Source organism: Actinoallomurus sp. NBC_01490, from assembly GCF_036227085.1.
GTDB lineage: Bacteria > Actinomycetota > Actinomycetes > Streptosporangiales > Streptosporangiaceae > Actinoallomurus > Actinoallomurus oryzae.
On sequence record NZ_CP109433.1, the window covers coordinates 10,469,064 to 10,581,420 of the forward strand.

A 112,357-nucleotide genomic window follows, 5' to 3' on the forward strand; every position below is an offset into this window, starting at 1 on the left:
CCGCAGCGCCCACCGACCAAACCAACGATCCACGCGCTGGTGCTGCGCCTGGCGGCCGAGAATCCGACCTGGGGCTACAGACGAATCGCCGGAGAGCTGGCCAGCCTGGGCTGGAAGGTGGGTGCTGCCACGGTCTGGAGGATCTTGCACAAGGCCGGCATCGATCCCGCTCCGCGACGATCCGGACCGAGCTGGGGCGAATTCTTGCGGTGCTCAGGCGTCCGGGATTCTGGCCTGCGATTTCTTTCACGCCGACACGATCACCCTGGCCCGGCTGTATTGTTTTTCCGTCGTGGAGCACTCCAGTCGCCCTCCTCGGCGCGCAGCTGAGCCAACGCGGATTTACGACGCCAGTCCCCGCCTATTTCAATCTTTGATGAGGTTGGCCGGGCCGTGTAGCGGCCTGACCGACCGTTGTTCTTCAGACGGTCCCGGGTGAGGTCTTCGAACGCCTTTTTCCACGTCGGAGCCGACCTTCCGTGGGCCGATCGGGCGGTGATCGCGGCGCTGACGCGGTCCTCGACGCAGCCTTCCCCGCCGTCAGGCTCTGACCGCTAGGAGCCTTGGTCGGCTTCGACGGACGCGAGCAGCTTGCCGAGCAGGGACGCGAGCAGCTGTTGTTCGTCGCCGTTGAGCGCCTCGAGGATGGCCGACTCGTTCGCCATGTGCACGCGGATGAGCTTGTCGGCGAGTTGCCGGCCGGCCTTGGTCAGGGCCACGACGCGTCCACGAGCGTCTGCCGGGTCACGGGTTCGCGTCACCAGCCCCGCGGCGGCGAGCCGGTCGATCCGTTTGGTCACCCCGCCGGGCGTGACCAGCGTCGCGCGGGCGAGGTCGCCGTTCGACAGCGCGTGGGGCGGCGCGCTCCGGCGCAGTGCGGCGAGCACGTCGAAGTCACCGGGCGCCAGCCCCGCGGCGGCGAACGGCGGCCGGAGGATCGGATCGCACACCGCGGCCAGGCGCTGGATGCGTCCCAAGATCAGCAACGGCGAAGGGTCGAGGTCCGGCAGCCGCGAACGCCACGCGTCGACGATCGAGCGCACCGCGTCGCCGTTCGCGGATTGGTCCAGGGCGGTTCGTTCTTCCACCTTGACAGCATACTTTCCACGTCAACTAAAATAGTTTCCATGGAAACTACCTACGTCGCCCCCACCACCGTCACGGCCTACCTCGATCCGACCTGTCCGTTCGCGTGGATCACCAGCAGCTGGCTCGCGGAGGTCGAGACGCAGAGCGATCTGGCGGTACGCCGGGAGTTGATGAGCCTGTCCGTGGTGAACGAAGGGCGCGAGCTCGACGCGTGGTACCGGGACTACAACGAGCGGGCGTGGCGACCCGCCCGAGTCGCGGCCGCCCTGCTGGCCTCACCTCACGCGGACCTGTGGACCGACTTCTATGAGGTGTTCGGACGGCGACGCCACGTCGAAGGTCTTCGCGACGACGCGCGGAACATCGCACTGACGCTGGACGAACTCGGCGTCCCGGCCGAGTTGGCCCATGCGGCCGAGGACTCATCCTGGGATGCGGACCTGCGAAACCGCACCAAGGCGGCCACGGCACCCCTGACCGACGACGGCGGCACCCCGATTCTGCACATCGCGGACCGCGGATTCTTCGGCCCGGTGCTCACCGCCGTACCGCGCGGGGACGCCGCGGTCCGGCTGTGGCAGGCGGTGGCGACTCTCGCGACCACACCGTCGTTCAGCGAGATCAAGGGAACTCGCGATGAGCGGCTGCAGACCAGCTGACGCCGGTCGGACGCGGCTGCGCCGCCTCGGCCAGGCGCATGCTCTCGCTCAGGCCGGCGACGGCGCCTTCTACGTCACGTCAGCGGCCTATCTGGTCAGACTCGGCTGGAGCCCCGTTCGGGTCGGGATCCTGCTCGCCATCTGCTGGGGAGCCGGTGCGCTGCTCTCGCGCCGCATCGGCCGCCTCGCCGACCGTCACGGCCTCGTCGCGATCAGCGCCGCGACCCTCGGCTGCTGCATGGCCGGGCTGCTCGGCCTGGCGCTCGGCAGCGAACCGATCCTCGTCGCCGGCGCGTTGCTCGTGTACGCCGGCGGCCAGAGCGCCTGGGGTGGGCTGCGCGCCGCACTCGTCCAGGCCGCGGCGGACCCGGCGGCCGCCGTCACCGAGCGGGCCAGGCTGCAGTCCATCGGCAACGGGGCGGTGGCCGTGGGCGCGGCCGTGGGTGGTCTGGCGCTGGGCCTCGGCGAGATCTGGGCCCTGCGCGTCGTCGTGGCCGGCGACGCGCTGCTCTACCTGGTCACAAGTCTGCTCATCGCGAGAGGGATCCGGATCTCCGCGTCGGCTCCCACGGCGTCGGCCGACCGCCCCGTGCCGGGCGAGACCGGCCGTACGACGATGCCCCAGCTGGTCGCGACCATCGCCGCATCCGCGCTCTACCTGTACATGCCCATGCTGAGCGTCGCGTTGCCGCTGATGATCACCAACGCACCGGGAGTCCCGGCGTGGGCCATCTCCGCGTGCTTCCTCGCCAACACGCTGGGCGTCATGGCGATGCAGCGCCGGGCCGCCATCGGGGTCACGACCGCCGCGCGAACCCGGCACGCTCTGCTCACGGGCGCGGCCCTGCTCGCGACGTCGTCCGCCCTGCTGTGGACGACTCTGCTGGGGCACCGTCTCGCGCCCGCGCTGATCGTCCTCGGACTGGGGGCGGGCGTCGTGACCCAGGTCCTCGGCGAGGTCCGCTTCGCCGCCGGTGCGTGGGATCTCGGGTACCGGCTCGCGCCCACCAGCGGCACGGCCGCCTGGCAGGCGACCTACGGGGCGGCCATCCCGATGGCCCGGAGCGCGGGGCCGGCCCTGCTGGCCCCGCTGGCCGGCTTCGAGCTCGGCTGGATCGTCCCGGCCGGCTTGTTTCTCGCCGGTGGGATCGCGATGGCGACCGTGACCACGACACGTCCTGCTCCGAGCCCGTCCGACCCCCGGTACCGCGCCGTACTCGGCGACTGAACCAGCGCCTCAAAGGATTCTGAGTGGCCCTGGGCGGCTGCCCGGCGCGAAGCGTGGGTACGACGCCTCTGTCACGCACCGTGATCGCAGGTGACGCCGGACGCATATGTCCGGGTTCCAGGTCATCGCGATGCTCTGGCGCATCTGACGTACATCGAGGGAGAGGCCCGTATGGCGCTGACGTCCGAGCCGAGGTCGGCCGAAGACCTGCTGATGGAACTCGAGCCGGTCGTCGCGGCCGAGCTCGACCGTCACCTGTCCATGGCCAGGGAATGGTTCCCCCACCAGTACGTGCCCTGGAGCCGCGGCCGCGACTTCGACGGCCCGATGGACGGCGAGGCGTGGAGCCCGGAACACTCCACGGTGTCCCCGGCCGCGCGAGAGGCCCTGGTGGTCAACCTGCTCACCGAGGACAACCTCCCCGGCTACCACCGCGAGATCTCCACCATCTTCGGACGCGACGGCGCCTGGGGCACCTGGGTCGACCGCTGGACGGCCGAGGAGAACCGCCACGGCATCGTCATCCGCGACTACCTCACCGTCACCCGCGCCGTGGACCCCATCGCCCTCGAACGAGCGCGAATGAGCCACATGCAGGGCGGCTACCAGGCCGACCACGGCACCGAGACGCTCCACGGGCTCGCCTACGTCGCCTTCCAGGAACTGGCGACCCGCATCGCCCACCGCAACACCGGCAGCCTCTCAGGCGACCCGGTGTGCGAACGGATGCTGGCGCGGGTGGCAGCCGACGAGAACCTCCACATGCTCTTCTACCGCAACACGCTCGCGGCGGCCCTCGAACTCGCCCCGAATCAGACGATGCGCGCCATCACCGATGTCGTGACCGGCTTCCAGATGCCCGGTCACACCATCGACGGCTTCCTGCGAAAGTCCGTCGCGATCGCCGGCGCCGGCATCTACGACCTGCGTGTCCACCTCGACGACGTCCTCACCCCCATCCTGCGTCAATGGCGCATCTTCGAACTCGACGACCTGCGCGACGACGGGAACCGCGCACGCGACGAACTCGCGGAGTTCCTCCAAGGACTCGACGCGGCGGCGAACCGATTCGTCGAACGCCGCGCCCAGCGAGCCGCTCAGCGCCGCTGAAGCGATTCCGGAGACGGCTCCGCTGTGCGCGGTGCGGCGTGCAGGTGCCACAGCAGGAGTGCTGTCCGTCCGCGATAGCGACCATCGCTGGAGCGCACGTCGAAACCGAGCAGATCGGAGATCCGGTCGACGCGATAGGCCACGCTGCTGTGATGCATGTGCAGCACGGCGGCCACCTCACGCAACGAGCCCTGCCGCCCCAGTTGATCGAGAATCTTCATATCGGTACGCCCGGACCGGGATTCGGCGAGTTCGCCGACCGCGCGGACATCGGGCAGTGACATGATCGCCTGAGGATCGAGATCGGCCAGCGCGATGACGCAGCCCAGGTCCTCGGCGAGGATCCAATCGGACGGGTCGGCGCGAAGGGCCGCGAACCGGATTCCTCGCCGGGCCTGTGACCAGGACCGCCCGCATTGCTCGATCGCCACCTCGGGGCCGACACAGACCGCGATGCCCTGGGGCATCGGAGTGCGAGGGACGGTGCCCGCCGCGATGAGCACGGCGAGGTCGTTCGTCATCGGAGCCGCCACGGTGCGGCCCGTCGTCGCGCCGGCAACGGCGGCCCGGAAGGCGGGCAAGATGCGTTCGACCCTGGCCTCGGCATGTACCGCGAGGACGCGAACCGGCTGTCCCACGCGGAAGCCGAGCAGACGCGCCGCCCGGGCCGTCTCGGCCTCGCCCGCGTGACCGCTCAGCAGCGTGTGAAGGAGCTCCGGGTTGGTGAGGCCGACCTGGGTGTCGTCGCCGTAGGAGCGCGAGTACAACGCCGCCATCGTGAGCGCGAACCGCGCTGTGATCAGCTCATCCCATTCGTGACCGTCCGCCTCGTCCCGGCGTTCAAGCCAGACGCGCCCGACGGGGTCGTTGTCGACGATGACGTCGCTGATGAGGACGTTCGGCCCCGGCCCCGACGTGTCGAGTGTCCGCCCGGCCGAATCGACGACGTGGACCTCGCCGACCTCGTCGAAGATGACGCCGGCCGTCGTCTCGGACAGGACCGCCGTGGCCCGTGCGACCGCCTCCGCGTCGGCCCGATGCGAGAGCAGCTGATCGAAGAACTCGATGACCTGCAGTCCACGCTCGGCGCTGGAGTCGATGCTCGACAATCGGTTCAACAAGCCGCGCACCGCTCGAACTGTACTCGGCGTCCTCCTCGGTTACTAGCCATCTGGCGGAACGAGCCGACCGTGGCACGGCGGCCAACGGGCCGGCCGCGGTGTGCCATGATGCGACGCATGTCGACCGCACCGTCCGCTCCGGGCAGTCGAGGCGGGGCGGATTCCTCTCGGCGAGGCGGCCGGATGATGCTCGATCCCGAGCTCGCCGCGATGCAGGTCCTGATGCCCCGGATCAACATCGCCGAGGTGGCGCAGGCCCGGGCGACCGAGGCGGCGCTGGTCGCGAACATGCGCTTGTCCGATCGCCGCCACGATGTGGAGACCACTGACGCGGTCGTCCCGCGACCCGACGGTACCCACCTGGCCGTCCGCGGTTACCGTCCCAGGACGCGACGGCGTGGCCCGCTCCCCATGCTGCTGTTCATCCACGGCGGCAGCTTCGTCACCGGAGACCTGAACACCGAGGACACCCGATGCGAGATCTACGCGGCCGAAGCCGAGTGCGTCGTGTTCGCGGTGGACTACCGTCTCGCACCGGAGAACCCTTTTCCGGCGGGGCTCGATGACTGCCTCACGGCCCTGGTCCAGCTGCGCGACCGGGCGGACGAGCTCGGCGTCGACAACGGTCGCGTCGCCGTCGGCGGGCTGAGCGCCGGAGGCGCCCTGGCCAGCGGAACCGCGATCCGTTCCAGCGGAGACGGCCGCCCGGCGCTGGTGCTGCAGATGCTGCTGTTCCCGGTTCTCGACGCCGGTCTCACGACGCACACCGCGCGGCACTACTCCGACACCCCTGTTCTGACGCATAACACGCTGCGCGACATGTGGCGTCTGTACCTGGGACCGCAGTGGAGGCCGGGCCGGAAGTCCTACCCGGCCCACAGCTCGCCCGCTCACGAGCCCGACGTCTCGCTCTCACCCCCCACCTACCTGTGCACCGCCGGCCACGACCCCTTGCGAGACGAGGCCCTCGAACACGCGCAGCGGCTCATGCGCGCCGAGGTTCCCGTCGACCTGCGGCAGTACGCCCGCGGGTTTCATTCCTTCGACTCGTTTCACACGACCCGGCTGGGCCGGGCCGCGATCCGCGACCAGGTCGAGGCGCTGCGGGCCGCGTTCTCCTGACTTAGCCGATTGGCGGAAGAATCCGCGCGAACGTCAGCCACTCGTCCGTAGACATGGCGCCGGAGCGAAACCTAGCGTTTACGTCACCGTAAACGAGCGTCCGATCTCCCGGCGAGACGGGCGCCTCCGGAAGGATCCTGCGCATGCACGCCCGACGATACGTGCGTTACGCTCTCAGTGCCGCGATCATCACCACGTTTTCCGCCAGTGTCACCGCGTGTAGCAACGCCACCGGTCCTGCCGCCGCCAAATCGTCTGCGACGTCGAAGGCCAGGCCGCTCAAGTCCATGCTCTTCGTGAATCCCCTGCCTAATTACCCTGCCTGGAAGACGATCGGGCAGTGCATCAAGGCCGAGGCGGAGAAAAACGGGATCAGCTTCTCCCAGGCCGGTCCCAACGGCAACAACATGGACAGCAAGCTGATGCTCGACCGGCTTCAGCAAGGCATTTCCAGCAAGGTCGATGCGCTGGTGACCTTCCCGGCCAGCGCCGAGCAGTTCGACCCGATCTTCGCGCAGGCCCGTTCGGCCGGTGCCTATGTCGCGACCGTCGAGGGCGGTCAGACCAAGAACCAGGACATCAACGCGGGCACGTCCTTCGAGCAGTTCGGTCAGCTCGCCGCCAAGACCGTCGCGGCCAAGCCTGGGCAGCAGAACGTCGCGTTCCTCACCCAGGGCCCGACCGGGCCGGACGCGACCTTCGTCAACGCGTTCGAACAAGCCGCGAAGCAGTACGGCAACATCAAGATCGTCGACACGCGGTACGACGGCGGGGACGTCACCAAGACGACCGACCTGGCCACGGCACTGATGAACGCACACCCCGAGCTCAACCACTTCGTCACCAATGAGGGCGCCGACACCCCCGGGATCATCGCGGCCATCAAGCAGAAGGGCCGGGTAGGCAAGGTCTTTCTCACCACGAACAGCATCTACAGCGGTTCGGTGGAAGGCATGAAGGCGGGAATCGTGTACTCCCTGCTGTTGCAGAACATGTGCGCGATCGGCAAGGCGCCCGTCGATGCGCTGATCAAGCTGTCAAAGGGCGAAACGGTCCCGTCGAACATTCCGACGCCGATCGAATTCGCCACCGCGTCGACCGTCGACTCTCTCACCAAGAGCGGTGACCTACAGTAAGGAGCCTTCGGTGACCAACGACGGCACGGCGCAGGCCGACGCGCTGACGCTGACAGGCGCGAGTAAGAACTTCGGCCACGTACAGGCCTTGCACGAGGCCGACCTTCAGGTGTCCGCCGGGCGCGTGCACGGAATCGTCGGCGACAACGGAGCCGGCAAGTCGACCATGCTGAAGATCCTCTCCGGCCTGCACAAGCCGGACAGCGGTGAACTCCGGGTCGCCGGTACGCCCGTCACCTTCGACAGCCCGGCCGACGCGCGCGGTCACGGCATCGCCACCGTCTACCAGGACCTCGCGCTCGTCGAGTGCCTGGACGTGGCGACGAATCTGCACCTGGGCGACATCCCGAAGAAGAGGTTCTTCGTCGACCGCAAGCGGATGGAACGCGACGCGACGCGGGTGCTCGCGGATCTCAACGTACGGGTGGGCTCGGTTCGGACGCCCGTCGGGATGCTGTCCGGCGGGCAACGCCAGATCATCGCCATCTCGCGTGCGGTGCGCCTGGAGGAGAGCAGGATCGTGCTGCTGGACGAGCCCACCGCGGCGCTCGGGATCCAGGAGCGAGGTCACGTCGGCGACATCATCGATCGGCTGAAGGCCAAGGGAAAGGCCATCATCATCATCTGCCACGACCTGGACTTCGTCTTCAACTACTGCGACGACATCACGGTGATGCGCCTCGGCCGCACCGTCGCTCACCTCGACGCCGGGGCGACGAGCCGCGACGAAGTCATCGGATACATCACCGGTGCCCGCCAAGGGACCGCGGCATGACCGTCAGCGGCGGGGCGTCCAAGACGATGGCCCCGGGAACCACCGACACGCCGATCACCAAGCTGAGCCTCGGCCGGCGGCTGCTGGCCCGGCAGGAGCTGACCCTGATCGGCGTCCTGATCCTGGTCGGCGTGCTCGCCACGCTGCGCAACTCCTCCTTCGGCGCGTCGGACAACCTCCTCCAGGTCATCCGCGCCGCGGTCGTGACCTTCATCGTTGCGTGTCCGCTCACTCTCGTGACCATCGGCGGAGGCTTCGACTTCTCGGTGGGCTCGGTCTTCACGCTCGGCGGGGTCTCGGCGGCGTACTTCATGACCCACGGCATCATCTGGCCGCTGGCGATAGTCCTCGGCATCGCGGTCGGCGCGGTGATCGGCGGGTTGAACGCGGTCACCATCGACCGCCTCCGGGTGCCACCGATCATCACCACGCTCGGCACCTTCTACTTCATGAGCGGGGTGGTCATCCTCTTCACCCACGGCATCGACATCGCGCCGCTTCCGACGCAGTTCAACTCGCTGGGCACCGGCTCGACCCTCGGCGTACCGAACGTCATCCTCGCGGGGATCCTGGTGGGCATCGCCTATCACCTCGTCCTTGAACGCACCCGCTTCGGATACAACGTGCGGTCCCTGGGAGGCAACCGGCTGGCGGCCACCGAGAACGGCATTCCGGTCCGGCGCCTTGACGCCTGGCTCTATGTCGGAGCCGGTGCCCTCGCGGCGTTCGCGGGCATCGTCTACGCCGCTCGCACCGGCAGCGGGCAGGTCAGCGCCGGCGGAGCGTCGGTGACCCTGACGGCGATCAGTGCCGTACTCATCGGCGGCACGAGCCTGTTCGGCGGCATCGGGACGATCACCGGCACCGCTCTCGGCGCGATCCTGTTCGCCGAGATCGACAACGCACTCGCGGTGGCGGGAATCGACGCCCTCTATTCCAACATGATCATCGGCGGGATCCTGGTCTTCGCCGTTGCCGCCGACAGCGTACGACGAGGACGGATGTTCTCTCTCAAGCGCTGATTTCGCCTCGTGTCCTCCGGCCGGCGCTGATGCGCGCCGGCACGCCTGCCCGCCCGCGGTAGTGAAAGTGGTTCCTTCATGCATCAATCCCTGGACCCTGCCGTCCGTCATGTGATCTCCGAGCTGGACGCGCTCGGTGAGCCCGGCGCCGAGGGCCTCAACGACCTCACGCCGGAACAGGCCCGGTCCTGGTTCGCGGTCCTGCGCGCGATTCTCGGCGGTGATCGAACGGCCCCCGAGGTGGCGTCCGTCCGCGACGAGCAGGTGCTCGACGGTGCACGCGCCGTCCCCATCCGGATCTATGACACCGAAGAGTCGATCATGATGCCGGACCGGGTGGTGCTCTACGTGCACGGAGGAGGCTGGGTCGTCGGTGACCTGGACAGCGCGGATTTCCTGGCACGAAGCGCCGCCCGCCGGCTTCGCGCGCGGGTGGTCTCCGCCGACTACCGGCTCGCACCGGAGAACGCCTTTCCGGCCGCGTACGACGATTGCGCCGCCGTGCTCGCCGAACTGGGGAAGAAGCATCCTGATGCCCGGATCGCGGCCATCGGGGACAGCGCCGGAGCGAATCTCGTGGGAGCGCTTGCCGCCGAAAGCCGGCATCGGCGCGACATACGGGTCGACGCCCAGTTGCTCCTCTATCCGGCGTTGGACCCGTCGATGGCGAGCGATTCGATGAGCCGGATGGCGGAGGGCTACATCCTCACCAAGGCCGACATGGCCTACTACTGGTCCTGCTATCTCAGCGATCCCGAGCACGCATCCGACCCTCGGGCCACGCCGGCGGCGCTGACGGATCTCGCCGGAATGCCTCCCACCGTTCTGGTCACGGCGGGTTTCGACCCCCTTCACGACGAAGGAATGGCTTACGCGCGCCGGCTCGTCGAGGCGGACGTCGCGACGACCTATCTGTCGTTTCCGGCTCTCGTGCACGGCTTCGTCGACATGGCCGGCCGGGTCCCTGCCGCTCTCGACGCGCTCAACGACGCTCTCGCCGCACTCGATCTGCACTTCGGGACCTCGGCCCGGAAGCGGCGGCTCGGCCTGGCGCCCAGCGAGGACGCCACGGCATGACGCCGATTCCGTTGAGAGCCGGCGATGAGACGACACGGCGGCCGCCGGCCATCGTCGTGATCGGTGAGTCGGTCATGGACGTGGTCGCCGATCCGGCCGGGACGAGGTCGGTGACGCCTGGTGGATCTTCCCTCAACGTCGCCGTCGCGCTCGGACGGCTCACGGTGCCCGTCCAGTTCGTGACGGCGCTCGGGTCGGACGGCCACGGGGATCAGATCCTCGTTCACCTCCACGACGCAGGCGCGGAGGTCGTGTCGGCGGGACCGGCCGGAGCCGGCACACCCGTGGCCACCGCGAAGCTGGCGGCCGACGGCTCGGCGGCCTACGACCTGGATTTCACGTGGAACCTGCGCGCGGACGTTCCGGTCGCCGAGGCCGGCCTCCTGCACGCCGGCTCGCTGGCGCTCTTCCTGGAGCCCGGCGCCGGCCGCGTAAGGCAGATCCTGGCAGCCGCACGACCGCGCGGGGCCGTGGTGAGCATCGACCCGAACATCCGGCCCTCGCTGCTGCCGCCGCGGCCAGAGGTCCGCAGGCTCTTCGAGGACCTCTGCGCGCATGCCGACATCGTGAAGCTCAGCGATGAGGACGCGTCCTGGCTCTACCCCGGCGTCTCCCCCGGGGAACTGGTCGGGAAGCTGCTGGGACTCGGCGTGTCACTCGTCGGGCTGACCGCCGGGGCCGACGGCTCCCTGCTGGCCTCCGGCGGTCACCGGGTTCGTGTTCCCGCGGTCCCCGCGCGCGTGGTGGACACGATCGGTGCCGGTGACGCCTACATGGCCGGCCTGCTCTACAAGATCCTCGAGTTGGATCTCGCGAACACGCTGCGCGGGCCCGGCGGGCTTCCCGACGACACCTTGCGGTCCATCGGTGCGTTCGCCGCCCTGACCGCCGGGGTCACGGTGACACGGCGCGGGGCGGACCCGCCGCGTCTGTCACAGCTTCGGCCCGCAGTCCCCCACCCCGGCCGGCCGGCCTCAACGGCTCTGGAGACCAGATGAAGCTCACCCCCGCCAACCTGTCCGCCATCGCGGCGCGTGTCCCCGTGCCCGGCTACGACCGGTCGAAGCTACGCGCCGGGATCGTCCACCTCGGGGTGGGAGGATTCCACCGCGCGCACCAGGCGATGTATCTCGATGCCCTGTTCCGTGAGTCCGGCGCCGGCGGGTTCGCCATCGTCGGGGTGGGCGTTCGTCCCGAGGACGAGCCGATGCGTGACGCGCTGCGTGAACAGTCCACCCTTTACACGCTGGTGGAGAAGGAGGCGGACCGGCCTCCCCGCCCCCGGGTCATCGGGTCGATGGTCGATTACCTGTTCGCGCCGGATGACCCCGAAGCGGTGCTCACGGCCCTCACCGACCCCGCCACCCGGATCGTCTCGTTGACGATCACCGAGGGTGGCTACCACCTGAACCAGAGCACGGGCGAGTTCGAAGCCGATGCGGCCGTTCTCGCCGAAGTGCGCGACGGCGCGCGGCCGACCTCGACGTTCGGCTTCCTGACCGAGGCCCTCGCACGGCGCCGGGCCGCCGGCATCGAGCCGTTCACCGTCATGTCGTGCGACAACCTCCCCCAGAACGGCCGGGTCGCGCAGCGGACGCTCAGCGCCTTCGCCGGCCTCAAGGACGAACGTCTGGGCGAGTGGATCAACCGGGAGGTCGGCTTCCCCAGTTCGATGGTCGACCGCATCACCCCGGTCACCTCCCACCTCGACCGGCGGCGGCTTCTCGAGGAGTTCGGCGTCGAGGACTCCTGGCCCGTGGTGTGTGAGCCGTTCTGCCAGTGGGTCGTCGAAGACCGCTTCCCTTCCGGCCGGCCTGCGCTCGAGCGCGTCGGCGTTCAGTTCGTCGATGACGTCGAGCCGTACGAGCTGATGAAGCTTCGCCTCCTCAACGCCGGTCACCAGGCGCTCTGCCACCTCGGTTACCTGGCCGGGTACCGATTCGCGCACGAGGTCTGCCGCGACCCCTCGTTCGTCCGGTTCGTCCGCGCCTACATGGAGGAGGAGGCGACCCCGACGCTCGAGCCGGTGCCCGGCGTCGACCTGCCCGCGTACAAGACGCAGCTCATCGAACGCTTCTCCAACCCGGAGATCAGCGACACCCTGGCCCGGCTGTGCGCCGACGCCTCCGACCGCATCCCCAAGTTCCTCCTGCCCCTCGTCCATGCCCGCCTGGCGGCCGGCGAGGACGTCCGGCGGTCCGCCCTGGTGGTCGCGGGCTGGGCCACGTACGCGCAAGGAGTCGACGAACGGGGCGAGCGGATCGACGTGGTCGACCGGCGTCGAACCGACCTGACGAACCGCGCGGCTCGCCAACGCACCGACCCCCTGGCCTTCCTCGAGGGCGAGACCCTGTTCGGCGACCTCCGTCATCAGCCCGCCTTCGTCGAGCCTTACATCAAGGCCCTCGACAGTCTGCACAGCGTCGGCGCCCGAGCCACCGTCGAGCAGTGGGAGGGCCGCCTGTGACGCCTCAGGAGTGCCGTGCGGCGTTGGCGTAGCGCTCGGCGAGGCGCGCGAACGCGGTGGTCAGCTGCGGCGGACCGATGACCTCCATGTCGGTGTCGAAGCGGCCGATCGCGGCGGCCAGGCCGGTCCATGACCAGGAGCCGAGGGTGAGCCGGCAGTGGCCGGGGCCGAGTTCTTCGACGATCCCGTCCCGGGCGAAGGGGGCCACGGCCGTGGCGGGGAGGTTGAGGACGACTTCGCCGCGGCAGGGCCAGTCGGTGGTGGTGCCGTCGGTGCCGCGGAAGCGGCCGGTGACGAAGGCGGACACGTCGCCTCCGGGGAGCTCGCGCGGGGTGAAGCGCGGGCCGGTGGGTGTGCGGGGGCGTACGCGGTCGGCGCGGAAGGTGCGCCAGTCGTCGCGGTCGAGGTCCCAGGCGATGAGGTACCAGCGGCCCTGCCAGGTGACCAGGTGGTGGGGCTGCGTTCTGCGAGGTCGCTCGGCGGCGGGCCGGCCCTGGTCGTAGTCGAAGCGAAGCTCCACTCGGGCGTGGATGGCGTTGCTCAGCTCCATGAGCAGCCGCGTGTCGCCCGGTGAGGCGTCGTCGTTCGCCGGTGGCTGGACGGCGGTGACCCGGAGCAGGTCGATGCGGTGACGCAGACGGGGCGGCATGACCTGCCGGACGGTGGACAGGGCCCGGGTGGCGTCTTCGCCGATCGTGGTGTCGGTGGCCGCGGTCTGGAGTGCGACGGCCAGGGCGACGGCCTGGCCGTCGTCGAACAGCAGCGGGGGCAGCTGCGAGCCGGCGTCCAGCCGATAACCACCGGAGGGCCCCTTGAAAGCCGTGATCGGGTACCCGAGTTCCCGCAGGCGATCGACGTCGCGGCGGACGGTCCGCGGGGTGACGTCGAGCCGCTCGGCGAGGTCCTCACCGGACCAGTCACGCCGCGTCTGAAGCAGCGAGAGCAGCGCGAGCAGCCGCGCGGACGTTTTCTGCACGCTCACGATTCTGCGCCGGTACAGGACACGACCTGTCCGCTACTCCTGGAACGGTAACCACCAGAGCCACCGAGGGGCATCGCTCCGGCCACGGGTCGCCGCGCCCGTAGGCTCTGTCGTGGCAGCGGCACACCTTCGTCGAACACGAGAGCCAGGAGCAGAGACATGTCCGTCACCACCACCGCCCACCTGAACTTCCGGGGTGCCGCGCGTGACGCGCTGGACTTCTACCCGTCCGTCTTCGGCGGACGCGTCGTCGCTTCGGCGTGACCTGGGTCCTCGACGTCGCATGATCCACCAGGCGATGGACGAGCAGCCATGACCGTCCTCGGCGCGGACGCCCGGGGCCGCGCGACCCTCGCCCGCCAGTACCTGCCCGAGCGCGCGGACGTGCCGGTCCGCGACGCCGTGGCGCACCTGTGCGGCATGCAGGCGCAGGAACCGCAGGAACCCTTCATCGGCCTGTGGTCCAGGCTGCGCGCCTTCAAGCCCGAGGAGCTGGACGGGGCGCTGACGGACCGTACGGTCGTCCGCACGCACCTGATGCGCCGCACCGTCCACCTGGTCACCGCCGACGACGCACTGGCCTGGCGGGCCCGCCACGACGCCATGCTGCGTCAGCGGGTCACGGCCACCTACCGGCGCGAACTCGCCGGAATCGACCTGGAGGAGGTCGCCGCGGCCGGCCGGGCGGTCATGGCCGACCACCGGCCGCGCACCATGGCCGACCTCGTCCAGGCACTCGGAGACCGCTGGCCCGGGCCGCCGCGCCGCGCCCTGGGCGAGCTCCTCGTCGCGGCCCTCATCCCGATGGCCCAGCTCCCGCCGCGCGGGTTGTGGCACACGAGGGCCGGCGTACGGAATCTGCCCCTGGCCACCTGGATCGGGCGTGAGATCGCCCCGCTCTCCGCCGAGGCGGGGGATCCGGTCGGGCAGCGACTGGTACGGCGTTACCTCGCCGCCTACGGGCCCGCGGCGACCGCGGACCTCCGCGCCTGGTGCGGTCTCGCCGGCCTTCCCGCCGCCGTCACGGCCATCCGCGAGCAGCTCGTCACCTTCCGGGACGAACGCGGACGCGAACTCCTCGACCTGCCCGACGCACCGCGCCCGTCCCCGGACACGCCCGCCCCTGTCCGGTTCCTCCCAGCCTTCGACAACGCGATCCTCGGCTACCACGACCGCGGCCGCATCATCGACGACGCCCACCGCGGTCTGTCCGTCGCGGGCGAACGCGTCGTGCTCGTCGACGGCCGTGTCGCCGCCACCTGGGCCGTGCGCGACCAGCGGCTTCACGTCACGCCGCTGCGGCCCTTCACCGCCGCGGAGCGAGAAGCCGTCGGCGAAGAAGCCCACGACCTCGCCGTCTTCCTGGACGAGGGCATCGCGCACGTGGAGATCGGCCGCGGTTAGATCGAAGGGCCCGCCGTCACGGCGGCGTGCCGGAGTCGGAGGCGGCGGCGACCAGCGCGGCGTTGTAACCGGCCTGGAACCGAGTGCCGGCGTTCAGCCGCTGGTAGACGGAGGCCATGCGCCGGCGCATCGTACGGGTGCTGATGTCGAGCTGGCGCATGATCGCCTGGTCGGTCAGCCCCGCGGCGAGCATCGCGACGATGACGGAGAGGTCGTCCGCCCGGTCGCCGGGCTCGAGCCTGACGCCGTCGCCGATCGGTGTGGCGCGCTGCCACATGAGCTCGAAGAACATGATCAACGCGTCGAGCAGCGCGGAGCGGCGCACGATGACGCTCGTCTGGCTGGCGTCGGTGTCGGAGGACAGCGGGAGGATCGCGGTGTGGCGGTCGAAGATGGCCAGCTTCATCGGGAGCTCCCAAGCATCCGCGCCTCCTCGCCGAGCTCGACCAGGGCGGCGACGCGGCTGAAGCGGTCGCCGATGTCCAACGCGTGCCGGGAGTAGATGACCCGGCGCCGCACGCGGCGCTCCAGGCTGGGCTTCTCCGCCTCCACCTCCGGATAGGTGAGAAGGTCGACCACGTACGGGGGCAGGTCGAAGGCGAGCTTCTCGGTCGTCAGGTTGGACTCCAGCGCGGTGGCGCGTTCGCGTATTGCCTCCTGGCCACTGACGATCTCCACGATCGGGGTGGGTTGCGGCTGTGGGTGAGCTATGACCACGGCGGACACTGGTCCCCCGCCGCGGCCAAGGCCAGGGGGAGCTATGACCACGGCGGACACTGGTCCCCCGCCGCGGCCAAGGCCAGGGGCGACGGCGCGTTCGAGGCGTTCGTACGGCATCCGGCGACCGCGACGGGCGCCGTCTCGCTGCGCGTGCAGGCGGCCGACGCCGCCGGTGACACGGTGACCCAGACCGTGTACGACGCCTACGGCCTGAAGCACTCCGGGGGCCGGTGACCGCGGCCCGCGCGTGGGCGCGGGTGCCGCTGGTGAACACCCGCCCGAATGGCCCGAACCCGCCATTCGTTCGCACGGCAGGAACTACCATGATCCGGCTCTTATCCCAGATCCCGGCGACTTCAGTGAGGACCGAGGCGAGGTGTTCCGATGCCCACGCTCAGCACGCACCTTACGACGGCTGAACGGCGTGCCCGCCGGAGGTGTCGTCCTCGCCGCCGGTCCGGGCGAGGACGGTCTCCCCGGAGCCGAGGCCGCCTCGGCGGGCGGGCACCGCACTCCGGTGCTCGTTGCGGCGGGCGAACCGCACCAGGTGTGGGCGCAGGTCATGGGGCTCATCCGGGAGGAGCGGGAGCACGCCCCACGCGACGCCGCCGACCTCCGGGAGATGCAGCGAGCGGTGACGCGTCCGGACGGCCTCGAACGCCTCCTGCGCCGGCTGGCGCGGCGCGTGTCGGGTCGGGCGGTCCTGCTCGACCGGGCCGGCGTGCCGCGGCACGCGTTCCCCGGGCTGCCGGAGGACGTCATCGAGCAGGCCTCGGCCGACATCGAGCGCGTGGTGAACGGCGAGGCCCGCGCCGCCGCCGCGGACATCCGCACCGAGGTGGTCCACATTCAGGCGATCGGTGAGCGGACACGGGACGCGGTGCTCGTCGTCGCGCGGCCCGAGCCGTTCTCCTCGGCGACACGGGCCGTGATCGGCGACGCGTCGCGGCTGCTCGCGCTGCGCTGGCGCGCCGAGGAACTCGGCCGCCGCCGGCCCGCGCTCGACGAGGCGGAGGCGCACGCCAGAGAGGCGGTGCTCCATCTGCTCCTGGTCGGTGAGCTGCAGGCCGCCCGCCGTGTCGCCGAGACCCTGGGGCCGGGGCTCGCCGACGAGATCCGCGTCTATGTGGTGGAAGGCCCGCCGGAGTGCACCCCTCGGCGTGGTGTTCGCGTACGAGATCGCTCAGGCCTGGCGCAGCGCGGCGGCGGCCGAGCGGGCGAGGCCGGTCGTGATCGAGCAGAGGCGTGTGGTGGACGGAGCGCCCTGGACCACGAGGTAGAGCAGCTCGGCGGTCTGGTCGCCGCTCCGGTCGATGTACGTCCGGTAGACGGTCTGGGCCACGCACGTGTCGTCACCGTCGCCGCGCGGTTGGACGAAGGCGCGGTAGCCGCTGAGCCGGATCAGGCGGCCGTCGTCGGAGGTGAGGGGCTGGTTCCGGTCGAAACGCAGGTTCACCTGGATGTCCTCGCTGGTGCTGGACCACCTGCAGTCCCATCCGGCGAACCCGGCGTCGACCTCCCGCGCGTCGATCCCCGGGACGGCTTTGAGCGCGCCGGCGTCCAGCAGCGCGCAGGCGTCGTGGTGTGCCAGCGAGCCGACCGGCAGGGGCGGGGAGCGCCGTGCGAGCCGCCCCTTCCCGAGGGCCTTGGCGGCGCTGAGCGTGGCCACGTCGGCCACCTCGCACAGGGGCGCCGATCCCTTGCCGTTCCGCTTCGCGGTGACCGTGACGTTGGTGTCGCCGTCGGGCGGCGACAGCAGAAGGGTCCGGCTGCACTCGTCGCCGTCGAGCCGGTCCGCGATGACGGCGATGCCCTCGACGGTCTTCGCCCCGGTGGTCTGGTCCGGTCCGGGCTCGCTGTCGAGGTCGACCTCCACGTCCACGACGTTCTCCGCGCCCGTGTGGATGAGCACGTCGCAGCGGTTGAAGTTGCCGTAGTCGTCGTCGACCTCCGTACGGCCGTATCTCCCGAGCGGGGCCGGGTCGGTCAGGGCGCACGGGTCGGCCGTGCGTGGTTCGCCGATGACGGACCCGCCCGCGGGCGTCGCCGGCGGGCGGTTCGCGCCCACGTGGTGGTCGTGCCCCGTCATCAGCGGCGTGAGCGCGAGCCCGGCCACCAGCGCCACGGCGACCGCGACCCCGGCGATGCGCCGCGGACCGCGCTTGGCGAACGTCGTCAGCTCGCGCCAGAGCGCCGGCCCACCGCCGTACGACTCGGGCCCCGGCTCCGGCGGCCGGGTCTCCAGGCCGGTCAGCGTCGGAATCGCGTGGAGCGGGAGTTCGGGTGCCGCCGTGCCCGCGACCGCCAGCAAGGACCTGCGCGCCTCGGCGGCGTCCGGGCGATCCGCCGGAGCGGGCCGGAGCATCGCCGCCAGGACCTCGCGCACCGGCCCGGCGTCGGCCGCCGTCTCGAGGTGGCCGAGGTCCGCGGCACCGGAGACGCCGCCGCGAACGGGCTTACCGGTGATCAGCGCGGCGATCGTGACACCGAGCGAGAACACGTCCGACGCCGGCTCGGGCCGTGCTCGGATGACCTCGGGGGCGGCGTACGCGGGCGTGTGGCTGATGGCGCCGTTCGGCGTCACCGTCTTGCGGCCGTCGATCCGGTACGCGGCACCGAAGTCGGTCAGCTTCGCCGTGCCCTTCTCGGTGACGACGATGTTGCCCGGTTTCACGTCACAGTGCACGATGCCCTCGGCATGCAGCGCGACCAGCGCCTCCGCGATCTGCGCGCCGATGTGCGCCGCCGACTCCGGCGAGATCCTCGGCCACCGATCCAGGCTCCCGCCGGGGACGTACTCCAGCACGAGCCACGAGGCGAGGCGCGTTCGCGTTCTCACGCGGACGGCGTCGTACAAGGTCACCACGTGCGGATGGCTGAACCGCGCCAGCGCGCGGGCCTCGGCCCTCAGCCGGTCGAACGCGGGCGCGCTGTCATCGCCGAGCAGGGCGCGTTTGAGCACCACGGGCCGGCCCAGCTCCTCGTCGTGGGCCAGCCAGATCTCGCCCGCTCCTCCTCGGACGGGTCCCTCGGTGAGCCGGTACCGTCCCGCGACCTGCGCTCCCAAGCGCACCGTGATCCACCTCCGCGGCGACGCCCATGCTCTCCGGCCGAACCCAACCTACTGGGTGATCTCCCGGACACACAGGGCATTCGGTGATGTCCGGGACGACCCGCGTCGGTACGAGGCTGTCAGGGCAGGACGACGATGCGTCCTCGCGGCCGTTGCGGTCCCCTCGTCTCCTGGAGACGGTGGGCGTCGGCCGCCCTGGTCAGCGGAAGCGTCGTCCCGACGCGGGCGTGCAGGCGGTCCGCCGCGAGCAGGGCGTTGATCGTGGCGGCGGCGGACCGGAGATCGGCCACCGACGCCTTGCTGATGACGAAGCCGTGAACGCTCACGTCCCGGGTGTAGATCTCGCCCACGGGCAGGATCGGCCGGCTGCCGGGCCCGGACATGACGATGATCCGCGCTCCGTCGGCCAGTACGGGCAGTGCGGCCTCGATGTCGTTCCTGCCGGTGTTGTCCCAGAAGATCGCCGCCCCTTCCGGCACGGCCTCCCCGACCCGGTCCATGGCCCGCGGATCGTGGTGGTCGATCACGGTGTGCGCGCCGAGCGAGCGACACCATTCGGCGTCGCGTCCGGACGCCGTCGCGACGACCTTCGCGCCCGCGAACGACGCGAGCTGGACGAGGGCGCTGCCGACACCGCCCGCCGCTCCGGTCACGACCACCGTCTCGCCCGCGCGGAGTCGCGCCTCGCGGAACAGGCCGATGTGCGCGGTCGCGGCGGTGTGCAGCACCGCCACCGCGGCGCCGGGGTCGGCCGCGTCCGGCAACCGGTAGAGCCGCTCGACCGGGACCAGGGCGTAACGGGCGAACGACCCCTGCCGGCCGTCGTGCCCGAGGCTGTTGCACCACACGCGGTCCCCGGCGCGGAACTCCGCGACCCCGGCCCCGCGGGCGGCGACGGTGCCGACCAGGTCGCGGCCGATGACGAACGGGAACGGCGTGTGCGTGCGGTAGGAGCCCGACCGGACGAACGTGTCGACGTGGTTCACCGCCAGGGCCTCGGTGCGGACGATCACGTCCGTGGGTCCGGGCTCGGGGACCGGCAGTTCGCCGACCCGGATCGCGTCCGGGGAGCCGTGGCCGGTGATGTAGGCGGCCGTCGTGACCGTGGGAACGTCGCCCATACGCCCTCCTTGATGGCCGATATCGACCCAGGTGGCCGGATCGCCGAACCGAACATCCCCGCCGAGCGCCGCCCTGAACGCGGCGCCCGGTTCCGCCGGTGGGCGGAACCGGGCGCCCGGCGCTTCTCAGCGGGCGGGCCGGAACCGGCGGAGCCGCAGGCTGTTGCTGACGACGAACACGCTGGAGAACGCCATCGCGGCGCCGGCGAGCATGGGGTTGAGCAGGCCGGCGGCGGCCAGCGGCAGGGCGGCGACGTTGTAGGCGAAGGCCCAGAACAGGTTGCCCTTGATGGTGCCGAGCGTACGGCGCGACAGGCGGATGGCGTCGGCGGCGGCGCGCAGGTCGCCGCGTACGAGGGTCAGGTCGGCGGCCTCGATCGCCACGTCGGTGCCGGTGCCCATGGCCAGCCCCAGGTCGGCCTGGGCGAGGGCGGCGGCGTCGTTGACGCCGTCGCCGACCATCGCCACCGTCAGGCCCTCGGCCTGCAGGCGCTTGATGACGTCGACCTTGTCGGCGGGCAGGACCTCGGCGATGACCTCGTCGATGCCGGCCTCGGCCGCGATCGCCCGGGCGACCGTCTCGTTGTCGCCGGTGAGCAGCACCGGCCGTAGCCCCAGGGACCTCATCCGGGTGATCGCCTCGGCGCTGGTGTCCTTGATCGTGTCCGCCACGACCAGGATCGCGCGCGCCTCGCCGTCCCAGCCGACGGCGACGGCCGTCCGGCCGCCGGCCTCGGCGGCCTGTCTGGCGCGCTCCAGCTCGGCGGGCAGGTGCTGGGACCACTCGGCCAGCAGGCGCGTACGGCCGGCCAGGACCGCGTGCCCGTCGACGACGCCCTGGACGCCGAGCCCCTCGACGTTCGCGAAGTCCTCCACGGCCGGCAGGCCGCCGACCCGCTCGACGGCGCCCTTGGCGATGGCCTGGGCGATCGGGTGCTCGGAGGAGTCCTCCAGCGCCCCGGCGAGTCGCAGCACCTCGTCGGCGTCCTGGCCGTCGGCGGTGACGACGTCGGTCAGGGTCATCCTGCCGGTGGTGACGGTGCCGGTCTTGTCCAGCACGATCGTGTCGATCCTGCGGGTGGACTCCAGGATCTGCGGGCCCTTGATGAGGATGCCGAGCTGGGCGCCGCGGCCCGTACCGACCAGGAGGGCGGTGGGCGTGGCCAGGCCGAGGGCGCACGGGCAGGCGATGATGAGCACCGCGACGGCCGCGGTGAACGCCGCTGTGGCACTGCCTCCGGTGCCGAGCCAGAACCCGAGGGTGGCCACCGCCAGAGTGATCACGATCGGCACGAAGATCCCGGAGATCCGGTCGGCGAGGCGCTGCACCTGCGCCTTGCCGCTCTGGGCCTCCTCCACCAGCTTGGCCATCTGCGCGAGCTGGGTGTCCGCGCCGACCTTGGTCGCCTCGACGACCAGGCGGCCGCCCGCGTTGACGGTGGCGCCGACGACGGTGTCGCCGACCCCGACCTCGACGGGCACGGACTCTCCGGTGAGCATGCTCAGGTCGACCGCCGAGCCGCCCTCGACCACGACGCCGTCCGTGGCGATCTTCTCGCCGGGCCGTACGACGAAGCGGTCACCGGTCCTGAGCCGCTCGACGGGGATGCGTTCTTCGCGGCCGTCGCGCAGCACGGCGACGTCCTTGGCGCCCATCTCCAGCAGCGCCCGCAGCGCCGCCCCGGCGCGCCGCTTGGAGCGGGCCTCGAAGTAGCGGCCGGCCAGGATGAACACCGTCACCCCGGCGGCGACCTCCAGGTAGATGTTGCCCGCGCCGGAGGCGCGCTCGACGGTGAGGCTGAACGGGTGCCGCATGCCCGGCTTCCCGGCGGTGCCGAAGAACAGCGCGTACAGCGACCAGCCGAACGCCGCGACCGTGCCCAGCGACACCAGCGTGTCCATGGTCGCCGCGCCGAGCCTGAAGTTCTTGAACGCGGCGCGGTGGAACGGCCACGCGCCCCAGACCAGCACCGGCGCCGCCAGCGTCAGCGACGCCCACTGCCAGTACGTGAACTGCAGCGCCGGGACCATCGCCAGCGCGATCACGGGGACGGCCAGCACGGCGCTGACCAGGAGCCGGTCGCGCAGGGCGCGCACCGGGGCGTCCTCGGTCTCCGACGCCGTCTCCTCCTGATCCGGCTCGGCCGGGGCGGGAAGCGCGGCGGTGTATCCGGCCTTCTCCACCTGGGCGATCAGGTCCTGCGGGGAGACGCCGGGCCCGAAGTCGACGCTGGCCTTCTCGGTGGCGTAGTTGACGGTCGCGGTGACACCCTCGAGCCTGTTGAGGCGTTTCTCGACGCGGTTCGCGCACGACGCGCAGGTCATGCCCCCGATCACCAGCTCGACGCGATCGAGTGTCGTGCCCGTGGTGCTCACTGGTGCACCCTCCCTGATCTAGTGACGGGTGGCGGCGTCGGCCGTCACGGTGAACTCGGCGGTGTGGACCACGCCGTCGTGCTGAAAGTCCAGGTAGAGACGGTAGGTGCCCGCCGACGGCGCCTCGGTGTGGAAGGTGACCGTCGGCCCCGGCTTCGTCCTGCCGTCGCCCGGCTCGCCGTCCGGATGGACGTGCAGGTAGGCCAGGTCGCCCTGGCGCAGCGCCACCAGGTGCCCGTACGCGGCGAGATAGGGCTGCAGGTCGGTGACCGGCCAGCCGCCCCGCGAGACCGTGAGGTCGAGCCGACTCGCCCGGCCCGCCGTCAGCGTCCCGTTGAGGGTGACGGTGTAGCCGTCGACCGAGGCGGTCGTGGCCGGGGCGGGCAGCGGCCGGGGCGTGACCTCACCCGGCACCTCGGCGTCGATGCCGAGCGTCAGCGGGCCGGCGCCCGCGGGCTTGAAGTCGGCGAACGCCCGGTAGGTGCCCGGTCCGCCGAAGGGCGCGGCGACCCGCCAGGTGCCGTCGGCGTCCATGGTGGGGTGCACGTGCCGGAAGCCGGACAGGTCGCGGCGGACGACGATGAGATGCATCCGCTTGTCATGCTCGGTGTCGAACGCCGTAACCGCCCGCCCGTCCGGGCCGATGATCCGGAACGCGAATCCCCCGGTCGGCGCGGAGGCCGTGGTGAGGGTGTAGCCGTGGTCGGAGACGAGCAGCCCGCCGGGCATCGCCGCGTTCGCCATGTCGTGGTGCTCCATGCCGTCACTCATTCCGCTCATTCCGCTGTGAGAGGCGTTCGGCCGGTCCGCGGCTTCGACGGGGCCGGCCAGGCGGCCGGCCCCGAGCGCCGCGCCGAACACCGCCGCCAGCCCGATCGTGAAGAAGCCGAGCCTGGCCGGTGTGTTCATCGCTGCCTTCCTCTTCTGCTTCGGGCCCTGCTCCGGAACGGTCCGGAGCGGGCCGGGTCAGGAACCGGCGATCTCGTAGCCGGCCTCGTCCACCGCATCGCGTACCGCCTGCTCGTCGAGGGGGGCCGTGCTGGCGACGGTGACCATCCCGGAGGCCAGGTCGACCTTGACGTCGGTGACACCGTCGAGGGCCCCGACCTCGGCGGTGACGGCCGACACGCAGTGGCCGCACGTCATGCCCTTGACCTTGTACTGAGTGGTCGTCATCTGTTCTTCTCCTTCGGCGACGTCCGTCGTGGCCGGTCCCTCCCGGCCGATTCCTAAGGTACCCATACCGGGTATATGGATAGCAGGGAGACCCGATACGACCCGGCCGCCGCACGGCGACGGTCGCGCGCCGTACTGGGACGGAGGTCCGTCTCGGATACCCCTGGGGGGTAGGTTGCGATGACCATAACATACCCTATGGGGGTTTACTAGAGACAGCTTCATCCGAGTACGAAACGCCCGTACGGGCGGCATGCGCTCCGCCCCCGCGGCCACGGCGCGGCCGACGACCGGCCGCCGGCCGGAAACAAAAGGGTGGCCGGCCGCGCGGTGCGCGCGGCCGGCCACCCCTCGGCGACTACGAGGCGAACGCCCTGGCCACGGCCTGGAAGACGTGGGTGGGAAGGTCGGGGTCGTAGACGTTGATCTCCGGAATGAGGTTGCCGAAGCTGGATTCGGTCCGCCAGCTGCCCGGCGTCTCGAACCCGGGGTCGGTGACGTCGAGCCCGGAGGCCTGGACCGTGTCGAACGCGGTCAGCGACCGGTAGTTCGCCGCCTGGTCCTCATACAGCCGGAACGTCAGGGTCGCCTGCTTCTTGCCGCGCAGGTAGCTCGGGTCGATCTCGATCGGGCCCTCATTCTGCATCCACCGGAACTGGTGGTTGCCCCCGGACATGTCGGTCGCGAGGTCGGATGACCATACGACGTGCCCGTCGACGAGCACCTGCATGAGCCGCCCGGCCGTCGGCGTGCTGTAGAAGCGGTTGTAGCGCCAGAGCGAGATGGTGTAGCGCGGCGCGTCGGGGTCGACGCGCACTGTCTGGGACGCCGACTCGTAGGCGCCGGCCGGGGTCGAGCCGCCGTAGTTCTGGAACACCAGGCTGCCGCGCCCGTACATGGCGAGCACGTCGGAGCTCACGGCCGGGGCGCCCAGGTGCGGTGTGCCGTAGGAGGCGATGCCCTCGATGCGGCCCTGGCGGGCGTAGCCGAGCCCGACGTCGAGGGCCCGCTTCACGTAGTCGGGGGTCGGCTCGTCGAAGGTGCTGTACCGACCGGTGTAAACCATCAGCACCACCTTGGTGTGGTACTTGTCCGCGTGCGGCAGGATCGTGTCCAGCTCGGGGCCGAGCGTCGAGGTGACCTGGGTGTTGTAGTACGGGTAGTCGCGGAACGGGAAGATGATGCCGCGGATGTACGGCGCGTACTTCTCATAGAACGCGTCGCTGATCGCCGTCGGGTAGTAGGCGGTGGTGTACAGCCCGAGCTTGGGGTTGATGCCGTCGGTGATCTGCTTGATCTGCTGCATGTACTCCGGCGTGAACTTCTGCGAGTTCTGTCCGTTCGTGAAGTCGTCGATGGCCCAGCCGGTGAGGTTGGGGTAACGGGCCGAGAGCTGGGCGACGTTGCGGGCCCAGGTCAGGTAGTCCGTCTCGTACGGCTCTGAGCACCAGCTGCTGCACTCGGACGGCGGGACGAGGTACGCCCACACGTTGATGCCGGCCCGCTTCGCGGCGGCCATGAACTCGCCGCTCAGGTCCTGCCAGTCGGCCGGCGAGTGCCAGATGAGGAACAGGAACGTGTTGACGTGGAGCTTCTTCAGTTGGTTGATCGTCGCCGGGGTGTCGACGTGGTAGTAGCCGTCGGCCCGCGGCCGCTTCTCCCGGATCTCCGTGTCGATGGTGTTGCCGCCGGGGTAGCTCGCCAGGACGGTTCCCTCGGGGAGGGTGCTCGCCGCGGTCCGCCGGCCGGCGTCGGCGGCGTTCGCCCGGGGCGTCGTGCCGCCCCAGGTGAAGCCCACCAGCATCACGGCCGCGACGAACGCGGCGACGGTCGTCACCCAGAACTTTCGCGACATGCGGTTCCCTTCTCGTGCGGTGACGGGACAGGCGCGCGGGCCGTTCCCCCGACCAGCGGCTCCGCGTCGCGTACAGGGGTGCGGTCAGAGGCCGCTCGCCAGGGCGACGGCGGCCTCGGCCAGCGACTCGGCTGCGCCGGGCGCGAACGGGGCCGGCATGCCGTAGTAGCGGTGTGCGTCCTCCACCTCGTATCCGCCGTGGTCGTACTCGGTGGCGGGCGGCAGGTAGCCGGGGCAGCCGTCGCTGTAGCCGATGACGATGACGTCGCCGGGCAGCCGGCCGGCGATGTCGCGGGCGGTCACCGAGAACGGCTCGCCCGGCAGCGCCACCAGGCGCAGGCTCCCCCACCGCAGCGCGGTGACCCGGCCGGTCCAGGACGTCCGCGTCCGCGGAGCGACGTCGCGCGCCCACGCTAGCCAGGCGCGCAGCAGCTCGCGCCGGTCCGCGCCGGCCCGCGGCAGCTCCCGCTCCCACTCCGTGACCAGGGCCGCCGTCTCGGCCGGATCCGCCGTCCGCAGGGGCAGGCGGACCCGCTCCGACGCACCGCCCGTTCCGCTGCCGGCGTCACGCGTCGGTACGGCGAGTGCCGCGCCGGCGATCCGCCGGCCGATCCGCTCGGCCGCCGCGAACGTGCGCTCCGCCGAGGCGCCGGCCGACATGGACGCGTACGGGCTGTGCCCGGTGTTGAGCTCGCCGCAGCACCCGGTGAGGAACAGGCACACCGAGCCCGGCTCGGCCTCCTCCACCGCCGTGCGCACCACGCCCGGGTAGTCCGCCGTCCAGTGCCGGTTGTCCGCGCCGAGCACGACCGGATGGCAGGCGTAGCCGACGACGGACGCGGCACAGGTCCCGTCCGCCCGCCGGAACCGTACGACGCCCAGCGGCGCGTGCACCGGGCCGCCTGCGCGCCGCCGGTTGCGCGCCACCCCCGGGTCGGGCCCGGCTCCCACCTCGATCGACGCGGGTTCGCGCGCCGCGCGGGCGGCGTGCGCGGCGGCCACACAGGTCGCGTACAGCCGCGCGGCGTAGGCGGCGTCCACCGGCCCGCCGAGCCGGCCGGGCATGGTGGCCGGCCCGCCGTGCGTGTGGGTCGCCGCGACCACCACGGACGCGCAGTCGGCCAGCTCGGCGCGGACCCGGTCGCAGAAGTCCTCGTGCAGCCCGCAGGCGTCGACCGTGATCAGCACACTGTCGTCCACGGCGAGCGCGCGCACGGTGAGCGGATCGTGCACGCCGGCCGCCGGCCCGGTGCGGGCGGCGAACCCCGACATGGCCAGGCCGGGCGGCGGCGTGCAGTCGCGGACCGCGGCACCGGCCATCGCGGTCACGGGCCCTCCTTCGTCGGAGGAGAGACCATGCGGGCGTGTCTTTTGATTCGCTCGCTCCGCTCGCTCATGGGCCCTCCTTCGTCGGAGGAGAGACCATGCGCGCGTGCCTTTTGATTCGCTCGCTCATCCGGTCACCACCGGTGTCCCGGCGACCACGACCGTGCGCACGTCCAGGGTGGTGTCCCCCGGCCGCCAGGCGAACGTGATCAGGTCGGCGGGCGCTCCGGGCCGCAGCACGCCGCGCCCGCCCGCGAACCGGCCCGGGTTGGCCGTGGCCAGCCGCAGCGCGGTGGACAGGGTGAGGTCGCCCATGGAGATCGCGGTGGCCACCCCGTCCGCCAGTGACCGTGACGCGCCGGCCAGGTAGGGGGTGCCGACGTAGGACAGCCGGCCGTCCTCGGACAGCTCCACGTCGCCGCCGACCGCGGTCCGGTAGCGCCCCGCGGGCATCCCGCCGAGCGCGGTCGTGTCCGAGACGAGGTGGGAGCGCTCGATCCCCTTGGCCCGGAGCATCGCCCGGAAGGTGTCGGCCGGGAGGTGGTGGCCGTCGGCGATGAACCCGGCGTACAGCCGGTCGTCGGCGAGCTGGGTCCACAGGTGGTTCGGGTGGCGGGGAAGCACGGCGTGCGCCCCGTTGCCGAGGTGGGTCGCCAGCTCGGCCCCGGCGTCGACGGCACGGGTGATCTGGGCGGGATCGGCGTGCGTGTGCCCGATCGCGCAGCGCACCCCGAGACGGACGGCTCCGGCGATGAGGTCGATCGCCGCGTCCTCGTGCGGGGAGACCGTCAGCATCCCGACGAGGTCGCCCCAGCGGCGCACCTCGTCCAGGTCGGCGCGCCGGATGTACCGCGGGTCGTGCACGCCCCGCGGACCGTCCTCGGCCGAGATGAACGGCCCCTCCACGTGGACGTACGGGATCGCGTGGGCGACGAGCGGGTCGGCGGCGCGGGCACGCGCGACGGCGGACAGCGCGGCGCGGATGCGCTCCTCGGGGGCGGTCACGACCGTCGGCACCACGGTGGTCACTCCGGCGCGCCAGACCGCGTGCACCAGCTCCGTCACGACCGTCTCGTCCACCTCGCCGTTGACGTCGTGTCCGGCGAAGCCGTTGACCTGGAGGTCGACGAGGCCGGGCGCGAGCCAGAGCCCGGCCGGCTCGTCCATGGCGCGGACCTCGGCGATCCGCCCGTCCTCGACGGAGACGCGCAGCGTACGCCCGGTCGCCGGGTCCCGGCCGGTGAGCCGCAACGGCCGCCCGCCGCTCACAGTTTCCGCACCCGGGAGCGGAAGGCGTCGAGGAACCGCGCGTTCGCCTCGTCGCCGCCCGGCGCGTTGCCGCTGCGCCACACCGGCGGTTCCACCCCGGACTCGGCCAGGCGCTGCACGGTGCGCAGGACCAGGGCGTTGAGCGCGTACGCGTTGGCGAACGTCGACACCGCCGCGAGCGGCTCGGCCACGCCGGCCATCGTGATCACCGCGTCGCCGATCGGCACCTTCGTGTCGATCGCGATGTCCACCAGGTCGTGCAGGTTCGCCTTGGTCGGGTGGCGGGCGGGATGCCCCGGGTCGGTCCGCTCGGCGTGCTCGCGCGAGCTGACGCCGATCAGTGTCACGCCCCGCTCCTTCGCCTCCAGCGCGGCGTCGATGAGCGCGGCGTTGATGCCGTAGGCGTTGACGAGGATCAGCAGGTCGTCCGGGGTCAGCCCGGCATCGGCGATCACGACCCGTCCGTACCCCGGGGTGCGCTCGATGGCCATCGACCGCAGCGCCCCGTTGGACAGCAGCGTGCCCTCGTCCAGGATGGCCGAGACGTGCATCAGCCCGCCCGCGCGGAAGAAGACCTCCTGCGCGGCCAGGTTGGAGTGGCCGCCGGGGCCGAAGATGTGCACCAGCCGGTCGGCCCGTACCTGCTCGGCGACGCGCTCGGCGGCCCGCAGGATCGCCTCGGACTCCTCGTCGTGGATGCGTTCGAGCAGCGCGGTGACCTCGCGCAGATAGGTCAGGGTCGGGTCAGCGGACATCGGGGGCGGACTCCTCGTCGACGTAGATCGTGCAGCGGGGATGGGTGCGCAGCGCGCTCGCCGGCAGCCGGCCGTCGATCGGGCCGTGCAGGGCCCGGGTGACCGCGGGCCGCTTCGAGGCGCCCGGCACCATGCAGAACACCTGGGCGGCGGACAGCAGCGCCGGCACGGTCAGGGTGATGGCCCGCCGGGGCACCTCCTCCGGCGTCGTGAAGGCCCCGTCGTCGACCTGCTGGCGGCGGCAGACCTCGTCCAGCTCGACGACCTTCACCAGCGCGGGGTCGTGCAGGTCGGCGGGCGGGTCGTTGAACGCCAGGTGCCCGTTGACGCCGATGCCGCAGCAGACGAGATCGATCGGCGCCGCGGCCAGCAGTGCGGCGTACCGCTCCGCCGCCGCGTGCGGGTCGTCGCCCGGGTCGATCAGGTGGGCGGCTCCGATCGGCACCCGGTCCAGCAGCACGCTGCGCAGCCAGTTCCCGAAGCGCCGCGGGTCGTCGGCGGCCAGTCCCAGGTATTCATCCATGTGGAAGGCCGTGACCCGTTTCCAGTCGATGTCCGGCCGGTCGGCCAGCGCCCGCAGGGTCGCCTCCTGGCTCGGCGCCGAGGCGAAGATCATCCTGACCTCCGGCCGGTCCGCCAGGAGGCGGACGAGCGCGTCGGCGATGTCCCCCGCCGCGGCGCGGCCCAGCGCCTCGGCGTCGGGCAGGCGGCGGACGACGGGTTCATAGGTGGTGTCGGGCATCGGAATTCGTGTTCTCCCCCAGTTCGGCCAACAGCAGCAGGGCCCGCGCGATGTGGAAGGGGTCCTTCACCGGCAGGGCCACGACCTCGTCCAGCGGGGTGCCGTCGCGGGCGCGGATCTGCGTCCACTCGCGGCCGGGCCCCTCCGGGAAGGTACGGAACGTGTAGTCCCGCACGCGCTCGTGCCATTCCCCGAGCCGGTCGTCGTGGTGCCGCTCGGCGAGCAGCGCCGTGGCGTACAGCGCCTCGGCGTGCGGCCACCACAGCTTGGTGTCCCACGTCCGTACGACCAGGTCCTCGTACGGGTCGTCGAGCAGGTCGCCCCGTGGCTCGCCGCCCTCGGCGTCGACGTACCGGAGCAGGCCGCCGTCGCGCCGGTCCCAGCCGAGGTCGAGCGCTGCCAGCGCCGTACGGGCGGGCCAGCCGGGGTCCGGCACGACGTCGGCGACCCCGGGCACCTGGTCGCCGGCCCACGTGAGGAACCAGGCGAACTCCAGCAGGTGACCGGGCGTGCGGTGCCGGGCCAGCAGGGTGGACTCCAGTCCCGCACGCCGGGGCGCCAGGTCCCGTACGTCGGTGCCGTCGGCGAAGCCGCCGGTCAGAGCCGTACGCGCGGCGGTCAGCGCGATCTCGCGGCTGCGCTCCGAGCCGGTCGCGGCGTGCAACTCGGCGGCGACGTGCATCAGCATCATCGGCTCGGACAGACCGCGGAACCGCGGGTCGACCGGGTACGGCTCCGTGCGCGCGGTGCCGGCCGCGATCCGCTCGTGCGCGGACGCGACGAGCGCCTCGGCGAGCCCGCCCCACCGCTCGGCCGCCCCGTCGGCGCCCGCCAGCCCGGCGAACCCGAGCGCGGCGAACAGGTCCGCGAACACGCTGGCGTGCGGGTCGCCGTCCGGCCCGTACGGCCGGACCGTGCCGTCCCCGGCCGTCACGTACGCGGTCGTCCCGTCGCCGAGCAGGGCGTGCGCGGCGACGAACTCGCCCGTCGCGACGGCCTGGGCGAGCAGGTCGCCGGCGTCCAGCGAGATCAGCCCGCGCCGGGCGGCCCGGGACAGCCGGGCGAGCAGCCACGCCCACCGGCCCTGTGACCAGGTGTACTTGTCCGTGGAGACCAGCGTGTCGCCGGAGTTCTCGAAACAGGTGCGCACCCCGCCCCGCTCGCGGTCCGGGCCGTGCGCCAGCCACCAGGCCAGGACGTCGTTCTCCAGGTGCTCCCGGTAGAACCGGACGTCACGCATGGGCGATCGCCTGTTCGGGCGCCGGGCCCTCGTCCGAGCTCAGCGCGTCGATCAGCTCGTCGGAGGCCGGGTCCCGCCATGGGCGCACCAGGCCGGTCACGGCGAACACCACGAACGCCACGATGACCGGGCCGGCGACGGTGACCGTGGACACCCAGTTCTCGCCGAGCCGCGCCACCTGGCCGTCGAAGACGTACTTGGTCAGCGCGAACACGATGAGGCCGGCCGCCCAGGACAGGATCGCCGCCGAGGGACCGCTGCGCCGGAACCAGGGCAGCATGCCGAACAGCATGGGGATCGCGATCGGGCCGACGAGCGCGCCGAACCACAGGATGAGCAGGCCGAGCACGCCACCGAAGTGATCGGAGGTCAGCGCGACGACCAGCGACAGCGCGATGAAGGAGAAGGTCGCGATCCGGCCTGCCGCCAGTTCGGCGCGGGCGCTCAGGCTCGACCGGCCGCGCATCAGACACGGAATGATGTCCCGTACCACCACCGCGGAGATCGCGTTGGCGTCCGAGGAGGTCATCGCCATGGTGTGGGCGAACATCCCGGCCAGCACCAGGCCGATCAGCCCGCTCGGCAGCAGGTGCGTGGTGAGCAGGGCGTACGACTGCTCCGGCGTCTTCAGTCCGGGCAGCAGCAGCGGCGCGGCCCACATGGGGAAGAACAGCACGAGCGGCCAGACGAGGTAGAGGGCCCCGGAGAGCGCGGCCGCGCGACGCGCCTGCGCGGCGTCGCCGGCGGCGATGAAGCGCTGGGCGAGGTTCCACGTGCCGCCGTTGTAGGACAGCGTGTCGATCAGCAGGTAGACGAGGAAGAACACCACGGTGTAGCTGCCGGCGAACGGCTTGGCGTGCTCGGCGGGCAGCCGGTCCCAGATCGTCCAGACCGCCGAGATCCCGCCGAGCTTGGACAGGGTGACGACGAGCATCGCCAGTCCGGCCACGAGCTGGATGACGAACTGCCCGAAGTCGGTCAGCGCGTCGGCCCACAGCCCGCCGACGGTGGAGTAGATCAGCGTCACTCCGCCGGTGAGCAGCACGCCCCAGTGCAGCGGTACGCCGGCGAAGACGTTGAGCAGGACGGCGCTGGCCGTCCACTTGGCGCCGACGTCGAAGATCTTCAGTCCCGCGCCGCTCCAGGCGAGCACCTGCTGGGCGGGCAGGTTGTAGCGGGTGGTGAGGTACTCCAGCGGGGAGATGATGCCGAGCCGTTCGCGCAGCCGGGGCCATCGCGGCGCGAACAGCACGGTGCCGACCGCCATCGCGAACACGATGCCGATCGCCCACCAGACGTACAGGGCGAAGCCGGTGGTGTAGGCGATGGCCGCGTACGCCACGAAGACGGCGGCGCTGTAGCCCGACATGTGGTGGGAGATGCCGGCGAGCCACCACGGCATCCGGCCGCCGGCGGTGAAGAAGTCGCGGGCGTCGTGCACCCGGGACTTGGCCCACCAGCCGATGACGATCATCAACCCGAAGTACAGCGACAACACGATCCAGGCGACAGAACCCACGACCACCTCCCGGGGGGTAGGACACGCTGGCTGCGTAGACCTGTTGGCTGCGTAGGTTGCCATGCAACCGGTTGCACACACAAGGGCCCAGCGCGGCTTTCCGTGTTACGTCTGCGCTACCGTTTCCCCATGGCGACCCCAGACGGGACCGTTCCGACGATCAGCGTGATCGCCAAGGAGCTGGGCGTCTCCCGCTCGACGGTGTCGCGCGCCTTCACCCGGCCCGACCTGCTGAGGCCGGAGACCGTGGAGAAGGTGCTGGCGAAGGCACAGACGCTCGGCTACGTGCCGAACAAGGTCGCCCGCGCGCTCTCCACCGGCCAGAACGGCGTCATCGCGCTGATCGTGCCGGACATCGCCAACCCGTTCTTCCCGCCGCTGATCCGCGCCGCCCAGGTCGGCGCGGACCACCAGGACTTCTGCGTGCTGCTCGGCGACTCCGCGGAGAACCCGGCCCAGGAGAGCCGGCTGATCACCCGGTTCACCCCGCAGGTCGACGGTTTCGTGCTCGCCGCCTCCCGGCTGGACGACGCCGCCCTCGCCGAATACGCACGACGACGGCCGGTGGTCCTGATCAACCGGGACGTGCCACGGATGCCGCGGGTGCTGACGGACTCCCACACCGGGTTCATGCAGGCGATCGCGCATCTGGCCGAGCTCGGCCACGAGCATCTCGCCTATGTCGGCGGGCCGCCCGGGGCCTGGTCGGATCATCAACGGCGCCGCGGGATCGCCGCCGCCCGCGCCGACCACGGCATGACGCTCACCACGTTGCCGGCCGACCCCGCGACGTACGACGGCGGCAAGGCGACCGTGGAGGCCATCCTCGCCTCCGGCGCCACCGCGGTCCTGGCCTACGACGACGTCGTGGCGCACGGTGTCCTGGCCGGGCTCACCGAGCACGGCGTGCGGGTGCCGGAGGACATGAGCGTGATCGGCTGCGACGACGTCTTCGCCGCGACGACGTACCCGCCGCTCACGACCATCTCGCTGCGCTGCGCGGAGGCCGGAAAGATCGCCGTGTCGGTGCTGCTGGACCTCGTGGCCGGCCGGAGCGTCGGCGACGTCCGCCACAGCCTCGACTCACATCTGATCGTCCGGGCGACCACGGGCCCGGCGCCGCACGCCCGCCGTCAGGGACCGCCCGCGCAGGGATCTTGATACACAGGCGGGTGCGTCGATAACACCCAGGATCAGGCGTGTCAATGGATCTGCTTTCCGGTTCGATCCACAAGCCTGCGCCATCGTTTCGCGCGGGCCGGGCGAAGAGGCTTGGTGTCGATCATCAACCCCTTCGAAGGAATGCTCCGATGCGCACCGCGATCTCGATCCTGCTCTCCGCCACGGCTCTCCCGCTCGGAGCCGCCACGGCACACGCCGACCCGCCACCGCACTTCGAATACCGCGACTGCCCGCCGATCCCGTCGTGGGCCGATCCGGCCGAGTGGCGGTGCGAGGACCACATCGCCACCGGCACGCTCACCGTCGGCGGCGCCGGCCCGATCCGCGTCCGCATCATCTCGATGACGCACGCCGAAGGCCCACGGCCGGACGGCACCTCCGGCCAGGTCTTCGGCCGCCTCCAGGCCGCCGCCGAACGGGTCCCCGGCACCCGGCTGTGGCTGCGCCCGGAGTCGGCGGGCCCGTCCGACTTCCTCACCCCGGGCGGCGTGATCAACCTGCGCTTCCGCCTCACCGGCCCAGGGCTCGGCCGGCACTGCACGCTGGGCTCGGCCGGCGACCCGATCCCCATCCGGCTCACCCTCGCGCCGGGCAGCGCGATCCAGGTGTCGGCGAACCCGCCGATCCGGCGCATGCAGGGCACGGACACGACCTTCGCCGTCCCGGCCGCCACCGGTTGCGGCCCCGCCACCCGCCGGATCGACCGCCGGTTCGGCCTGCCCGCCGCCTCCGGCGCCAACCGCCTCGCGATGACGGTCACCTACTCGTACCAGACCTACGATCGACTTCCCGGCTGAGCTCGGACAGGCCGCCGCCCGCCCGGAAAAAACGGCCGTTCATCGGATCTACCCGTATGAAATGCTGCCGATCACACAACTGCGGGGAGATGAATGTGATCGAGCTGGCCGACGTGGTGAAGGATCTGCGCGAGGAGTTGTATCGGGCGATCGACGGCGGCGAGAACGAACGTCTTCAGTTCGAGGTCGGCTCGATCGAGCTGGAGCTCAGCGTGAGCGTCGAGCAGACCGACGGCGTGCACGGCAAGGTGCGTTTCTGGGTGCTGGACCTGGGCGCCGATATCAGCGACAAGAACACCTCGACGCAGAAACTCAAGCTCACTCTCACCCCGACTCTCCAGAACGGCGATGGCCGGATCACTCCACGCGTGTCCGGCCAGGCCGAAGACGGAGAGGAATGATTCCGCGGAATGGCCGGACTCGACGTCGACCGCGTCGCGCAGATCGTCACCGGTGAAAACCCGGGCCTTCGCGGGTCGGGCTACCTCGTACGCCGCCGGATGGTGCTGACGGCCGCCCATGTCGTCGCGCCCGACGCACGGGTCCGCGTCCGGTTCGTCGCCGACGACGGTACGGCCCGGATGGAGCCCGGGCAGGTGGTCTTCCACGAGGAGGCCGTCGACGTGGCGGTCATCCGCCTCGACGCGGGGCCGGAGGTGGAGCCGGTCCGCTACGGCGGGATCCCCGAACCGTCGCCGATCGAGGCCGTCGGGTTCCCGCGTTTCCGGCTCCACCGGGGCAGGAACGCCGACGGCAGGGAGGTGGTGTTCCGGGACACCCGCCACGCGCGCGGTACGGCCGCCCCCGCGTCGTGGCGGCGCGAAGGAGGGCTGGAGATCATCGTCGACCCGCCCGCCCCCGACCCGGACCGCTCGAGGTCCGCGTGGGAGGGCATGTCCGGCGCGGCGATCTGGTCGGTGGGTCACCTGGTCGGCGTGGTGAGCGAGCACCGCCTCGGCGACGCCCTGGACACCCTCACCGGCAGCCGCGTCGACCGCTGGTACACCGAGCTGGAGTACAAGCGGCTGAAGCGCCTGCACAACCTCATCGGCCTGCCGCTCGAACGCGCCTGACCACGCTCACGCCCCACGTCCTGAGCGTCAACTTGACCCGGTCCTGAAGGACCGGGTTTGGAAGTAGCTCCCGGCTGGCTGCTGGGTGGCTCCTCCGTCCAGCCACCCCTTTTATGGGGTGGCAGGGACGCGTGACTCACGCCCCGCGGTCCACGCAGCCTCGCCCTTACGGGCGATGTTGCGGGAGGCGTTCCGGTCCGCGTGGGCAACGACCCCGCAGTTCCGGCAGCAGAAAACCGATTGGCTCACCCGGTTCTTGTCATCGATGTGACCGCACTCGGCGCACTGTTGTGAGGTGTAGGCCGGATCGACGAAGACCACGGGCACACCGGCCCGCTTGGCCTTGTAGACGATGAAGTCGGCGAGCTGGGCGAAGGCCCGAGAATGCAGCGCGACCCGTTGGGGCTTGCGGAGCCGTACCCTCTGCCGGATCCCCTTCAGATCCTCCAGGGAGATCCCGGAAGAGGTGCGTTCAGCCTCGGCCACGATCGTCTTAGCGATGATGTGATTCTGGTTCGCCGCATGACGCTTCTCGCTCCGGCTGCGCTTCTTCAGCAGCCGCTTGGCGGACTTGGTCCGCTTCTTCTGGAGCTTGCGGCGCAGTTCAAGCTGCCGCCTGCGGTGCCGGTTGAGTCCCCGCCCGGCGGCCTGGTAACCGGTCGAGGTGGTCGCGATGGCGGCGATATCCAGGTCCACACCGATGAACCGCCCGGGCTCATACCGCTCGGCCTCAGGCACCTCACACGTGGCGATCAGATAGAACACCCCATCACGCCGGACCAGATCCGACTCACCCTGCCGGTGCTCCCGCAGCGTCTTGAGCGCACCCGCCGAGCAGACGAACCGAACGTTCTTCACCCGGCCCTCGACCGTCCACACCGACACGGTCCCGGCGTCGTACCGCCACGACAAACACCGATCGTCATACGGCTGCGCCGCCTCGAGACGAAACACAATCGGCTTCGCCTCGGCCTTGAGACGACGACGAGAACCCGGCCTGCCGAGATTCCCCGCAGCGATGTTCGCCTTCAACGCGGTGTAGGCGTCACGGACCTTCTTGATCACATGCTGGGCAGCTTGTGCCCCCCAGGCCCCGCGACTTCAACTCGCCATAGGTGTACTTACGCAGCTCATACAGGTGCGGCACACCACGGTCGAACGCCACGGCCGATACCCAGTTCGCCGCCTTGTTCACCGCGTGCAGGGTCCGCTCAAGCGCCAGCGCCTGCCCGGCATCCGGCATGAGGTTTACCTGCACCACGTCTTCACAACCCGTAACCGTAACGTTCTTCTGCGTCACACAGGAGGGGAATCTCCCGATAACTCCAGGGGTAACCAGGCGTCCCGCAGCCTGCGCAGGCTGATCCGCCGCAAGCGGGCCTATTCGCTCGTCCATCGGGCACGCGCCGCGGCCGCCCTCGCCGAGCTGGACGGCGGGACGTCCGACGCCCTGGCCGACCTGTCCACGGAGCCGGACGCCCTCGGGCTGCCTGCTTCCGTTCACGAGGGTCCACAGCGCGGGCGCCCTCGCCGATCTCGGCCACCCCGGCGCCGCAGAGATGCTTCACGGCATGGCCACCGACCGGACGATCGACAACACCCACCGTGCGCTGGCGGCGAGGCTGCTGGGGCTGAAGCTGGGCGACCGCCGCGCGGTGAGCCTCCTGCTCGCCATGGCCCGCGACGAGGAGAGCAGGCCGTACGTGCGGATGCGGGCGGCGTTCGGCCTCGCCCGCCTCGACGACGATCGCGGCGTGTCGATCCTGATGGCGGCCACGCGCCGTAAGACCTCCCCGGAGGTGCCGCTCGCGGGCTACAGCAGGCTCCAGGCCGCCCGGTACCTGGCGCGCCTGGGCGATCGGCGGGCTCTCGCCATCCTGGGCGCCCTGTCGCGCGACGACACGATCGCGCCCGTGCTGCGCCGGAGGGCAGGCGCCGCCCGCAAACGCGCCGCGACCAGGAACTACTTCGACCTGCCGGTCGAGCAACGGATGCTGGATGAGTTCACCGGCGGGCGGGTCCGCCGCCGGCTGATGCCGCTCCTGGCCCGCCCGGCCGGGCTGTTCCTCCCCGTCATCGTCCGGCGCTACGGCCGCGACATCGACGCGATGTTCGGCGACGCGAGCCCCGCCGACGCCCCGGAGGACGCCGGCGGGGCCGCTGACCCGCGTTCTCAGTAGGTGAACCGCTCCAGGCCGGTTCCCCAGGCGTTGACGACCCAGCCGGTCCGGGACGCGGGGTCGAGGTACAGACCCTGCCGGGACGTGAACTCGAAGTTGGACCCGGCGACGGTCGAGTAGACCAGGTTCGCGACCGGGTGCCGGGCGAGGACCTTCCCGGTGTCCGGATCCAGGACGGTGATCTCGCTCATGGCGTTGTTGTCCGCCTCCGCGCCGCTCTCATAGAGGCCGGCCTCCACGGCGACGTGGTGCACGGAGTCGTACACGGGCCACACCGGACCGTGGGTGTCGATGGTCGCGGTGGCCCCCGCCGTGAGCGTCTTCTGGTCCAGGCCGAACCAGCTGCTGGCCGGGAAGGTGTTCCGGAAGCCCTGGGCGGCGCCGACCGACACCCACACCTTGCCGCCGTCGCCGTCCGGCAGCAGCCCGGCGGTGCAGATCGGCAGGGTGGTCACCGGTGTCACGTCGCCCGTGTCGAAGTCGGCTCGCACCACCCCGTACGGCGCGTGTCCCTGGAGGCAGGGCCCCATGGTGCCGGTGGTCGCCACGAACGCCTGCCCGGTGGCGCCGTCGATGACGACGTCACGGAACGAGCGTCCGGGGTTCTTCGCGTTGATCACCAACGGGGTGCCGACCGTGCCGGTCGCCATGTCGACGGGCCACAGGCGGGTCAGCCCGGAGCTCGGGTCGTACGTGGTGACCGCTCCCCGGTGACGTACGGTGTCGACGGTGCCGCCCTCGATGTAGCCGTTACCGCCGGACAGCGACTCGGTCTCGGTCACCTTGACCGTCGCTCCGCTGCCGGCGTTCCACACGTCGATCTGCGGGCTGGACGAGCCGGAGTAGGACGGGTGCACGATCAGTGCGGTCCCGGTCTTCGGGTCCGAGCCGATCACCAGCTGCTCCAGGTCGCCCCCGGTGTTCTGCGTGATCGGCGAACCCAGGGCGCCGTCCTTCAGCGCGTACGGCGTCGTCGCGGAGCGGTCCAGCCGGTACGACTGCCCGTCGGGGGAGCTGAACTCGTCGGTGCTGATGAGCGCCCGGCCGCCGGACACGGTGAAGCCCTCGACGGTGCCGGACATCTCGTCACCGTCGCGGTACTGCAGGAAGGACGTCGGCGACGCCTGGCCGACCGGCCGGCCGTGACGGGTCGCGATCACGCGCACCGGATACTGCAGCCCGGTGGGCACGTTCAGCGCCGCCAGATCGAGCGTGGTCCGGCCCTTGGCCGAGGGCAGCGCCCGCAGCAGCGTCGAGGCGTGGTCCACGCCGTTGTCGTCCCGGCCGCTGCCGTTCTGGTTGGTGACGGTGTTGAGGGTTCCGTAGAGGGTGGGGGCCGGCGCCATCAGCTCGATCTGCGCGCCGTCGGCGCCCGGAACCGAGGTGACGTCCCAGGAGACGGCCGGCCTGCCGTTCGCCCGGGTGAGGTCGACGGCGTGGACCGACGCCCTGCGACCGGTGCCCAGGAGCGGGGCGGCGGGCCGTTCGGCGGCGCCGGCTCCGACGCGGATGGCCCGGAAGGCGCCGTAGACCGGATAGACGCCGCCCGACTGCTCGACGCCCACACCGTAGATCCCGGCTCCCCCGGCGGCGAAGGCCGAGGCGGGGATGGTCACGGTTCCCTTCGGCTCCGTCAGCGGGGTGCTCCACTGCGCGCGGAAGAGGTCCACGCCCGCGTTCGGCGTGTAGTGCCCCACGGAGGACAGGATGAGGCGCGGAGAACTCAGCCCACGGACACCGGTGAGGTCGTAGTGCACGGTGACCGGCCGGCCCAGCGCAACGGCGCCGGGCAGGTCCGGCGCCTGCGCCTGCTCGTAGGTCCCGTCGGTCGCGGTGAAGGTGAGCTTGCGGGAGACCGAGGCGAGCACCCGGCCGGCCCGCAGGGCCTGGAAGGTCACGTTCACGCTCCGGGAGTCCTCGGAGGTCGCCGGCAGGCCGGCCGCGGAGAGCAGCTCGCCCGGCAGCACCCGCAGGCTCGGCCCGGAGGCCGGGATGACGCCCTTGTCCCCGACCTGGAGACGGTAGGTGACGCCCGTACGGTCGCCGGTCATGTCCAGGCCGAAGGTGATCGGTGACACGGCGTTCTGGCCGGACGGCTCACCCGCGGCGTCCGCCGGGCCGGCCAGGTCGATGGCGGCCGGATCGGTGCTCTCCACGAAGTACGTCGCCTGGGCGCTCGGCAGGAGCTGCCGCTGGGCCACCGACATCCGCACCGCGGAGGGAGTGATGCGGACGGCGCGGGACAGCACCTTCTCCACGGCCGCGGTGACGTCGAGCTGCGTGCCCATGTGCAGCGTCTGGTCGGCCTGCGGGGTCTGCGCGATCGGACGGCCCGTGGCGACCAGGAGGTCACGCACCTGGCGGGGCGTCAGACTCTGGTGGGTGGCCTTGGCCGCCTGCAGAACGTCCGCCACGGCGGCGGCGATCATCGGTGCGGACGCGGACGTACCACCGTTGAGGACCACGCTCACGTCCTGCGCGTCGCAGTTCTGCGAGCACACGTGCTCCAGCGCGGGCAGGTTGTCGCCCGGCGTCGCGAGGTCGACGCGGGAGCCGAAGCCCGACGAGTAGGCCGTCGACCCGTTGTAGCGGGTGGTCGGGTACACGCCGTTCCGGATGTCGGAGGAGCTCAGGGTGTCGTCCAGGGTGGTGGCACCGGCGGAGATCACGCCGGTGTCCTTGACCACGGACGGCGTCGTGGTCGGCGTGACGTCCTCGATGTCGGTCTGCGCCGCCGCGCTGTTCGTCCGGTTCGTCGGGGTGCTGCCGCCGTCGGGACCGACCGAGACGGGCAGGGCCAGCCGCGTGCCGTCGTTGGAGGAGACGACCACCGCGATGCCGGACTTGACGATGTCCGCGAGGGTCGCGCGGATCGTCGGGTCGTCCTCCAGCCACCGGGAGGGGAACCCGAGGCTGCCGTCGGTGCCGAAGCCGAGGCTGGCGGTGATGACGTCGGGGCGCGGTGTCTGGGCGGCCGCGGCGCGCAGGGCCGCGCTGATGCCCGCGCTGGAGGGCTCCTTGGGGACGACGAGACGGTAGTCGGCGCCCGGGGCGATGCCGAGCAGGTCGGTCACGCCCTGGCCGGTCGCCTCCGGCCGCTGCCGGTCGTGCGGCAGCGGAGCCATCATCGAGAAGTCCAGGAGCACCTCGCCCAGGGCCGGGTCCTGGCCCTCGGTGGAGCCGGTGGCGTCCAGGTGGGCGTTGTCGTCCGCGACGTAGGTGGGGATCAGCGGCATGGACGGGATGTCCAGGTACCGCTGCCCGTTCTTGACGACGGTCGTCGGGCCGTAGTGCGCGACGTAGGCGTCGCCGGCGTCGGCCATCGACTGGTCGGTCAGGTCCCCGATGGAGACGTTGGTGATGGTCTGGCCGGCGCCCGGGAGCGCGTGCAGGTACGTCGCGGCGTCGTGGAAGGCGCCGACGGCGTTGACCCCCTGGGCGTTCAGGTAGGACTGCAACGACGACGTCAGACCCTCGTTCGTCGGCACGCCGGATCCCGCGCCGGTGTCCGGCGCCGTCGTGGCCTTCGGCGCGCGCGCGGACCGCTTGACGTCGGCGCCGACCGAGGCGGGCAGCTTCACCGGGCCGGTGTTCATCGGCTGGATCCGGGTGGTGGCCTGTTTCGCGGCGGAGCCCGAGCCGAGCGTGTACGCGGGCCTCTGGGCGGCACCGGCACGGGCCCGGATGGCGGTGTCGGGAGCCGTCAGCGTCGCCTTCAAGCCGCTGCGCCCGGCGGAGCGCGGAACGGGGAAGGCCCTCGTCCTGCCCTGCTTGTCGGTCAGCGTGCCGGTGCCGTCGTCGGACCATTGGACCTTCGAGCCGTCGGCGAGCTTCAGGGAGTGGGTGGCCGGCTGGGGCTTCTTCGCCGTCGCGGCTTGGGCGGCGATGGGAGCGGAGGTGAGCGGGATCGTCAGGACCACCGCGATCGCGGCGCGTCTGAGACGTCTGTGCATCAGGCCTTCTTTGCGGGGGGGAGGGGCGGGCGGCGTTCAGCGGGGGGAGAAACGCAAGATCACCTTCAGCCCCGCCCGGCCCGTCGACAAGGCTCTTTCCACTGCGACTCTGCGCAGCTTCACAAACGTGCAGTGAGGGAACATTTCGCCCAGTGAGCGCGATCCTGGCAGGTTGCCGGCCACCGGATAAGATCGACACGCATGCCCGTCCTCCCGGGAAGGGAGCCGCCGATGGCCGAGTCGCCCGATCCCTGGGACGGCACCGGCCTGGCCCCTCTCGCCGGGCAGATCCTCGAATACCTCGTCGAGCATCCGGAGTCGAGCACGACGGAGATCGCCTCGGCACTGGGAACGTCCTCCGCCGCGGCGAGCCGTGCGCTGCGGACCCTCGAGACCGAGCTGCTCGCCGTCCGGGTGAGCCGGCGGCCGCCGCGCTGGAGCGCCACCCCGCCCCGGCCCGCCCTCGCGTCCCTGCTCGCCCGCCGCCGCGAGGAGCTGGCGCGGGTGGAGATGCTCGCGGAGCGGCTGCACGACGCGTACAGCTCAACGTCGCATCAGCGGTTCGCCTCGGACCAGTTCGAGATCCTCGACACCAAGAGGCGGGTCACGGCGCGCTACACCCACCTGCTGCAGACGAGCCGTCACGAGGTCCTGCACCTGGTGATGCCCCCGTACGTGACGGTGCTGGAGGCCACGCCGCACCGGCTCAACATCCAGGCGGCGGCGATCCGCCGCGGGGTGCGGTTCCGATCCATCTACGACAGCGACACGTTCACCGACGACATGTCGCTGTACACCGCACAGCAGGGCGTCGCCATCGGCGGCGAGATACGCCTGAGCGGCGGCCTGCCGATGAAGCTGGTCCTGTTCGACGGCACCAGCGCGATCATGCCGCTGCGCGAGGACGACCCGGCCCAGGGATCGCTGCTCGTGCACTCTCCCACGCTGCTGTACGTCCTGACCGCGCTCTTCGAGAGCCTGTGGGAGCACGGCGTCCCGTGGCGCAACGGTTCCGCCCGCCCGCCCTCCGCGCCTCCCGGACGCGACCGCCCCGACGAGCGGACGCGGGAGATCCTGCGGCTGATGTCCCTGGGGATGAAGGACGAGGCGATCGCCCGGGTCATGGGGCTGAGCCGGCGGACGATCCAGAAGCACATCACCGACATCGGCGCCGCGCTGGGAGCCAGAACGCGCTTCCAGATCGCGCTGTCGGCGCAGGAACGCGGATGGCTGCCGCCGGCCGCGGAATCCTCGTCCCTGCCGAGCCCCCCGGTGCCGCCCGCCGTCCCCGGTCACGGACGGTCCGCGCGCTGCTCGGGGCCACCCGCCCAGCACGCCGACGCCGGATAGCGGCCTCCGAATGGCCGTTACCGGCCGTTCCGCTCTCCCATGCGCCTTCGACCACTCCGACCTGCGGTGACGCCGCCGTACGACGCTTGTGGCGGCTGTCAAAAGGGTCTTTGAAAAGACTCTTTTGCAGGCTACCGTCCCCGTATGGACGGATCCGAGAGGAAGCTTCGCGAAGCGCCCGAACTGCGGGCGCTCGCCCACCCCGTACGCATGCGGCTGTGCCAGGCCCTGTACGACCGGGGTACCGCGACCGCCACCGAACTCGCCGAGATGATCGGGGAGAGCCAGGCGAACTGCTCCTGGCACCTGCGCCAGCTCGCCAAGTACGGATTCGTCGAGGAGGCGGGCGGCGGCAAGGGCCGGAATCGTCCATGGCGACCCGTAGCGCGTCCCCTGTCGTGGGGCGACAGCGACGAGTCCGGCGAGGTGGCCGCCGCCAGCGACGCGCTCAGCACACAGTTCGTCGAGCAGGAGTTCGCCGGGCTACGCGACTGGCAGGCGTGGCGCCGCACCGACCCGCCCGAATGGCAGGACGCCGCGAACTGGGTGCAGAACATCGACTGGCTCACCCTCGACGAACTGAAGGAACTCAACAAGGCCCTCGCCGCGATCGTCGGCCGCCACAAGGACCGCCGGGACCCGGCGAACCGTCCCCCGGGGGCCCGCCGGATCCGGATCTTCGCCTGGGCGGTGCCGGCGGCGCCGTACACCGAAGACTGATGCGCGCCGTTCTCCGGCTGCCGGCGTTCCGGCTGCTGTTCGCCGGCCTGGTCGCGAGCATGGCCGGCGACGCCCTGTTACTGCTGGTGTTCGCCATCTGGGTCAAGAGCCTCACCGGCTCGAACGGCGAGGCGGGACTGGTCACCCTCTTCATGGCGGTGCCGTACCTCGTGGCGCCGCTCGGCGGCCGGCTGGTCGACGGGTTCCGGCACCGCCCCTTCCTCGTGGTCGCCAACCTCGCCTCGGCGGTGATGCTGCTCCCGCTGTTCGCCGTACGTGACGCCGCCGATGTGTGGATCGTCTACTCGGTCGCCGCCCTCTACGGCATCTCGTCGGTGACGATCGCCGCCGCGCTCGGCGGCCTGCTGAAGGAACTGCTCACCGACGACCTGCTGGCCGGCGCCAACGGCGTCCTGCAGACGGTCAGGGAGGGGCTCCGGCTGGGCGGCCCGCTCGCGGGCGCGGCGCTGTTCGCGGCGTTGGGCGGCGCGGCCGTCGCCGCGATCGACGCGGTCACGTTCCTGGTCGCGGCGGCCGCCATCGCCCGCATTCGCCTCCACGAGCCGGCGCCGGCGCGATCGGGCCCGCACTGGCTGAGCGAGCTGACCGCGGGCCTCACCCACATCAGGGCCGAAGCGGCGCTGCGTCGCATGACGATCGCCACGGCCGTCGGCTTCCTCGTCATCGGCATCAACGAGTCGACGCTGTTCGCCGTCGTCGGCGAGGGGCTGCACCGGCCGCCCGCGTTCGTCGGCGTGCTCGCGTCGGCCCAGGGCGTCGGCGCCATCGGCGGAGGGCTGCTGGCCGCCCGGCTCATCGGGAGCGTCGGTGAGCTCGCGGCGATCGCGATCGGCATGGCGGCGCTCGGCGTCGGCAACGGCCTGCTCGTGTCGTCGTGGCCGCCCTTCGTCTTCGCGGGTATGGTCGTCGGCGGCCTCGGCCTGGCCACGATGGTCGTCGGATCCACCACCGTCGTACAGCGGCGGACGCCCGGCCCGCTGTTCGGCCGGGTCTCCACCACGGCCGAAACCCTGACCGGCGGACCGCAGGCGCTCTCCATCGCGGCCGGCGCCGCCCTGGTGTCCGTCGTGGACTACCACCTGTTGCTGACGGTCGTCACCGTGGGGATGCTCACCGCCGCCGCCTCCCTGTGGCCCGCGCGCCGGCTGACCGCGGTGGATCGCCCGAGCGCGTCTCCGAAGGTCACCGAAAGCCACTGACGGCACCGGCGATCAGCCGCGCCGGAGCAGCCGCCGCATGAGCTTCGCCGCCGTCGATCGACCGTTTCCGGCGAGTTCGTCGAGCGTGAGGGCCGTGACGTCGGCGTCGAGGCCCTTCCAGTTATCGGTGAACTGCCAGATGTCCGGCTTTCTCCATCCGGTCGTGTTCGTTTTCGGTAGCCACGGTGTGACGGCCGACGGCCACCGCGTCGTCAGGGCGGCGATCGGCGCCCGTTCCGGCGATGACGACGACCGGTTCGCCGTCCGTGCCGTCCGCGCGTCCGTTCCGGCACGGAGCTGGTACGCGCCCGGGTACTGCGGATACCACCAGCGGCCGAAGTGCTCGCTCAGGCCGCGGCCGGTGCCGTTGCCGGCGTAAGCGCTGCCGAGGTAGACGCCGGAGGTCACCTTCGGCGCGTGTTCGCGTACGTAGTCGCCCCACGCCCGCGCCCAGGCGTTCGTCTTCGCCTGGCCCAGGCGGCTGGTCTCGAGGTCGAGCCAGACGCTCTCGCCGGGCACGGGCCGTACGACGTCGAGGAACCGCGAGGCCTGCGACGCGGCGGAGGAGGCCTCCGGCCGCGCGAAGTGGTAGGCGCCGCGGTGCTCGGCCCGCGACTTCGCCGACCTCCACTGCGCGGCGAACCGCGAGGAGGTGTACGCCGAGCCCTCGGTGGCCTTGACGATGACGAAGTCGGCGGCCGGAGCGGTGTCGGAGTCGTAGGCGGAGATGTCGAAGCCGTGGAGCATCACGCCACCGCCCTCATCTGCCGACGCGACATGTCCTCAGCCCGCCCGGAGTTCGTCGGCCGCGATGTGGTCCCACCACTCGCCGTAGCCCATGATCTGGCGGTCGCGCGAACGCTTGACGAGCCGCACCTCGTCGTCGTGGTTCCCCTCCCACGCCCAGATCGCCGAGGCCTTGAAGTGGTCGACCATGCCGATGTGGTTCGCGCCCTTCGGCGTGCCGGCCCAGTCGTACCAGACCAGCCGCCTCGCCTTCGGCTGCGAGGAGATCCGGTCATGGGTCCTCATCCAGTCGAACCACACCTGGACCTCGGCGAAGTGCTTGTTCAGGCCGCCGGCCGCGGCCGTCCACAGCGCGCCACCCTGGGCGATGACCCAGAGCTGGAACGCTCCACACCAGTCCGCCTCGGCGTAGACGCTGGTCTTCGGCGGCTGGTCGTCGAGCCAGGCACCGTACTTGCTGGAGCCGTCGGCGCGCTCACCGATACCTTTCTGGGACCTGGCGATTTCCAGGACATTCAACACACTTCCCCCTTTCCGGGTAGCCGTTCAATTCGACCCAACACAAAAGTCAATCTTGACTTTCGGCAATCGTCCCTTTACTCAGCGTCGCAGACGACGACAGCTTCGGACCGATCGCAGTCACTGCCGCACCGGTCTGGTTGTGGTAGCCATATGGGCAGGTCACGGATAATTTCCGGGTTCAGGAAGGCGCGCCGGATGGCACGGGCGGTCCACCATTGATGGCATACGGGACCGGTCCCGGAACCATTGCGGTTAAATGTCCGGGTGTGACACAGGGCAACGAGGGGCTCATCGCCGGCAAGTACCGGCTGATGGACAAGCTCGGCGAAGGCGCCATCGGGGTCGTCTGGCGAGCTCATGACACTTCACTCGACCGGCACGTCGCCATCAAGGAGATCCGGCTTCCGGCCGGGCTCGACGGTGCGCACGTCGGCTCGCTCAAGGCACGCACCCTGCGCGAGGCGCGCGCCGCGGCGCGCCTCAGTCACCCGGGGATCGTCACCGTCCACGAGGTGGTCAACCAGTGTGACCGGCCCTGGGTCGTCATGGAGCTGGTCCACGGTCACACGCTCGAACACATTCTCAAGAAGGACGGGCCGCGGTCGCCCCGGGACGTGGCGGAGATCGGCGCCAGGATCCTGTCCGCGCTGCGCGCCGCCCACCGCGCCGGTGTCGTGCACCGTGACGTCAAGCCGAGCAACGTGATGCTCGACGGCGAGCGCACCGTGCTCACCGACTTCGGCATCGCCGCCCTCGACGGCGGCACCGTTCTCACCCAGACCGGGGCGGTGCTCGGCACTCCCTGCTTCATGGCCCCCGAACAGGCGCGCGGCCGGTACGCGACGCCCGCCTCCGACCTGTGGTCGCTCGGCGCGACGCTGTACGCGGCCGTCGAAGGCCGGCTCCCGTTCGGCGGAGAGTCCCTCGCGGCCGTCCTCGCGGCCGTCCTCACCGAGGACCCGCCACCGCCCCGTCGCGCCGGCCCACTGACCCCCGCGCTCTCCGGCCTGCTGGTCAAGGACCCCGCCCGGCGGATGACCGCGGACGCCCTCGCCGCCGAGCTCGCCCGGGTCAGGGACGGCCACGACGTCGCGGCGGCCGTGACCCTGCCCCCCGTCGCCGGACCGCCCGCTCCCCGGCCCGCCGTACGCCACGATCAGAGCACGCCGCCGTACACCGCGGAGACGACCGACGTACGGCGCCGCCGACGGCGGTGGCCCGCCCTCACTGCGGTCGCCGCCGCCCTCGCGACCGCGCTGACCTGCGCGATCATCTTCTGGCCGTCCGGGAGGACGCAGCCTCAGCCGCACGCCAAGGCGAGTCCGGTCCCCTCCGTCTCCCCGTCCGTACGCCTCGGCGGGAAATTCCCCTCCCAAGCGCTCAAGCCCGGCACCAACGTCTTCAGCATGGCCTTCAGCCCCGACGGCAAGACGTTCGCCTGCGGCGGCTCGGACAGCACGATCCAGCTCTGGGACACCCGCCGCCGTATCCAGCTGGCACAGATCCCCGGCCATGACTCGATCGAAGACATCACCTTCAGCTCGAACGGGAAGATGCTCGCGACGGCCGGGGACGACAAGACGGCGCGACTGTGGGATCTCACCTCGAACACACAGATCGCCAAGTTCACGGGCGCGAAGTCCGATATGTGGAGCATTGCTCTCAGCCCCGACGGCAGAACCCTCGCCGGCGGCTCCAAGGACCACGACATCCGGATCTGGGACGTCGGATCCCGTCAGCTCGTCCACGTCCTGCGTGGGCACACCGACGGAGTCACCACAGTGAAGTTCAGCCCCGACGGCAAGACCCTCGCCAGCGGATCGTGGGACGAGACGGTCCGGCTCTGGGATACCGCTTCCTGGACGCAGAGGACGGTCCTTCGCGGGCACACCGACTCTCTGCACAGCGTCGCGTTCAGCCCGGACGGCAAGACGCTCGCCAGCGCCGCCGGCGACGACAAAATCCTGCTGTGGGATCTGCGGACCCACCTCGGGGTCGGCGTCTTCACCGGTCATAAGGGCGGGATCCTGTCGGTCACCTTCAGCCCGGACGGACGCTATCTCGCGAGCGGCGGAAACAAGGATCACAAGATCCTGTTGTACGACGTCGCCGCGCACACCACGCTCGCCGATCTCAAGGGACACAAAGGTTCGGTGGACTCCGTCGTGTGGAGCCCCGATGGGAAGACTCTCGCGAGCGGCGCCGAGGACAAGAGCATCCGGTTGTGGGACCTCGACCGGTAGCCCTCATTCCGCAGGACCGATGGACGACATGTCGACGACCAGGTCCGTCCTCCCCCGCCCGGCGGCGATCAGCCGGGCGTTGGCGTCGTCGACCGTGGCCACCCACCGGCGCGCCTCGGACTCGCTCTTGCCGAACAGCACATGGCGCGCGATCAGCCGCTCCCGGCGCACCGTCTCGTCCAGCTCGCAGTACCAGACCTCGGCCAGCTCGGCGCGTACGCACGGCCACGGCTCCGCGTCCGCGAGCAGGTAGTTGCCCTCGGTGACGACCAGCCGGACGTCCGGATCGACGGCGATGGTGCCGGCGATCGGCTGATCGAGGTCGCGCTCGAACCCGGGCGCGTAGACGGTACGGCGCAGGTCGGTGCGCGCCCGGCGGAGCAGGGCCAGGTAGCCGTCACCGTCGAAGGTGTCGATGGCGCCCTTGCGCCCACGCCGCCCCAGGCGTTCCAGGGCCACGTCGGCCAGGTGGAACCCGTCCATCGGGACGAGGGCGACCGCCTCGCCATCCTCCGCGAGCCGGCGGACCAGGAGTTCGGCGAGCGTCGACTTGCCCGCTCCCGGACAGCCGGCGATGCCGAGGATCGTGCGTTCGCCGGTGCTCCGGAGCCCACGGGCCCGGGCGACCAGTTCCTCAAGCACTCAGCACCACGCCCGCCGGCGCCAGGTGGGTGGCCGGAAACCGCCGGGCGTGCGCGGCCGGCGCCTCGCCATCGGTTCACAGGTCACGTGACGATCAGATCCCGTGGTCGTCGTTGGGGTCCGAGACCAGACGCCGGGCCAGGCGGTTGAGTTTGACGTTCTGGTTCTGTGAGGCGCGGACCAACAGGTCGAACGCCTTGTCGGCGGTCACCCCGCGCTGCGCCATCAGTATCCCCGTCGCCTGGCCGATCACCGAGCGGGTCTCCAGAGCCTTACGGAGCTCGCCGATGTCGGCGTCGGCGCGCGTGAGTGCCTGGCTCATCCGCGCGACGTTCTCGACCGTGGCGCGGGCCACGGAGCCGCACGCGTTCAGCATGAGGGCCATGCCGGATGCCGCGGTCGGGGCCGGCCGCGTCGAACGGGCGATCCCGCAGGCGCGATCGGGTGCCTCCTGGACGACCGCGATGACCGCCCGCTGGGTCTCGTCCCGCAACGTGATCCGTCTCAGCACGAGAACCACGTCGCGGTCGCCACGATGAGCCGCCAGGTGGACGGGCACGCTCTCCGTACCGCCCTCGCGGACGATCCTGGAGAGCGCGCTTCGGTAGGCGGAGCGCCCGGCGAGGTCGATCAGTCCGGCGAGCGGACGGCGCACGAGGTACTTCTGCGGCGCTGCCAGGAGGTCCGCGCTCGCCGCGTTGCAGCGGCGGATGGAACCGCCCGTGTCGAGGAGCAGCACCGGAACGGGCATCTCGGCGAACATCTTCGTCAGCAGACGCCACTCGTCGTCGCCGGCCCGCTCGGTCTTGTTGCTGTTGATCTCCTCTATGCAGACCTGCAGTTCTTCTTCGGCCAGCTCCAACTCGGCGAGCGTCGTCTCCAGCACTTGTTCCGCGGCCTGCGAACGGTCGGGCGTCGTTCCTTTGAGGAGGTCGACACGTCTGCGGAACGCGCTGAACTGTTGGTCGATCGTCTTGATGTCGATCTGGACCACCTCCGGTCGGGACCACCCGGCGTAAGCGCGATCCCCTGCAGTCTATGGCCGGTCGCTTCCAGGCGGTTCACGACGATTGGGCGGCTTCGTGCTCCTTACCCCGGAGCGGAAATGTCACCCGCCCGGGTTGCCGGTGAGCGTGGTGACGAGGATCACCCCGCTGACCTGACCGCCGTCGTCGTGCAGTACGGAGAGTTCGACCTCGAGACGGACGGGCCTGCCCCGCCGGTTGACGGCGTCGAGCTCGACGGCCGAGCGAGCGCTCGCCGAGTCGCGCAGCAGCCCGCGGATCATCGGCGCGATCCGCGAAACCGGCAGGCCGATGTCGAGGTCCTCCAGACTGTGTCCCTGGGCCTCGTCCTGGCGCACGCCCCACAGGTCCTGGGCCCCGGGGCTCCAGATCGTCACCCGCAGGTCCCGGTCGACGACGATGACGGCGTTCCCGAGACTCTGCAGGACCGACGCGAGGAAGGCGTTGGTCTGATCAAGCTCTTCGGTGCGCACCCGCAGCGCGTCGTTGATCTCCTGCAGTTCGTCGTTGGTGGACTGGAGCTCCTCATTCATGGTCTCCAGTTCCTCGTTGGTGGACTGCAGTTCCTCGTTGGTCGTCTCGAGTTCCTCATTGGTGGACTGCAGTTCCTCATTCGTCGTCTCCAGCTCCTCGTTGAGGGACTGGAGTTCCTGGTACGCGCGTTCGAGCTTCTCGTTCGCGTGTTCCAGTTCCTCGCGGAGGCGGCTGTAGCGGGTGACGTCCGTGAAACTGATGCCGATGCCGATCTGGGCGTTGTCGTTGCCGAACAACGGGATGATCGAAATGTCGAAGAGGCTCGTCTCGGCGCCGGACGCACGCTGCCAGCCGACGCCCTCCAGCTCGACGGGCCGCAGGTCCGTCTTCACCTGCTCGATCACTGATCGCAGCTCGACCGGCCGGTAGGAGACCTCCAGATCCTGGAACGGCCGGCCGATGTCCATCGGATGCAGGTTGAACAGCGCCTCCGCGCGGGAGTTGGCGACGACGAGCTGGTCCTCGGTGTTCAGGGCGAGCTGGGCCACCGGACCGGCCGCGAGCGTGGCCGCCCGCAGCCGGCTCGACAGCACGCCGTGGTCGTCGGCGAACTGTCCGATGACGGTGCGCCGGACGGCGCCCGGCCGCAGGCTGCGCGGGATCTTCCGGAACAGTCGTTTGCGCAGGTCGATCGGGTCGAACAACTCTCCGTGGTTGAGGAGCATCTCGGCCTTGCCGAGGAAGATGTATCCCGGGTCGGCCAGGGCGAAGTGCAGCCGCCGCAGGATCGCCGCCTGCGTCTCCGCGTTGAAGTACATCAGGGTGTTGCGGATGACCAGCAGGTCCACCCGCGAGATCGGTGCGTCACAGGTGAGGTCGTTGCGGCCGAAGATGACCTGCCGGCGCAGGTCACGGCGGAACGTCCGGACGCCCTCTCCCGGCTCGAAGTACTTGTCCAGCAGGTCGGGGGGCAGGTCGGCCAGCCGGCGTTCCTCGTACGTGCCGGTGCGTGCGACCTGCAGGGCGCTCTCGTCCAGGTCGGTGGCGTAGATCTTCACCCGGTCGCGGAACGCCTCCACCCCCAGCTCCTCGGCGAGCACCATCGCCAGCGTGAAGGCCTCCTCGCCGGTGGCGCAGCCGGCGCTCCACACCCGGATCGGCACGGTCGGCGGCTTGCTCCCCAGCAGTTTCGGGAGCACCTCGCTCCGCAGGGCGTCCCAGGCGGGCTGGTCGCGGAAGAAGGCCGTGACGTTGATCAGCAGGCTGTCGAAGAGCAGGCCGTACTCCTCCGGCTGCACCTCGAGATAGTCGCGGTACTCGGCAAGGGTCTCCCGGCCGGTCGCGGACATGCGCCGGCCGATGCGCCGCCCCAGCGTGGAGCGCTTGTAACCGGTGAAGTCGATGCCGCGAGTCTGCTTGAGCATCTCCAGCAACTCTTCGAGGTCCGGCTGGTCGGCTTGCGACCCCGTCGGTTCCGCCACCTAACGAGCTTAGAACTTCTGGTCAGGGCACTTCGTCGCCGGGGATGTCGGCGCTGACGTCCTGCGGGGTGTTCTGCAGAGGAGAGATCTCCGCGAGCAGCCCCCGGATGGTCTCCAGCGCGTTACGCGTGTCCTCGCTGACCCGGCGGAACTGGGCCGCCGACACCTTGTGCCCCCGGTCGGCGGCTCCCTCGCTGAGCCGGGCGGTCAGCAGCATGCGCTCCTCGAGTTGCCGCGCGGCCATGTTGAGCGCGCGTTCGACGGCCGTGGCCTGGTTCTCCAGCAGACTGCGCGGTGACCAGGCGTGACCGATGAGGCACTCGTAGCGGTTGAGGTGCGACCCCCCGGTCGCCGCGGCGGTGTAGATCGGACCGCCACAGTCCGGACAGGACAGACCGGCGAAGGACCCGGGCGGCCGTTCCTCCGGAGCCGACGCTGGAGACAACAGGTCGGCGACCCGTCGCTCGAGCTCCCGGTCGCGCCGGAGCGGCACCGGGCCCACGGGCGTCCGCGCCTCGCGCACGACCATCTCGGCGATCTTCTCCAGCGACCCGCAGAAGGCGTTCTCCGTCGCGTCCAGGGCGGCATTGGGCATGCCGTCGTAGCTCGCCTCCGCCGGATCCTGCACGGCGACGAGGCCGCCGTGACGCTCGATGGCGGCGGCACCGACGGCACCGTCGTCCAGGGTTCCGCTGAGCACGATTCCCAGCGCCCGGGGCCCCGCTGCCAGCGCGGCGCTGCAGAAGAGCGGATCGGCCGACGGCCGGACGCCGTTCTGCCGTGGCCCCTGGGAGAGCTGCACACCGCCGTCCGTAACGATCATGTGATGATTGGCCGGCGCGACGAGCACGTGTCCCAGTTCCAGCAGGTCGCCGGGCCGGGCGAACGCGACCCGCAGGGACGTGGACCGCTGCAGCACGCCGGCCAGCGTGCTGTTGCCGGAGGCCGGCAGGTGAGTCGCGATCAACACGGTGGCCGGGAGGTCGGCGGGCAGGGATGAGAGGAACTTCTGGAGCGCCGTGACGCCGCCGGCCGATGCCGCCACGGTGACGACGTCCCGCGTCGCTTCATGGACGGTCATACCGCATCCCCTGCCCCGGCGATACCGGGCTAGTCGGCCTCCCGGACATTTCTTCTTCGGCGCTTCGGCGCTCGCCGGCGGCCATGCGCCGATGGTGTGCCGCACGCCGGTGATGCCAGTCGCTCTCGCCGATCCCCGCCTGGACCATCCGTTCGTGCAGCCGTGCGGCCTCCTCGTGGATTCTGGCGGCCTCCGCGTGTGCCTTCATGCTGCGGGTGCGGGCGAGACGGGCGAAGTGGAGCGCCCTGCCGGCGCGTTCTCGGGCGTCGTCCATGTCACCGTCGCCCGCGTCGAGCGCCTCGAACCGGGAGTTCAGTTCGTCGCGGCGCGCCTCGAGCTCGGCAATGCGCTCACGCACCCAGTGCCGGATGTCGTCCGAGTTCGCCACGACGGCCGCCTTCTCAGGGGCCGGCGGTGCCGGCCGGTTGCCATCGCCGCCTCAAGCCCACCTCACTCAATGTACGCCTGACCTCAGCCGACGTCGGCCTCCAGGCGGTGGCGCTGCGGCACGACGGTGTACTTCGGGTCCTCGGCCGACCGCATCCCGGCGTCGAAGACGCCGAACCGGGTGCAGGCGGACGCGGTCAGGAGGGCCGCTCCGCCGAGCACCGCCGCCGTACGGCTGCGGCCGCCCAGCAGTGCCGCGCCGGCGGCGCCGGCGGCCGAGAGTGCCGTCGCCGCGCGCATCAGCCGCCCCGCCCGGCCCTTGCGGTAGGTCTCGCCGATCACGCCGAGCCGGTGTTCCATCAGCTTGGCGGCGGCGACCTCCAGCGCGGCGCCGAAGACCGCCGCGCCGCGGGCGGGGGCGTTCTCCCGCGCCGGGGCGGCGACCAGGGCCATGCCCGAGGCCGCGGCCGCCGCCGAGCCGACGAACACGAAGGGCAGCTCCCGGTACGCCTCGTGCCACGCGGGCACGGCGGTGTCGGCGGCCAGCACCGCGGTGTAGGCCGCGACCGCCGGGCCCAGCGTCGCGGCCCCCGCGGTCGCGACGCGCCCGAGGCGCGGGAAGAGCCCGGTGAGGTCCAGGGCCGCGGCGGCACCCGCGGCCGGCCCGTAGGCCGTCAGCAGCCATGAGCCGAGGCTCATCGGCGAGGTCGGTTTGATCACCCGGAGCATGTTGAGGAACCGGGCGGGACGGCCCAGGTCGTGGACCAGCGCGGCCAGCGAACCCGAGATCGCCACCGCCGAGGAGATCTTCAGGGCCCGTGCGGTGCGCGGACGGCCGGTGAGCTGGGCGCCCGCGGCCAGCACCGAACCGGCACCGGCCAGGCCGCCGAGGAAGAAGTAGCCGGCGATGTCCAGCGGCCTCCACACCGGCGCGTTGATGATCGGCTTGCCGTAGTAGGAGGTGAACGTCGCGTCCGGCACCATCGCCCGCTCACCACGTCCCCGGCGGCGGCGCTTGCGGCGGCCCGGTCCCTTGCCGACCAGCGCCTCGCGCCCCGGGCGTTGGTCACCGGCCGAGCCGCTCATCGTTTCCCTCCGGTCAGTCCGTGGGCGGCGAACACGGCGGCCAGCCCGCCCAGCAGGGTCAGTGCGGCGGCTCCGGCGTGGCGCCACATGGACGGCAGGTCGCGGGTCGTGACCACGGGATCCGGCGGCAGCCCGTACACCTCGGGCTCGTCGAGCAGCAGGAAGAACGCGCCGTCGCCCCCGACGCCGTCGTGCGGGTCGTGACCGTAGAGGCGTGCGTCCGCGACGCCGGTGTCGTGCAACCACGTGAGGCGCTCGCCCGCCCGGGCCCGCAGTTCGTCCAGCGGTCCGTACTGGATGGACTCGGTGGGGCAGGCCTTGGCGCAGGCGGGGGTCAGCCCCTCGCCGATGCGGTCGTAGCACAGCGTGCACTTCCAGGCGCGGCCGTCGTCCTTGCGCTGGTCGATGACGCCGTACGGGCAGGCGGGGATGCAGTAGCCGCAGCCGTTGCAGACGTCCTCCTGAACGACGACCGTGCCGTACTCGGTGCGGAACAGGGCGCCGGTGGGGCAGACGTCGAGGCAGCCGGCCCGGGTGCAGTGCTTGCACACGTCACTGGCCATGAGCCAGCGCAGCTCACCGCCCGATCCGGGCGTCGTGGGCGTCATGGGCGCCTCGGCGGGCGGTGTCCCGGAGTCCGGCACCGGTCCGGCATGATCGACGCCCGGTTCGGCGAGCCCGACGGGTTTGCGCTGTTCGATGAAGGCGACGTGCCGCCACGTGTCGGCGCCCAGGCCCTCGGTGTTGTCGTAGGACATCCCGGTGAGTTTCAGGCCATCCTCGGGGATGGCGTTCCACTCCTTACAGGCCACCTCGCAGGCCTTGCAGCCGATGCACACCGAGGTGTCGGTGAAGAAGCCCATCCGCGCCGGGGACATCGTCACATCTCCATTCCGGTCTCGTCGGTGATGCCGGCGCGCCGCCGGTAGTCGCGGACGAACTCCAGGAGCGCGGGGCCGCGCGGTCTCCGGCCCGGCCGGATGTCGCAGGCCATCGCCTTGACCTCCTGAATGTGGGTGTTCGGATCGAGGACGACGGGCGCCAGTTCGTTCGCCGCGTCGCCGGTGGACAGGCCGTTCGGCCCCCAGTGGTAGGGCAGGCCGACCTGGTGCAGCGTGCGGCCGGCCACCCGCAGCGGGGTCAGGCGCTCGGTGACGAGCACCCGTGCCTCGACGGCGGTCCGCGCGGTCACGACGGTCGCCCAGCCCAGGTGCTCCAGCCCGCGCTCGGCCGCCAGCTCCGGCGACACCTCGCAGAAGAACTCCGGTTGCAGCTCCGACAGGTACGGCAGCCACCGCGACATGCCGCCCGCCGTGTGATGCTCGGTGAGCCGGTACGTCGTCGTCACGTACGGGAACACCTCCGATCCCGGCGGCTGGTACCGGTTCTCCGGGTGCTTGATGACCTGGCGCACCGGGTTGCTCTGCTGGGAGTACAGCGGGTTGGTGAACGGCGACTCGTGCGGCTCGTAGTGAACGGGCAGCGGCCCGTCGACGATCCCCGCCGGGGCGTACAGCCACGCCTTGCCGTCCGCCTGCATGATGAACGCGTCGGTGCCGCCCAGCGCGTCCGGCCCCTTCGCGCCCTCTTCCGGGCGGTGGTCCGGGGCCTTGTCCGGCTCGAAGTCCGGGACGTCGTGGCCGGTCCACTTCTGCCCGTCCCACCAGACATAGGCCTTGCGTTCGCTCCACGGGCGGCCGTCGGGGTCGGCGGAGGCCCGGTTGTACAGGATGCGGCGGTTGGCGGGCCAGGCCCAGGCCCACTCCTTGGCCACCCAGTCCTGCTCGGTGTGCGGCTTGCGCCGGTCGGCCTGGTTGACGCCGTCGGCGTACACCCCGCAGTAGATCCAGCATCCGCAGCTCGTCGAGCCGTCGTCCTTCAGTTCGGTGTACGCGCTCAACGGCTCGCCGGCGGGCCCGGAGCCGTTGATCTCGGCCAGCACCGCCTCCGCATCCGGCTCGGCGGTCGGGCCCTGGACGGGATAGTCCCAGGTGAGGTCCAGAAGGGGACGGTTCATCTCGTCCGTGGAGCCGGCCAGCTTCTCGCGGATCCGGCGCCCGAGGTGGTAGGCGAACCACAGGTCGCTGCGGGCGTCGCCCTGGGGCTCGACCGCCTGCCGGTGCCACTGGAGCAGCCGCTGGGTGTTGGTGAAGCTGCCCGACTTCTCGGTGTGCGCGGCGGCGGGCAGGAAGAACACCTCCGTGCCGATCTCCTCGGTCCGCAGCTCCCCGGTCTCGATCTCCGGGCCGTCCTTCCACCAGGTCGCGCTCTCGATCAGGGAGAAGTCGCGCACCACCAGCCAGTCCAGCGCCGCCATGCCCAGGCGCTGCATCTTCGCGTTCGCCGAGCCCACCGCCGGGTTCTCGCCCATGAGGAAATAGCCGCGGCAGGTGCCCTCCAGCTGCGCCATGACCGTCTCGTACGTGCTGTGGCTACCGGTCAGGCGGGGCAGGTAGCCGAACGCGTAGTCGTTGTCCTCGGTCGCCGCCGGGCCCCACCAGGCCTTCAGCAGGCTGACCAGGTAGGACCGCATGTTCCCCCAGTAGCCCTTCTCCGCGCCCTCGGCCTCCACGAACTTCTCCAGCGTCTGGTTCTGGTGCGCGTGCGGCATCGGGATGTAGCCGGGCAGCAGGTTGAACAGCGTCGGGATGTCGGTGGAGCCCTGGATGCTCGCGTGCCCGCGCAGCGCGAGGATGCCGCCGCCCGGCCGGCCGATGTTGCCGAGCAACGCCTGCAGGATCGAGGCGGTCCGGATGTACTGCACCCCGACCGTGTGCTGCGTCCAGCCGACCGCGTACGCGAACGCCGTCGTACGCTCCCGGCCCGAGTTCTCGGTGACCAGCTCACACACGCGCCGGAACGTCTCCTGCGGCACACCGCACACCTGCTCGACCATCTCCGGCGTGTAGCGGGCGTAGTGCCGCTTGAGGATCTGGAAGACGCACCGCGGATGGGTCAGCGTCTCATCGGTGTGGATCTCCCCGGGCACGGCGGCCCCACCGGACCCGTGCGCCTCACCCCGGGCGGCCTCCCGGATCGTGGACTCCGCCCCGATGCGCTCCTCGTACTCCTCGTCCCGCTCGCCGGAGGCGGCCTGCACCACGGCGCCCTCGTACTGCCAGGTCATCGGGTCGTAGCTGCGGTTGTCCGTATCCAGGCCGGAGAAGACACCGTCGAGGTCCTCGGTGTCGCGGAACTCCTCACCCACGATGGTCGCGGCGTTGGTGTAGGCCAGCACGTACTCCCGGAAGTCCTTGTCGTTCGTCAGCACGTGGTTGACGAGCCCGCCGAGGAACGCGATGTCCGACCCCGCCCGCAGCGGCACGTGCAGGTCCGCCAGCGCGCTCGTCCGGGTGAACCGCGGATCGACGTGCACCACCGTCGCGCCACGCGCCTTGGCCTCCATCACCCACTGGAAGCCCACCGGGTGGCACTCGGCCATGTTCGAACCCTGGATGACGATGCAGTCGGCGTTCGCCAGGTCCTGCTGGAACGTCGTGGCGCCGCCACGCCCGAAACTGGCCCCCAGACCGGGGACGGTGGCGGAGTGTCAAATACGGGCCTGGTTCTCGATCTGGATCGCGCCCAGCGCCGTGAAGAGCTTCTTGAGGAGGTAGTTCTCCTCGTTGTCGAGCGTCGCACCGCCGAGGCTCGCGAACCCCATGGTCCGCCGTACCCGGGCCCCGTCCTGCTCCCACTGCCAGCCCCGCTCGCGCGCCTCGATCACCCGGTCGGCGATCATGTCCATCGCCTCGTCGAGCCCCAGGCGTTCCCACTCCGTGCCGTACGGCCTGCGATACAGCACCTCGTACCGGCGCCCCGGGCCGGTGGTCAGCTGGAGGCTCGCCGAGCCCTTGGGGCACAGGCGGCCACGGGAGACCGGCGAGTCGGGGTCCCCCTCGATCTGGACGACCTTCTCGTCCTTGACGAAGACGTCCTGCCCGCAGCCGACGGCACAGTACGGACAGATCGACTTGACCACCCGATCGGCCGTGCCGACCCGGGGCCTGAGCTCGGCCGTGCGGCGGCTCATCGCGGCCTCACCCCGGCCGGACCGGTCCTCCCCGCGGACCTGGCGGTACACCGGCCAGGACTCCAGCCATCTGCGGACCACGGATCCCCCTTCGGACTCTGGGTCGGTCATCTCGTAGGACCGGCGCTGCCCTCGAAAAACGCGATCAAACACCGGACTCCGCGGGACCCCGGTCCAGTCCTACCCCGCCACCCGCGCCGTGACCCGGTGCCCGCGCCGGCGAGGGCGGTCAGGCGGTCTCGGACTCGGCCTGCATGCGGATCGGTTCGGACCGGCTGAGCCGGATGCTCCCGATGAAGATCAAGGCGAACCCCGCGAATTCGGCGATCACCCACGGCCCCGACCGGACGTCCTCACCGAACATCGTGGTGCCGTAGAGCACCGCCGACACCGGGTCGGAGATCGTCAAAGCCGGCTGCGCGGCGACCAGGGTGCCGCTCTGCAGGGCGTTCTGCAGCAGGTAGACGCTCGCGAAGCCGGCCACGACCATCGCGTACGGCTCCCACGAGGTCAGCAGTGTGACCATGCCCTTGTCCATCAGATTCGTGGCCGCCTTCATGAACGTGGCGGTGAAGGCGAATCCGATGCCGGCGGTCACTCCGAGCACGGCCGCCCGGAGCGCGCCGTTCAGCCACCGGGCCAGGAAGACCAGCCCGAGAATCACCAGCACGGTGATCAGCGCCGCCACGATCCAGTGCAGCGCGTCCGGTGTGTGGCGGCCCGCCGTGGGCGACGCCGCGCCGAGGAACAGGGCCAGACCGGCCGTCATCGCCCCGACGTCCACCCAGGTGCCCCGGTCGAGTTGGATCCGCGACATCCGGGCGAGAAGGATCATGGTGAAGGGCAGCTCCGCGATCAGAAGCGGCTGGACCAGGGCCAGCCCGCCGTTGGACAGCGCCAACGCCTGGAGAAGGAAGCCGGCGATGAGCGCGCCGATCCCGCCGAGCCACACCGGGCGGCGGATCAGGCTCCACAGCAGGGCCGGGCGGAAGGCGAACTCCTTCGGGGCCGAACGCGCGGCGCGGCGCTGCAGCACCGACGCCAGAGCGTTGCTCGCCGCGGCGAGCAACGCGAACAGGACCGCGATCACCCTCAGTCACTACCCGCCCTCACGCCGGGGATCGCGGACGGCCGCCTTGTCGAGTCTTTGCCGGCGCGTGGCCGCACGCGCTCGGCGTTCCGGGTAGCCCGAGCGGTACGTGCCTCGCCCACGAACGGTGCCGATCACGGGCGAAGTAACGAACGATGACGCCGGCTCGCCCCGGGTAGTGCACGAGGCGACGTGCTGGACCCGCCCGCCCTGTGGCACCGGATGTTCGCCGCGATCCGCAACGCGGGGCGCCCGGATGCGATGGCGGTCTCGGCGGTGCGGCGTGGTGATCCCCAGGACGCAAGGCAGTCGGTCAGTCTGGGCGTTTGTGGCTTTTGGGAACATACAGGAGTTGGTTGATGCTGTGTCCCGGCATATTTTCGATGTTCGGGACGTGTCATGGCGGAGCCGGCCATACGATGCGGATCGTGAAGCTGGCGGTGCAGGTAAAGCTGCTTCCCGATGAGGCGACCGAAACGGCCTTGCGGGAGACGTTGCGTTTGTGCAACGTCGCCGCGAATCACGCCTCTCGTCGTGCTTTCGACACCGGCGTCACGGGGAAGACGTCTTTGCAGCGTCTGGTTTATGGCGAGTTGAAGCAGCTGGGATTGTCGGCTCAGCCGGCGATCCACGCGGCTCGCAAAGCCGCAGGAGCTTATGCGGCACTGAGGGCGAATCTTCAGGCGGGGAACTACGGGCCCGAAGGGTCCAAACGGCGCGTCAAAGTGGAGAGCATGCCGATCCGGTTCCGTAAGGACGCCGCCCAGCCGTTCGACGATCGTTGCTTGTCCTGGCAGTTCGATGCTCGCACGGTGTCGATCTGGACCGTCCAGGGCCGCTCGGGCCGTATCGGGTTCCAGTGCTCTCCAGAGCAGATGAAACTGTTGGGTGAGTATCGGCGTGGTGAGTCAGATCTGGTGTTCCGAGGCGGGCACTGGTACCTGTATGCGACCTGCGAGGTACCCGAGGCCGACTTACGCGAACCCGAGAAAGGTTTCCTCGGCATCGACCTCGGTATCACGAACATCGCCGTCACCTCCGAGGGCACCGTCCACGCCGGAAAGCATGTGAACCAGGTCCGGCACCGCAATCGCCGCCTTCGCCAACGTTTGCAGAAAAAAGGCACCAAGTCCGCTAAACGATTGTTGCAGAAGTTGTCGGGTCGGGAGGCGCATTTCGCGGCGGACGTCAACCACTGCATCTCCAAGAAACTGGTGACCGAGGCTCAACGCACCTGTCGCGGCATCGCCCTGGAAGACCTGGGCGGTATCCGCGACAGGGTACGGCTCCGCAAGCCCCAGCGGGTCACCCTGCACTCTTGGAGCTTCGCCCAACTCGGCGCCTACATCGCCTATAAGGCGGCCCTTGCCGGGGTGCCGGTGGTGTTCGTGGACCCCCGTTACACCTCCCAGGGATGCAGCGCGTGTGGCCACATCAGTAAGAAGAACCGGCCTGATCAGGCCACCTTCCTATGCATGTCGTGCGGCTTCGCTGAGCACGCCGACATCAACGCAGCCCGCAACATCGCCGCACGCGGTGTGGCGGGCTGGGCAGTGAGTCACGCTGCCGACGACGCGGCCTGACCCGTACCCGCCAGGCACGGGGACGGAGCTGCAAGCTCGGCCCTTCAGGGAACCTCTAGAGCCGAGAAGTTGACCAACCACTTCCACACCGACGTCGGCGTCGCGTGCGTGGAGGCGATCGAGGCCGCCTGCTGTGGGGGCACTGTCACCACAAGGCCACCGGAGGGCTGGAGCCCGAGCACGACCTGCTCACCCGGATGGGCGTCGACGTACAGGAGGTGAAGGGTGGCTGCTGCGGGCTCGCGGGCTCGTGGGGTTTCGAAGAGGGCAAGTACGACATCTCTCTCGCCTGCGGAGAACAGGCCCTGCTGCCCGCCGTACGCGACGCCGACCCCGGGACGCTGATCGTCGCGAACGGTTTCTCCTGCCGGAGCCAGATCGCCGACGCCGGCACCGGCCGCCGCGCACCGCACCTCGCCGAGGTCCTCTCCCTCGCCCGGCAGGAGGCGCCGGCGGGTCCCCGTCCCGAACACGACGCGAAGAGCGCCCGGCCCGCTCCCCCGCTCCGCCGCCGTGCCGCCCGCGTCGCCGCGGTCGTCGCCGTGACGCTGGCCGCGGGCGGTCTGCTCGCGCTCCGGAAGACCGGCGACCGTTGACGGCGGGCTCCCGAGCGGCGCCTCAGCTCTCGCCGTCCGGCGCGTCGACCGCCTCCCGCAACCCCGCCCGAACCAGCTCGGGCAGCTCGGGCGGCTCGGTGGCCGAGCGAGCCCCGCAGAGCACCGTCAGGCCACCCTTCGCCTCATAGAGAACGAATCGCACGTCGGAGAGGTCGAACACGCCCCGCTGTCGAAGCTGGGCGAGCAGGTCGCTCTCGGTCAGCCCGCAGATCATCAGCTGATGGCGGCGCACCTGGCCATGGGCGACGAGGACGCGGATCCGGTGGTCGGTGAGGCGGCGGAACAGCGGCTGCGACCGCAGCCCGCTGACCACGCGGTGCATCACGACGAGGGTGACCAGCGCCACGGCTCCGGTGGCGAACGACTGGTTCGACGCGATCGCCGTGCGCCCCACGATCGCCCCCACCGCCACCGCGGCCACGGAGTCGACGATCGTCCACTGGGCCAACGTGCGTCTCTCTCCGGCGCGTAGGGCGCCCATCGCCGTCACGTACATCAGCGCGGCCTTGCCCGCGACCTCGCCCAGGTGCGTCCAGTCCCCTGCCAGCCACGACATGCCCGCTCCCCCAAGCGCCGATCGGGGCGGTCCCGCTCATCGCCCCTCGGGGCATACGTTCCCCGCGGGGGCCGCTCAACGATCCGGCGGAGCGCTCTTGTCGACTTCGGTACGTCCGTCGGGGCTCGGGACCTCGGCCTGGTACTTGGTGTAGGTGCGGTTGATGCGGGACCGCACCTGGGCGGTGATGCGGCGCGGGGTCGGCAGCGGGATGATGTGCCGCGGCAGCCCTCGCACCAGCTCGGCCGGGTGTTCGGCGTCCCGGACCAGCGCCTGCTCCGGGTCCGGACGGTCGTGCGTCTCGACGAACTCACCGCTGGGCAGGCGCTTGATGATGCCGCTCTCGATGCCCTCCTCGGCCTCGGACGCGTCGCGCCGCTGGGCGGACAGGCACAGCCGCCGGGTGACGACGAATCCGATGATCGGGGCGGCGAAGAAACCGACGCGGAAGATCCAGGTGGTGGCCTCCAGCGGGATGCCGAACGTGGCGGACAGGACGTCGTTGCCGCCGGCCGCCCACAGGTTCCCGTACCAGGCGATGGCGGCGACGCCGAGGGCCGTACGCGTGGGGGCGTTGCGGGGGCGGTCGCACACGTGGTGCGGCCGGGAGTCGCCGATGACCCATCGTTCGAAGAAGGGGTACAGGGCGATCAGGGTCAGGAACACCACCGGCAGCACGACGGCCGGCAGGAAGACGTTCCAGCTGATCGTGTGGCCGGCGACGTCGGTGCTCAGCGGCGGCATGATCCGCAATGCGCCTTCGAGGAAGCCGACGTACCAGTCCGGCTGGGAGCCGGTCGACACGGCGGCGGGCTGGTACGGCCCGTACAGCCAGATCGGGTTGATCTGCGCGAACGTGGCGAGCGCCGTCAGCACGGCGATGGCGAACATCAGGAACGCCGTCGTCTGCAGCGCGAACTTGGGGTAGGTGGGGTTGCCGCCGACGTTCGTCTCGGTCTTCTCCGTGCTCGGCCAGTGCGTGTGCTTCTGATGCCAGACGATCATCAGGTGCGCGCCGATGAGCGCGAGCAGGAGTCCCGGGATCAGCAGGATGTGGAGGGTGAACAGGCGGGGGATGAAGTCCTCACCGGGAAAGACGCCGCCGAAGACGAAGAAGCTGACGTAGGTGCCGATGATGGGGATCGACAGCATGATCCCCTGGGCGATGCGCAGGCCGGTGCCCGACAGCAGGTCGTCGGGCAGGGAGTAGCCGGCGAACCCCTCGGCGAGCGCCAGGGCGAACAGCGTGGTGCCGATCAGCCAGTTGACCTCCCGCGGTTTGCGGAAGGCGCCGGTGAAGAAGATCCGCATCAGGTGCACGCAGATGGCGGCGATGAACAGGATCGCGGCCCAGTGGTGGATCTGACGGACCAGCAGGCCGCCGCGGACGTCGAAGGAGATCCGCAGCGTGGAGGCGTACGCCTGGCTCACGTGCACCCCGCGCAGCGGCGCGTATGAACCGTCGTAGACGGTGTCCGACTCGCCCGGCTTGAAGAACAGGGTGAGGAAGGTTCCGGTCAGAAGCAGGACGATGAAGCAGTACAGGGCGATCTCGCCCAGCAGGAACGACCAGTGGTCGGGGAACGCCTTGCGGATGTTGCGCCGCAGGAACCCGGCCGTGCCGAAGCGCTCGTCCACGGCGCGGGCGGAGTCGCCGACCAGGGACCGGTTCTTCTTCGCCGCCATCGCCCCTACTTCCTCGCGCCCTCCGCGATCGCCCGGGCATCGGCCTTCACGCGTTCGGCGGCGTCCTTCGGCATCAGCGGGAACGCCAGCCGCAGCTTCCGCCGGCCGATTAGGGCCAGCACACCGCTGCCGGTCAGCAGCCCACCGCCGATGATGAGGGCCGCCGCCCAGGCCGGCAGCTCGGTCGCCAGCGCGGCGATCAGCCCGGCGACGACGGCGCCCGTGCCGTACACCGCGAGCGCGCCGGAACCGCCCAGCAGCGTGCCGCCCATACCGGCCCGGCTCGCCTTGGTCATCAGCTCGTCCCGTACGAGCTCGACCTCCTGGCGCACGAGCCGGGACGTCTGCTCGGTGAGCTGCTCGAGCAGCTCCGCGATCGTCATGTCGGCCGGTCGGCCGGACCCGGACCGCTCGATCCGCTCACTCCGTTCGCTCATGGCGGTCTCCTCTCGTGCCATGGGGCGCAGCGCTACCCGGCGACGGACCGGTTAATCGCCGCTTCGGGGGTAGGGCACCGCCTCGTCAGTGGCCTGTGGCGAGGAGGGCATCGATGGCGACGGTGGGTGAGGGCGTCCGTCCGGGCAACCGTGAGGCGCTGGAGCGTCATTCGCTGGGCCGCAGGATCGGCGACGTGCTCGCCACCACCGACCACAAGGTCGTGGGTTACCTGTATCTCGGCACGTCCTTCACGTTCTTCCTGGTGGGCGGGGCGATGGCGATGCTGATGCGGGCCGAGCTGGCCCGCCCGGGGCAGCAGGTCGTCGACGCGAGCATGTACAACCAGCTCGTCACCATCCACGGCACCGTCATGCTGCTGCTGTTCGCCACGCCGCTGTTCGCCGGCTTCGCGAACGTGCTCGTGCCCCTGCAGATCGGGGCGCCCGACGTGGCGTTTCCCCGCCTCAACACCATGAGCTACTACCTGTTCGCGTTCGGCGGGCTGATGGTGCTGTCCGGCTTCGCCACACCGGGTGGGGCGGCGGCCTTCGGCTGGTTCGCCTACACCCCGCTCTCCGGCGCGGTCCGCTCCCCGGAGATGGGCGGTGACCTGTGGGCGATGGGCCTGATCCTCTCCGGCCTGGGCACCGTGCTGACCAGCGTCAACCTCATCACCACCATCATCTGCATGCGCTCGCCGGGCATGACGATGTTCCGGATGCCGATCTTCACGTGGAACGCGCTGTTCACCGCGCTGCTGGCGCTCATGGCCTTCCCGGTGCTGACGGCCGCGCTGTTCGCCCTGGAGGCCGACCGCAGGCTCGGCGCGCACGTGTACGACCCGGCGAACGGCGGGCCGATCCTGTGGCAGCACCTGTTCTGGTTCTTCGGCCACCCGGAGGTCTACATCGTCGCGCTGCCGTTCTTCGGCATCGTCACCGAGATCATTCCGGTGTTCTCCCGCAAGCCGGTGTTCGGCTACCTGGGAATGGTGGGGGCGACGATCGCCATCGCGGGGCTGTCGATGACGGTCTGGGCGCACCACATGTTCGCCACCGGCCAGGTGCTGCTGCCGTTCTTCTCCTTCATGTCCTTCCTCATCGCCATTCCGACGGGCATCAAGTTCTTCAACTGGGTCGGCACCATGTGGCGTGGCCAGATCGTCGTCGAGACGCCGATGCTGTTCTCCATCGGGTTCCTGGTGACCTTCCTGTTCGGCGGCCTGACCGGCGTGATCCTGGCCTCACCCGCGCTCGACTTTCACGTCACCGACTCCTATTTCGTCGTCGCCCACATGCACTACGTGCTGTTCGGCACCGTGGTCTTCGCGATGTTCGGCGGCTTCTACTTCTGGTGGCCGAAGATGACCGGGAAGAGGCTCAGCGAACGCTGGGGAAAGGTCCACTTCTGGACGCTGTCCGTGGGCTTCCACGCCACGTTCCTCGTGCAGCACTGGCTCGGCGCGCAGGGAATGCAGCGGCGGATCTCCGACTACCCCTCCCGGTTCGGCACGCTGAACCTCATCTCCTCGGCCGGCGCGTTCCTGCTGGGCGCCTCGACGCTCGCCTTCCTGTGGAACGTCTGGCAGACCCACCGCCGGCCCGCCCCGGGCCTCCCGGACGACGCCTGGGGCTACGGCGGCTCACTCGAATGGGCCACGTCCTGCCCGCCACCGCGCCACAACTTCCGCGCCGTCCCCCGCATCCGCTCCGAACGCCCCGCCTTCGACCTGAACCATCCGGATCCGCCTAGGCCCTGACGCCGTAGGCGCCCAGGGACGGCTCGAGCAGGTCGAACGCGCGGCCGGCGGCCGCCGCGAGCGCCCGCCGGATCTCGTCGGGCGGGCGGCCGGCCGCGCTGCGGCCGAGGCCTTCCCACCACAGCACCCGGTCGACCGACGCGAGCTGGGCCGCCACGATCCGCTGTTGCACGTCGTCCGCCCCGGTCTCGGCGGCGATGGCATCGCCGAGCGCCCGCTCGCGCAGTTCGGCGATTTCCAGGGCCCGGCCGGTGAGGGCGTGGCTGTTCTGGACCAGCCGGGCGAACGTCGCGGTGGGCACGCCGAGGAGATCGTCGCCCTCGATCCGCTCGGCGTGGTGGCGGCGCACGGCCGCGAGCAGGCTCTCTCCGGAAGCTCGCGCGGCGACGGCATCGGCCAGACCGCGGACGATCACCTCGGCCCGGTCGAAGACCAGGTCCTCCTTGCGCGGGAAGTAGTTCGTCACGGTCATCTTCGACACTCCGGCCGCCTCGGCGACCTGGGCGATCGTCACCTCGTCGAAGCCGTTGGCCGCGAACATCTCCGTCGCGATGCCGGAGATGGCCTGCCGGGTCTCCTGCTTCCGGCGCTCCCTCAGCCCTGGTGCCATGGTGTCATCCTAGCATTTCTTAGGTTTGACATAAATTTATGTCGGACCTACGTTTCTACGAAAGCCCGACACGACACCCGGAGGCATCCCATGTTCGACGAGTCCGCCGAACGTCAGGCGATCCTCGATCTCGGCCGAGCCCTGGAAGACGCCTGGAACCGCGGCGACGTGGCAGGCTTCGCGTCGCTGTTCACCGACGATGCCGACTTCATCGCCTGGAACGGCCAGTACGGCCAGGGCCGGCAGGCCATCGAGGACGGCCATCGACCGCTCTTCGACGGCCCCCTGGCCGGCTCCCGCATAGCGCTCGTCGGCGGCGACTCGGAACCCGCGCACTTCGAGTCGCTGCGGTTCATCCGCCCGGATGTGGCGATCATGGTCACCTCCGGCGCGGTGACGCTCGCCGAACAGAAGGCGACGGACCCAGACCACGAATCCATACAGACCTTCGTGCTGATCAAAGACGGCGACCGCTGGCGGGCCACGGGCTTTCACAACACCCGCCGACAGCTGCAATCGTGACTAACCCGACACGCATCGAGTTCTGTACCTACTAGTATGTACACTCCCCGTATGCGTACAGAGACCGCTGGGGTCGGAGGGCGGCCTGAGCCGGCGCCGCCGCTCAGCCGTGAGATCGTCATGGACCAGAGGCTGCCGGAGCCGCTGGTCACCCGCCGCGTCGAGATTCGGCGGATCACCATCGCACCCGGGTACGCCGCGGGACTGCACGTCCACAACGGTCCGGTCTTCGGCAGTGTGGAGGCGGGCTCGGCGGTGTACCAGATCGAGGGTGAGGCCGAGACCGTGCTCGGGCCCGGCGACGTGTTCTACGAGCCCGAGGGCGTGCGCATCGCACGCTTCGACGCGCAGGAGGACGGCGTGACCTTCCTGGGGTACTTCCTGCTCGCCGACGGCATGGACGCCGAACTCGTCTTCCCCGAAGTCTGAACAGCGAGGTCGCGGCCTCTGGACCGGCTCAGCAGCGGTGAGCGGCCCACAGGTCCGGCCACAGGGTGGACTCGTTGGTTCCGGCGGGGTCCGCGGGGGTGCGCGGCCGCTTCGAGACACTCTCCGGGCGTTCGCGCGGAGCCGCCGGGTTCTGCGTCGGCGGGTTCTGCGCGTCGTTCCCGCTCGGCGCGGAAGACGCGGGCTCGGCCTCGGCCCGGGTTCGGCGGCCGTGGACCCGGCGAGCCAATGCGAGGAGGTTCTTCTCAGGCATGCACGCGCCCTTCTGGATCTGTCCGAGGGGCCGCGCTGTTGGACCCGGCATACGCCGGAGCCCGGCGGATGCTGCTCACCTTCGACTACCCCGAACCACCGGCCTCACACATCCGGTGCTCACGGCTCGCGGTAGACCCGTACGCTCTCCAGCTTCGGGTCGGCGGCGTCGGGGATCACCATGCCCGCCTTCACACCGCTGCGAAGGTAGTCGAGGACGGCGGTGTTGAGGCGCTCGCCGGGGAGCGCGGCCGGGATTCCCGGCGGGTACGGCGTGAGCATCTCGGCCACCACCCGGCCGGCCGCCCGGTCGACCGGCACCTGCTCGGTGCGGCCGAAGAAGGCGTCGCGGGGCAGGTGCACGAGTTCCATCCGCAGTTCCTCCGGCGTGGCCACGCGGATCTCGCCCGCGCGGTCCAGGGCCTCGTTTCCCCGGGCGGCCTCCCGGCTCAGCCGCCGCAACGCGTCGAGGAGCGGCCGGGTGGTCTCCTCGTCATCGGCGTACGTGAGCTGCGCGCTGATCCGCCGGTGGTCGGAGACGTGCAGGTTGATCCCTTCGTGCTCGCGCAGCCAGTCGGCCGCGCTGTAGCCGGTCACGCCCAGCGCTTCGATGTCGATGATGATCTGGAGCGGGTCCATCTCGGCGGCGCGGCCCGGGCCGAGGAAGTCGGCCTCCCCGTACACGTGCATCCCCTCGATGCCGGCGATCTCCGCGCGTACGGACCGGGCCAGATCCAGGACGGCCTGCAGCAGGTCCCGGCCCTGTTCGACCATCTGGCGCCGCCAGCCGTCCAGCGCCGCGTACACGAGCACCGACGAACTGGTCGTCCCCAGCAGGTCCTCCCGCGCGCTCAGCACCTCCGGCGCCACCCGGTCGCCCTGGAGGTGGAAGACCGAGCTCTGCTCCAGACCGCTGCCCATCTTGTGCACGCTCGTCACGCACACATCGGCCCCGGCGTCCATCGCCCAGGCCGGGAGTTCCGGGTGGAACGGCAGGTGAGCGCCCCAGGCCTCGTCCACGATCAGCGGCACGTCGCGGTCGTGGCAGACCCGGGTGATCGCGGCCAGGTCACCGCTGGCTCCGTACGGAGTCGGGCTGGTCACCAGCGCGCCCCGGGCGTCGGGATGCTCGGCGAGACACCGCTCGTACGCCTCCGCGCTCGGCGGATGCGCCAGCCGCAGCTCCGCATCCCACTGCGGCTCCACCCAGATCGGGCGGATGCCGGCCAAGATCAGTCCGGCCACCACCGACTTGTGCGCGTCCCGGCCCACCAGCAGCTTCTCGTGCGGGCCGGCGACCGACAGCATCGCGCTCTTGACCGACAGCGAGCTGCCGCAGGTCGAGAAGAACGCCTGCTCCGCCCCGACGGCGTCCGCCATCAGCTCCTGTGCCCGCTCCAGCACTCCGCCCGAGGACATCCGGTCGTCCAGCCCGGCGGTCGCCAGGACGTCGGACCGGAAGACGTCGTCGCCGACCACCGCCCGTACCCGCGGGTCGGTCCCGCGTCCCTGCTTGTGCCCGGGCGGGGTGAACGGCAGATAGCCGCGCCGGTGGTAGGCGGCCAGCGCGTCGAGTACGGGTGCCTGCGAGTGGTCCATAGGCCAGCCGCTTCCCGGCCACCGAACGGAGAAACCTCCGCTGACCTCCTGAGCCACCGCTCAAGACCGGTTGAAACATGTTCGACCCCGAGCCGCCACAGGCCGCACAACGTCGGTTAGCCTCAAAACAGACGGTATTCGGGAAAAATTGAACGCTCACCGATCGCGCTGGGCATGGTGGGCGTGAACGCAAGCGTCGCGGACGAGTCCGCGCAGGTAGAACGATCGCCGTCGTCCGTACGACGCCACTCCACGTCCGCCGGCCGGTGCCCGCTGATCAGACTGTCGACGCCGAGAGCCGATCACTCATCGTCATCGCCGTGATCAAGCGGTGTGCCGTATCCGCCCAACGGCCATCGGTGATGACGCGAAGCGCGGCCGTCGCCGCGCGAGGAGACGAGAGGTGATCCCATGAGCGCTCCCACGAGTGAGCGAACGGATCAGAAGACGACCACACCGGGCGCGGTGAAGACCCGTAAGGGCGGAGAGCTGGTCAGCGACCACGGCCGTACGGCCATCGCGGACACGGTCGTCGCCAAGATCGCCGGCATGGCGGCCTCGGAGGTGCAGGGCGTGTACGCGATGGGCGCGGGCGTGGCCCGCGCGTTCGGCGCGGTCCGCGAGCGTGTCGGCCGTCCGAACGTCGCCCAGGGGGTGGCGGTCGAGGTCGGCGAGCGCGAGGCGGCCGTCGACGTGGACGTCATCGTCGAGTACGGCGTGTCCATTCCCGACCTGGGCGACGGCATCCGCCGCAACGTCATCGGCGCCGTGGAGAAGATGTGCGGCCTGGACGTCACCGAGGTGAACATCAACGTCGGCGACGTCCACCTGCCGGAAGAGGAGAGCAGCGAAGAACCGGCCGAGCCGCGGGTGCGATGAACCTGTTCCCGGCGGGCCGCCTGGCCGAGCGCATCGCCACCGCGGTGGCGGACCGCCCCTCGGTGTCCCGCCTCGCCGCCGGACCGGTCGCCACCTACCTGCCCGGCCGCACCGTGCGGGGCGTGGCCGTGCGCGAGGACCGGGTGCGGATCGCGGTGGTGGCCGTCTACGGGCCGCCGATCGCCGAGGTCGTCGAGCAGGTACGGACCGCGGCCCGGGAGATCGTGCCGGACCTGCCGATCGACGTGACGATCGAGGACATCGAGGTACCCGGCGCGGCGGTGGGGCCATGAGGGAGGGCTCGTGAACGACCGTGGAGCGTTCGCGGCGTGGGTGCGAGCCCACCATCCCGACGTGGGTGGTGACCCGGCCGAGTTCGCCGCCGGCCTGACGCGCTGGCGCGCGGCGGCCGGCGCCCCCGCCGTGGTGGCGCCGGTGTGCGTGTTCCGTTCACGGCACGGGCTGTGGCGCGTCGCGCGCTGGCTGCGCCGGCGGCGCCGGGGCCCACGGGTGTTGTGAGGAGAAGGAGTGAGTGACATGAGTGAGATGCGATGGTGGCCGGCCGTGGGCCTGGGCTTCGGGACCGCGCTCGGGTTCGCCGGCGCCTTCGGCGGTTTCCCCGCCTTCATCATCGTGCTGGTGCTCGGGGTCGTGGGGTTCCTGGTCGGCCGGGTGCTGATCGGCGAACTCGACCTCACCGAGATCCTGGGCGGCAGGAGGCGATCGTGAGCGCCGAGCTCGAGTCCCGGGCCGGGGAGGTGGTCGCGCCGGAGCACCGGGGCCGTACGGAGATCGCCGACCGGGTTCTGGCGAAGATCGCCGCTCGTGCGCTGAGCGAGGTCGAGGACGCGGGCGGCGCGGCCCGGCGCGTGCTGGGTGTACGGCTGGGCCGCGACTCCATGGAGAGCACGCCCTGGGTGACGGCGAAGGTCGACGGCGGCCTGGCCACGCTGCGGATGCGGATCTCGGTCGCCTACCCGGCGCCCGTCCGGGAGGTGACGCGTCACCTGCGGGAGCTGGTGCGGACGCGCGTCGGTGAGCTGACCGGCCTGGACGTACGCGAGGTCGACATCGACGTGTCCCGGCTCCCGGCCACCGGGAGGCGAGTGCGATGACCGGGATGGACGCCGCCCGCACCGGTGAGTTCCGCCCGCCGTCCCGCCGGGCCGTGCGCCGCGCCGTGCGCCGGTCGTTCGGCCGCCGGCGCGTGCTCCCCTCGGTGATAACCTCCGCGCTGCTGGCCGCCGCCGCGATCATTCTGACGATCGAGGTGATCGGTGCGCTCGTCGGCCGCCCGCCGGGCGTACTGCCCGTCGTGGACCTGGCCCGGCTCGGCCGGAACCTGCGCTGGGACGACGTGCTCGTCCTCGCCATCGCGAGCGTTCTCGCCGCGCTCGGCCTGTGGTTGCTCCTCCTCGCGCTGCGGCCCGGCCGCCTCCGGGCGGTCCCGCTGCGCTCGCAGGACCCGAACGTGGTGCTCGGCATCGCCCGGCCGGACCTGCGCAGATACGTCGCGCGGGCCGCCCAGAACGTGGACGGCGTCGACCGCGCACGGGTCAAGGTACGGCGGCACCGCGTCCGCGTCCGCGCCGTCAGCCCGCTCCACGACGTCGCCGGGATCACCGGCCAGGTGCGTGTCGCCGTCGCCGAGCGCCTCGACGAGCTGGAGCCGCTGCACCGGCCGCACCTGCGCGTGACCGTACGGCATCGGGAGGAGTGACCTCGTGACTCCTCCGCTCCCTGATGGGAGCGGCTTCTCGCTAAGCCGCTTGCGCAGCGTCGCGAAGGGCAAGCCCTGCCCTCAAGATGTTGATCGCCGCGTTGACGTCGGCGTGCGCGGTGTGCCCGCACGCCGTACACCGGAACACGGCCTGGGCGGTGCGGTTGTCCTTCGCGCAGTGCCCGCATTCGGCGCACGTGCGGGAGGTGTTGGCAGGGTTCACCGCGATCAGCTCTCGACCGGCGCTTTCAGCCTTGTGCGACAAGATCGTCAGGAACACCCCCCAACCCGCATCCAAGATCGAACGGTTCAGCCCGGATTTGGCGGCAGCGCCGTTGGGCAGGTGGCCGCCGTCGCCGTCCGGTTCGGGTACTGCCCGTTTGGTCATGTTGGTGACCTTGAGCGCTTCATGCACGATCACGTCGTGGTCGCGGACCAGCCTCAGCGCGGCCTTGTGCGCACCGTCGAGGCGTTGCCGCCGCACCTTCGCGTGCAAGGCGGCGACACGGGCGACGGCCTTACGCCGCCGCCTACTGCCCCGTTTCTTGCGGGCGAGGTCACGCTGTGCCGCCGCGAGACGGCCGGCGGTCACGGCGAGGTGACGCGGGTTGGCCAGATGTTCGCCATCACTGGTCGTCACCAGCGACGCGACCCCCAGGTCGATCCCGGCGACCGCGCCCGTCACCGGCAATGTCTCGGCGGGCACATCGTCACACGACAGCACGACGAACCAGCGGGCGCCTTCCCGCTTCACGCTGATCGTCTTGACCGTGCCCAGCACACGCCGATGCCGATGGACCCGCACATGCCCGACGCCCTGCAACCGCACATACGTCGCGGTCCGGTGGTGGGGCTGGGAGTCCCACCGGCACCCGTCGCCGTCCTTAGGCCATTCGACCGTGTCGAACCAACCCCGCCCCTTGAAACGCGGAAACCCTGGCGTACGGCCCGCCTTGACACGGTCGAAGAACCCGCGGAACGCCTTGTCCAGCCTGCGGAGCGTGGCCTGCTGGGAAGAGAACGACCACCGAACCTGACCATCAAGGTCATCGGCGCGGATGTGCTTCAACTCCGCCGACTGATCGCCATACCGCACCGTCACCCCGGCTCTGCGGTAGGCCGTACGACGGTGTTCCAAAGCGGCGTTGTACAACTCCCGGTGGTCCTCCAGACACTGCCTGAGCGCAGCGGCCTGCTTGCCGGTGGGGCGCAGCAGGAACTTGAACGACCTACGCACACCCACCCCTCACATTCAGTAACGAGGACACTACGGTATCGGCTGGCACCGACAAAACCCGGAAGGAAATCTGTGATGAACGGATCTGACAGGTCAGGCCACACTCGGGCCTTGGCGGCCCGCCCGCTACCGATTCCCCCGGCGCCTCAAGGCGACGGTCCCCTCGGGAGACTCTGATGCGAACCACGCGCGCGAACCGCTTCGGCCTGGCCATCACCGGACTGATCCTCTTCCTCGGGGGCCTCACGGCGGCCGTCCGCGGCGCCGCCTTCGTGCCGCACCATCTGGGGGCGGCCCACGTGCCGGTCATCGGCCGCTTCGTGCGCGCCTTCGCCGACGCTCACCTGTGGTTCTGGATCGCGCTGGCGGCTTTCGCCGTCTCGATCGCCGTGCTGGCGCTGAGCTGGCTCGGCGCGCAGGCCCGCAGGCCGACCCTGCGGACCATCCGGGTGGAGCCGGACACGCGGCACGGCGCCACCACCCTGTCCGCTCACGCGGTCACCGACGCGCTGGAGGAGGACCTGAACGCGGATCCGTACGTGCGGCGTGCCACCGCCGGCCTGACCGGCAGCCGGGCCCGCCCGCACCTGCTCCTCGGCGTGACCGTCGACCCCGACGCCGACCCGGTCGCCGCCCGGTCGAGCATCCACGAGGCCGTCGCACGGGCCCGGCGCGCACTGGGAAACGACGACCAGCCGGCCACCGTCCGCATCCGCGTCAGCCGTTGACCGGCGAGAATAGGACGCTTTTTTCCGGGCACACAGCGGTGCATGACGCTCCCGAGTACAGCAACCTCGTACTGGATCGAATCGAGTGCCGACACCTCCTACCCGTCGCCGGCCGAGGACATCGAGACCGACGTCGCGGTGGTCGGGGGCGGCATCGCCGGGATCTGCACCGCCTTCGAACTCACGCGCGCGGGCCGCTCGGTGCGGGTGTTCGAGGCCGGCCGGATCGCCGCGGCGGTCACCGGCCACACCACCGGACGGCTGTCGGCCGCCCATCCGTGGATCTACCGGCCGCTCCGTGAGCGGCTCGGCGCGGAGGCCGCGCGCCGGTACGCGCGGTCGCAGCAGGAGGCCGTCGACCACGTCGAGGCCACCGCGTCCGAGCTGGGCATCGACTGTGAGATCGAGCGGCGCCCCTCCTACGTCTTCACCTGGGAGGAGGACGAGGCCGACGCGCTGCGGGCGGAGACCGACGCCGTGAAGGACGCCGGCCTGGACGCCTCGTTCGTCACCGAGACGGACCTGCCGTTCGCGGTGGCCGGCGCGCTGCGGGTGGAGGAGCAGATCCAGTTCCATCCCCGCCGCTACCTGGTCGGCCTGGCCGAAGCCATCACCGCGAACGGCGGACGCATCCACGAGAACACCCGCGTCACCGACATCGAGGAGGGCGAGCCCTGCGTGCTGCGCACCGAGCACGGCGCCGTCGTACGGGCGAACGAGGTGGTGGTGGCCACGCTGGCGCCGGTGTTCGAGCAGCTTCGGCTGTCGACCCGGCTCAGCGCCATACGCGAGTTGGTGGTGGCCGCGCCGATCCCCGCCGACCGGGACCCGGGCGGGATGTACATCACGCGGGAGCTCAGCACCCGCTCCGTCCGCACCGCCCCGCTGCCGGACGGACGACGGCTGCTGCTCATCACCGGCGAGGGGTTCGCGCCCGGCGCCGGCCACGTCGCCGAACGCTACGAGCGGCTCATCGACTGGGCGGGAAGACACTTCGGCGCCAGCGACATCACCCACCGCTGGTCCGCCCAGGACACCGAGACCACCGACACGCTCCCCTGGATCGGCCGCGCCCCGGGAACCGACCACGTCTTCGTCGCGACCGGCTACGCACGCTCGGGCATGAGCCACGGCGTGATGACCGGGCGGCTGCTCGCCGACCTGCTGACCGGGCGCACACCCCTGTGGGCCGACCTGTACGACCCGAGCCGCGTCCACCCCGCGCACGAGGCGTCCAAGACGGCCAAGAACGTCGCCGGCATCGCCGGCCACTACGTGGGCGACCGGGCCGCCGGCTGGACCGGCTCGATCGAGGACGTGCCCAAGGGCGGGGGCCGGGTCCTGACCGTCGGCGGACGGCCCTGCGCGGTCCACCGGGACGAGCACGGGAACCTGACCGCCGTCTCGGCCACCTGTCCGCACCGCGGCTGCGTCGTCGCGTTCAACGAGACCGAACGCACGTGGGAATGCCCCTGCCACGGCTCCCGCTTCGCCGCCGACGGCTCACTGCTGAACGGCCCCGCCAACCAGCCCCTGGCCCCCGTCACCGACCTCCCCGACTGATCCACCAGGCGACAGCCACGACGGACAGGCCGATGGGCAGCATGGCGACGATCAGGGCGAGGCGCCGGCCGCGTGGCGGTGGGTGATGACCCACACTCCCGGCAGGTCCAGGGCCGGGGCGGCGAGGAACAGATAGACCGTACGGCCGGGGTCGCTCAGCCGGTGCCGCTCCCCCAGGACCGGCAGCCAGAAGCCGATCGCTGCGAGGAGGAGGTTCGCCGCCCCGTGGTGGATCTGCCGGATCAGCAGACCGCCGCGGACGACGAAGCTGATGTTCACGGTCGAGGCGTACGCCTCGCTCATCCGGACGCGCGGAGCAGCGGCACGGAGCCGCGGAAGGCCCGAACGGCGGTCGAGTCATGCGCCTGAAGTGCCGGTCAGGATCAGTATCGCGAAGCTGTACAGGGCGATCTCACCCAGCTGGAACGACCAGTGCTCGGGAAACGCCTTCCTCACCTCGTCGCGCAGGAGCCCGGCCAGGCTGAGACGGTCGTCGAGCTTCTTGGCGACCGCTCCTCCCCGTGAGCCCCCGCCCGTGGGGTCTGCGCCCATGTCCCTGGTCCGCCGTCCCCGGTCACGTTCTCGGGCCGGACGCGGCCGGTGCCGATGAGTCGGCGACAAGAGCGTGGCGGCCCAGGTAGTAGTCAAGGAGGCGACGGGTCTCGGCGAGGGAGTCGGCCCAGCGACGGAGCCGGGCGTCCCCCGTCGCGGTGAGGTAGTACATGCGCCGCTTCGGCCCCGTCTCCGAGGTCTCCCACTCCGAACGGACCATGCCCTGTTCTTCGAGGGACCGGAGCTTGCGGTAGAGGTTGCCCGAGTCGCCGTCCGCGATCCCGAACGCCTTCAGCCGTTCGAGCAGCTCGTATCCGTGCGCGGGCCGCTCCCGCAGGAGCAGCAGCACGCAGCCCTGCAGGAAGTTGCGGGGCTCGGCGCCCGCCCGCACGCCGAAGGCGTCGGCGAGCCCGCCAACGCCCGCGGTCGTGGTGTCCGCCGGCCGCTCGGGCGCGACCATCACGGCCGCACCTCCGGCGCCGGCGCGAGCCGTCCGGCGACCACAGTGCCGTACATCATGTGGTCGATGGCGAGCATGGCGCGGTGGGCCGGGCGCCTCTGCTCCCGGTACTGCACGCCGAGGAGCGGGCCGATCCCGAGCTCGAAGCCCAGCCACACGACCAGGCCGTACACGGGGCCGACGTACGGGTTCGCCCGCAACCGGCACGGCAGCAGACCGAACGCCGCTCCGCCGGCCGCGCCGTAGGCCCAGTGCGCCAGCTCGATGATCGCCGACCGGTGCTCGGTGGCGAGCCGCTTGACCTTCTTCGGGGCGTGCCGCTCGATGATGACCTCGGGCGGGCTCTTCTCCAGCAGGCCGATGTTGGCGGTGAAGTCCCGCAGGCCGGACATGGCCATGGCGGCGATGAGCCCGCGCACGCCGGCACGGACGGTCGATGCTGCGTCTGGCACGGCCCACCTCCGCCATCGAGTCCTCGTACGGGAAGCGACACAGTTCCTGACTCATACCCGGGCCGATCGCCGTCGCACCCGCCGCCACCTGCGAAGACTCACCGCTAGGTGCGTCGCGCACCTAGCCGTACGTCACTTACGGCGCGCCGCCGCGGCTTGCTAGACCGGAGTAGCCGAGACGCGGTCATGGGGAGGACGGGGACGATGGAGGCGAATCCGGTCGACGCCGCCGTCTTCGACCGCGCCCTCGCGGTGGCCGACGCCGTCCTGTACGAGGGCTACCTGCTGTACCCGTACCGGCATTCGTCGGCCAAGAACCGGTTCCGCTGGCAGTTCGGCGTGCTCACCCCGCGGGCGTGGGCGGAGGCGCGGGACACGGCGGACGCCGGGGTCGCGGGCTCGGCCGAGGGCTGGTGGCAGCGCACCGAGTGCCTGCTGGAACCCGGTCCGGGCGAGGCCGTGGTGCGCTGCCGTCTCCGCTTCCTGCAACTGGTCGGCCGGTCGATCGAGGAGCGCCTGCCGGACGGCGGCCACCGCCCCACCGGCGAACTGGTCACCGGCTCCGGACTCGCGGTGGGCTTCGACGCGGCGCTGCCGCGCGACTTCGACCTGTGCGTCCGCCTCGCCGACGTCCTGGACCACGAACAGAGAGTCGACCTGCACGCCCCCGGCGGTAAGGACGTCGAGACCCTCGGCGACGACGAAGGCCGCCCGGTGGGCCGTGCGCTGTCGCGCCGGTGGCCCGTACGGGCGTCGCTGATCGTCTCGGCGACCCGGTGTTCGACGCCCGCTCCGCTGTTCCGGCTGTGCGTACGCGTCGAGAACACCGATGACACGACGCCTCCGGACGCGCCGCGCGAGGAGGCCCTGCGCCGCTCGCTGATCGCGACGCACTCACTGCTCGCGGCCGGGGAATCGTCGTTCGTCTCGCTGCTCGAACCACCCGGCTGGGCGGAGGCCGAGGCGCGCGCCTGCGCGAACGTCCACACGTTTCCCGTGCTGGCGGGCGAACCCGGCACGCGCGACCTCCTGCTGTCCTCGCCGATCCTGCTGTACGACCACCCGCGGATCGCGCCGGAGAGCCCGGGCGACCTGCACGACGCCGCCGAGATCGACGAGATCCTCTCGCTGCGCACGCTGACACTGACCGACGAGGAGAAGCGGGAGGCGCGCGCCACCGACCCGCGAGGCGCGGCGATCGTCGACCGCGTCGACACGATGCCGCCGGAGATCTTCTCCCGCCTGCACGGGGCCATCCGCTCGCTCGGCCCGGCATCCCCGAACGAGGAGTCCCGATGAAAACGATGATGGACGCGATCGAACTGCTCGAACACGACCACCGGATCGTCGAACAGCTCTTCCGCGACTACCGGTCCGCGGCATCGGACGAGCAGCGGCGCGGGGTCGTGGAGATCCTGATCCGGGAGTTGTCCAAGCACGCCGCGCTGGAGGAGCTGACCGTCTACCCGCTCGTCCGGCGGCTGCTGCCGGAGATGGCGGACGAGGTCGACGACCACCTGGACGAGCACATGGAGGTCAAGAACCTTCTCGCCGCCCTGGACCGGCTGTCCGCCGGAGACGACCGCGAAAGCGAGCTCGTCGCCCGGCTGCGGCGCGAGGTCGAGCACCACGTGCACGACGAGGAGACCAAGCTCCTGCCGGCCCTGCGCGACGCCGCCGACCAGGCGGAACTCGACGCACTCGGCCGGCGGCTGCGGCAGGCCAAGTCCGCGGCGCCCACGCGCCCGCACCCCGGCGCCCCCAACCGGCCGCCCGCGCTCGCCCTGGCGGCGCCGATCGCCGCGTTCTACGACCGCATCCGTGACCGGCTGGGAGGGAGACCGCGAACATGAGCATCGACGCCGGAACCGAGGACGTCGCCCGCGAGCCGACGAGCCGCCCGGAGGGAGAGGGCTTCGAGCACATCGACATCCTGTGGATCTCCGAGGGGATGAGCTGCGACGGCGACAGCGTCGCGATGACCGCCGCCTCGCAACCGCCGATCGAAGATGTCGTCCTCGGCCTCATCCCCGGTCTTCCCGAGGTCAGCCTGCACAATAAGGTGCTGTCGCCCACCCAGGGCGGTGAGTCGTTCCTCGCGCCCTTCCGCGCCGCGGCCGCGGGGGAGCTCGCGCCCTTCATCCTCGTCATCGAAGGGTCGATCCCCAACCAGAACATCATCTCCGGGGGCGGCTACTGGACCTCCTTCGGCAACGACCCGGACACCGGCGAACCGCTGACGCTCAACTGGTGGATCGACCACCTGGCGCCCAAGGCCTGGGCGGTGGTCGCCGCGGGCACCTGCGCGACGTACGGCGGCATCCACGCGATGGCCGGCAACCCGACCGGATGCATGGGGCTCGCCGACTACCTCGGCTGGGACTTCAAGTCCACCGGCGGGCTCCCGATCGTCAACGTGCCCGGATGCCCGATCCAGCCCGACAACTTCATGGAGACCCTCACCTGGGTCCTCCAGCACGCCGCCGGTGACGCGCCCCCGCCTCCGCTGGATCAGATGCTCCGCCCGCAGTGGCTGTTCGGCAAGACCGTGCACGAGGGCTGTGACCGGGCCGGCTACTACGAGCAGGCCGACTTCGCCCACGACTACAACTCGCCCAAGTGCCAGGTGAAGGTCGGGTGCTGGGGACCGGTGGTCAACTGCGACGTGCCCAAACGCGGCTGGATGGGCGGGATCGGCGGCTGCCCCAACGTGGGCGGCATCTGCATCGGCTGCACGATGCCCGGCTTCCCGGACAAGTTCATGCCGTTCATGGACGAGCCGCCGGGAGGGTCGCTGTCCTCCATGATCGCCAAGCCGTACGGCGCGCTCATCCGCCGGATGCGCGGCCTCACCAACCACGCCCTGAACACCGAGCCCAAGTGGCATCACAACGAACCCGAGCTGACCAGTGGTTATGACCCGCGCTGGCGTCCGTGACGGACCGGCCGGACAACGAGGAGGGCTTTCGAGATGGCCATGACCGAACGGTCGCGATCCGGTGCGGACGGCGAGCAACTGGTCGAGATGACCTGGGACCCGATCACCCGCATCATCGGCAACCTGGGCATCTACACGAAGATCGACTTCAGCAACCGGCGCGTCGCCCAGTGTCATGCCACATCGTCGCTGTTCCGCGGCTACTCGGTGTTCATGAAGGGGAAGGACCCGCGCGACGCCGGCTTCATCACCAGCCGGATCTGCGGCATCTGCGGCGACAACCACACGACCTGCTCGGTCTACGCGCAGAACATGGCGTACGGCATCAAGACCCCGCCGCTCGGGGAGCACATCCTCAACCTGGGCGAGGCGGCGGAGTACATGTTCGACCACACGCTGTTCCAGGACAACCTCGTCTTCATCGACTTCTGCGAGGCGATGGTCAAGAAGACCAACCCGAGCGTGCTCAAGCGTGCGAGGCAGACGGAGGCGCCCCACGCCGAGATCCACGGCTATCGCACCATCGCCGACATCATGGAGGCCTACAACCCGTACGAAGGCGCGGTGTACAAGCAGGCGTTGCAGGTCAGCCGGACGACCCGTGAGATGTTCTGCAAGATGGAGGGCCGGCACGTCCACCCCTCGACCGTCTATCCCGGCGGAGTCGGGACCATGCCGGAGCCGACCACGTTCACCGACTACCTGACCCGGCTGGTGTCGATCCTCGACTTCGTCAAACAGGCCGTCGCGATGAACGACGACGTCTTCGACTTCTTCTACGAGGCGCTGCCGGGCTATGAGGAGGTCGGGCGCCGCCGCGTGCTGCTCGGCTGCTGGGGCGCCTGGCAGAACCCCGACGTCGTCGACTACCGGTACGAGAACATGACCGACTGGGGACGGGCGATGCACGTGACGCCCGGAGTCGTCGTGGACGGCAAGCTGGTCACCACCGACCTCGTCGACATCAACCTCGGCATCCGCATCCTGCTCGGCAGCTCCTACTACGAGGACTGGGTGAACGAGGAGCCGTTCGTCACCCACGACCCGCTGGGGAACCCGGTCGACATCCGCCATCCCTGGAACCAGACGACGATCCCGCTGCCGCAGAAGCGCGACTTCGACGACAAGTACAGCTGGGTCATGAGCCCGCGCTGGCTGGACCGGCGCAGCGGCGAACTCCTCGCGCTCGACACCGGCGGCGGCCCGTTCGCGCGCCTGTACGTGACCGCCCTGGCCGGGCTGGTGGACACGCCGTACGTGAAGGCGACCGGCTCCAGCGTCCGCATCACCCTGCCCAAGAGCGAGAAGCTGCCCGAGACGACCCTGGAGTGGAGGATCCCGCAGTGGTCCAACGCCATCGAGCGGGACCGGGCGCGCGCCTACTTCATCGCCTATTCGGCGGCCATGTCGCTGTACTTCCTGGAGCGGGCCATGGGGCTCGTACGGGCCGGCGACACCAAGGTGTTCCAGGACTTCACGGTGCCGGACGAGGGCATCGGCTGCGGGTTCCACGAGGCCGTACGCGGTGTGCTGTCCCACCATCTCGTCATCAAGGACAAGAAGATCGCGAACTACCACCCGTACCCGCCGACCCCGTGGAACGCCAGCCCCCGCGACGTCAACGGCGTGCCCGGCCCGTACGAGGACGCCGTACAGGACATGCCGATCTTCGAGGAGAACGGGCCGGAGGACTTCGTCGGCGTCGACATCATGCGCGCGGTGCGCAGCTTCGACCCCTGCCTGCCGTGCGGCGTGCACATGTACCTCGGCGGCGGCAACGTCCTGAAGAAGCTGCACTCGCCGACCTTCGGGGCGGCGCATGGCTGACCGCCCGATCCGCGGCCTGCCGGACAAGGACGTCGAAGATCTCCTCCGCCGGCTCGAAACGCTGCTCGACCGGCTGGAGCGGGCCACCGGACCGGTCGCCGAACTCGCCGCGCAGGCGATGGAGGGCCTGGCCCTGATGTACGGCACCGCCCTCGCACGCGTCGTCGCGCGGGCCGCCGACGACGCGCCCGATCTGGTCCCGTCGCTGGTGGACGACGAGCTCCTGCACCACCTGCTGGCCCTGCACGGCCTCCATCCGCAGTCGGCGCGCGAGCGCGTGCTGCGCGCCCTCGAGGAGATCGGGCCGCGACTGCGCTCCCACGGCGGCGACGTCGAGCTGATCGAAGTGAAGGACGAGGTCGCCCGGGTGCGGTGGTCCGCCGCCGGCTGCGGCTCCACGTCCGCGGCGATCGGGCAGATGATCGAGGACGCCGTCCTCGGCGCGGCGCCCGAGTTGCGCGTCGAGACCGTGAACGCGTCCGGGAGCCGGAGGCCTCCCACGCTCATCCCGGTGGAGTCGCTGCTGCGCGGACCGACGTCGCGCGTCAACGGTGATCCGGGATGATCGCGGGCGCGCTGCCTCGGCTGATCCGCCGCACCGCCGCCGACCGGTCCCGCCGGCGGCCGTGCGACCTCTGCGGCACCCCGCTGGCCGAGGACCACCGGCACCTGCTCGACGTACGCGACCGGCGGCCACTGTGCGCCTGTTACGCCTGTTCGGTGCTGTTCCAGCGGGAGGAGGCCGGCGAGGGCCACTACCGGCTCGTGCCCGATCGCCGGGTCCCGGTCAGCGGGCTGCCACCGGCATGCCTGGGCGTACCGGTCGGCCTGGCGTTCTTCGTCCGGCACGCGGACGGTCAGGTGGTCGCCCACTACCCGAGCCCGGCGGGGGCGACCCGGTGGACCATCGAGCCACGGGCCTGGGAGTCGGCCGTCCGGCTCTGTCCCGCTCTGGCGGACCTGCGCACCGAGGTGGAGGCGCTTCTCGTCAACACCGCACGCGGGCGCTCCGAGGCATGGCTGGTCCCCATCGAGGACTGTTACCGGGTGATCGCGGTCGTCCGTCGCCACTGGACGGGGATGTTCGGTGGTGACCGGGTATGGCCTGAGATCGAGCGGTTCTTCGATGACCTGAGGAGGTGCCATGGGACAGATACGAACGGGTAAACCGCACACCAGGCCCGACGCCCCGGCCCACGTGACGGGCACGCGCGAGGGCAACGCGAAACGCTCCAACAGCCGGCAGGTCGGCCACCACGACGACGGCACCGCCGACGCGCGCCGTTCCACGGGCATCAGGCCCAGAATGCACAACGCGATTCTCAAGATCATGCCCAACCTGCCGCCGGGCTGACACGACTCTTCGGGAGCGTCCATGGTCAAGAAACTGCTGATCGGAGCCGCCGTCGCCGGCGTCATCGGCATGGCGATCCGCGAATTCCCCGCGCTCAGGCGCGAAATAAAGATCTGGCGAATGTGATCCTCGCGGCACCCGCCGACCCGAGGCCCGGGGCCCGGGCTTGGGGCCCGGAGGAGGCAACCCCTCCGGGCCACCCGCGGGGAGGACGGCGCCCTTCGTCTTCCGCTCAGGTCCGCTTGAGGGTGACGTCCACCGGGGGGACGGTGTACGGGGTGTCGGTGACGAACGCCAGCCGGGCCGCGTACGTGCCGCGCGTGGAGGTCGCCGCGGTGTCGAAGCTCACCCGCACCGTCACCGATCGGCCCGGCGGGACCGCGACCTCGGTGCGGTCGGTGGCCAGCCAGCCGACGTCGGCACCGGCCACGCAGCCGCCCTGGCCCGGGAGCCGCTCGGCGTACGGCGCGGCGAGGAAGTCGCCGATCGAGCCCCCGACCCGGAAGAGTCCGCAGGCGGCTCCGCCGCGGAACATGGCGTACTTCGCGTTGGGCAGGGCGGACCAGGCCCCGGTCGCCGGGTCGAACTCGACCCCCTGGTTGGTGATGGCGTTGCGGACGATGCCGCCGACCATCTGGAGCTTGCCGTCGGCCCCGGCATAGGAGGCTCCCCAGGCGGCGTACGGCATGTCCGCGATCGGCGTCCACGCGTCCGACCCGGCGACGTACCGGTAGGCCGTCGAGACCGGATTCTCGTGCCACTGGTCCACCGGCACCAGCCCGCCGGCGCAGATCAGCCCGTCGCCGGAGCCGGCGCAGCCGGCCATCACCACGTGCTCGGGGTAGTCGGCGACCCGGGTCCAGGCGTCGTCTCCGGGGTCGTAGCGGTACGTCGGCGCCGGCTCGTCGCAGGCGTCCGACCGGCAGCCCGACACGACGTAGAACCGGTTCCCCACGGCGGCGCCGGTAGCCGCCGTGCTCGGCGTGGGCAGGTCGGCAACGCGCGACCAGCGGTTCGCCGCGGGGTCGTAGGCGAAGGTCGTGGAGGTGAGGTTTCCCGCCGGGTCCCAGCCGCCGGCGACGTACAGCCTGCCGCCGACGAAGCCGCCCACCGCGTTCTCGCGCGGCGCGGGCAGGTCGGCGATCCGGTGCCAGGACCCGGCCGCCGGGTCGTAGGCGTAGCTCTCGGCGGTGACGGCGGCGTCGGTCACCCCGGCGACCGAGTAGACGATTCCGTCGCTTTCCGCCACGACGTTGTCCATCACCGGAGTCGGATACTCGGGCAGGTCCGACCACGCGGGGTCCACCGAGGCATCACGCGGGGGCGGCGCCGGCTGAGCCGGGCGGCCGTGGCCGGCGAAGGACGACGCGGAGGCGTCGACGGACACCCGCCGCGGCGGCGCGCCCGGCGACGTCGTCCGGCGGTGGCCGCCGGCGGGCGTGAACCCGCGGTCCTGCTCGACGATTCCGACCGTGGCGGTCCGCGTGCCCCGGTTGGTGAGCGTGAGGACGCGCGACCCGGCGCCGTTCCCGCCCGCCGTGACCGCCAGGCCGCCGGGGTTCGCGGTCACCCGGCCGGCCCGCAGCCGCCAGTCCACGCGGGCGACCCGGTGCGCGGCGACGTCGACCGACGCCGTGGCGGACGCGTAGTGCCGCCCGGACGAGGTCAGCCGCACCCGGCCGGTTCCGGCGCTGAACAACCAGTAGAACCCGTCGCCGAGCGCGGCGTCCTCGGGGGTCGCGTGACTGACGGACGGCGCCCCACCCTCCGCCGCGACCTCGGCCCCGGTCAGCGGGCCGCCGGTGTTGTCGTCGCCGACGACGCCCGCCACCAGGCCGCCGCCGGTCGGCGCGCACGACCGGGTCCCGACGTAGGCGTTGTCGAGCTCCCAGAAGTTGACGTTGCCACCGCTGAAGCGGAACCTGACGCGCACGTCCGCGTGGCCGGCCGCCTGGGGAATCGGCACGTCGACGTGACCGTGGACGGCCGTATCCGGCGCGTGCCAGACGTTCCGCCAGGTCGACCCGCCGTCGAGGCTGAGGTCGACGTCGCCTTCCTGCTCGCCGAACCCGTAGTCGTAGTAGTAGGTGTCGAAGCCGATGGTGGGCGCCGCCTGCGCGGACAGGTCGAGGGCGGGGGTGGTCAGGCTGGTGTCGGTGGACGACGCGGGGTGGTACCAGTTGTCGACGATCGCGAACCCCCCGCCGCCGCCGGTCATGTTGCCCCTAGCGCCGGGATCGTCGAAGACCCACGTCTTGCCGGCGCCGGCGTCGTCGGTCACCTTCCAGCCGTCCCGGGCCTCCGACCAGCCCTCGAAGCCGGTTCCGGCCCCGTCGTAGGCGTACGCGTAGCCGGCCGCCGTACAGGACACGGCATCGACGGCGAGCGTCACGTCGTGGTGGAGCGGCGCGGCGCCCGGGGCGACCGCGACCGTGGTGGTGCGCTCGGCGTACCCGGGCATGTCGGCCGGCTCGGTGCGCAGGGTGCTGGTCGTGCCCACGGGCAGCTCGACCGCGTATCGGCCGGTGAACGGGTCGGTGTGGACGGCGCCGTATGGGTAGCCGTCGATGGTGATCTTCGCGTAGACGGGCCACCCCTGGCCCGAGCCGTCGGTCACCGTGCCGGTGACGGTCCGGGTGGGCAGGATCGGCAGCGAGAAGCCGCGGGAGGCGGATCCGCCGGCCGTGACGGCGACGTGCTCCGCAGTCGCCCCGCGGTAGCCGAACTTCGACGCGACGACGGTGTAGGTGCCCGCGGCGAGCGCCACCTGGTAGCGGCCCTTGTCGTCGGTGACGGCGCGAGAGGTGTAGCCGGTTGTGTCGGTGAACGTGAGGGCGGCACCGGCCAGCGGCTTGTGCGGGCCGGTGACGGTGCCGGCGAGGTGGCCGTACGCACCGAGGGTCAGGGCGGAGACATCTTTGGGGGTCCCGACGCCGGTCGGGCCGTCCCAGCCGGGCCCGGCTGTGCAGCGGACGTCGCCGCAGCCGCCCTGGGCCCCCTCAGTCACGTCGTTGAGCGAGACGCCGTGCCGGTAGAGGTAGGTGACCGGGTAGCTGCCGGGCACCGGGGTGCCGGCGAGCGCGTACATCGCCGCGACCAGCGGCGAGGCCAGCGACGTTCCGCCCCATTGCGCCCAGCCGTCCTGGCCGAGGGTGTTGTAGACGGCCAGGCCGGTCTCGGAGTCGGCGTCGGCCGCGACGTCGGCGGTCGCGCGGCCGTCCGGGCAGCCGGTCTCGACGCCTCGCTGGTAGTCGGGTCGCGGCTCGTAGCGCGAGCAGCCGCTGCCGCCGTCGGCCCAGGCGGATTCGTGCCAGCCGCGCGGCGAGGAGGCGTCGCGGGTGAGCGTCGTGCCGCCGACCGCGACCACGTTCGGGTAGGTCGCCGGGTAGCTCTGCACGTTGCCGTTGTCGCCCGTCGACACGGTGACGGCGATGCCGGGGTGGTCGTAGTAGTGGTCGTAGCGCGACTCGAACGGAATCTCGCCGTCGACGCCGTACGAGTTCGAGATCGCCACGGCGCCCAGGCTCGCGGCCGTGTCCACCGCCTGGCCGAGGTTCGGCGAGGCGTTGTCATCGGCCTGGACGAGGAGGATGTGGCACTTCGGGCACGCGGACGAGACGGCGTCGAGGTCCAGCGCCGTCTCGATCGACCAGCCCTCGTCCTGCCGCGGGTAGTCCGTGCCGCCGCGCTGGTCGACCTTGGTGAAGCAGCCGTTCGACGTCGTACAGGGCGGCAGGCCGTAGTGGGCGCGGAAGACGGCGAGATCCGACTCGGCGTTGTCGTACCCGAAGGCGTCGACGATCGCGACGGTGCGGCCCGCGCCGCCGTCGGGAAGGGCGTACGCGCTCCGGATGTCGGCCGGGCCGAGCGACGTCGGCAGCGGCTCGTCCTCCTGCTCGGCGAGCGCCCCGCTCTCGCGGGCGTGGCCGACCGCGTGGCAGCGGGCCAGCGGCGTCGTCCCGTCGTCGGCGGTGGCACCGGTGTTGCAGCCCGCCGGCACCGCGTGGCTCCCGTACGGCGTTCCGGAGCCGGTCGCCGAGGTCGCAGAGCCGGCCGACGCCGTCGAGGTGGTCGTGGTCACGACCACGAATGCCGTCCCGACCGCGAGCGCGATCGCCACGATCGCGCGTACGGCCCGCCACCGCCGGTGTGTGCTCATCCAGAGTCTCCCGCCCCACTTACCCTGCATGTCCGGTATCCGACAAATTCGGCGGATTGCAGAATCGTGCCAGACTCATGCATTGCGAACAATCGATGTAGACGTACGGGTTTCTGCCATCTGTCCGATTCTCGACGAGAGGCAGCTATGTGGGACGCAGTGGGCATCTCCGGCAACGACGGCGCGGTGTACGAGGCGCTGGTGCGCCGCGGTCAGGCGGAAGCGGGTGACATCGCCGGCGACCTCGCCCTGCCGCGGGGCCAGGTCGCCCGCGTCCTCCGGCGGATCGCCGAGCGCGGGCTGGTCACCCGGCTGCCCGGCCGGCCCGTGCGGTACACCGCCGTCGCCCCCGATCTCGCCGCCGGCTCGCTCATCGCCGAGCGCGAGCGCGACCTGGTCCGGCTGCGCGCGCACGCTCAGCGGCTCACCGCCGAGCACGCCCACCGCCGCGACGCCGGGCGCTGCGACCCGGCCGACCTGGTGGAGATCATCGACGGCGGCGTCAACGTACAGAACGCCTTCGTCCGGCTGCAGCGCGCGGCCCGCAAGCAGATCCGCACGTTCGACCGACCGCCATACCTGGAGAATCCCGTGACGGGCAACCCGGAGCAGTACCACCATGCCAGCCAGCGCGGGCTCGCCTATCGGGTCCTCTACCACCAGTCGGCGCTGGAGATCCCGGGGCGCATGGACGACGTCTGGCGACGCATCCAGCACGGCGAGCGGGCCCGCGTCTCCAGCCACGTGCCGATGAAGATGGTGCTCTGCGACAACCAGCGGGCGCTGCTTCCGGTCACCAGCGGAGGAAACGCCGCCGAGGCGGCCTACCTCGTGCATCCGTCATCGATGCTCGACGCCTTCAGCGAACTCTTCGAGGCACTCTGGGAGCGCGCCGTCCCGATCAACCGGGTCGGCGCCGGCGACGATGAGAAACCTCCAGTCGACCCCGAACTACTCGGCCTGCTCGCCAGCGGCGCCACCGACGAGACCATCGCCCGCGTGCTCGGCTGGAGCGTCCGCACCGTCCACCGCCACGTGCACCGGATGATGACCCACGTCGGCGCCGAGACCCGCTTCCAGGCCGGCATGGAGGCCGTCCGCCGCGGCTGGGCCTAGTGCCGTATCAGTCAACGTTTGCCTCGTTGGGGAGGGGGTTGGCTGATCCTCGCTGGGGCGAGCGACTCCCCACTTCTGGTGGGGCGGGCCACGGCCGGCCATGGGACCCCATATGCGGTGCCGTGATGGGGGGACCGTCTGGGGTCACGCCGGGACGGTCCGGCACCGGGTAGGTGCCGTCCGGCTCGACGGTGCGTGATCACCACCGGAAACATGTTGGTGGTGATGGTGCCGCCCGGTCCATGCCGGGCGATGTTGGCGCCGCCGACCAGGTCGCGGTGCCCGTTGAACCCGCAACGGATGCAGGTGAAGTTCCGGCTTTTGGGTTTGGGAACCCGCTGGTGGCAGGCTGGGCAGGTCGAGGAGGTGCCCCGCTCATCTACCAGCATCAGGCCGATTCCGGCTTGTTCGGCCTTGTCGGTCAGGCATCGGATCAGGTGCCCGATCCGCCAGGCCTGGACTCGTTGGTTGTGCCGCCGTCCCGCTTTGAGGGTCAGGACGCCACGTGGGTCTCCGACCACGAGTGTGCCGATCCGGCGTGCGACGGCCCAGTCGACGACGGTTTTGGCGGCCTCGTGCTGGGCTTGACGAACCCGCCGCCGGTGACGCGCTTCGGCCTTCCGCTGCCGAGCCCGGTACTTCCGCCACCGTCGCGACCCGGCCTGGCCTGGTTTCGGTGCCTTCCGTGCCATCGCGCGCCGCCGGTGTTTGGTGTCACGCAGGTGCAGGTGGGTTTCGGCGCGGATCGCCCGCCCCGACACCACCAGCCCCTCCCCATCCGGGCCCGCCACCGCGAACGGGTGGATCACTCCCGGGTCGACTCCCGCCACGCGGTGTGGGTCCGGTTCCTGGCCCGGCGGATAGGCGGTGATGAGGACTTCGGCGGTGACATCGACGAACAACCGGCCGGCCTCAGTCACCAACGTCACCGACCGCACCTGCCCCGCCTCGTAGGGGACCGGCCGGTCCAACCGCACCCACAACGGCGCACTCCCACGACCGACCGGAAGCCGTAACCGCTGGCCGTCGAGGGTGAATGTGCCGTGGTAGTAACGCACCGGCATCAACCGGCGTTTACGCCGCGGGTACCGCGCCGCCGTCTCGCCGTTTTTGCGGCGTTTGGCGGTGGCGAACCAGGCGTCGCTGTAGCGCCGCAGCACCGACCGCGCCCCGACCGAGTCCAACTCCCCGAACGTGCCCGGACCCGCCGCCGACAACTCCCGGCACAACGCCTGATAACCCACAATCGCCGACAGCCCACGTTGCCGCCGCCACCGGTTCATGTCCAGCACACACGCCCACACATCCCCTGCCGAGACCAGCAACGCGAAACACCGGCGCCACTGCCCGGCCGAGACCCGCAGACCGACGCGGGCGGTCCGCATGACCACCCGCCCACCTTCATCACGTCGAGGCACCAGGCGATTACAACAGGTGCCTACGACAAAACCCGGCCTCCCAGCCAGCCCACCGCACAGACTCAAGACGCACCTGCCGACTCGCGCACCGACAGGGCAAACGTTGCCTGCTACGGCACTAGCCTAAGACGTGATTCGAAGTGAGTTGAGCAGCGGTGTCCGAGTGCCTGTTCGTGGTCGAGCCGGTGCTCATGTCGCTACGGCGCTGAGGGTTCCTGCCACGGAGCGGCGGGCTGCGAGGCGCGGGGGCAAGGCGGTGAGTGCCGCTGTCACGCGATTCTCAGAATCATGCCCAACCTGCCGCACGGAGCCATGGCGGTGACCGTGCCGGCGGGGCCGGTGTAACGCCTGATCGGGGCGGAGCCGAACCCCTTCGGCCTCGCCGCGTCCGGGTGCTCGGTCACGTACGCGACCTGCGACGTCAGCCGGCCGGGCGGGTCGCGAAGGCGGCGCGGTCGGGGGCGGGCAGCCACTGGTGCCGCGGGTCCAGCGGCCGGTACTCGGCCGCGACGTGGCGGGCGAGCAGGCTCAGGGCCGGGTGCTGGTTGTGGCGGTGGTGGAGCAGCCAGAACGGGTAGACGGGCACGGGGTCGACGACGGGCAGCCGTACGGCGTCCGGATGCCAGGGAACCCGCGTCCTCTCGCCGATGAAGCTCGCCCCCCGGCCGGAGACGACCTGCGCCACGAAGTACTCCCAGCCGAAGTCCGGTCCGGAGGTGTCCATCCGGATGTCGAACTCGGCGCCGAGAAGGTCGTAGTACTCGGCCCACTCGCTCCCGGCGACGTTGCCGGGCATCCACACGGTGGAGCCGGACAGCCGCGCCATCTCCACCCGCGTCCGGTCCGCGAGCGGGTGGTCGCGGCCGACCAGGAGATGCAGGGGTTCCAGGTACGCCGGCATGCACACGATCTCCTCCGGCAGCTCGGCGACCCGGCAGTAGGCCGCGTCCACGGATCCGTGGACAAGTGCGCTGCGGGCGGACCTGAGCCCGTTCGAGGTGACGATCTCGATGTCCACGTCCTCGACCGTCTCGTGGAACGCCTGGATCAGGTCGATGGACGCCAGCCGGGTGTCCAGCACGTCGACCCGGAGCGCCCGGCGGTGACGGCCGTGCAGCATCTCCAGCGCCTGGTCGGCGATGTTGATGAGGGAACGCGCGTGCGGGAGGAACGCGGTGCCGGTCTCGGTGAGCTGCGCCCCCGTACGCGAGCGTGCGAACAGCCGGACGCCGAGGTCGGACTCGAGCTTCGCGACGCGCTTGGAGATGGCCTGCTGGCTGATCCCCAGCCGGGCCGCGGCCTCGCTGAAATACCGGTCCTCGGCGACGGTGACGAAGGCGCGGACCGCGGCCAGATCCAGGTCCACGCCGCCTCGTTCAACAACCGGTGGTTGTGAAGAATCGGCGTGTCGATTGTTGGACAACTGCGCCAGCCCTCGGGTCGAATGCTCGGGTTCGCGAGTGAGCCTACAACCGAAGGGCGTGGTCGCCGATGCGGTCCTTCGTGCACCTCCACGTGCACACCGAGTACAGCATGCTCGACGGCGCCGCCAAGGTCGGCCTGCTGATGGACGAGGTGGCCCGGCAGGGAATGCCGGCGGTGGCGATGAGCGACCACGGCAACGTGCACGGCGCGTACGAGTTCCACCGGACGGCGGCCAAGGTGGGGATCAAGCCGATCATCGGCATCGAGAGCTACGTCGCGCCGGCCTCCCGGTACCACCGCGAGGCGGTGTACTACAGCGACGACCTCGCACTGCGCCGGTCCAACGACGAGACCGGGGCGGGCGGTGACGTCTCCGGGCGCGGCCTGTACACGCACATGACGATGTGGGCGCAGGACGCCGAGGGCCTGCGGAACCTGTTCCGGCTCCAGTCGCGCGCCTGGCTCGAAGGCCACGTGCAGAAGTACCCGCGGATGGACGACGAGCTGCTCGCCGAGCACGGCCGGGGCATCATCGCCACGACCGGCTGCCCCTCCGGCGCGGTGCAGACCCGGCTCCGGCTCGGCCAGTACGACGAGGCCGTCGCGACCGCCGCCACGTACCGGGACATCTTCGGCAAGGAGAACTACTTCCTGGAGCTGATGGACCACGGGCTCGCCATCGAGCGCCGGATCCGCGACGACCTGCTGCGGCTCGCGCGAGAACTGGACCTGCCGCCCCTGGCCACCAACGACTCCCACTACGTGACCGAGGACCAGGCCGAGGCGCACGACGCGCTCCTGTGCATCGGCACCGGCAAGCGCCTCGCCGACCAGAACCGGTTCCGCTTCTCCGGGAGCGGCTACTTCATCAAGACCGCCGAGGAGATGCGGGCGCTCTGGGACGCGGAGGTCCCCGGCGCGTGCGACAACACGCTCCTCATCGCCGAGCGCGTCGGCGACTACGGCGAGGTGTTCGCCCACCGGGACCTGATGCCGAAGTTCCCGGTCCCCGAGGGCGAGACCGAGTCGTCGTGGCTGCGGAAGGAGACCCTGGCGGGGGCGCGGCGCCGTTACGAGGGCGAGCCGCCGCGCGAGACCCTGGAGCGCATCGACTACGAGCTGTCCGTGATCGACGACATGGGCTTCCCCGGCTACTTCCTCGTCGTCGCCGACATCTGCCGGTACGCCCGCGCGAACGGCATCGGTCTGGGCCCGGGCCGCGGGTCCGCGACCGGGTCGATGGTCGCCTACTGCACGGGCATCACCGAGCTCGACCCGATCGAGCACAAGCTGATCTTCGAACGCTTCCTCAACCCCGAGCGCGTCACGATGCCCGACGTCGACCTGGACTTCGACGACCGCCGCCGCGACGAGATGATCGACTACGTCACCGCCAAGTACGGCGACGACCGGGTGTGCCAGATCGTCACCTTCGGCACGATCAAGGCGAAGGCCGCCGTGAAGGACGCCTGCCGCGTGCTGGGCTACCCGTACGCGCTCGGCGACCGGATCACCAAGGCGTTCCCGGCCGCGGTCGGCGGCAAGGAGATCCCGCTGTCCGCCATCCAGGACGAGGCTCATCCCCGCCACGGCGAGGCCGCCGAGCTGCGGAAGATGTACGAGGAGGAGCCCGACGTCAAACGCGTCGTCGACACCGCCATGGGGGTCGAGGGCCTGACCCGCGGCACCGGCATCCACGCGGCGGGCGTGATCCTGTCGTCCGCGCCGCTGGTCGACGTGCTGCCGCTGGTGAAGCCGAAGCAGGACGGTCCGGTCATCACCGGGTTCCCGTTCACGCAGGCCGAGGAGATGGGCCTGCTCAAGATGGACTTCCTGGGCCTGCGGAACCTCACCGTCATCGGCGACGCGATCGCGAACGTCAAGGCGAACAAGGGCATCGACATCGACATCCGCGAGGTGCCGCTCGACGACCCGACGACCTACGAACTGCTGGCGCGCGGCGACACGCTCGGGGTGTTCCAGCTCGACAGCGGCGGGATGCGGGTGCTGCTGCGGCTGATGCGGCCGACGGTGTTCACCGACATCGCCGCGGTCAACGCCCTGTACCGGCCGGGGCCGATGGAGATGAACGCCCACACCAACTACGCGCTCCGCAAGACCGGGAAGCAGAAGGTCGAGCCGATCCACCCGGAGCTGGAGGAGGTGCTCGAACCGATCCTGGGCGACACCTACCACCTGGTGGTCTTCCAGGAGCAGGTCATGGCGATCGCCCAGCGGCTCGCCGGGTACTCCCTCGGCGGCGCCGACATGCTGCGCCGCGCGATGGGCAAGAAGAAAAAAGAGGTGCTGGACGCCGAGTGGGGCAGGTTCTCCGCCGGCATGAGGGAGCGCGGCTTCTCCGACGAGGCGATCAAGGCCGTCTGGGACGTGCTCGTGCCGTTCTCCGGGTACGGCTTCAACAAGTCCCACACCGCCGGGTACGGCGTCGTTTCCTACTGGACGGCCTACCTCAAGGCGAACCACCCCGCCGAGTACCTCGCCGCGCTGCTCACCTCGGTCGGCGACGACAAGGACAAGATGGCCGTCTACCTGTCGGACTGCCGCCGCCTCGGCATCAAGGTGCTGCCGCCGGACGTCAACGAGAGCGAGCTGAACTTCGCCGCCGTGGGGAAGGACATCCGCTTCGGCCTCGGTGCCGTCCGTAACGTCGGCGCGGGCGTCGTCGAGGCGATCGTGCGCGCCCGCCGCGCGAAGGGCGGCTACACCTCCTTCGACGACTTCCTGGCCAAGGTCCCGCCGGCCGTGTGCAACAAGCGTGTGATCGAGTCGCTGGCCAAGGCCGGCGCGTTCGACGGCCTCGGCCACCGGCGCAAGGCCCTCGTCATGGTGCACGAGCAGGCCATCGACGCGATCATCGACGTCAAGCGGAACGAGGCGAGCGGCCAGGACTCCCTCTTCGGTGCGTTCGACGAGACCGGTGACGACTCCGCCGCCGTGTTCTCGGTCGCGGTCCCGGACGCGGAATGGGACAAGAGCACTCTGCTGGCCTTCGAGCGGGAGATGCTCGGCCTGTACGTCTCGTCCCACCCTCTCGACGGCGCCGAGCGCGTTCTGGCGGCCCACCGCGACACCACGATCGCCGAGCTCCTGGCCGCCGGCCGTACGGACGGCCACGTACGGGTGGCCGGGATCATCTCGGGCCTGCAGCGCAAGGTCACCAAGCAGGGCAGTGCGTGGGCGATCGTCACGCTCGAGGACCACGACGCCGCGGTGGAGTGCCTGATCTTCCCCAAGACCCACGCCCTGTACGGCGAGGCGCTGGCCGAGGACCGCGTGGTCTCCGTACGGGGCCGGATCAACGTGCGCGACGAGACGGTGAGCGTCTACGGGGAGGAGATCTCCGTCCTGGACGTCTCCGCGGCCGGCACCGAGCCGCCGGTGGTCATCTCGGTCGAAGAGGCCCGGCTGAACGCGCGGCTCGTCGAGGAGTTCCGGCGCATTCTCGCCACCCATCCGGGCCGGGCGCCGGTCCACATGCGCGTACACCGGCACGGCGCGAAGAGCGTGCTGGTGGACCTGCCGTTCCAGATCATCCCGGAACCGGCGTTCTACGGCGACGTCAAGGCGCTGCTCGGCGCGGACGCGATCGGCGGGTCATGATCGGCGTCTGCCCGCGCTGTCGCGTCGGCGAAGTCCTCGCGATCCTGCGTCTCCCCCACACCTGGACGAACGCGTCCGGAGGCCGGGTCCGCGGTGTCAGCGAGGTCCTTCTGTGCGCCCGCTGCGACGCGGACGATCCCGTCACCCGGCACTTCCCCGCCCACGGGCCCGTACGGCCGCAGGACGCCGACCGGCTCGCACGCGACCTGCTCCGCCGGCTCGCCCGGGCACGCCCGCCGAAACCGGACGAGGACGCGCTGAAGGCCGAGACCGAGGCCTGGTACCGCGGCGACCTGTGACCTCACGCCTCCGGCGCGTCCTCGCACAGCGCCAGCTGGTCGTACACGACCAGGGCGATGCGCGTGGGGTCGTCCGGCGGGTGAACCCGCAACGTGTGATGGGGGTTCGGCTCGTCGTCGACGATGACGACCGTTTCGATCCCGGTGGGCAGGTCGGCGGGCCAGTCGACCTCATCGGTGGGCTCCGTGACGAGGACCCGGGCGAGCCTCCCCCGCAGTCCCGTCTGGCCGTGGCGCAACGGCGTGCGGCGTCCTCGCTCGTCTGCCATTCCCGAATCTTACGGGCAGCATTGGAGAGTGCTACTATCCAATATTGGATAGTAGCACTCACCAACACGAGGAGAGCGTCGTGCCGACACTTCGCTGGGCGGTCCCGGACCCGCCCCCGCCGGACACGCAGGTGTACGTCATGGCCTCGCGGTTCGAGATCCGTTCCCGCGGGGACGTCCTGCGGTTCTTCCTGAAGTCGCTGTCCGCCTGGCGCCAGGTGCGGTCGGCGCCGGGGGCGCTGGGCGCGTCTCTCATCGCCCAGCCGTCGAAGCGCACGTTCTACACCCTGTCCTGGTGGGTGAACCGCGACGCGCTCTACTCCTACGCGCGCACGGAACCGCACCGCGGCATCATGACCGCGCTGCGCTCCACCATGCGAAGCTCGGCCTTCACCTTCTGGGAGGCGCCGGCGGACCGGCTGCCGATCCCCTGGGAGGAGGCCCACCGCCACCTCGCCGACCAGGCGCGGGCCGGCGCCCGCGCCGAACGGACGTGAGCACCGCGCGTTCCGGCCGTACGGAACGCGCGTCCCGGGCGCGGACCATGACGGAGACGTTCGGGCCGCGCCGGGTGGTCCGTCCCTCCCCCTGACAGGAGCCACACGGATGACGCAGGTGTCCCGGACCGCACCGGTTCTCCTCGTCCCCCTCCTCTGCCTCACCGCCTGCGCGGGGGCCGGGCCGACCGGCCGTCCGCCGGCGCCGGCCCGGCCGGCGAACGGAGCCGCCGCGAGCCGCACGATCTGCCTGAGCCTCACGGCCCGGGCGGGCAGGCTGACCGGCACGTTCACCGGCGCGGCCAAGCCCACCACCGAAATGAGCGTCGACGACCGGTCGGGCGGCCAGGTGTCGAAGAACCTGGACGGCGGGACCGTCACGGTCCCGCTCACGTCCGCGGACTACAACGCGACGTTCCAGGTCAGGACGGACGGGCAGATCGCGGGTGACATCAGTTTGACACTGGGCGAGGAGGACCGCGCCGTACGGATCTGCGCCTACGGCGACGGGACGAACGTCACGTCGGAAAGCGGGAGTGCCGTGTTCGGCGGGGTGGCCCAGCCCGTACTCCTGGGCGTCAGCAGCCAGTATCCCACCCAGGTCCCGCTGGACGGGTCCGGGAACGCCCGGCTGGCGTTCCCCGCTCAGAGGCCGGCGGTCGAGGGCGACGCCGCCCAGCTGATGGTCCGCGCGGACGGCGGGGACGCCGTCGCCGCGAATATCTATTTCGACGCCTTCGCGACCGGGGCGTGAGGTGGCGGCACCCGGATCTCCGCACCGGTCGCGGCCCGGACGGCGGCGGGCGTGATGCCGGGGGCGCACTCGACGAGTGTGGGCCCGCCGGGAGTCACGTCGATGACGCCGAGGTCGGTGATGATCCGGTCGACGCAGGCCGCGCCGGTGAGCGGGAGCGTGCAGGTCTCCACGATCTTGGGCGCGCCCGACCGGGCGCGGTGTTCCATCACGACGATGACCCGCCGGGCGCCGTGCACCAGGTCCATGGCGCCGCCCATGCCCTTGACCATCGCGCCGGGGATCATCCAGTTGGCCAGGTCGCCGCGGGCCGACACCTGCATGCCGCCGAGGACGGCCACGTCGATGTGGCCGCCGCGGATCATCCCGAAGGACAGCGCCGAGTCGAAGAACGACGCGCCCGGCACGACCGTGACCGTCTCCTTGCCCGCGTTGATCAGGTCCGGGTCGACCTCGTCCTCGGCCGGGTACGGCCCGAGGCCGAGCAGGCCGTTCTCCGACTGGAGCGTCACCCGGACGCCGGGCGGGAGGTGGTTCGGCACCCGGGTGGGCAGGCCGATGCCGAGGTTGACGTAGTCGCCGTCACGCAGTTCGGCGGCGGCGCGCGCGGCCATCTGGTCCCTGGTCCACCCGGTCATCGGCGCACCGTCCGCTTCTCGATTCGCTTGTCGGCCGCCTGGGCCGGGGACAGCTCGACGACACGGTCGACGAAGACGCCGGGCAGGTGCACGTCGGCCGGGTCGAGGGCGTCCACGAGGTGTTCGGCCTCGACGACGGTGACCCGCCCCGCCATCGCGCACAGCGGGTTGAAGTTGCGCGCCGTCGCGGCGAACCTCAGGTTGCCGTGCCGGTCGGCGACCGCGGCGTGCACCAGCGCGTAGTCGCAGGTGATCGCCTCTTCCAGGACGTAACGCCGGCCGTCGAAGACGCGCGTCTCCTTGGCGGGCGAGGCCACCTGGACGTCGCCCGCCGCGTCGTACCGCCAGGGCAGCCCGCCGTCGGCGACCTGCGTGCCGACGCCCGCCGGGGTGTAGAAGGCCGGGATGCCGGTGCCGCCGGCGCGCAGCCGTTCGGCGAGCGTGCCCTGCGGGGTCAGTTCGAGTTCGATCTCGCCGCCGAGGTACTGCCGCTCGAACTCCTTGTTCTCCCCCACGTACGAGCTGATCGCGCGGGAGATCCGGCCGGCGGCGAGCAGCAGCCCGAGGCCGGCGCCGTCCACGCCGCAGTTGTTGGACACCACGGACAGGCCGCTCGCCCCCTGCGCCAGCAGCGCCTCCAAGAGCACGCCGGGAACACCGCACAGGCCGAAGCCACCGACGGCGAGTGAGGCGCCGTCGGCGATGTCCGCGACGCTCTCCTCGGCCGAGCAGACGGTCACGGCGCTCACGCCATCGCCTCCTTCGCCCACGCGACGGCCTCGTCCCAGCCGCCGCGCTCGGCCAATCGGCGGCGGCCGAGGCCCAGCAGGCGCGGAGCGTCGACGGTGAGCACGGCCTCCAGCCGCTCGGCGCGGCCGAACAGCGCCAGCGCGCGGTTCCCGTTCTGCGCCGTCCACACGGTGGAGTCCGGCGCGGCGTGCCCGCAGAACTGGACCTTGTGCTCGAACAGGTCGGACCAGAAGTAGGGCGGGGTGGCCCAGCCCCGGCTGTCGCCGGTCGCGATGGCCCGGGCGACCAGGGCCGCCTGGTCGCGCGCGCTGGTCCACTGCTCGACGCGCTGGTGCCGGCCGGTCAGTTCGTTGCGCCAGCGGGCGACGTCGCCGACCGCCCAGACGCCGGGCACGGACGTACGGCCGTGGGCGTCGCAGACCACTCCGTCGCTCACCTCGACGCCGCTGCCGGAGAGCCAGCCGGTGTTCGGCACCGCTCCGGCGCCGACGACCACGAGGTCCGCCGGGACCACCGAGCCGTCCTCCAGCCGGACCCCCTCCGGGCACGTCTCGGCCACGGCCGCGCCGAACCGCAGGTCGGCGCCCCGCGCCAGGTGAGGCCGGACGCACAGCGCGCCGGCCCGCGGGCCGAGCACGCGCGTCAGCGGGCCCGGTTCGCGCTCCAGCACGGTGACGTTCCAGCCGCGGTCGACCGCCGCGGCGGCCACCTCCAGCCCGATGAAGCCGGCGCCGAGCACCACCAGCCTGCCGGGGTCGGCCAGCGCCGTCCGGAGCCGGCGGGCGTCGTCGTGGTCGCGCAGGTGGTGGACGCGGGGACCGTCGATGCCCGGCAGGCGCCGGGCCCGCGCCCCGGTGGCGATCACCAGGTGGTCCGCGGTGGCGAGGTCGTCCTCGTCGAGCACCACGCCGTGCGGGCCGGTGACGAGGCCGGTGGCGCGGCGGCCCAGAGACAGCTCCACGCCGGCCTCGTCGTACCACGATCGCGGGCGCAGCGGCGGTGGCTCGTCGGGCGCGTCCGCCCGGAGCAGCGCCTTGGACAGCGGCGGCCGGTCGTAGGGCAGCCGGTTCTCGGCGCCGAACAGCCGGATCGGGCCGGAGTAGCCGTGCTCGCGCAGGCTCTCGGCCACGCTCACCCCGGCCACCGAGGCGCCCACGATGATCACGCCCGGCACGGATCAGTCCTCCACGCTGATCGCGGCGACCGGGCAGGAACGCGCCGCCTCGCGGATCTCGCCGGGGTCGCCCTCCGTACGGAGGAGCACGGCCTTGCCGGTGACGTCGTCGATGTCGAAGGCGTCCGGTGCCGCGGCGACGCAGTTGGCGTAGCCCTGGCAGCGTGCCGGATCCATGGTGATCTTCATTGTCATGCCTTTCATGCCAGGTCCAGGGCGATGTACTTCTCCTCCAGGAACTCCCGGATGCCCTCGGCGGCGCCCTCGCGTCCCAGGCCGCTCTGCTTGGCTCCCCCGAACGGCGCGGCCGGATCGGAGGCCACGCCGCGGTTGAGCGCGACCATGCCCGACTCCAGGCGTTCGGCCACGGCGATGCCCCGCGCGAGGTCCCCGGTGTAGACGTAGGAGATGAGCCCGAGCTCGGTGTCGTTGGCCCACGCGACGGGATCGTCCTGCGGGCCGAAGGCGATGACGGGAGCGACCGGGCCGAAGATCTCCGACGCCGCGACGTCGTCGCCGTGCCGTACGCCCGACAGCACGGTGGCGGGGTAGAAGGCGCCGGGCCCGGGCGGGACGGTGCCGCCGACGCTTACCGTGGCGCCCTGCTCCACGGCGCGGGCGACCCGCGCGGCGACCTTGTCGCGTTCGGCGACCGACACCAGGGAGCCGAGCGTGTTGCCCGGGTCGGTGCCGGGCCCGAGCGTGAGGGCGTCCATGGCGGCGGCGAACGCGCTCACGAACTCCTCGTGCACCGCCTCGGCGACGTAGAACCGGTTGGCGGCGGTGCAGGCGGCGCCTCCGTTGCGCATCTTGGCGACCATCGCGCCCGCGACCGCGGCCTCGACGTCGGCGTCCTCGAAGACGATGAACGGCGCGTTGCCGCCGAGCTCCATCGAGCAGCTCAGCACCTGGTCCGCCGCCTCGCGCAGGAGCACCCGGCCGACCTCGGTGGAGCCGGTGAAGGAGAGCTTGCGCACCGCCGGGTGGCGCAGCATGGCCCGTACGGCGGCGGCGGGCGGGTCCGGCACCACGACGTTCACGACGCCGGGCGGGACTCCCGCGCGTTCGAGCAGGTCGGCGAGGTAGAGCGCGGTGAGGGGCGTCTCGGCGGCCGGTTTGAGCACGACCGTGCACCCCGCGGCGAGGGCCGGGCCGATCTTGCGGGTGGCCATCGCGGCCGGGAAGTTCCACGGGGTGATCAGCACGCTCACGCCCATGGCCTGGTGCGTGACCAGGATGCGCTTGTCGCCGTTCGGCGCGGTGCGGAAGTCGCCGCCGACGCGTACGGCCTCCTCGGAGAACCAGCGGAAGAACTCGGCCGCGTAGTCCGCCTCGGACAGCGCGTCCGCCCACACCTTGCCGTTCTCGCGGACGATCAGTTCGGCGATCTGGTCGCGTTCGCGGACCATCAGCTCGAACGCGCCGCGCAGCACCTCGGCGCGGGCCCGGGGCGGTGTGGCGCGCCAGCCCGGCAGCGCCCCGGCGGCGGCCTCGACCGCCTCGAGGCAGTCGTCGGCGGTGGCGGAGGCGATCTCCGCGATGGCCTCGCCGGTCGCGGGATCGTCCACCCGGACGGTGGACCCGTCGCCCGACGGGCGCCAGCGTCCGCCGATGTAGGAGCCGGTGAACAGCTTCACGCTCAGTCCCTCTGTTGTAGTCGTGTCGTGGCTGGTCAGAAGGGCGGTGGCGTCCACAGACCGGGGTCCGGTCGGCCGACGAACGGCTCGGGACGGCGCACGCAGGCGGTGCCCCACTGGTCGGACTCCTCCGGGACGCGCTTCCAGACCCGGGGCACCCACGCCTCGAAGTCGGTGATCCGCTGCAGCGCGGTGGTGTACTCGGCGACGAAGCCGCTCTCATCGCAGAAGTAGGCGAAGGTGTTGTCGCCGGGCCCGTGCCGCCCGGGGCCCCAGACCAGGTCGCCGCCGGCGCGCATCATCGACCCGGTCGCGCGCAGGTACTCGTCCAGGCCGCGGGTCTCGTACGCGACGTGGTTGAGCGAGACGTGCGGACCGTAGGCGAACGCGAGGCAGTGGTGGAAGTCCGTCGCGCTCTTGAGGAAGACCATGACGTCCTCCAGGTAGTCCGTGACGGCGAACCCGAGCGTGTCGGCGTACCAGCGGGTGATCGCGGACAGATCGGGGCTGTTGAGCACGACGTGCGACAGGCCGGTGGGCACGTGCTCGCGCTCGGCCACCTCGCGGGCCGTGCGCTCGGCGACCCCGGCCGCGATCTCCAGCGTGCGCCCGTCGGGGTCGTGGAACCGCAGGCCGTAGCCGCCTCCCGCCGTGCCGAGGAGCGCGGGGCCCGAGACGATCGGGACGCCCCGGGCGATCAGGCGCTCGGCGTACCAGTCCACGTCGCGGGCGGCCGGCACGGCGAACGAGACGACGTCGACGCGGTCGTCGTCCGCCTTGCGCAGGCGAAGGGCGTACGGGTCGGTCGAGCCGGGCGCCGCGAGGTAGGAGACCCCGCTCTCGGCGTCCTCCTGCACCAGGCCCCACAGGTCTTGGTAGAAACCGGTCTGCCGGTCGAAGGCCCGCACGCCCAGCCCGACGTAACGGATGTGGGTGATCCTGCATTCGCTCATGTCTCTCCTCCGTTCGGGACATAGCCGAGGTCGTGGGCGTAGACGTCGGTGCGCCGGTCGCGTACCGGGCTGCCGACCGCGCGGTCGCGCGCCCGGGCCGGCTCCTCCAGGTCGATCGCGGCGAGGGCCAGGCCGTCGCCCTCGGCGTCCAGCGGGCCGGCCACCGCGAGCCCGTACGGGTCCGCGACGAGCGAGCGGCCGAGGAACGTGTGCGGTGCCTGCTCCCCCCACTGGTCGGCGCACACCACGGCGACCTGGTTGAGGTTGGCCTGGACGAGGACGCCGTCCACCTGCGACACCCGGGCGCCGTGGCGTGCGTGGTCGAAGCCGCGGACCCACGCGGTCGGGACGGCCACCACCTCGGCGCCGCGCACGGCGAGGATCCGCATCGCCTCGGGGAACCGCAGGTCGTAGCAGATCAGGACGCCCACCCGCAGCCCGTCCACGGCGAACACCGGAAGGCCGCGGTCGCCGGGGGCGAACACGTCGCGCTCGGCCCCGAAGAGGTGCAGCTTGCGGTAGACGCCCGCGAACGCTCCGGACCGGTCGATCACGGCGGCGGAGTTGAAGAGCCGATCGCCGTCGCGTTCGGCGAACCCGGCGACGACGGTCACGCCGTGCCGGGCGGCCTCGGCCGACCAGGCCCGCAGGCAGGCCCCCGGCGCCGCGGTGCTCTCCGCCAGATCCGCCAGCGCCGTGCGGTCGAGCACGTATCCGGTGCTCAGCAGCTCGGGCAGGACCACGAGCCCGGCCCCCGCACGGGCCGCGGAGGCGATGGCCGCGGCCCCGGCCGCCGCGTTGGCGGCCGGGTCGAGCGGGGCGGCGGCGAGCTGGACGCCCGCCGCCCCCAGCGTGGTCACGACTTCGGGCAGGGCAGCTCCCGGCCGGCCACGGCGTCGACCACCTCGTTCTTGCCGAGGTCGGTGAAGGCCATGATCCGGCAGGGGCAGCCCTCGCCGCCCTCGATCTTCCACGGGAACGCGCCGATGACCACCCGCTGGTCCAGGACGGCGTCCAGGTCGCCGCCGACGTTCTCGGCGTGGATGCACCCGCCGGGGAACGCCAGGTAGTGCATGGGGAACAGGTCCTCCTTGACCTGCCGGCCCGACAGGTGGTGGACGTACTCGTACTCGCCGAAGTACTCCAGCGCCGACATCCCGACGTGCTCCTCGAACCGCTTGGTCAGGTCCGGGCGCATGTGGCGGATCGTGGTGTTGATCGGGTGGTCGCCGGAGCCGGCGTCAATGCCCCACCAGCGGATCTCCATGTCGAGCATCCACTTGGCCAGCTCGACGCCGCCGCCCGGGTGCATGCCGAAGTAGCGCACCAGGTCCTGCTTGGGCCCGCCCGTGTAGTACTGGTGGAAGCCGGTGTGGATGATGATGATGTCGCCCTTTTTCACCTCGACCTTCGAGGTGATGTGCTCGGGCTTGATCACGTCCCAGTCGCCGACCTGGTCGGAGACGTCCACGACGACACCCTCGTGGAGCAGCTTGTCGAGGGGCAGCGAGGCCATGTCGGCGCCGCCGTCGGCGGCGTGCATCGGCCCGTCCAGGTGCGTCCCGGTGTGCAGCGAGGTCTCGATGCGCTGGGAGACGATGCGGTTCGTCTGCAGGGTCTGGGTGTAGTAGATCTTGCAGCCGGGGTAGCCGACCCAGCCGGGCGTGTGGATGCCCCACGGGTGGGTCAGGTCGACGACGTTCATCGAAATATCTCCTTGGGTGCTTCAGCGCATGACGCGCAGGCTCGCGACGGACGGGATCTCCCGTCCGCTCCGCCGCTCACGCGCCGCGTGGACGAGGTGCAGCGCCAGGACGAGGTCCTGCTCGACGCTGCCGATGGACTTGAAGAGGGACATGCCGGGGTCACCGGGCGACGCGTCCAGGTACGCCCCGAGCAGGACCGCGCCGGCCGGGTCCCAGCCGAGCTCCTTGGCCTCGACGCAGTCGCCGGACTCGTGGGCGGCGTCCGGGGTGTCGATGACGACCTCGCCCGCGGCGAGGAAGACCTCGCCCTTCGCCTCGCGGTGGACCGGCATCGTGGAGCCGATGAGCCCGAGCCACCCGACGCCACCGACCTGCTCGGCGGTGAGGAACGGCGTGTGGTGCGAGCTGGTGGCGACGTAGACCGCGTCGTGGTCGCGGGTGGCCTCCGGCGAGGTGCCGACGGCGGTGGCGTCCAGGCCGAGCTCGGCGCGGGCACGCTCGGCGAACCGGCGTCGGTTCGCCTCGGTCGGGCTGAACACGTCCACCGACGCGACGTTCAGCGCGCCGGCGAGCGCGCGCAGCCCCTCCCACGCCTCCTCCCCCGAGCCGACCACGCCCAGCCGTACGGGCCGGTCGCCGAGGCGGTGCCGGGCGGCGACCGCGGCGGTGGAGGACGTACGGAGCGAGGTGATGCGGCGTCCGTCGACGATGGCGATGGGCTCGCCGGTGGACTCGCGGAACAGGTGCACGTGGTACCGCACGTGGTCGCCGACCCGGTGGAACTGCTTGTAGCCGATGACGTCCAGCGAGGAGACGACGCCGACGAGGATGCGCGTCCACGCCTTCGGGCCGTTCACCTGCACCCGCCCGGTGACGACGGCGCCGGCGCGTGCGGCCTCCTCCGCGGCGCGCAGGCCCAGCTCCACCGACGCCAGCGCGTCCACGTCGCCGCCGTCCAGCAGCAGGACGGTCTCGGTCGCGGCGCTCACCGGGGGTTCCGTCCGGCGTAGAACAGCTCGTCGTCGTCGGCGGTGACCGGCAGCCCGGCGGCGACCGCGGCCGAACGCAGCGTGGCCATCTGCGCCGCGCTGACCCTCATGTGCGGCTGCCGGATCGGGCCGCCGTTGTAGCCCATCAGCCAGCCCTGGTACTTCCAGTGCATGCGCGGCACCAGGCCGCTGCCCGCCACCAGCGGCGTGCAGACGGCGGCGTTGGCCTTGCGGACCGGGTGCAGCCGCCAGTACAGCTCCATGCCCTCGTCCCAGGTGGCCTTGTCGGACAGCAGGCGCAGCATCCGCGGCACGGCCGGGCCCATGCACTCGTAGTTCGAGGTGCCCATGAACCGCATGCCGTAGTTCGCGATCCAGGCCGGCGCGTTGAACTCCAGCGGGTCGGTGACCACCACCCGGTCGCGCAGCGCCTCGAAGACCGCGGCGATGCCGCCGACGCCGGGGCCGCCCACCTCGTTCTTGATCGCGACGACGCCGGGGATCTCCTCCACCATGCGGGTCAGCAGCGAGAGCGGGAACCCGGCGGCGTGCAGCCGCCCGAAGTTCCACTGGTCCATCGCGAAGATGATCACGCCGAGGTCGGAGGCGTCCGCGACGGCCTTGGTGAAGTGGAAGACATCGTCGACCGACGGCGGGTTGAAGTACAGCGGGTAGGACGGCATCACCAGGTCCACGCCCGCGGTCGCCGCGTGCTCGACGGACGCGAGCGTGTCGGCGAGCGTCGGCTGCGACGCCTGGAGGATCGTGACGAGATCGTCGCCGGCCTCGTCCGCGACGATCTCCACGAACCGGCGCATCTCCTCCTGCGTGGTGCCGGACTCCGACACCAGCAGGACGGCGGACATGCCGTGTTCCTTCTCGATCCGCACGTCGTGCCGGATCGCCTCCTCGTTCAGGCCGGCGAGGTCGGCGGTGAACGTGGGCTGGACGCAGCCCGCGCACCCGGTGAGCGAGTCGAGCGCCCACTCGCGCGCCTCGCCCGGCGCGTACCTGGCCATCACTTGCTCTCCTTCTCTCCGGGTACTTCGGGGCCGAGCGGGGTCTCCAGGCCCTGCCCGACCGTCAGCGGATCGGACCAGGTCAGAGCCTCCAGGGCGAGCGCGTCGAGGCGGATGACGTACGCCTCGTTGCCCAGCGACCGGATCTCCAGCCGCTCGCCGTTGCGCGTCGCCACCTTCCGTACGGCGACGGCCGCGAACTCGTTCGCGACGATCAGGCCGTTCTCGTCGCTCACAGCAGGACCCTCGGCTGGGGGAAATCGATCACGGTCTGGTCGAGAACGGCGTGGCGGCGGGCCAGCAGGAGCCCCGCCGGGGTGCGCCGGAGCGTGTCGAACCGCTCGGCCGTGACGTACCGGGGCTGGTCGGACTGCCGGCGGCCCATGAGCAGGACGTTGGAGCGCACCAGCAACTCGTCCGGGTCACCGCTCTCGCGCGCCCGTACGTTGGTGACGAAGTGCCGGAACTGCGGCGGCGGGTTCTCGCCCCAGGCGAACTCGTGCATGTCCGCCTCCAGCCGCCGGAACCACAGGTGCCGGATCGACTCCTTGGACTCGTCCAGCAGCAGCGCCTCGGGGTCGTGGTGCGGGGCGAACGGGCTGTCCGGCGTGACGGGTACGGGCACCGTGTAGACGAAGTCGTCGGTGACGACGTCGAGCCACTCGGCGTACCGCCGGTCGTCGATCAGCTCGGCCTCCAGGGCGAGGAACAGCGCGGCCTCGGCCTGGACCTCAGGCGACGCAAGCGTTGTCTCGGTCATGCCATGAGCTCCTGCCAGCGGCCGTGGAAGGCGCGGATGGTCTTCTCGGTGCGGTCGCCGTCGGCGACGTCGCCCGGCCAGCCCGCCTCCTGCGGCGTCGGCGGGTGGTGCCGGCCACCGTCCAGCACGATCGGCAGGTCCGCGGCCACGTCGCCGGCGGCGGCCTCGGTGATGCCCACGAAGTTCTCGGTGTCGTCCACCTCGAACATCCCGGCCGGTCCGTTGGTGCGCAGGTACGCCAGGCGTGACAGGCGCAGCCACCCGGCGTCGGCGTGCCGCGGCTGGAGCAGGAACCACAGCTGCTCGGTCATCGCCGGGCCGAGCGGGTACCGCAGCGTGACGCGGATGTAGCGGGCGTGGTCGCCCTGCTTGTCGACGTTGGTCTTGAAGTTCTCCAGGAACGACATGTTGGGAAAGATCGATCCGTGCCCGACCGACAGGCACGACTGCGCCTCGCGCTGCGGCTCGGACAGGTTGCGGTCGAACTCGTCCCACATCTCGCGCGGGTAGCCGAAGTAGGCGGGCGCGTCGACGGTGAGCGGCATCCGCTGGATCCGCATGGTGTGCCCGTTCCCGCAGTGGACGGTCCGCCCGGTGAAGCGCGGCCCGGCCACGGCCGCCATCCGCGCGAGGTCGTCCTGTGACGCGAACAGCCCGAGCTCGACCGCGCTCTGGTGGGTGACGAACGTGTGGTAGCCGTCGCCCGACAGGTTCTCCCCCTCGGGCTTCCAGTTGGCCCGCACCATCGTGCGTACGGGCGGGCCCACCACCTCCAGGCCCTGGTCGAACTTGCCGAAGACCGTGTGCAGGTACCAGCGCATGGGGCCGAGGTAGTCCTCCAGCGCCGGCGCGTCCGGGTCCCACGTGGCGAACACCAGGCCGTACACGGAGTCCACGCGCGCGGCCTGGAAGAGGCCGAGTTCGTTCTTGTCGATCCCGCCCTTCCCGTACACGTCGCGCTGGAAGGTGACCCCTCGCAGCTCGCCCGTGTTGGCGTACGTCCAGCCGTGGTAACTGCACCGGAAGTGCGACGTGTTGCCGCGGTCCGCCCGGCAGAGCGGCACACCGCGGTGCCGGCACGTGTTGAGCAGGACGCGCACCTGTCCGGTCTCGTCCCGCGTCACGATGACCGAGTCACGACCGATCCGGCGGGTCACGTAGTCGCCGGGCTCGGGGATCTCGCTGTCGTGCGCCACGAACTGCCAGCACGTCCTGAAGATCCGTGCCAGCTCCCGCTTGTGCACGTCCCCGTCGGCCCAGACGCGCCGCGGCACCGTGACGTCCCTGTCGACATCGGCCACCGGTTCACCTCCCTCGTCGAAGTGGCTGGTTGAGAGTATTTGTCTTCTGTAATACAAAAGTCAAGTGACCGGCACTGGTTCTGTATGACAGAGATTCACGGAGGAGCCGATGACCCACGGACGCGTCCCCTGGTACGACCCGGCGGCACTGGACCCCGAGCGCCGCGCCGTCCACGACGAGATCGCGGGCGGCCCACGGGCGGCGGGCCCGCAGGCGTTCCGCCTGACCGATGCGCGCGGGCGCCTGGAGGGGCCGTTCAACGCGATGCTGACCGCGCCGGGCGTCGGCGGACCGCTCCAGCGCCTCGGCTCGGCGATCCGGTACGCCACGGACCTGCCGGCGCGCTGGCGCGAGATCGCGATCCTGGAGGTCGCGGTCGTGCGGCGCAGCGACTTCGAGTGGTACGCCCACGAGCGCGTCGGCCGCGCCGCCGGGCTGACCGATGAGGAGCTGGCCGCGCTGAGGTCCGGCGGGGAGGCCCCGAGCCTGTCATCCGCCGAACGGACGGTCCGGTGCGTCTGCCGTGCGCTGCTGAGCCTGCGCGACCTGGACGACGAGCTGTACGAGCGGGCGACCGCCGACCTGGGACTGGAGCGGCTCTATGAGTTGCTCGTCCTGGTGGGCTACTACGACCTGCTGGCGTTGTCACTGCGCACGTTCCGTACGCCCCTGCCCGCCGGGGAGCCGCCGATCTTCGCATGAGCGTGCCGTCCGGTGCGGACACCGAACGGCACGCTTGCTCGAAAGGAACTCAGACTCAGGAGGGGCGCTGTCCCGGCCTGGCGACGACGCCCACCGCGGTCCGTAGCCGCTCGGTCTGCAACGTCCCCTTCTTCACGACGGTCTTCGGCTCGCCTTCCGACTCGAGTGTCTGGTCCCTGATCGTGATCACCCGGTCCCCCAGGAAGGCGTAGGTCTTCGGGTCGAGAAGCACTTCCTTGTGATCCACGCCGATCTCCAGTCCGACAGCGATCGCCGGCCGCCCGGCCGCGTCGACCCTGCCCTTGATCAACGTCACGTGCGGGATCTTCTTGATCGCCTGGAAGATCGCCGCTTCTTCTCGGGGAGGCTGGACGGTCTGCGCCAAGATCTCGACCAGAGTGTCGTACGCCATCTCATAGCCGCCTGTGCGCCCGCCGACCTTCCGCAGCAGCGCGTCGGGGTCGGTGGGCAGGGGAGCATAGGAGAACGGGCGCTGCGGCTTCGTGGCCGCGGGTCCGACAGACAGCCTGCCGTTCGTGATGCCGGCGCTCTGTTCGCCGTCGGCCCGCCACCAGGTCTCCTCGACCCTGGTCCTGTACGGGCCGCCGGTGACCACTCCGCCCGGGCCCGTACCTGTGGTGTGCGACATCTTCGTGTAGATCCACTGATGGCTTCGCAGCGGCGTGAAGTGCCGGTGCTCGGCGGCCGCGGAGGCCCGGTCCAGGACGTTCGCCGCCAGAGCGACCGACCCGACCTGACCACCCGGGGGTGACGAGTGAGAATCCCGGCTCCCACCGGAGGTCTGCACGACGACCACGCCGGCCGCCACGACCGTTGCCAGTGCCCCAGCGGCGATAAGTGCGCCCGCCCGGGGCAGTCGGAATCGGCGGCGTGGCCGCACCGGCTCCGGGGGACGTCCCGCGGCCCTGGTCATCAGAGCCGCCCGAGCCTGCATCCGCGCGGTGGGCGACGGCGTCTTGGGCTCGCCCCAAGCCTCGCGCAGGGTGTCCAGGTCATCCATCATGCGTCCTCTCCGATGGTCGTGGGGTCGATGCCGCCCAGCGCGGCGCGTATCTTCCTGCGGGCCCGGTGCAGCCGCGATCGGGCCGTGCCGGAAGGGATGTCCAGAGCCCGCCCGGCCTCCTCCCCGGTCATCCCGGCCCAGGCGACGAGCAGCAGCACGTCCCGGTCACCCTGAGGAATCGCGGCCAGCGCCCTCGCGAGCCGCCCTCGGCTGGACTGGGCGTCGACGCGCCCCAGAGCCTGGTCCGCGGGCCCGTCGACGGTGCCGGGCGGACCGACCCGGGTCAGGGCCCGGTAGTGGCGGGTCTCGGCTCGGTGGTGACGGGAGATGAGGTTGGAGGCGATCCCGTACAGCCACGGCCTGGCGATCGAATGCGCCGCGTCATAGCGGTCTCTCCGGTCGAAGGCGATCAGGAAGGTCTCCGCCGCCACGTCGTCGGCCAGACTCGGCCCGAGCCGTCGCTCGACGTACCCGTACACCTCCGCGTAGTAACGATCGAAGATTTCGGCGAACCGCTCCGGTTCCCGCCCCGAAAGCCGAATGATCTCGGCATCGGTCGTTCCGGCCGTCGCATCGCCGCGTTCCCCTGTAACCTCCGCCGTTCCTGGCTCCGGTCGTCTCATGGGGTCCTTCCTCGGGTGGGTGGTCACTCTCCCTTCGCCAATACGGTGAGAAGTGTTCGCGGACGCCATCGTGGCGGAAACCGGTGAGAGGCTCGGCGCGTGGATGTACTCGACCTCTTGGCGGAGTTCGGCTCGACCGGCCGGGTCGGATCGCTTCACCTCGGCGCCGGCCTGCGAGAGCCGGTCGCGGTCTACGGGATGCCGTGGGACATCGGGCGGATCGACAAGCGGCACAGGTGGCCGCACCTGTACTCCTACGGCGATGTGGAGTTCGTGGTGTGCCGCTGTCGCATCGTCGCGTCCATCACGGTGCCGACCTGGCGCGGCACCGTGGAACTGCCCAGGTCGAGGATGGCCACGAGAGCCGTGACGCTGCCCGCGAAGGTGACCTACGGCCAGGTGACCGACGCTCTGACAGCCGCACGCTGCCCGTGGGAACCGCTCCCGGGGATACCGGGCCAGCGTGGCCTGCGCACCCGGCCTGGGCGCGAGCGCATCGACTTCACCTTCACGACCGACGCGGGCCCGGAGCCGCTTCTCCACGGTGCCGGAACCTGGTACCACTCCCACGAATGCATCTCGGCGGCCACAGCCGCGGACCGGTTCTCCGAGGATTTCCCCGACGAACGGCACGTCTGAGGGGCCTCCGAGTAGAGTCGCGTCGTGCCTGAGCTGGAGCGGCTGCGCGCCGACCATGCCCCGGCGGTCCTGGCCTTCGAGCTGGCGAACCGCGCCTACTTCGCCGCCTCGATCTCCGACCGCGGCGATGAGTTCTTCGACCGGTTCACCGACCGGTACGACGCCTTGCTGGCCGAGCAGGAGGCCGGCGTCGGCGCCTTCCATGTGCTCGTCGACGAGGACGGCTCGGTCCTGGGCCGGTTCAACCTGATCTTCGCGGACGACGGCACTGCCGAACTCGGCTACCGCGTCGCGCGGCACGTCACCGGCCGCGGCGTGGCGACCGCGACCGTACGGGAACTGTGCCGACTGGCAGCGGCGCGGTACGGCCTGCACACACTGAGGGCGGCCACCTCCCACGGCAATGTCGCGTCTCAGAAGGTGCTGGCCAAGGCCGGGTTCGTCCCCATCGGCCCGGCCGATCCGGCGGACATCGGCGGTAAGCCAGGCACCTGGTACCAGCGCGACCTGGCACTCCAGTAGCCGGGCCCACCCTGGCTACAGTGACTGGATGCGTGAAACGCCGGAAGAACTCAACGAGCTTCAGGTCCTGCTCGACGCCTCCCTGTCCCGGTCCACCGCCCACCTCCGCTCGATCATCAACGCCGAACGCACCCTGACCGCGGAGCAGCTCACGCAGGTCCTCACCGGCATGTGCACTCTCGCCCTGTCCACCGTGACGGCGAAGGGCGAGCCGCGGATCAGCGGCGCGGACGGGCATTTCCTGCACGGCAAGTGGCACTTCGGCACGGCGCGCGGCGCCGCCAAGGCCCGCCACCTCGCGACCCGCCCCGCGGCCAGCGTCGCCCACATGCGCGGCGAGGACCTGGGCGTGTTCACGCACGGCAACGTGGAGATCCTCAACCCCGAGGACGCCGAGCCGGCCGCGGACTGGCCGGACCTGCTCGCGTACTTCAAGGACTTCTACGGCGACGACGCCTTCGACTGGGACGACGACGTGGTCTTCTACCGGCTGCACCCGCACTGGATGACCGTCTTCGCCCCTGACCTCGCGAAGCTCACCGGCGAGAGCGTGTGACACGGCTGATCGATTGGCACCGCGTACGGATCGAGCTGGAGCCGTGTTTCACCTCGATGAAAAGCGCTGGCGCTCTTCGTCACAGGCCGATCAGGGCGGTGTGCATGTGGTCGTCCAGCTCGGCGACGAATGGCTCACCGTGCCATGGTCGCAGCGCGAGCCGCGCCGTCCGAAGCCGCTGGGCGGGCACCCGGCCGCGCGTCGCCGCTGTCAGCGTCACGCACTCGTGAAGATCCGTCGCCGCCGTCGCCGGCCCGCCTGGTTCCCCGGTGTGCAAAAGCGCCAGCGCCCGATCTGTTAACACGATCGCCCGCTGCACCGACTCACGCGGCCGGGTCAGCTCCGCCGCAGCCGCCGACAACTGCCGTTCCGCCTC

At 71.1% G+C, this 112,357-nt stretch carries 114 protein-coding genes (2 of these 114 only partly in view); 51 read left to right on the forward strand and 63 right to left on the reverse strand.

Annotation, left to right across the window (positions count from 1 at the left end; translation table 11 throughout):
- Positions 1-330, forward strand: the 3' portion of a protein-coding gene (locus OG417_RS54705) for an IS3 family transposase (protein WP_442875624.1). The gene continues 36 nt to the left of window position 1, outside the view; 330 of the gene's 366 nt are visible here — the last part of the coding sequence; its start codon lies beyond the left edge, outside the window; its stop codon occupies positions 328-330.
- A 224-nt stretch (positions 331-554) separates the two neighbouring features.
- Here OG417_RS54705 and OG417_RS48170 read toward each other — a convergent pair whose 3' ends face one another.
- A complete protein-coding gene (locus OG417_RS48170) occupies positions 555-1,088 on the reverse strand; it encodes a MarR family winged helix-turn-helix transcriptional regulator (RefSeq protein ID WP_329244646.1) in 534 nt (177 codons plus the stop codon).
- Positions 1,089-1,127: 39 nt separating this feature from the next.
- Between OG417_RS48170 and OG417_RS48175 the strand changes: the two genes are divergently transcribed.
- The 3 genes from OG417_RS48175 to OG417_RS48185 all read left to right on the forward strand — a co-directional run bounded on the left by OG417_RS48175 (position 1,128) and on the right by OG417_RS48185 (position 4,086).
- Positions 1,128-1,748 (forward strand): mycothiol-dependent nitroreductase Rv2466c family protein, encoded by a 621-nt coding sequence (locus OG417_RS48175; RefSeq protein ID WP_329244649.1) that lies wholly within the window; start codon positions 1,128-1,130, stop codon positions 1,746-1,748.
- Complete coding sequence (locus OG417_RS48180; RefSeq protein WP_329244652.1) at positions 1,726-2,976, forward strand: hypothetical protein; 1,251 nt, start codon at positions 1,726-1,728, stop codon at positions 2,974-2,976. The genes OG417_RS48175 and OG417_RS48180 overlap by 23 nt, the downstream gene beginning before the upstream one ends.
- Positions 2,977-3,147: 171 nt before the next feature.
- Complete coding sequence (locus OG417_RS48185; protein WP_329244654.1) at positions 3,148-4,086, forward strand: acyl-ACP desaturase; 939 nt, start codon at positions 3,148-3,150, stop codon at positions 4,084-4,086.
- Here OG417_RS48185 and OG417_RS48190 read toward each other — a convergent pair.
- Entirely contained in the window at positions 4,074-5,216 is a 1,143-nt protein-coding gene (locus OG417_RS48190) for a PucR family transcriptional regulator (protein WP_329244657.1), read from the reverse strand. The two genes, OG417_RS48185 and OG417_RS48190, sit on opposite strands and share 13 nt — an antisense overlap.
- A 174-nt stretch (positions 5,217-5,390) precedes the next feature.
- Here OG417_RS48190 and OG417_RS48195 point away from each other — a divergent pair, with 174 nt between their 5' ends.
- The 7 genes from OG417_RS48195 to OG417_RS48225 all read left to right on the forward strand — a co-directional run bounded on the left by OG417_RS48195 (position 5,391) and on the right by OG417_RS48225 (position 12,806).
- The gene (locus OG417_RS48195) at positions 5,391-6,329 is read left to right on the forward strand and encodes an alpha/beta hydrolase (RefSeq protein ID WP_329244661.1); all 939 of its coding nucleotides are present in this window, start codon (positions 5,391-5,393) and stop codon (positions 6,327-6,329) included.
- A 143-nt stretch (positions 6,330-6,472) separates the two neighbouring features.
- Positions 6,473-7,465, forward strand: coding sequence for a sugar ABC transporter substrate-binding protein (locus OG417_RS48200; RefSeq protein ID WP_329244664.1), 993 nt, complete (start codon positions 6,473-6,475; stop codon positions 7,463-7,465).
- 10 nt (positions 7,466-7,475) lie between these two features.
- Entirely contained in the window at positions 7,476-8,240 is a 765-nt protein-coding gene (locus OG417_RS48205; RefSeq protein WP_329244667.1) for an ATP-binding cassette domain-containing protein, read from the forward strand.
- On the forward strand, positions 8,237-9,262 hold the full coding sequence (locus OG417_RS48210; protein ID WP_329244670.1) for an ABC transporter permease: 1,026 nt from the start codon (positions 8,237-8,239) through the stop codon (positions 9,260-9,262). The genes OG417_RS48205 and OG417_RS48210 overlap by 4 nt, the downstream gene beginning before the upstream one ends.
- A gap of 78 nt (positions 9,263-9,340) precedes the next feature.
- On the forward strand, positions 9,341-10,339 hold the full coding sequence (locus tag OG417_RS48215; protein ID WP_329244673.1) for an alpha/beta hydrolase: 999 nt from the start codon (positions 9,341-9,343) through the stop codon (positions 10,337-10,339).
- Positions 10,336-11,337: a carbohydrate kinase family protein gene (locus OG417_RS48220; protein ID WP_329244676.1), complete on the forward strand. Its 1,002-nt coding sequence runs from the start codon at positions 10,336-10,338 to the stop codon at positions 11,335-11,337. The genes OG417_RS48215 and OG417_RS48220 overlap by 4 nt, the downstream gene beginning before the upstream one ends.
- A complete protein-coding gene (locus OG417_RS48225; protein ID WP_329244679.1) occupies positions 11,334-12,806 on the forward strand; it encodes a mannitol dehydrogenase family protein in 1,473 nt (490 codons plus the stop codon). Before OG417_RS48220 ends, OG417_RS48225 begins: the two co-directional genes overlap by 4 nt.
- Before the next feature lie 4 nt (positions 12,807-12,810).
- Here OG417_RS48225 and OG417_RS48230 read toward each other — a convergent pair whose 3' ends face one another.
- The gene (locus OG417_RS48230) at positions 12,811-13,782 is read right to left on the reverse strand and encodes a helix-turn-helix transcriptional regulator (RefSeq protein ID WP_329244682.1); all 972 of its coding nucleotides are present in this window, start codon (positions 13,780-13,782) and stop codon (positions 12,811-12,813) included.
- A 318-nt stretch (positions 13,783-14,100) separates the two neighbouring features.
- Between OG417_RS48230 and OG417_RS48240 the strand changes: the two genes are divergently transcribed.
- Positions 14,101-15,192 (forward strand): winged helix DNA-binding domain-containing protein, encoded by a 1,092-nt coding sequence (locus OG417_RS48240; RefSeq protein ID WP_329244685.1) that lies wholly within the window; start codon positions 14,101-14,103, stop codon positions 15,190-15,192.
- A 16-nt stretch (positions 15,193-15,208) separates the two neighbouring features.
- On the opposite strand, the gene OG417_RS48245 is transcribed toward OG417_RS48240, so the two are convergent.
- Together OG417_RS48245 and OG417_RS48250 are read right to left on the reverse strand one after the other, a co-directional pair.
- Complete coding sequence (locus tag OG417_RS48245) at positions 15,209-15,598, reverse strand: LuxR C-terminal-related transcriptional regulator (protein ID WP_329244687.1); 390 nt, start codon at positions 15,596-15,598, stop codon at positions 15,209-15,211.
- The gene (locus OG417_RS48250; RefSeq protein WP_329244690.1) at positions 15,595-15,870 is read right to left on the reverse strand and encodes a hypothetical protein; all 276 of its coding nucleotides are present in this window, start codon (positions 15,868-15,870) and stop codon (positions 15,595-15,597) included. The genes OG417_RS48245 and OG417_RS48250 overlap by 4 nt, the downstream gene beginning before the upstream one ends.
- A gap of 24 nt (positions 15,871-15,894) precedes the next feature.
- Here OG417_RS48250 and OG417_RS48255 point away from each other — a divergent pair, with 24 nt between their 5' ends.
- Positions 15,895-16,146 (forward strand): hypothetical protein, encoded by a 252-nt coding sequence (locus OG417_RS48255; protein WP_329244692.1) that lies wholly within the window; start codon positions 15,895-15,897, stop codon positions 16,144-16,146.
- A 172-nt stretch (positions 16,147-16,318) separates the two neighbouring features.
- Here the strand turns inward: OG417_RS48255 and OG417_RS48260 are convergent, their stop codons facing one another.
- The 13 genes from OG417_RS48260 to OG417_RS48320 form a co-directional block, all read right to left on the reverse strand.
- A complete protein-coding gene (locus OG417_RS48260) occupies positions 16,319-16,954 on the reverse strand; it encodes a hypothetical protein (protein ID WP_329244695.1) in 636 nt (211 codons plus the stop codon).
- A 141-nt stretch (positions 16,955-17,095) separates the two neighbouring features.
- Positions 17,096-18,985, reverse strand: coding sequence for a serine/threonine-protein kinase (locus tag OG417_RS48265; RefSeq protein ID WP_329244697.1), 1,890 nt, complete (start codon positions 18,983-18,985; stop codon positions 17,096-17,098).
- Between the two features lie 119 nt (positions 18,986-19,104).
- A complete protein-coding gene (locus OG417_RS48270) occupies positions 19,105-20,106 on the reverse strand; it encodes an NADPH:quinone reductase (RefSeq protein WP_329244699.1) in 1,002 nt (333 codons plus the stop codon).
- Between the two features lie 126 nt (positions 20,107-20,232).
- A complete protein-coding gene (locus OG417_RS48275) occupies positions 20,233-22,431 on the reverse strand; it encodes a heavy metal translocating P-type ATPase (protein ID WP_329263060.1) in 2,199 nt (732 codons plus the stop codon).
- A 69-nt stretch (positions 22,432-22,500) separates the two neighbouring features.
- The gene (locus OG417_RS48280; RefSeq protein ID WP_329244701.1) at positions 22,501-23,391 is read right to left on the reverse strand and encodes a hypothetical protein; all 891 of its coding nucleotides are present in this window, start codon (positions 23,389-23,391) and stop codon (positions 22,501-22,503) included.
- Positions 23,392-23,448: 57 nt separating this feature from the next.
- On the reverse strand, positions 23,449-23,658 hold the full coding sequence (locus OG417_RS48285; RefSeq protein ID WP_329244704.1) for a heavy-metal-associated domain-containing protein: 210 nt from the start codon (positions 23,656-23,658) through the stop codon (positions 23,449-23,451).
- Positions 23,659-24,016: 358 nt separating this feature from the next.
- Positions 24,017-25,513, reverse strand: a complete 1,497-nt coding sequence (locus OG417_RS48290; protein ID WP_329244706.1) for a hypothetical protein — start codon at positions 25,511-25,513, stop codon at positions 24,017-24,019.
- 84 nt (positions 25,514-25,597) lie between these two features.
- On the reverse strand, positions 25,598-26,842 hold the full coding sequence (locus OG417_RS48295; protein WP_329244708.1) for a hypothetical protein: 1,245 nt from the start codon (positions 26,840-26,842) through the stop codon (positions 25,598-25,600).
- A gap of 123 nt (positions 26,843-26,965) precedes the next feature.
- On the reverse strand, positions 26,966-28,108 hold the full coding sequence (locus OG417_RS48300; protein WP_329244712.1) for an N-acetylglucosamine-6-phosphate deacetylase: 1,143 nt from the start codon (positions 28,106-28,108) through the stop codon (positions 26,966-26,968).
- On the reverse strand, positions 28,105-28,863 hold the full coding sequence (locus tag OG417_RS48305) for an SIS domain-containing protein (protein ID WP_329244715.1): 759 nt from the start codon (positions 28,861-28,863) through the stop codon (positions 28,105-28,107). The genes OG417_RS48300 and OG417_RS48305 overlap by 4 nt, the downstream gene beginning before the upstream one ends.
- Entirely contained in the window at positions 28,853-29,605 is a 753-nt protein-coding gene (locus OG417_RS48310) for a glucosamine-6-phosphate deaminase (RefSeq protein WP_329244718.1), read from the reverse strand. The genes OG417_RS48305 and OG417_RS48310 overlap by 11 nt, the downstream gene beginning before the upstream one ends.
- Complete coding sequence (locus OG417_RS48315; protein WP_329244721.1) at positions 29,586-30,845, reverse strand: AGE family epimerase/isomerase; 1,260 nt, start codon at positions 30,843-30,845, stop codon at positions 29,586-29,588. The genes OG417_RS48310 and OG417_RS48315 overlap by 20 nt, the downstream gene beginning before the upstream one ends.
- On the reverse strand, positions 30,838-32,364 hold the full coding sequence (locus OG417_RS48320; protein WP_329244724.1) for a sodium:solute symporter family protein: 1,527 nt from the start codon (positions 32,362-32,364) through the stop codon (positions 30,838-30,840). Before OG417_RS48320 ends, OG417_RS48315 begins: the two co-directional genes overlap by 8 nt.
- A gap of 129 nt (positions 32,365-32,493) precedes the next feature.
- On the opposite strand from OG417_RS48320, the gene OG417_RS48325 reads away from it, so the two are divergent.
- The 4 genes from OG417_RS48325 (at position 32,494) to OG417_RS48340 (ending at position 35,416) form a co-directional block, all read left to right on the forward strand.
- Positions 32,494-33,525, forward strand: a complete 1,032-nt coding sequence (locus OG417_RS48325) for a LacI family DNA-binding transcriptional regulator (protein ID WP_329244727.1) — start codon at positions 32,494-32,496, stop codon at positions 33,523-33,525.
- A 149-nt stretch (positions 33,526-33,674) separates the two neighbouring features.
- The gene (locus OG417_RS48330) at positions 33,675-34,343 is read left to right on the forward strand and encodes a hypothetical protein (RefSeq protein WP_329244730.1); all 669 of its coding nucleotides are present in this window, start codon (positions 33,675-33,677) and stop codon (positions 34,341-34,343) included.
- A gap of 95 nt (positions 34,344-34,438) precedes the next feature.
- A complete protein-coding gene (locus tag OG417_RS48335; protein WP_329244733.1) occupies positions 34,439-34,744 on the forward strand; it encodes a trypco2 family protein in 306 nt (101 codons plus the stop codon).
- Positions 34,745-34,753: 9 nt separating this feature from the next.
- Positions 34,754-35,416 (forward strand): S1 family peptidase, encoded by a 663-nt coding sequence (locus tag OG417_RS48340; RefSeq protein ID WP_329244736.1) that lies wholly within the window; start codon positions 34,754-34,756, stop codon positions 35,414-35,416.
- A 111-nt stretch (positions 35,417-35,527) separates the two neighbouring features.
- On the opposite strand, the gene OG417_RS48345 is transcribed toward OG417_RS48340, so the two are convergent.
- Both OG417_RS48345 and OG417_RS48350 read right to left on the reverse strand, forming a co-directional pair.
- The gene (locus tag OG417_RS48345) at positions 35,528-36,481 is read right to left on the reverse strand and encodes an RNA-guided endonuclease InsQ/TnpB family protein (protein WP_329244739.1); all 954 of its coding nucleotides are present in this window, start codon (positions 36,479-36,481) and stop codon (positions 35,528-35,530) included.
- A complete protein-coding gene (locus OG417_RS48350; protein ID WP_329244742.1) occupies positions 36,462-36,716 on the reverse strand; it encodes a hypothetical protein in 255 nt (84 codons plus the stop codon). Before OG417_RS48350 ends, OG417_RS48345 begins: the two co-directional genes overlap by 20 nt.
- 271 nt (positions 36,717-36,987) lie before the next feature.
- Between OG417_RS48350 and OG417_RS48355 the strand changes: the two genes are divergently transcribed.
- Entirely contained in the window at positions 36,988-37,596 is a 609-nt protein-coding gene (locus OG417_RS48355; RefSeq protein ID WP_329244745.1) for a HEAT repeat domain-containing protein, read from the forward strand.
- On the opposite strand, the gene OG417_RS48360 is transcribed toward OG417_RS48355, so the two are convergent.
- The gene (locus OG417_RS48360; RefSeq protein WP_329244748.1) at positions 37,590-41,549 is read right to left on the reverse strand and encodes a S8 family serine peptidase; all 3,960 of its coding nucleotides are present in this window, start codon (positions 41,547-41,549) and stop codon (positions 37,590-37,592) included. The two genes, OG417_RS48355 and OG417_RS48360, sit on opposite strands and share 7 nt — an antisense overlap.
- Before the next feature lie 231 nt (positions 41,550-41,780).
- Between OG417_RS48360 and OG417_RS48365 the strand changes: the two genes are divergently transcribed.
- From OG417_RS48365 to OG417_RS48375, 3 genes are all read left to right on the forward strand, one after another.
- Positions 41,781-42,899: a helix-turn-helix transcriptional regulator gene (locus tag OG417_RS48365; RefSeq protein ID WP_329244751.1), complete on the forward strand. Its 1,119-nt coding sequence runs from the start codon at positions 41,781-41,783 to the stop codon at positions 42,897-42,899.
- A gap of 144 nt (positions 42,900-43,043) precedes the next feature.
- On the forward strand, positions 43,044-43,619 hold the full coding sequence (locus tag OG417_RS48370) for a winged helix-turn-helix domain-containing protein (protein WP_329244754.1): 576 nt from the start codon (positions 43,044-43,046) through the stop codon (positions 43,617-43,619).
- Entirely contained in the window at positions 43,619-44,839 is a 1,221-nt protein-coding gene (locus tag OG417_RS48375; RefSeq protein WP_329244756.1) for an MFS transporter, read from the forward strand. Before OG417_RS48370 ends, OG417_RS48375 begins: the two co-directional genes overlap by 1 nt.
- A 12-nt stretch (positions 44,840-44,851) precedes the next feature.
- Here OG417_RS48375 and OG417_RS48380 read toward each other — a convergent pair whose 3' ends face one another.
- On the reverse strand, positions 44,852-45,586 hold the full coding sequence (locus OG417_RS48380) for a GH25 family lysozyme (RefSeq protein ID WP_329244759.1): 735 nt from the start codon (positions 45,584-45,586) through the stop codon (positions 44,852-44,854).
- 36 nt (positions 45,587-45,622) lie between these two features.
- Complete coding sequence (locus OG417_RS48385) at positions 45,623-46,105, reverse strand: hypothetical protein (RefSeq protein ID WP_329244762.1); 483 nt, start codon at positions 46,103-46,105, stop codon at positions 45,623-45,625.
- 269 nt (positions 46,106-46,374) lie between these two features.
- Here OG417_RS48385 and OG417_RS48390 point away from each other — a divergent pair, with 269 nt between their 5' ends.
- Positions 46,375-48,351, forward strand: a complete 1,977-nt coding sequence (locus tag OG417_RS48390) for a WD40 repeat domain-containing serine/threonine protein kinase (protein ID WP_329244765.1) — start codon at positions 46,375-46,377, stop codon at positions 48,349-48,351.
- A gap of 3 nt (positions 48,352-48,354) precedes the next feature.
- Here the strand turns inward: OG417_RS48390 and OG417_RS48395 are convergent, their stop codons facing one another.
- The 9 genes from OG417_RS48395 to OG417_RS48435 all read right to left on the reverse strand — a co-directional run bounded on the left by OG417_RS48395 (position 48,355) and on the right by OG417_RS48435 (position 59,650).
- On the reverse strand, positions 48,355-48,993 hold the full coding sequence (locus OG417_RS48395; protein WP_329244768.1) for a nucleoside/nucleotide kinase family protein: 639 nt from the start codon (positions 48,991-48,993) through the stop codon (positions 48,355-48,357).
- A gap of 94 nt (positions 48,994-49,087) precedes the next feature.
- Positions 49,088-49,987, reverse strand: coding sequence for an ANTAR domain-containing protein (locus tag OG417_RS48400; RefSeq protein ID WP_329244770.1), 900 nt, complete (start codon positions 49,985-49,987; stop codon positions 49,088-49,090).
- 114 nt (positions 49,988-50,101) lie between these two features.
- Complete coding sequence (locus tag OG417_RS48405; protein ID WP_329244773.1) at positions 50,102-51,973, reverse strand: CheR family methyltransferase; 1,872 nt, start codon at positions 51,971-51,973, stop codon at positions 50,102-50,104.
- A gap of 22 nt (positions 51,974-51,995) precedes the next feature.
- Positions 51,996-53,054, reverse strand: coding sequence for a chemotaxis protein CheB (locus OG417_RS48410; RefSeq protein ID WP_329244777.1), 1,059 nt, complete (start codon positions 53,052-53,054; stop codon positions 51,996-51,998).
- Positions 53,041-53,442 (reverse strand): hypothetical protein, encoded by a 402-nt coding sequence (locus OG417_RS48415; RefSeq protein WP_329244780.1) that lies wholly within the window; start codon positions 53,440-53,442, stop codon positions 53,041-53,043. Before OG417_RS48415 ends, OG417_RS48410 begins: the two co-directional genes overlap by 14 nt.
- Before the next feature lie 83 nt (positions 53,443-53,525).
- Complete coding sequence (gene nrfD, locus OG417_RS48420; protein WP_329244783.1) at positions 53,526-54,527, reverse strand: NrfD/PsrC family molybdoenzyme membrane anchor subunit; 1,002 nt, start codon at positions 54,525-54,527, stop codon at positions 53,526-53,528.
- Positions 54,524-55,405 (reverse strand): 4Fe-4S dicluster domain-containing protein, encoded by an 882-nt coding sequence (locus OG417_RS48425; RefSeq protein WP_329244785.1) that lies wholly within the window; start codon positions 55,403-55,405, stop codon positions 54,524-54,526. Before OG417_RS48425 ends, nrfD begins: the two co-directional genes overlap by 4 nt.
- 2 nt (positions 55,406-55,407) lie before the next feature.
- A complete protein-coding gene (fdh, locus tag OG417_RS48430) occupies positions 55,408-58,671 on the reverse strand; it encodes a formate dehydrogenase (protein ID WP_329244788.1) in 3,264 nt (1,087 codons plus the stop codon).
- A 118-nt stretch (positions 58,672-58,789) separates the two neighbouring features.
- Complete coding sequence (locus OG417_RS48435) at positions 58,790-59,650, reverse strand: DMT family transporter (protein WP_329244791.1); 861 nt, start codon at positions 59,648-59,650, stop codon at positions 58,790-58,792.
- A gap of 428 nt (positions 59,651-60,078) precedes the next feature.
- Between OG417_RS48435 and OG417_RS48440 the strand changes: the two genes are divergently transcribed.
- On the forward strand, positions 60,079-61,233 hold the full coding sequence (locus OG417_RS48440; RefSeq protein ID WP_442875625.1) for an RNA-guided endonuclease InsQ/TnpB family protein: 1,155 nt from the start codon (positions 60,079-60,081) through the stop codon (positions 61,231-61,233).
- Between the two features lie 104 nt (positions 61,234-61,337).
- Positions 61,338-61,829 (forward strand): hypothetical protein, encoded by a 492-nt coding sequence (locus OG417_RS48445; RefSeq protein ID WP_329244796.1) that lies wholly within the window; start codon positions 61,338-61,340, stop codon positions 61,827-61,829.
- A 22-nt stretch (positions 61,830-61,851) separates the two neighbouring features.
- Here the strand turns inward: OG417_RS48445 and OG417_RS48450 are convergent, their stop codons facing one another.
- From OG417_RS48450 to OG417_RS48460, 3 genes are all read right to left on the reverse strand, one after another.
- On the reverse strand, positions 61,852-62,406 hold the full coding sequence (locus OG417_RS48450) for a DUF421 domain-containing protein (RefSeq protein ID WP_329244799.1): 555 nt from the start codon (positions 62,404-62,406) through the stop codon (positions 61,852-61,854).
- A 75-nt stretch (positions 62,407-62,481) separates the two neighbouring features.
- Positions 62,482-64,092 (reverse strand): cytochrome bc1 complex cytochrome b subunit, encoded by a 1,611-nt coding sequence (gene qcrB / locus OG417_RS48455; RefSeq protein WP_329244802.1) that lies wholly within the window; start codon positions 64,090-64,092, stop codon positions 62,482-62,484.
- A 5-nt stretch (positions 64,093-64,097) separates the two neighbouring features.
- Positions 64,098-64,529: a phage holin family protein gene (locus OG417_RS48460; protein ID WP_329244805.1), complete on the reverse strand. Its 432-nt coding sequence runs from the start codon at positions 64,527-64,529 to the stop codon at positions 64,098-64,100.
- 113 nt (positions 64,530-64,642) lie between these two features.
- On the opposite strand from OG417_RS48460, the gene ctaD reads away from it, so the two are divergent.
- A complete protein-coding gene (gene ctaD / locus OG417_RS48465) occupies positions 64,643-66,289 on the forward strand; it encodes an aa3-type cytochrome oxidase subunit I (protein WP_329244808.1) in 1,647 nt (548 codons plus the stop codon).
- On the opposite strand, the gene OG417_RS48470 is transcribed toward ctaD, so the two are convergent.
- A complete protein-coding gene (locus OG417_RS48470; RefSeq protein WP_329244811.1) occupies positions 66,279-66,899 on the reverse strand; it encodes a TetR/AcrR family transcriptional regulator in 621 nt (206 codons plus the stop codon). The genes ctaD and OG417_RS48470 overlap by 11 nt on opposite strands.
- Before the next feature lie 90 nt (positions 66,900-66,989).
- Between OG417_RS48470 and OG417_RS48475 the strand changes: the two genes are divergently transcribed.
- Positions 66,990-67,421 carry an SgcJ/EcaC family oxidoreductase gene (locus OG417_RS48475; protein WP_329244814.1) on the forward strand — a complete coding sequence of 144 codons (432 nt, stop codon included), beginning with the start codon at positions 66,990-66,992 and terminating at the stop codon, positions 67,419-67,421.
- Between the two features lie 51 nt (positions 67,422-67,472).
- Entirely contained in the window at positions 67,473-67,850 is a 378-nt protein-coding gene (locus OG417_RS48480) for a cupin domain-containing protein (RefSeq protein WP_329244817.1), read from the forward strand.
- A gap of 28 nt (positions 67,851-67,878) precedes the next feature.
- On the opposite strand, the gene OG417_RS48485 is transcribed toward OG417_RS48480, so the two are convergent.
- Positions 67,879-68,121 carry a hypothetical protein gene (locus OG417_RS48485; protein WP_329244820.1) on the reverse strand — a complete coding sequence of 81 codons (243 nt, stop codon included), beginning with the start codon at positions 68,119-68,121 and terminating at the stop codon, positions 67,879-67,881.
- 119 nt (positions 68,122-68,240) lie between these two features.
- Positions 68,241-69,719, reverse strand: a complete 1,479-nt coding sequence (locus OG417_RS48490; protein WP_329244823.1) for an aminotransferase class I/II-fold pyridoxal phosphate-dependent enzyme — start codon at positions 69,717-69,719, stop codon at positions 68,241-68,243.
- Positions 69,720-70,130: 411 nt separating this feature from the next.
- On the opposite strand from OG417_RS48490, the gene OG417_RS48495 reads away from it, so the two are divergent.
- Genes OG417_RS48495 through OG417_RS48520 form a run of 6 tightly spaced genes read left to right on the forward strand, consistent with a single transcriptional unit; the run spans position 70,131 to position 72,318 of the window.
- Positions 70,131-70,598 (forward strand): Asp23/Gls24 family envelope stress response protein, encoded by a 468-nt coding sequence (locus OG417_RS48495; protein ID WP_329244826.1) that lies wholly within the window; start codon positions 70,131-70,133, stop codon positions 70,596-70,598.
- The gene (locus OG417_RS48500) at positions 70,595-70,891 is read left to right on the forward strand and encodes a hypothetical protein (RefSeq protein ID WP_329244829.1); all 297 of its coding nucleotides are present in this window, start codon (positions 70,595-70,597) and stop codon (positions 70,889-70,891) included. Before OG417_RS48495 ends, OG417_RS48500 begins: the two co-directional genes overlap by 4 nt.
- 10 nt (positions 70,892-70,901) lie before the next feature.
- Complete coding sequence (locus OG417_RS48505) at positions 70,902-71,117, forward strand: hypothetical protein (protein ID WP_329244832.1); 216 nt, start codon at positions 70,902-70,904, stop codon at positions 71,115-71,117.
- Between the two features lie 18 nt (positions 71,118-71,135).
- Positions 71,136-71,327: a hypothetical protein gene (locus OG417_RS48510; RefSeq protein WP_329244835.1), complete on the forward strand. Its 192-nt coding sequence runs from the start codon at positions 71,136-71,138 to the stop codon at positions 71,325-71,327.
- Positions 71,324-71,713, forward strand: coding sequence for an Asp23/Gls24 family envelope stress response protein (locus tag OG417_RS48515; RefSeq protein WP_329244837.1), 390 nt, complete (start codon positions 71,324-71,326; stop codon positions 71,711-71,713). Before OG417_RS48510 ends, OG417_RS48515 begins: the two co-directional genes overlap by 4 nt.
- Positions 71,710-72,318 (forward strand): DUF6286 domain-containing protein, encoded by a 609-nt coding sequence (locus OG417_RS48520; protein ID WP_329244839.1) that lies wholly within the window; start codon positions 71,710-71,712, stop codon positions 72,316-72,318. The genes OG417_RS48515 and OG417_RS48520 overlap by 4 nt, the downstream gene beginning before the upstream one ends.
- Positions 72,319-72,358: 40 nt before the next feature.
- On the opposite strand, the gene OG417_RS48525 is transcribed toward OG417_RS48520, so the two are convergent.
- Entirely contained in the window at positions 72,359-73,561 is a 1,203-nt protein-coding gene (locus OG417_RS48525; RefSeq protein WP_329244842.1) for an RNA-guided endonuclease InsQ/TnpB family protein, read from the reverse strand.
- A 170-nt stretch (positions 73,562-73,731) separates the two neighbouring features.
- On the opposite strand from OG417_RS48525, the gene OG417_RS48530 reads away from it, so the two are divergent.
- Together OG417_RS48530 and OG417_RS48535 are read left to right on the forward strand one after the other, a co-directional pair.
- Positions 73,732-74,283 carry an alkaline shock response membrane anchor protein AmaP gene (locus OG417_RS48530; protein ID WP_329244844.1) on the forward strand — a complete coding sequence of 184 codons (552 nt, stop codon included), beginning with the start codon at positions 73,732-73,734 and terminating at the stop codon, positions 74,281-74,283.
- Positions 74,284-74,325: 42 nt separating this feature from the next.
- Positions 74,326-75,846 (forward strand): FAD-dependent oxidoreductase, encoded by a 1,521-nt coding sequence (locus OG417_RS48535; protein WP_329244847.1) that lies wholly within the window; start codon positions 74,326-74,328, stop codon positions 75,844-75,846.
- A 51-nt stretch (positions 75,847-75,897) separates the two neighbouring features.
- Here OG417_RS48535 and OG417_RS48540 read toward each other — a convergent pair whose 3' ends face one another.
- The 4 genes from OG417_RS48540 to OG417_RS48555 are packed head-to-tail and all read right to left on the reverse strand — an operon-like array spanning position 75,898 to position 77,310.
- Positions 75,898-76,149 (reverse strand): hypothetical protein, encoded by a 252-nt coding sequence (locus OG417_RS48540; protein ID WP_329244850.1) that lies wholly within the window; start codon positions 76,147-76,149, stop codon positions 75,898-75,900.
- Between the two features lie 54 nt (positions 76,150-76,203).
- A complete protein-coding gene (locus tag OG417_RS48545) occupies positions 76,204-76,398 on the reverse strand; it encodes a hypothetical protein (protein WP_329244852.1) in 195 nt (64 codons plus the stop codon).
- A gap of 22 nt (positions 76,399-76,420) precedes the next feature.
- On the reverse strand, positions 76,421-76,858 hold the full coding sequence (locus OG417_RS48550) for a helix-turn-helix transcriptional regulator (protein ID WP_329263063.1): 438 nt from the start codon (positions 76,856-76,858) through the stop codon (positions 76,421-76,423).
- Entirely contained in the window at positions 76,858-77,310 is a 453-nt protein-coding gene (locus tag OG417_RS48555) for a hypothetical protein (RefSeq protein ID WP_329244855.1), read from the reverse strand. Before OG417_RS48555 ends, OG417_RS48550 begins: the two co-directional genes overlap by 1 nt.
- Positions 77,311-77,514: 204 nt before the next feature.
- Here OG417_RS48555 and OG417_RS48560 point away from each other — a divergent pair, with 204 nt between their 5' ends.
- Genes OG417_RS48560 through OG417_RS48590 form a run of 7 tightly spaced genes read left to right on the forward strand, consistent with a single transcriptional unit; the run spans position 77,515 to position 83,429 of the window.
- The gene (locus tag OG417_RS48560; RefSeq protein ID WP_329244857.1) at positions 77,515-78,609 is read left to right on the forward strand and encodes a hypothetical protein; all 1,095 of its coding nucleotides are present in this window, start codon (positions 77,515-77,517) and stop codon (positions 78,607-78,609) included.
- Positions 78,606-79,163, forward strand: coding sequence for a hemerythrin domain-containing protein (locus tag OG417_RS48565; protein WP_329244860.1), 558 nt, complete (start codon positions 78,606-78,608; stop codon positions 79,161-79,163). Before OG417_RS48560 ends, OG417_RS48565 begins: the two co-directional genes overlap by 4 nt.
- On the forward strand, positions 79,160-80,248 hold the full coding sequence (locus OG417_RS48570) for a hydrogenase expression protein HypE (RefSeq protein WP_329244864.1): 1,089 nt from the start codon (positions 79,160-79,162) through the stop codon (positions 80,246-80,248). Before OG417_RS48565 ends, OG417_RS48570 begins: the two co-directional genes overlap by 4 nt.
- A gap of 33 nt (positions 80,249-80,281) precedes the next feature.
- Entirely contained in the window at positions 80,282-82,075 is a 1,794-nt protein-coding gene (locus OG417_RS48575) for a nickel-dependent hydrogenase large subunit (protein ID WP_329244867.1), read from the forward strand.
- Positions 82,068-82,640: a NifU family protein gene (locus OG417_RS48580; RefSeq protein ID WP_329244870.1), complete on the forward strand. Its 573-nt coding sequence runs from the start codon at positions 82,068-82,070 to the stop codon at positions 82,638-82,640. Before OG417_RS48575 ends, OG417_RS48580 begins: the two co-directional genes overlap by 8 nt.
- Entirely contained in the window at positions 82,637-83,242 is a 606-nt protein-coding gene (locus OG417_RS48585) for a DUF5947 family protein (protein ID WP_329244873.1), read from the forward strand. The genes OG417_RS48580 and OG417_RS48585 overlap by 4 nt, the downstream gene beginning before the upstream one ends.
- Positions 83,220-83,429 carry a hypothetical protein gene (locus OG417_RS48590; RefSeq protein ID WP_329244876.1) on the forward strand — a complete coding sequence of 70 codons (210 nt, stop codon included), beginning with the start codon at positions 83,220-83,222 and terminating at the stop codon, positions 83,427-83,429. Before OG417_RS48585 ends, OG417_RS48590 begins: the two co-directional genes overlap by 23 nt.
- Positions 83,430-83,661: 232 nt before the next feature.
- Here the strand turns inward: OG417_RS48590 and OG417_RS48595 are convergent, their stop codons facing one another.
- Complete coding sequence (locus OG417_RS48595; protein WP_329244880.1) at positions 83,662-87,588, reverse strand: carboxypeptidase regulatory-like domain-containing protein; 3,927 nt, start codon at positions 87,586-87,588, stop codon at positions 83,662-83,664.
- 147 nt (positions 87,589-87,735) lie between these two features.
- Between OG417_RS48595 and OG417_RS48600 the strand changes: the two genes are divergently transcribed.
- Positions 87,736-88,704 (forward strand): helix-turn-helix domain-containing protein, encoded by a 969-nt coding sequence (locus tag OG417_RS48600; RefSeq protein ID WP_329244882.1) that lies wholly within the window; start codon positions 87,736-87,738, stop codon positions 88,702-88,704.
- 11 nt (positions 88,705-88,715) lie between these two features.
- Here the strand turns inward: OG417_RS48600 and OG417_RS48605 are convergent, their stop codons facing one another.
- Both OG417_RS48605 and OG417_RS48610 read right to left on the reverse strand, forming a co-directional pair.
- Positions 88,716-90,089 (reverse strand): RNA-guided endonuclease InsQ/TnpB family protein, encoded by a 1,374-nt coding sequence (locus OG417_RS48605; protein WP_329263066.1) that lies wholly within the window; start codon positions 90,087-90,089, stop codon positions 88,716-88,718.
- Between the two features lie 454 nt (positions 90,090-90,543).
- Positions 90,544-91,488 carry a LysR family transcriptional regulator gene (locus OG417_RS48610; RefSeq protein ID WP_329244884.1) on the reverse strand — a complete coding sequence of 315 codons (945 nt, stop codon included), beginning with the start codon at positions 91,486-91,488 and terminating at the stop codon, positions 90,544-90,546.
- Positions 91,489-91,613: 125 nt separating this feature from the next.
- Here OG417_RS48610 and dnaE point away from each other — a divergent pair, with 125 nt between their 5' ends.
- A complete protein-coding gene (gene dnaE / locus OG417_RS48615; protein WP_329244887.1) occupies positions 91,614-95,168 on the forward strand; it encodes a DNA polymerase III subunit alpha in 3,555 nt (1,184 codons plus the stop codon).
- Positions 95,165-95,467 carry a DUF6300 family protein gene (locus tag OG417_RS48620; RefSeq protein ID WP_329244891.1) on the forward strand — a complete coding sequence of 101 codons (303 nt, stop codon included), beginning with the start codon at positions 95,165-95,167 and terminating at the stop codon, positions 95,465-95,467. The genes dnaE and OG417_RS48620 overlap by 4 nt, the downstream gene beginning before the upstream one ends.
- A gap of 2 nt (positions 95,468-95,469) precedes the next feature.
- Here OG417_RS48620 and OG417_RS48625 read toward each other — a convergent pair whose 3' ends face one another.
- Positions 95,470-95,736: a DUF7161 family protein gene (locus tag OG417_RS48625; RefSeq protein WP_329244894.1), complete on the reverse strand. Its 267-nt coding sequence runs from the start codon at positions 95,734-95,736 to the stop codon at positions 95,470-95,472.
- 80 nt (positions 95,737-95,816) lie between these two features.
- Here OG417_RS48625 and OG417_RS48630 point away from each other — a divergent pair, with 80 nt between their 5' ends.
- Both OG417_RS48630 and OG417_RS48635 read left to right on the forward strand, forming a co-directional pair.
- The gene (locus OG417_RS48630) at positions 95,817-96,233 is read left to right on the forward strand and encodes a hypothetical protein (protein WP_329244895.1); all 417 of its coding nucleotides are present in this window, start codon (positions 95,817-95,819) and stop codon (positions 96,231-96,233) included.
- Positions 96,234-96,342: 109 nt separating this feature from the next.
- Positions 96,343-96,987, forward strand: coding sequence for a hypothetical protein (locus OG417_RS48635; protein WP_329244897.1), 645 nt, complete (start codon positions 96,343-96,345; stop codon positions 96,985-96,987).
- Here the strand turns inward: OG417_RS48635 and OG417_RS48640 are convergent.
- Genes OG417_RS48640 through OG417_RS48700 form a run of 13 tightly spaced genes read right to left on the reverse strand, consistent with a single transcriptional unit; the run spans position 96,957 to position 107,914 of the window.
- Positions 96,957-97,625 (reverse strand): CoA transferase subunit B, encoded by a 669-nt coding sequence (locus OG417_RS48640; RefSeq protein WP_329244900.1) that lies wholly within the window; start codon positions 97,623-97,625, stop codon positions 96,957-96,959. The two genes, OG417_RS48635 and OG417_RS48640, sit on opposite strands and share 31 nt — an antisense overlap.
- Positions 97,622-98,374, reverse strand: coding sequence for a CoA transferase subunit A (locus tag OG417_RS48645; protein ID WP_329244902.1), 753 nt, complete (start codon positions 98,372-98,374; stop codon positions 97,622-97,624). Before OG417_RS48645 ends, OG417_RS48640 begins: the two co-directional genes overlap by 4 nt.
- Positions 98,371-99,549 (reverse strand): NAD(P)/FAD-dependent oxidoreductase, encoded by a 1,179-nt coding sequence (locus tag OG417_RS48650; protein ID WP_329244904.1) that lies wholly within the window; start codon positions 99,547-99,549, stop codon positions 98,371-98,373. Before OG417_RS48650 ends, OG417_RS48645 begins: the two co-directional genes overlap by 4 nt.
- Positions 99,550-99,552: 3 nt before the next feature.
- Positions 99,553-99,744 (reverse strand): ferredoxin, encoded by a 192-nt coding sequence (locus tag OG417_RS48655; RefSeq protein WP_329244907.1) that lies wholly within the window; start codon positions 99,742-99,744, stop codon positions 99,553-99,555.
- Positions 99,745-99,749: 5 nt separating this feature from the next.
- Positions 99,750-101,186: an NAD-dependent succinate-semialdehyde dehydrogenase gene (locus OG417_RS48660; RefSeq protein WP_329244911.1), complete on the reverse strand. Its 1,437-nt coding sequence runs from the start codon at positions 101,184-101,186 to the stop codon at positions 99,750-99,752.
- 35 nt (positions 101,187-101,221) lie between these two features.
- Complete coding sequence (locus OG417_RS48665; RefSeq protein WP_329244914.1) at positions 101,222-102,139, reverse strand: VOC family protein; 918 nt, start codon at positions 102,137-102,139, stop codon at positions 101,222-101,224.
- The gene (locus OG417_RS48670) at positions 102,136-102,999 is read right to left on the reverse strand and encodes a nitrilase-related carbon-nitrogen hydrolase (protein ID WP_329244917.1); all 864 of its coding nucleotides are present in this window, start codon (positions 102,997-102,999) and stop codon (positions 102,136-102,138) included. Before OG417_RS48670 ends, OG417_RS48665 begins: the two co-directional genes overlap by 4 nt.
- Entirely contained in the window at positions 102,996-103,844 is an 849-nt protein-coding gene (locus OG417_RS48675) for a cyclase family protein (RefSeq protein WP_329244920.1), read from the reverse strand. Before OG417_RS48675 ends, OG417_RS48670 begins: the two co-directional genes overlap by 4 nt.
- Positions 103,845-103,865: 21 nt before the next feature.
- Complete coding sequence (locus OG417_RS48680; RefSeq protein WP_329244923.1) at positions 103,866-104,834, reverse strand: hypothetical protein; 969 nt, start codon at positions 104,832-104,834, stop codon at positions 103,866-103,868.
- A complete protein-coding gene (locus OG417_RS48685; RefSeq protein ID WP_329244926.1) occupies positions 104,831-105,853 on the reverse strand; it encodes a dihydrodipicolinate synthase family protein in 1,023 nt (340 codons plus the stop codon). The genes OG417_RS48680 and OG417_RS48685 overlap by 4 nt, the downstream gene beginning before the upstream one ends.
- Positions 105,853-106,089, reverse strand: coding sequence for a hypothetical protein (locus OG417_RS48690; protein ID WP_329244928.1), 237 nt, complete (start codon positions 106,087-106,089; stop codon positions 105,853-105,855). Before OG417_RS48690 ends, OG417_RS48685 begins: the two co-directional genes overlap by 1 nt.
- Positions 106,086-106,613, reverse strand: a complete 528-nt coding sequence (locus OG417_RS48695) for an aromatic-ring-hydroxylating dioxygenase subunit beta (protein WP_329244931.1) — start codon at positions 106,611-106,613, stop codon at positions 106,086-106,088. The genes OG417_RS48690 and OG417_RS48695 overlap by 4 nt, the downstream gene beginning before the upstream one ends.
- Positions 106,610-107,914 carry an aromatic ring-hydroxylating oxygenase subunit alpha gene (locus OG417_RS48700; RefSeq protein WP_329244934.1) on the reverse strand — a complete coding sequence of 435 codons (1,305 nt, stop codon included), beginning with the start codon at positions 107,912-107,914 and terminating at the stop codon, positions 106,610-106,612. The genes OG417_RS48695 and OG417_RS48700 overlap by 4 nt, the downstream gene beginning before the upstream one ends.
- A 109-nt stretch (positions 107,915-108,023) precedes the next feature.
- Between OG417_RS48700 and OG417_RS48705 the strand changes: the two genes are divergently transcribed.
- Entirely contained in the window at positions 108,024-108,617 is a 594-nt protein-coding gene (locus OG417_RS48705) for a carboxymuconolactone decarboxylase family protein (RefSeq protein WP_329244936.1), read from the forward strand.
- A 55-nt stretch (positions 108,618-108,672) separates the two neighbouring features.
- On the opposite strand, the gene OG417_RS48710 is transcribed toward OG417_RS48705, so the two are convergent.
- Both OG417_RS48710 and OG417_RS48715 read right to left on the reverse strand, forming a co-directional pair.
- Positions 108,673-109,638, reverse strand: coding sequence for a CU044_5270 family protein (locus OG417_RS48710; protein ID WP_329244939.1), 966 nt, complete (start codon positions 109,636-109,638; stop codon positions 108,673-108,675).
- Positions 109,638-110,264, reverse strand: a complete 627-nt coding sequence (locus OG417_RS48715; protein ID WP_329244942.1) for an RNA polymerase sigma factor — start codon at positions 110,262-110,264, stop codon at positions 109,638-109,640. Before OG417_RS48715 ends, OG417_RS48710 begins: the two co-directional genes overlap by 1 nt.
- A gap of 99 nt (positions 110,265-110,363) precedes the next feature.
- Here OG417_RS48715 and OG417_RS48720 point away from each other — a divergent pair, with 99 nt between their 5' ends.
- From OG417_RS48720 to OG417_RS48730, 3 genes are read left to right on the forward strand one after another with little or no spacing between them, the layout of a single operon-like run.
- Positions 110,364-110,903: a hypothetical protein gene (locus tag OG417_RS48720; protein WP_329244945.1), complete on the forward strand. Its 540-nt coding sequence runs from the start codon at positions 110,364-110,366 to the stop codon at positions 110,901-110,903.
- Positions 110,904-110,927: 24 nt separating this feature from the next.
- Positions 110,928-111,425: a GNAT family N-acetyltransferase gene (locus OG417_RS48725; RefSeq protein WP_329244948.1), complete on the forward strand. Its 498-nt coding sequence runs from the start codon at positions 110,928-110,930 to the stop codon at positions 111,423-111,425.
- Positions 111,426-111,453: 28 nt separating this feature from the next.
- Entirely contained in the window at positions 111,454-111,981 is a 528-nt protein-coding gene (locus OG417_RS48730; protein ID WP_329244951.1) for a pyridoxamine 5'-phosphate oxidase family protein, read from the forward strand.
- A 79-nt stretch (positions 111,982-112,060) separates the two neighbouring features.
- On the opposite strand, the gene OG417_RS48735 is transcribed toward OG417_RS48730, so the two are convergent.
- A protein-coding gene (locus OG417_RS48735) for a hypothetical protein (protein WP_329244953.1) crosses the window boundary here: on the reverse strand, positions 112,061-112,357 show its 3' portion. Its footprint extends 297 nt past the window's final position; 297 of the gene's 594 nt are visible here — the last part of the coding sequence; the start codon falls outside the window, past its right edge — the gene reads right to left on this strand; it ends in the stop codon at positions 112,061-112,063.

Coding starts and splice junctions, on each gene's coding strand:
- OG417_RS48175 (WP_329244649.1), top strand. CDS start 1,128: ATGGAAACTACCTACGTCGCCCCCACCACCGTCACGGCCTACCTCGAT.
- OG417_RS48180 (WP_329244652.1), top strand. CDS start 1,726: ATGAGCGGCTGCAGACCAGCTGACGCCGGTCGGACGCGGCTGCGCCGC.
- OG417_RS48185 (WP_329244654.1), top strand. CDS start 3,148: ATGGCGCTGACGTCCGAGCCGAGGTCGGCCGAAGACCTGCTGATGGAA.
- OG417_RS48195 (WP_329244661.1), top strand. CDS start 5,391: ATGATGCTCGATCCCGAGCTCGCCGCGATGCAGGTCCTGATGCCCCGG.
- OG417_RS48200 (WP_329244664.1), top strand. CDS start 6,473: ATGCACGCCCGACGATACGTGCGTTACGCTCTCAGTGCCGCGATCATC.
- OG417_RS48210 (WP_329244670.1), top strand. CDS start 8,237: ATGACCGTCAGCGGCGGGGCGTCCAAGACGATGGCCCCGGGAACCACC.
- OG417_RS48215 (WP_329244673.1), top strand. CDS start 9,341: ATGCATCAATCCCTGGACCCTGCCGTCCGTCATGTGATCTCCGAGCTG.
- OG417_RS48220 (WP_329244676.1), top strand. CDS start 10,336: ATGACGCCGATTCCGTTGAGAGCCGGCGATGAGACGACACGGCGGCCG.
- OG417_RS48225 (WP_329244679.1), top strand. CDS start 11,334: ATGAAGCTCACCCCCGCCAACCTGTCCGCCATCGCGGCGCGTGTCCCC.
- OG417_RS48240 (WP_329244685.1), top strand. CDS start 14,101: ATGACCGTCCTCGGCGCGGACGCCCGGGGCCGCGCGACCCTCGCCCGC.
- OG417_RS48245 (WP_329244687.1), bottom strand. CDS start 15,598: ATGAAGCTGGCCATCTTCGACCGCCACACCGCGATCCTCCCGCTGTCC.
- OG417_RS48260 (WP_329244695.1), bottom strand. CDS start 16,954: ATGGAGCACCGCCTCTCTGGCGTGCGCCTCCGCCTCGTCGAGCGCGGG.
- OG417_RS48270 (WP_329244699.1), bottom strand. CDS start 20,106: ATGGGCGACGTTCCCACGGTCACGACGGCCGCCTACATCACCGGCCAC.
- OG417_RS48275 (WP_329263060.1), bottom strand. CDS start 22,431: ATGACCTGCGCGTCGTGCGCGAACCGCGTCGAGAAACGCCTCAACAGG.
- OG417_RS48280 (WP_329244701.1), bottom strand. CDS start 23,391: ATGAACACACCGGCCAGGCTCGGCTTCTTCACGATCGGGCTGGCGGCG.
- OG417_RS48285 (WP_329244704.1), bottom strand. CDS start 23,658: ATGACGACCACTCAGTACAAGGTCAAGGGCATGACGTGCGGCCACTGC.
- OG417_RS48290 (WP_329244706.1), bottom strand. CDS start 25,513: ATGTCGCGAAAGTTCTGGGTGACGACCGTCGCCGCGTTCGTCGCGGCC.
- OG417_RS48305 (WP_329244715.1), bottom strand. CDS start 28,863: ATGTCCGCTGACCCGACCCTGACCTATCTGCGCGAGGTCACCGCGCTG.
- OG417_RS48310 (WP_329244718.1), bottom strand. CDS start 29,605: ATGCCCGACACCACCTATGAACCCGTCGTCCGCCGCCTGCCCGACGCC.
- OG417_RS48315 (WP_329244721.1), bottom strand. CDS start 30,845: ATGCGTGACGTCCGGTTCTACCGGGAGCACCTGGAGAACGACGTCCTG.
- OG417_RS48325 (WP_329244727.1), top strand. CDS start 32,494: ATGGCGACCCCAGACGGGACCGTTCCGACGATCAGCGTGATCGCCAAG.
- OG417_RS48330 (WP_329244730.1), top strand. CDS start 33,675: ATGCGCACCGCGATCTCGATCCTGCTCTCCGCCACGGCTCTCCCGCTC.
- OG417_RS48340 (WP_329244736.1), top strand. CDS start 34,754: ATGGCCGGACTCGACGTCGACCGCGTCGCGCAGATCGTCACCGGTGAA.
- OG417_RS48355 (WP_329244745.1), top strand. CDS start 36,988: ATGGCCACCGACCGGACGATCGACAACACCCACCGTGCGCTGGCGGCG.
- OG417_RS48360 (WP_329244748.1), bottom strand. CDS start 41,549: ATGCACAGACGTCTCAGACGCGCCGCGATCGCGGTGGTCCTGACGATC.
- OG417_RS48365 (WP_329244751.1), top strand. CDS start 41,781: ATGGCCGAGTCGCCCGATCCCTGGGACGGCACCGGCCTGGCCCCTCTC.
- OG417_RS48370 (WP_329244754.1), top strand. CDS start 43,044: ATGGACGGATCCGAGAGGAAGCTTCGCGAAGCGCCCGAACTGCGGGCG.
- OG417_RS48375 (WP_329244756.1), top strand. CDS start 43,619: ATGCGCGCCGTTCTCCGGCTGCCGGCGTTCCGGCTGCTGTTCGCCGGC.
- OG417_RS48380 (WP_329244759.1), bottom strand. CDS start 45,586: ATGCTCCACGGCTTCGACATCTCCGCCTACGACTCCGACACCGCTCCG.
- OG417_RS48410 (WP_329244777.1), bottom strand. CDS start 53,054: ATGACCGTCCATGAAGCGACGCGGGACGTCGTCACCGTGGCGGCATCG.
- nrfD (WP_329244783.1), bottom strand. CDS start 54,527: ATGAGCGGCTCGGCCGGTGACCAACGCCCGGGGCGCGAGGCGCTGGTC.
- OG417_RS48425 (WP_329244785.1), bottom strand. CDS start 55,405: ATGTCCCCGGCGCGGATGGGCTTCTTCACCGACACCTCGGTGTGCATC.
- OG417_RS48450 (WP_329244799.1), bottom strand. CDS start 62,406: ATGTCGTGGCTGGCAGGGGACTGGACGCACCTGGGCGAGGTCGCGGGC.
- qcrB (WP_329244802.1), bottom strand. CDS start 64,092: ATGGCGGCGAAGAAGAACCGGTCCCTGGTCGGCGACTCCGCCCGCGCC.
- OG417_RS48460 (WP_329244805.1), bottom strand. CDS start 64,529: ATGAGCGAACGGAGTGAGCGGATCGAGCGGTCCGGGTCCGGCCGACCG.
- ctaD (WP_329244808.1), top strand. CDS start 64,643: ATGGCGACGGTGGGTGAGGGCGTCCGTCCGGGCAACCGTGAGGCGCTG.
- OG417_RS48470 (WP_329244811.1), bottom strand. CDS start 66,899: ATGGCACCAGGGCTGAGGGAGCGCCGGAAGCAGGAGACCCGGCAGGCC.
- OG417_RS48475 (WP_329244814.1), top strand. CDS start 66,990: ATGTTCGACGAGTCCGCCGAACGTCAGGCGATCCTCGATCTCGGCCGA.
- OG417_RS48480 (WP_329244817.1), top strand. CDS start 67,473: ATGCGTACAGAGACCGCTGGGGTCGGAGGGCGGCCTGAGCCGGCGCCG.
- OG417_RS48485 (WP_329244820.1), bottom strand. CDS start 68,121: ATGCCTGAGAAGAACCTCCTCGCATTGGCTCGCCGGGTCCACGGCCGC.
- OG417_RS48490 (WP_329244823.1), bottom strand. CDS start 69,719: ATGGACCACTCGCAGGCACCCGTACTCGACGCGCTGGCCGCCTACCAC.
- OG417_RS48495 (WP_329244826.1), top strand. CDS start 70,131: ATGAGCGCTCCCACGAGTGAGCGAACGGATCAGAAGACGACCACACCG.
- OG417_RS48500 (WP_329244829.1), top strand. CDS start 70,595: ATGAACCTGTTCCCGGCGGGCCGCCTGGCCGAGCGCATCGCCACCGCG.
- OG417_RS48510 (WP_329244835.1), top strand. CDS start 71,136: ATGAGTGAGATGCGATGGTGGCCGGCCGTGGGCCTGGGCTTCGGGACC.
- OG417_RS48520 (WP_329244839.1), top strand. CDS start 71,710: ATGACCGGGATGGACGCCGCCCGCACCGGTGAGTTCCGCCCGCCGTCC.
- OG417_RS48530 (WP_329244844.1), top strand. CDS start 73,732: ATGCGAACCACGCGCGCGAACCGCTTCGGCCTGGCCATCACCGGACTG.
- OG417_RS48535 (WP_329244847.1), top strand. CDS start 74,326: ATGACGCTCCCGAGTACAGCAACCTCGTACTGGATCGAATCGAGTGCC.
- OG417_RS48540 (WP_329244850.1), bottom strand. CDS start 76,149: ATGAGCGAGGCGTACGCCTCGACCGTGAACATCAGCTTCGTCGTCCGC.
- OG417_RS48545 (WP_329244852.1), bottom strand. CDS start 76,398: ATGGGCGCAGACCCCACGGGCGGGGGCTCACGGGGAGGAGCGGTCGCC.
- OG417_RS48550 (WP_329263063.1), bottom strand. CDS start 76,858: ATGGTCGCGCCCGAGCGGCCGGCGGACACCACGACCGCGGGCGTTGGC.
- OG417_RS48560 (WP_329244857.1), top strand. CDS start 77,515: ATGGAGGCGAATCCGGTCGACGCCGCCGTCTTCGACCGCGCCCTCGCG.
- OG417_RS48565 (WP_329244860.1), top strand. CDS start 78,606: ATGAAAACGATGATGGACGCGATCGAACTGCTCGAACACGACCACCGG.
- OG417_RS48570 (WP_329244864.1), top strand. CDS start 79,160: ATGAGCATCGACGCCGGAACCGAGGACGTCGCCCGCGAGCCGACGAGC.
- OG417_RS48575 (WP_329244867.1), top strand. CDS start 80,282: ATGGCCATGACCGAACGGTCGCGATCCGGTGCGGACGGCGAGCAACTG.
- OG417_RS48580 (WP_329244870.1), top strand. CDS start 82,068: ATGGCTGACCGCCCGATCCGCGGCCTGCCGGACAAGGACGTCGAAGAT.
- OG417_RS48585 (WP_329244873.1), top strand. CDS start 82,637: ATGATCGCGGGCGCGCTGCCTCGGCTGATCCGCCGCACCGCCGCCGAC.
- OG417_RS48590 (WP_329244876.1), top strand. CDS start 83,220: ATGGGACAGATACGAACGGGTAAACCGCACACCAGGCCCGACGCCCCG.
- OG417_RS48595 (WP_329244880.1), bottom strand. CDS start 87,588: ATGAGCACACACCGGCGGTGGCGGGCCGTACGCGCGATCGTGGCGATC.
- OG417_RS48600 (WP_329244882.1), top strand. CDS start 87,736: ATGTGGGACGCAGTGGGCATCTCCGGCAACGACGGCGCGGTGTACGAG.
- OG417_RS48605 (WP_329263066.1), bottom strand. CDS start 90,089: ATGCGGACCGCCCGCGTCGGTCTGCGGGTCTCGGCCGGGCAGTGGCGC.
- dnaE (WP_329244887.1), top strand. CDS start 91,614: ATGCGGTCCTTCGTGCACCTCCACGTGCACACCGAGTACAGCATGCTC.
- OG417_RS48620 (WP_329244891.1), top strand. CDS start 95,165: ATGATCGGCGTCTGCCCGCGCTGTCGCGTCGGCGAAGTCCTCGCGATC.
- OG417_RS48625 (WP_329244894.1), bottom strand. CDS start 95,736: ATGGCAGACGAGCGAGGACGCCGCACGCCGTTGCGCCACGGCCAGACG.
- OG417_RS48635 (WP_329244897.1), top strand. CDS start 96,343: ATGACGCAGGTGTCCCGGACCGCACCGGTTCTCCTCGTCCCCCTCCTC.
- OG417_RS48640 (WP_329244900.1), bottom strand. CDS start 97,625: ATGACCGGGTGGACCAGGGACCAGATGGCCGCGCGCGCCGCCGCCGAA.
- OG417_RS48655 (WP_329244907.1), bottom strand. CDS start 99,744: ATGACAATGAAGATCACCATGGATCCGGCACGCTGCCAGGGCTACGCC.
- OG417_RS48665 (WP_329244914.1), bottom strand. CDS start 102,139: ATGAGCGAATGCAGGATCACCCACATCCGTTACGTCGGGCTGGGCGTG.
- OG417_RS48675 (WP_329244920.1), bottom strand. CDS start 103,844: ATGAACGTCGTCGACCTGACCCACCCGTGGGGCATCCACACGCCCGGC.
- OG417_RS48685 (WP_329244926.1), bottom strand. CDS start 105,853: ATGGCCAGGTACGCGCCGGGCGAGGCGCGCGAGTGGGCGCTCGACTCG.
- OG417_RS48695 (WP_329244931.1), bottom strand. CDS start 106,613: ATGACCGAGACAACGCTTGCGTCGCCTGAGGTCCAGGCCGAGGCCGCG.
- OG417_RS48705 (WP_329244936.1), top strand. CDS start 108,024: ATGACCCACGGACGCGTCCCCTGGTACGACCCGGCGGCACTGGACCCC.
- OG417_RS48710 (WP_329244939.1), bottom strand. CDS start 109,638: ATGGATGACCTGGACACCCTGCGCGAGGCTTGGGGCGAGCCCAAGACG.
- OG417_RS48715 (WP_329244942.1), bottom strand. CDS start 110,264: ATGAGACGACCGGAGCCAGGAACGGCGGAGGTTACAGGGGAACGCGGC.
- OG417_RS48730 (WP_329244951.1), top strand. CDS start 111,454: ATGCGTGAAACGCCGGAAGAACTCAACGAGCTTCAGGTCCTGCTCGAC.